Below are 111,877 nucleotides of genomic sequence, written 5' to 3'. Positions count from 1 at the left end.
GGTCGTGCCGCGCGGTTCGGCTCACCTGCACAGTGGTCAGGGCGCGCACGTGCCGTGACCGATCGGTCGGCGTCTACTGGCCACCGATCGCGGCGATCTCGACCTCGTCGGTCGGGCAGACCCACACCGCGCTTCCTCGGACCAGGGTCGCTTCAAGCGGGTGGTTCGCAGGGTGTCGTGGGCACGGGGGCCAATTCGTGCGCCCGGCCGTCCACAGCTCACCCTCGATGGCCCACTCCTGGACCCCGTCGGCCGCCTGCACGACGCGTTCGGGGAGTGGGGCCGATCGGCGGACGGACACGCTCGAGCCGGTGCCGTCGGACGACCACATCATCGTCGCCGCGTACTCGTCGTCACTCATCCAGTCCGTGCTGTCGAAGACGGGCGCGACGTGACCCGCGCGAGCCAGGTCGCGCAGCACCGGCTCGAGGGCTTCGCGCAGAACGTCGTCCATGCCACGCATCATCGTCGATCGGCCGTCCGGCCCCGCCGCTGCTCGCGCGGGCATGGCTGTGGCCCCGCCGTGGTCAGGTCGGCGGGGTGTGGGGCGGGGTCAAGGTCGCGCGGGCGGGTCGGGGTCCCCGATGCGGGTGGTGCCATCACGGTCGCGGCGGTAGCGGTGGCCGTGGGGGCTGGTCCACTCGTAGACCCCCGGTCCGATGACCTCGTAGCGCCATCCGGTGTGGGTCTTGAGTCGGTGGTGCCAGCGGCACTCCGCAGCCAGGTTCGAGGTCACTGTTGGCCCCGGCTGTGGTCGGCCCTCGGTGTGGGCGTTGTGGTCGAAGGGGACGACGTGGTCGATGTCGCAGGCTCGTGCTGGTCGGGTGCACCACGGGAACACACACGTGCGGTCACGCAGGATGACCTGTTCACGGATCCGGTCGGGGATGTCGTAGCCCGGTGCCGTGAGCTCGGTGGAGAGGTTGATGACCGGCTTGATGGTGACCTTCGTGCGCGAGTCGCCGCACCAGCCGCGTATCTGCTCCAGCAGCACGAGCCGCTGGCCCTCCTCCATCCGCCCGGTGGCACCGAACACGGTCTCCAGCCCGTCGTGCCCGTCGAGGCTGGTGTCGAAGTGGGCGTGCAGCACCACCTCCCGGGCAACCGGCAGCCCGTCCTCGCTCCTGGTGGCACTCGAGCCCTGGGCGTGGAGGTCGAGGGCGGTCTGGGTGCGGGCGAGGTCGCCGAGCGCAGCGGACCGTCGGGCGTCGAGCGGAGCTTGTGAGCCGAGGGCTTTCAGCGTCTCTGCTCCGTGGGCAAGAGCCCGGTCCAGGTCGAGGGCGTCGGCGATGTCGAGCTCGGCCTCGAACCGCATCGTCCCGGCGTAGTGCACGTCCTGGTCGTGCACCGTCGCGTGGCGCGGGTCGACCGACAGGTAGCCGTCCTCCGGATCACTCGTGGGGTCGTGGGCGTCGAGGGCGTCGAGGTGGTGGCGCTTGATCGTCTCCGCGACCAACCGGTCCAGCTGCGCGGGACCGACCCGGCCCGCGACGGCGCCGACCTGGGCGTCGACCCACCGGGCAGCCTCGATAGTGAGCGACGGGGTCGAGTGGATGGTGGCTTCCGCGACGGTGCGGGCCCGCCAGGCCGGCACCTGCCCGGCGTGTACCTGTGCCCACAGCCGCGGGAGGCGGTGCCGCAGCTCGAGGGCGTGCCCGATGAGCCGCTTCGCCGAGGTCGACGAGATGCCGAGGACGGTGCCGAGCTCGGCGATGCAGAACTCTGCCACCGCCGGACAACCCGGACCGGCGATGGGCTCCTCGTGCTCGACGCCGTAACGACCGCCGTCGGTGAAGACCGCGGCGGTGTGGATCGACTCCGGCGGGTGCAGGTCCGCCCACCGGGCGGCGAGGTCGAGCTGGTCGGCCGCGGCCCGGTCCTCGGCCGCCTTGCGGTCGCGGAGCGCTCGCAGCAGCTCGGAGGCGGAGAGGTCCTCGACCTTTGCTCCGGGCGCCGCTGCCAACGTCTCGATCATGTGTTCGATTCTACGGCGGACCACCGACATCGGACAGTGCTTGAGCAAGCCGATGGAGGGGTCTCGATACGCCTCGTTCCCCGGCTACTCGACCACCGAGGAGGACCATGCCCTCGCTCGGCCACTCGACCACCGAGGTCCCTACACCCAGGCCTTCGCCAACCGCTCCACGATCTCGGTCAGCCGCTCGGGCGAGGTCGCGAAGTTGAGGCGGACCTGTCCAGTGCTCCCGGGGGCGTAGGAGGCGCCGTCGCTCACCATCACCCTCCCCCGCTCGAGCGCGACGGCCGCGGCGTCGTCGTGGCCGTAGGCGGAGGCGTCGAGCCAGGCGAGGTACGTCGCCTCGACCGGGCGCATCCGGACCTCGGGCAGGTGGCTGGCGAGCAGCTCGCCGAGGAGGGTCCGCTGCTGGTCGAGGCGCTCGATGAGCGAGGCGAGCCAGCCGTCGCCGTGGTCGTACGCCGCGCGGGCCGCCGTGGCGCCGAGGGGTGACCAGGAGTCGTTGCGCGACATCGGCTGGTCGGCGAGCCGCTGCCGCGCGGCCGGGTCGGGCACCACGAGCTGGGCGCAGCGCAGGCCGGCGGTGTTGAAGGCCTTCGACGCCGCGACCACCGCGACGGCGTGGTCGTGGGTGCCCTCGACGGAGAGGTAGGGGACGTGCTCGGCCCCCGGCAGCGCCAGTGGTGCGTGGATCTCGTCGCTCACGACCCGTGCCCCGCGGCGTACGACGACGTCGCGGACGCCCTCGAGCTCGGCCCGGGTGAAGGCCCGGCCCCACGGGTTGTGCGGCTGGGTGAGGAGCAGCGTCTGCGCTCCCCCGGCCAGCAGCCGGTCGAGGGCGTCGAGGTCGATCTCGGCGCGGTCGGCCGAGGCCGGCACCTCGAGCAGGTGCTCGGCGCGACCGGTGACGCCGGCCAGCCCGTGCTGGGCGTTGTAGCCGGGGGTCGGGAACACCACGCCGCCCGGACCGCTGAGCACGTCGATCGCCAGCCGCACCCCGGCGGTCACGTCGACCACGGGCTGCACGGCCTCCGGCTCGGGCGCCCAGCCGAAGTGCCGCGCGGACCAGGCGGCGTAGGACTCGGCGAGCTGCGGGTCCTCCATGACGGGGTAGCCGGTGATGCCGTCGGCCACCATCCGCTGGACGGACTCGAGCACCACCGGGTCGACGGCGTAGTCCATCTCCGCGACCCACGCCGCGAGCACGCCCTCCGGCACGCCCCACTTCAGCGGCAGCCGGTGCCGCGCCTCCGCCTCGGTGAGGTCGACGATCGGGCGCCGGTCCGTCGCCATGACCGGCTCAGACCTGCTCGCGGCTCGCCACGGCGGCCGCCACCCGCTCGATCGCCTCGGCGAGGGGTACGCCGTTGTCCTGGCGGCCGTCGCGGTAGCGGAACGACACGGCACCCTTCTCGACGTCGTCGTCGCCGGCGATCAGCATGAACGGCACCTTGGCGAGCTGCGCGTTGCGGATCTTCTTCTGCATCCGGTCGTCGGAGTCGTCGACCTCGACCCGCAGCCCCTGCGCCTTCATCTGCCGCGCGATGTCGAAGAGGTAGTCGTGGTGGCGCTCGGCGACGGGGATGCCCTGGACCTGCACGGGTGCCAGCCAGGGCGGGAACGCGCCGGCGTAGTGCTCGACCAGCACGCCGATGAACCGCTCGATCGAGCCGAACTTCGCGGAGTGGATCATCACCGGCTGCTGACGGGTGCCGTCGGCGGCGACGTACTCGAGGTTGAACCGGTCGACCGCCGGCTGGTTGAAGTCGTACTGGATGGTCGACATCTGCCAGGTGCGCCCGATCGCGTCCTTGGCCTGCACCGAGATCTTGGGCCCGTAGAACGCGGCGCCACCCGGGTCCGGCACGAGGTCCACGCCGAACTTGCGGGCGGCGGTCTCCAGCACCTCGGTCGCGGTCGCCCACTGGTCGTCGGAACCGATGAACTTGTCGGGCTTGGAGTCGTCGCGGGTGGACAGCTCGAAGTAGTAGTCGTCGAGGCCGAAGTCGCGCAGCAGCCCGGTGACGAAGGTCAGCAGGTGCTCGACCTCGGCCGGTGCCTGCTCCGGGGTGACGTAGGAGTGCGAGTCGTCCTGGGTCATCGCGCGGACGCGGGTCAGGCCGTGCACGACGCCGGACTTCTCGTAGCGATAGACCGAGCCGAACTCGAAGAACCGCAGCGGCAGCTCGCGGTAGGAGCGCTGCCGGGAGCGGTAGATGAGGTTGTGCATCGGGCAGTTCATCGCCTTGAGGCGATACTCGGCGTGCTCCATCTCCATCGGCGGGAACATGGTGTCGGCGTAGTAGGGCAGGTGGCCCGAGGTGTGGAACAGGCCGTCCTTGCTGATGTGCGGGGTGCCGACGTAGTCGAAGCCCTCCTCCAGGTGCCGGCGGCGGACGTAGTCCTCCATCTCCCGCTTGATGACGCCACCCCTGGGGTGGAACACCGCCATGCCGGAGCCGATCTCGTCCGGGAACGAGTAGAGGTCGAGCTCGCGGCCGAGCTTGCGGTGGTCGCGGCGCTCGGCCTCCTCGATGCGGTGGAGGTGCTCCTCGAGCGCCTCCTTGGTCTCCCAGGCGGTGCCGTAGATGCGCTGCAGCTGCTTGTTCTTCTCGTCGCCGCGCCAGTAGGCCGCCGCGCTGCGCATCAGCTTGAACGCGGGGATCCGCTTGGTGGTCGGCAGGTGCGGGCCGCGGCACAGGTCGGACCACTTGACCTCGCCGCTGCGGCCGAGGTTGTCGTAGATGGTCAGCTCGCCGGCGCCGACCTCGACGGAGGCGCCTTCGGGGTCAGCCGTGCGCGCGCCGCCCTTGAGCCCGATGAGCTCGATCTTGTAGGGCTCGTCCTTGAGCTCGTCGAGGGCGTCGGCGTCGGTGGTGACCCGGCGCTCGAAGCGCTGGTTCTCCTTGATGATCTTGCGCATCGCGGACTCGATCTTCACCAGGTCCTCGGGCACGAACGGGGTCTCGACGTCGAAGTCGTAGTAGAAGCCGTTCTCCACCGGCGGCCCGATGCCGAGCTTCGCCTCGGGGAAGAGCTGCTGCACCGCCTGCGCCATCACGTGGGCGGTCGAGTGCCGCAGGATGTCGCGCCCGTCGGGCGAGTCGATCGCCACGGACTCCACCTCGTCGCCGTCGGCGAGCTCGTGGGCCAGGTCCCTGAGCGCGCCGCCGATGCGGGCCGCGACGACGTCGGACTCGTCGCGGAAGAGCTCCCACGCCTTGGTGCCCGTCGTGACAGCGGTCTCCGCACGCTGACCGGCGTGGATGCGGACGACCTTGATGTCGGACACGGGGGCTCCTTCGGGGGGCGGTGCGAGGGGGGAGGGATGTCCCGGCGATGCTATCGGCCGGTGCCGGGACACCTCGCCCCGGTTTCCCCGCCCGGGCTCAGCAGCCCCGCAGGTCGCGCAGCAGCATGGTCGCGTGCTCGTGGTGCTCCTGCAGCACGGGCAGCGACGCGGTGGCCGCCTGGGTCACCGCCGGGTCGGAGCCGGTCGTGACCTCCTTCTCGGTCATGGCCATCACGAGCTGGTGGTCGCCCACTGGAACGGCACGTAGGCGCAGTCGAACGCCTTGCCGTCGAAGCGCGCCCACGCGCTGGCGAGGCGCCGCTGCTCGCGGGAGGGCCGCGTCGGCAGCGTCACGCCGACCGCCGACGCGACGCCCTCGAGGGCGCGGTACTGCCGGCGGTGGTCACGGACCATGTCGCGCCCGAAGTCGCGGACCTCCTGGCTGTGCGCGTGCTTCTTCGCCAGCTTGCCGAGGGCCACCTCGGCGAGGTTCGCCCGGGCGGCGAAGTCGAGGTAGGCGACGTCCTGCGCGCCGACCGGTCTCAGGCGACCGGGTGCTCGCGCACGAACCCCGCCACCTGGTCGGCGACGACGGCCGAGTGGGTCACCGGCGCCCAGTGCCCGAGCGGCAGGGCGCGCCGCTCCAGCGACTCGGTCCACGGGTCGCTCGCCGCGAGGGCCGCCGGCCTGATCGCCGGGTCCCGCGTCAGGGCGAGCTGGAGGACCGGGACCTTGGTGCGCAGGCCCGACCGGCGGTCGTGGCGGCGCAGCAGGTTCGCCCGGTAGTAGCGCAGGCCGCTCACCATGTCGTCGGCCAGCGAGTCGGCGTACGCCTCGGGTGCGGGCGGGCGGCCCTCCACCGCCCCGAGCAGGCGCCGCCACCCTCGAGGACCGCCGACCGCCCGGAGCACGGGCGGCGCGAGCGGCGAGACGAGGAACGGCACGTAGGACGACGACAACGCCTGCCCCAGGACCTCGCCCACCCCGCGCGCGCTGGGCCGCGACAACGTCCCGCGCACCCACTCCGCCACGTGGCCGAGGTGGGGGCCGCTCATCGAGGTGAAGGACGCGAAGCGCTGCTCCGCGCCGGGGCGGCACACCGCCTCCCATGCCTGGACCGAGCCCCAGTCGTGGGCGAGCAGGTGCACAGGCCGGTCGGGGCTGACGGAGTCCACGACCGCCAGCAGGTCGGACCCCAGCACGTCGAGCGTGAAGCCGTCGTCCGGCTGCGCCGAGACCGACTCGCCTTGCCCGCGGGTGTCGTAGGCGACGAGCCGGTGCGTGTCGGCGAGCAGGTCGGCGACGCCGTGCCACATCCGGTGCGTGTCGGGCCAGCCGTGGACCATCACCAGCGTGGGACCGTCGGGGTCACCGCCCTCGAAGACGGCCAGGTCGGTGCGCCCGCGGTGCACGCTCCCGCGCCGGGACAGCGGCTGGGACGTCACCGATCGCGACCGAGGCGGCGCCGGCCCAGCTCGACCAGGTTGGCGCCGATGCCCACCAGGGCGTTGCCGTGGCCGCCGCGGAGGCCGTAGCGCTCCTGGCTCGACGAGAGCACGTTGCCGGGCCCGTGCTCGACGGGTGCCGTGAGGTCCTGCGCGGCGAGGGTGAACAACGGGCCGACGAGGCGGTCGTAGACCCACGGCAGCGCGTTGTAGCCGAACCGGATCACGTCGTTGGCGATCCCGACCTGGCTGCGACGCGTGCGTCCGTCGGCGACCGCGAGGGCACGGGCGGCCACCCGCTCCGGGGTCGTGACGGGGAACGGCGGCCGGCCGACCGAGTCGCCGTAGGTCGCCGCCTGGCGGTAGATCGGCGTGTCGACGCCGCCGGGTGCGACGTAGCCGATGTGCACGCCCGGACGGTCGAGGTTGTCGACGCGGAGCTGGCGCACGAGCCCGTGCACGCCCCACTTGCTGACGACGTACGCCGCCATGTCCGGCACCGCGAGGTGGCCGACCACCGAGCCGACGATCACCATGCTCCCGGCGTCCTGGTCGCGCAGCACCGGCAGCACGTGGCGCGCGACGTTGACGGTGCCGAGGACGTTGGTGGTGAGGACGCGGTCGAAGACCTCCACGGGCACGTCGGGGATGCGGCCGTAGGCCACGACGCCCGCGCAGCTGACGACGACGTCGAGCCGTCCGTGCCGGGCCATGGCCTCGGCGACGGCGGCGGCGACCTGCGCGTCGTCGCCGACGTCGGCGGGCGTCACGAGGGCGGACGGCGCGCCGAGCGCCCGGCAGTCCACGGCCACCCGCTCCAGCGCCTCGCGTCCGCGCGCGAGGAGGACCACGTGGTCACCCCGCTCGGCCGCCTGTCGGGCGGCGGCCTCGCCGATGCCGCTCGAGGCTCCGGTGACCAGGACGACCCGGGGGCCCGGGGTCACCGGTCGCCGTTCCGCGACGCGTGCGCGTCGGAGGACGATGAGGCGTCGTCCGGGTCGGCGTCGTTGCCGGCGGTCTCGCGGAGCCGGCGGCCACGCGCGACGTCCTCGCGCTCCTTGGCCTCGGCCTTGTCGATCTTGGTCGTGTCGCGGGGCGGCAGCTGGATCTCCTCCTCCGCAGGCAGGCCGGCCTGGAGCTCGCGACCGCGCTCGAGCTCGGCGTCGAGCTCCGCGCCGAAGAGCAGGGCGAGGTTGGTGATCCAGAGCCAGAGCAGGAAGACGATCACGCCGGCCAGCGAGCCGTACGTCTTGCCGTAGGAGCTGAAGTTGGCGACGTAGAAGCCGAACGCGGCCGAGGCCAGGATCCACACGACGATGGCGACGGCGGCGCCCACGCTGATCCAGCGGAACTTGGGCTGCTTGACGTTGGGCGTGGCGTAGTAGAGCAGCGCGACGATGAACACGACGACGAGCAGCATCACGGGCCACTTGGCGATGTTCCACACGGTCACCACGGTGGAGCCCAGCCCGATCGCGTTGCCGACCGCCTCCGCGGCCGGGCCGGTCAGGACGAGGCTGAGCGCCACGAGGGCGGTGAGGACGACGGTGATCACCGTGACGAGCAGCATCATCGGGCGCAGCTTCCAGATCGGGCGTCCCTCCTCGATCTCGTAGATGCGGTTCATCCCCCGGCCGAAGGCGCCGACGTAGCCCGACGCCGACCACAGGGCGGCCGCGATCCCGAGCACCAGGGCCAGCCCGGCCGCCGAGCTCTGGCTCAGCTGGACGAGGGTGGGCTCGAGGGTGCTGGCGGCGCTGCCCGCGCCGATGTCCTCCAGGACCTTCAGCAGCGCGTCCACGGTCTTGCGCCCGTCGCTGACCAGCCCGACGATCGACAGCATCGCGAGGGCGGCCGGGAAGAGCGCCAGGACGGCGTAGTAGGTGAGCGCGGCGGCGAGGTCGGTGCACTGGTCGTCCATGAACTCCCGCACCGTCTTGCGGAGGACGTAGGTCCACGACGGCTTGGTGAGCTGGCCCGGGGAGTCCGGCTTGTCGGTGTTCTCGTGGGTCTTCGTCGATGCACGATCCATGCGCCCCCGTACCCACCCGCGGCGGGTTCACCCGCAGTGGGTCCACGGGTCCGGCCGTGCCTAGGCTGGAGGCGATGCAGACCTTCCTGCCCTACCCGGACTTCGAGCGCTCGGCGCGGTCGCTGGACGCGCGCCGGCTCGGCAAGCAGCGGGTCGAGTGCCTCCAGGTGGTGCGCGGCCTCACCGTCCCCACCTACGGCTGGCGGCACCACCCGGCCGTGAAGATGTGGCGCGGCCACCTCGAGGCGCTGGGCCGCTACACGCTCGTGTGCTGCGAGGTGTGGACCGAGCCCGGACGCGCCGACACGTGCGCCGCCACGGTCATGACCGACCTGCGGGCCGCGGGCGTGACGCAGGTCCGGACCCAGGCCGAGCTGGCGGAGGCCGGCGCGCTGCCCGCCTGGCTGGGCGACGAGGACTTCCACCGCTCCCACCAGTCGGCGCTGCTGCGCAAGGACCCGGAGCTCTACGGCCCGCTCTTCCCCGGCGTGCCGCCGGACCTCGACTACGTCTGGCCGCCGCCGGTCGACGGCGGCTGACCCCGGTCCGCCTCGCCGTCGGCCTGGCGGGCGATGATCCGCTCCATCTCGGCGATGGACTCCTCCGTGCCGGTGTGCAGGACCGCGTGCCAGCCGGCCGCGCGGGCCGCCTCGACGTTGGCCTCGACGTCGTCGAGGAACAGCACCTCGCCGGGCGCGACGCCGAGGCGGCGGGCGGTGAGCTCGTACGCCGCCGGGTCGGGCTTGGCGAGCCCGACCTCGTGGCTGTAGACGATGTCGTCGGTGATGTCCTCGAAGCCGTGGAGCCGCTCGGCCTCGCGGGCACCGGGGCCGGAGTTGGACAGGATCGCGGTCAGCCGGGCCGGTCGCTGCGCGGCGAACCAGCCCGCCAGCCGGCGGTCCAGCGTGCCGACGTACCACCGCCAGAAGTCCGCCATCAGCTCGTCGGCCTGGACGTCGTCGAGGCCGAGGGTGCGCTGCCACTCGGCACGCACCTCCGCCTCGGTGACCTGCCCGAGCGCGGCGTCGCCCGGCAGCGCCGCCAGGCCGGCCGCGATGCTGCCGGGTGGGAGGCCGAGGCGCTGCTCGGCCGGCGCGGGGAAGGCGTCGTCGTCGACGACCTCCAGCACGCCCCCGACGTCGAGGACCACGGCGCGGATCACGGCCGGCCCACCGGGTCCTGCTCGCCGGTCTGCACCCGCCACAGGGCGGCGTACGCCCCGTCGCGGACGAGCAGCTCGTCGTGCGTGCCGGACTCGACGACGCGGCCGGCGTCCAGCACCCAGATGCGGTGGGCGTGCCGGACCGTGGAGAGCCGGTGCGCCACGACGATCGCCGTGCGCTGGGCGGTGGCCCGGCGCAGCGAGCGCTGGATCGCGGCCTCGGTCTCGTTGTCGACCGCGCTGGTCGCCTCGTCCAGGACGAGGACGGCAGGGTCGCGCAGCAGGGCCCGCGCCAGCGCCAGGCGTTGCCGCTGGCCGCCGGACAGGGTCACGCCCCGCTCCCCCACCCACGTGTCGAGCCCCTGGGGCATCGCCTCGATGAAGTCGAGCGCGGCCGCCCCCTCCGCGGCGGCCCGGACCTGCTCGCGGGAGGCGTCGGGACGGCCGTAGGCGATGTTGTCGGCGACCGAGCCGGCGAACATGAAGACGTCCTGGGCGACGTAGCCCATCGACCCGCGCAGCGAGTCCCAGTCGAGGTCGCGCACGTCCTGCCCGTCGAGGAGCACGTGGCCCTGGCGCGGGTCGTCGAAGCGGAGGACGAGGCGCAGCAGCGACGACTTGCCCGACCCGGTGGCTCCCACGATCGCGTGCGTCTCGCCCGCGGGCACCACCATGTCGATGCCGTGCAGCACGTCGGGCCCGTCGGCGTAGCCGGCCCGGACGCCCCGGAGCTCGACACGACCGGCCACGGGCCGGGCGAGGGCGGTGTGGCCGGCCGGCACGGTGACCGGCACCTCGAGCAGGCCGAGGATGCGGCTGGCCGAGGCCCGACCGCGCTGGTAGAGGTCGAGGACCTCGGCCACCTCGGTCAGGGGCCACAGCAGGCGCTGGGTCATGAAGACCAGCACGGAGTAGAGCCCCACCTCGAGGTCCCCGCGCAGCGTCGCCCAGCCACCGAAGAGCAGCGTGCAGGTGAACCCGGCGAGGATCGCCATCCGCACCAGGGGGACGAACGCCGCGGACGTGCGGATGGCGTCGGTGTTGGCGGTGCGGTAGGCCTGCGACACCGCGGCCACCCGGTCGCGCTCGCGGTCCTCGGCGGTGAAGGCCTTGATGGTCGCGATGCCGGCGAGGTTGGCGCTGAGGGTGCCCGAGAGGTCCGCAACGGCGACGCGCACCCGGTCGTAGAGCGGCTCGAGGCGGCGCTGGAAGACGAGCGAGCCGACCACGATGAGCGGGATCGGCAGGAAGGCCAGCACCAGGAGCTGGCCGGAGGCGACGGCGAACACGCCGCCGACGATGAGCACGTTGAGGGCGGTCTGCAGGATCGCCGGGGCCCCGATGTCGAGGAACCGCTCGAGCTGGTTGACGTCGTCGTTGAGCGTGGCCAGCGTCGAGCCGGCCGGTCGGCTCTCGTGCCACGAGAGGTCGAGGTGCTGGACGTGGTCGTAGGCCTCGACGCGGAGGTCGTGCTCGACGCCCTGGGCCAGCCCGCGCCACAGCACGTTGGCGACGTAGTCCGACAGGGACTCCACCACCCACACCACCACGTTGATGACGGCCAGCCAGCCGAGCTGGGCGTAGCGCGACTCCACCCCCAGGACGGCGCCCACGAAGGACCCGTCACCGCGGACCACGACGTCGACCGCGGCCCCGATGAGCAGCTCGGGCACGACGTCGGCCACCTTGTTGACGGTCGAGGCGACCACGGCCCCGACGAAGCGGCTGCGGTAGGCGCCGTAGCGGCGCCAGAGGGCGCGGAGGGGCTGGACGGCGTCGGGCGTCACGTCGGGCGTCGCGTCGGGGGTGGCGGGCTGTGGCACGCCGCACAGGTTAGGTGCGGGCCCGGCCTCGTCCGGAGGGGCGGGCGTCGTCGAGGTAGCCGAGCATCCGGTCGAAGAGCTGGGTCGCTCGCCGCAGGTCGCCCGAGGCGGCCGTCGGCTCGTCGTCCAGGACGGGTGCGTGGCGCGGTCCGGAGGTGCGCCACCCGGGCCGGTAGGCGTCGGCCAGCGACGCGGCGACGCGGCTCGCGGCCCGCACCACCTGCGGGTCGACCGACCAGATCGCCTCGAACGAGCGGCCCTCCGGCGCGCGCGAGTCCTGTCCCGGGAGCTCCACCGCCGCCAGGCAGGCGGGCAGGTCGGGCGCGTCGCAGATCACGAGCCACTCGCGGTTGAGCGGGGCGTGCTCGGGCAGCGCCACCTCCACCGGCGTGAGCGGCCGGACCGGCGTCGAGTGCGTGAAGTCGGCGAAGACCACGGTGTCGCAGGCGGTGCGCGCCAGCTCGCGCCAGCGGTCGTACGACGCCTCGAGGTAGGCCACGCGCTGGAACCCGCCGAACAGCAGGGGCTCCGCGGCGCGGGCGCAGCACTCGTCCTCGATCGCCCGGCTCATCGAGGACAGCGTGGCTCGGGAGAGGACCTGCGGGGCCAGTTCGGGCCGGCGGCGGCGCAGGTCGGCGAAGACCGACCCCGACGAGACCGGCTCGGCGACGACGCGCTGCACGGCCGCGTGCAGCGACAGGCCGCCGCGGCGGCGCTCGAGGACCTCCAGCACGGCGTCGACGTCGGACTCGGCGTAGCGCCGGTGACCGCCCGCGGCGCGGTCGGGCCGGGGGAACCCGTAGCGTGACTCCCAGCTGCGGAGCGTCGTGATGGGAACCCCCGTCCTGTGCGCGAGCTCTCCGATGGTGAGCGAGGCGCGGGACAAGGGCTGCAACCCGACCCCCCCTCCACGTTTCGCCTAGATTTAGTTGGCAGTGTTGCATAGGTTCATCAACGCGGGGACCGGAGCGACTCAGGGGGGACACATGACCTCGACCGACACCGACGCTGCCCTGGCGCGCCTGCTCGAGGCGGGGCGCAGCCGCGCCGCCGCCGTCGACCCGCACCACGCGAACCTGTGGACGGCCCTCGCCGCGGCCACCGAGGGCGGCAAGCGCTTCCGCCCCGGCCTCGTGGTGGCCGCGCACGACGCCCTGGGCGGCGCCCAGGCCAGCGCGGCGGCCGAGGTCGGCGCCGCCGTCGAGCTCCTCCACACCGCCTTCGTCATCCACGACGACGTCATCGACGGCGACCACCTGCGCCGCGGCCGCCTCAACGTCAGCGGGACCTTCCGCGCGCAGGCCCGCTCCGACGGCGCGGGACCCGACGAGGCCGCCGACTACGGGCTGACCGCCGCGATCCTCGCCGGTGACCTCGCCCTCGCCGCCGCCGTACGGGCCGTCGCCACGTGCGGAGCCCCCGGCCCGGTCGTGCACCACCTGCTTGACCTCTTCGACGCCGCCCTGCACACGACCGCCTCCGGCGAGCTCGCCGACGTGCGCCTGTCCATGGACGTCGTCGAGGCCACGCTGCCGGAGAGCCTGGCGATGGAGGAGCAGAAGACCAGCGCCTACTCGTTCGCGCTGCCGCTGCAGGCCGGCGCCGTGCTCGCCGAGGCGGAGCCCGCGACCACGGCGCGGCTCGGGGAGGCCGGTCGCACCATGGGCATCGCGTTCCAGCTCGTCGACGACCTCATCGGGGTCTTCGGCGACCCGGACCGCTCCGGCAAGAGCTCGACCAGCGACCTCCGCACCCGCAAGCAGACCCCCCTCCTCGTCCACGCGCGGTCGACCCCGCAGTGGTCGGAGCTGAGGACCTACGTCGGCCGCGACCTCGACGCCGACGAGCTCGACCACGTGCGCGGGCTGCTGACGGCCTCCGGGTCGCGCCGCTTCGTCGAGGACCTCGCCGAGGAGCACCTCAAGGCGTCCCGCACGGTCCTCGACGAGCTCGGGATGAGCCTCGAGCTGCTCGACGACGTCACCACGCGCCCCCCGGCGCTCGCCGGGAGCGGGGCAGCGGCATGAGCATGTTCGTCGGCAGGGGCACCCCCCGCAGCCTCTACGACGTCGTCTCCGAGGCGAGCTCCGCGGTCGTCATCCGCGAGTACTCCAGCTCGTTCGGGCTCGCCTCGCGCCTGCTCGCCGAGCCGGTCCGCACCCAGGTCCGCAACGTCTACGCGCTGGTGCGGGTGGCCGACGAGATCGTCGACAACCCCGACCCGACGCTGGCGCGGGAGGCACGCGCCACCATGCTCGACTGGCTCGAGGACGACGTGCGGCACGCCCTGCGCACCGGCTACAGCGGCAACCTCGTCGTCCACGCCTTCGCCCGCACGGCGATCGCGGTCGGGATCGAGGACGACGTCGTGGCGCCGTTCTTCTCCTCGATGCGGACCGACCTCGACACGACCCGGCACACCCCGGAGAGCTTCGAGCGCTACGTCTACGGCTCGGCGGAGGTGGTGGGCCTGATGTGCCTGCGCGCGTTCCTCGCCGCACCCGACGCGCCGCCCGACCGGGGGCACCAGTACGACCGGCTGGCGCCCGGCGCCCGACGCCTCGGGGCGGCCTTCCAGAAGCTCAACTTCGTGCGCGACCTGTCCGACGACCACGACGTGCTGCGCCGCGACTACTTCCCCGGCCTCGACGTCGAGGCCTTCTGCGACCGGGACCGCGACCTCATCCTCGACGACATCGACGCCGACCTGCGGGCCGCCGCGGCCGTCGTCCCCGACCTGCCGCCCAGCAGCCGCCGCGCGGTGCGGGCCGCGCACGCGACGTTCGCCGAGCTGGCCACGCGCCTGCGTGCCGCCTCCGCCGACGAGATCCGGCGGACCCGCGTCCGCGTCCCCACCGCCGTCAAGCTGCGCCTCGCAGTCGGCGCCATCCACGGAGGTCGGTCGTGACCCTGCGTCTTCCCGAGCGCATCACCCGGCGCGGTGCCGCGCTGCACCCCGCCGAGGACGGCTCGTCCGCGAGCGTGGTCGTCATCGGCGGCGGCATCGCCGGCCTCGCCACGGCGGCCCTGCTCGCCTCCCGCGGGCACAGCGTCGACCTGCTCGAGAAGAACGACGACCTGGGCGGGCGCGTCGGCAGCGTCGAGCGCGACGGGTTCCGCTTCGACACCGGCGCGTCGTGGTACCTCATGCCCGAGGTCTTCGAGCACTTCTTCGAGCTCCTCGGCACCTCGGCCGACGCCGAGCTGGACCTGCGGGTGCTCGACCCGAGCTACCGGGTGTTCTTCGAGGGGCACCCCGAGCCGATCGACCTGCGACCCGACCGCGAGCACAACCGGGCGCTCTTCGAGTCGCTGGAGCCGGGTGCCGGCGAGCGCTTCGACGCCTACCTCCGCTCGGCGGAGGACACCTACGACATGGCGCTGCGCCGCTTCCTCTACACCAACTTCGACTCGCCGTCGTCCTTCCTGCACCCCGACGTGGTGCGGCGCACGCCCCGGCTCGGCCGGCTGCTCACCCGCTCGCTCGAGAGCCACGTGGCCGCGTCGTTCTCCGACAACCGCCTGCGCCAGGTGCTCGGCTACCCCGCCGTCTTCCTCGGCTCCTCGCCCAGCCGGGCGCCGAGCATGTACCACCTGATGAGCCGGCTCGACCTGGGCGACCGCGTGCTCTACCCGCAGGGTGGCTTCACGCAGCTGATCGAGGTCATCGCCTCGCTCGCGCGCCGTCACGGTGCGCGCCTGCACACCGGCACGGCGGCGACCGACATCGTCACCGCCGACCCCGCCGGCGGCGGGCGGCCCGGCGTCGCGGGCGTGGCCTACCGCGAGGAGCACGGCGGTGCGACCGGCACGTTCGCCGCGGACGTCGTGGTCGGTGCCGCCGACCTGCACCACCTCGAGACGGCCCTGCTGCCCGAGCCGCTGCAGACCCACCCGGAGCCGTCCTGGCGCGGCCGCTCCCCCGGTCCGGGGGCGGTGCTGGCCATGCTCGGCGTCGAGGGGCGACTGCCCGAGCTGCCGCACCACTCGCTGTTCTTCACCTCCGACTGGAGGCAGAACTTCGGCGACATCTTCGGCAAGGACGCCCGCGTCCCCGATCCGGCCTCGATCTACGTCTGCAAGCCCTCCGAGACCGACCCCTCCGTCGCGCCCGAGGGCTGCGAGAACCTCTTCGTGCTGGTGCCCGTGCCCGCCGACACCGCCATCGGTGCCGGTGGCGACGAGGGGGCCGGGTCCGAGCTGGTCGAGCGCACCGCGGACGCCGCCATCGACCAGGTCGCCGGCTGGGCCGGCATCCCGGACCTCCGCGACCGCATCCGGGTGCGCCACACCGTGGGCCCCGACGACTTCGCCACGCGCTACAACGCCTGGCGCGGCGGCGCCCTGGGCCTGGAGCACACCCTGCGGCAGAGCGCCTTCTTCCGGCCGGGCAACGTCTCGGGCAAGGTCGACGGCCTGCTCTACGCCGGCGCCAGCACGGTGCCGGGCGTGGGCCTGCCGATGTGCCTGATCAGCGCCGAGCTGGTGCTCAAGCGGCTGTCGGGCGACCGGTCCAGCCTGCCGGTGGGGCGATGACGCTGCCGCACTGGTCCTACGTCGCGATGCTGGTGTTCTGCCTCGTCGGCACCCTGCCGCTCGTGCCGGCGTTCCGCCTCCGGGTGCTGCGCCAGCCGCGCCGCCTCCTCCTGACCGTGCTCCTGGCCGGGACGCCGTTCCTGCTGTGGGACCTCTACGCCACCCACGCGGGCCACTGGTGGTTCGACGAGGAGCAGACCCTGCCGTGGCGGGTCGCCGGGCTGCCGCTGGAGGAGATCTCCTTCTTCGTCGTGATCCCGGTCGTGGCGGTGCTGACGCTGGAGGGGGTCCGGGCAGCCCGCCGGGGCGTACGGCCCGGGTCGGGCCGGCGCCGCGAGGAGGCCCGATGAGCTACACCGCCCTCGCGGCCCTCGGCGTCGTGGCCGCGATCGTCCTCGACCGCTGGGTCGCGCGCACCCGGGTCACCTCGACCAGCGACTGGTGGTCGGCCTACGCCATCATCGTGTTCTTCCAGCTGCTCACCAACGGGTGGCTGACCGGGCGCGGCATCGTGCGCTACGACCCCGACACCATCCTCGGCAGCGAGGACGTGGTCCTGGTCGGGGACGGCCGGATCCTCTTCGCACCGGTGGAGGACCTGGCGTTCGGCTTCGCGCTCGTGCTGACCAGCTGCGTGGCCTGGACGTGGCTGGGCCGCCACCGTGCCGCGGACAGCACCGTCGACAGCGCCGTCGACAGGGCGACGTCGTGAGCGTCACGACGCGGATCCAGGCCTTCCAGGAGTCCATGCAGCCCACCGACGTGGGGGTCCCCGGGCCCACCTCCCTGGAGATGGCGCGGGGCTTCCGGTCCATCCGTGCCGATCCGCTGTCGTTCCTGGTGGCGGTGTCCGGGCGGTTCGGTGACCTCGTGTCCTTCCCGGTCCCGGGAGCCCCGGCGCTGCTGCTCAACGACCCCGCCGACGCCCGCCACGTCCTGCAGACCGCGGCCCGCAACTGGCGCAAGGAGACGGTGCAGTACGCCGCCCTGGCGCGGGTCACCGGTCCGGGCCTCCTCGCCTCGGCCGAGCCCAGCTGGATCGAGCACCGGCGGCTGGCGGCACCCGCCTTCCACCACCAGCGGCTCCTCGCGGTGAGCGACCAGGTGCGCGCCGCCGCCCGCGACGCCGTCGGCGCGACGCTCGACCGGTCCGCCCCCGCGCACGGCCGCACCGTCGACGTCGCGGCCCTGACGCACACCATCGGGCTCGACGCGGTCGGCCGCGCGCTCTTCTCCACCGACCTGTCGGGACAGGCGCAGGCGCTGCTGGACGCCACGAGCGACGCCGCCGAGCTCGTCGTGCGCCTCGGCCGCTCCGTCCTCCCGACGGCCGCCTGGACGCCCACCCGCACCAACCTGCGGCTGCGCTCGGCCCGGCGTCGCCTCGACTCCGGTGCCGCCGAGATCATCGCCCAGCGGCGCGCACGGGGCGCGACCTCGACCCACGGCGACGACCTCCTCGGCCTGCTCCTCGACAGCGGCATGACCGACGGCGAGGTGCGCGACGAGCTCGTCACGATGGTCGTCGCCGGGCACGAGACGGTGGCCGCGGGGCTGGCCTGGACGCTCATGCTGCTCGCCGAGCACCCCGAGGCCCAGGACCGGCTGCGCGCCGAGCTGGCCGACCACCCCGGACCCGTGACGCTGCTCGACCACCGCGACCAGCTGCCCTGGACCCGGGCCGTGATCGACGAGGCCCTCCGCCTCTTCCCGCCCGCCTGGGCGCTCTCGCGCCGCTCGGACGCCGCCGACGTCATCGGCGGGCGTGAGGTGCCGCCCGGGACGCTGGTCATCATCAGCCCGTGGTTGATGCACCGCCGCGAGGACCCGTGGACCGAGCCGCTGGCGTTCCGGCCGGAGCGGTTCCTCGACAGCGGGGCCGGACGATCGGCCTACCTGCCCTTCGGGCTCGGCCCGCGACTGTGCATCGGCCGCGAGTTCGCCCTCGGCGAGATGGTCGTGGTGCTGGCCGAGCTGCTGCGCGAGCACCGCGTCACCGTGCCCGCCGGCTGGGTCAGGCCGCGCGCGGAGGCCAAGGTCGCCGTGCACCCCCGCGGGGGGATGCCTCTCGTCGTGACCCGCACGGGAGGCGGCCCGGCATGACCGAGGTCGTGATCGTCCTGCTCCTGCTGGCCGCCGCGGCGTGGGCCCAGTGGCTGGTCGCCGACCTCCGGACGCTCCCTGCACCCGGGACTCGTCCCGCACCGGCTCCCGGTGCGGGACACCGGCGGGTGTCGGTCGTGGTGCCGGCGCGCGACGAGGAGCAGACCCTCCCCCACCTCCTCGCCTCGCTGGCGACGCTCACCGTGCCGGTCGCCGAGGTGGTCGTGGTCGACGACGCCTCGGCCGACCGCACCGCTGACGTGGCCGCCGGGGCCGGTGCGCGCGTCGTACCCGCCGGCACGCCTCCGCCCGGCTGGACCGGGAAGGCGTGGGCCTGCCACCGCGGCGCCGAGGAGGCGTCGGGCGACCTGCTCCTGTTCCTCGACGCCGACACCGTGCTCGCGCCCCACGCCCTCGAGTCCCTCCTGGTCGAGCATCGCCGGCGCGGCGGACTGGTGTCGGTGCAGCCGTTCCACGCCGTCCGCCGGCCCTACGAGCAGCTGTCGGCCTACTTCAACCTGGTGGCGGTGATGGCGAGCTCCGCCTTCACCCGGCACCCCCGGCGAGCGATGGCCTTCGGCCCGTGCCTGCTCACCGCCCGCGACGACCTGGCCCACGCCGGCGGGCACGCGGCGGTCCGCGGCGAGGTCCTCGACGACGCGTCCCTGGCCGCCGCCTACCACCGGGCCGGCCTGCCGGTGTGGTGCGCGGTCGGCGGCGACGCGCTGCGGATGCGCAGCTATCCCGGCGGGCTCGGTCAGCTCGTGGCCGGGTGGACCAAGAACATCGCGTCCGGGGCGTCGGCCGCCTCACCGTCCGCCACGCTGGGCACGGTGCTGTGGATCAGCGCCCACCACGCCGTGGCGGTCGGAGCGGTGAGCTCGCTCCTCGAGCTCGTGACCGGGCTCGGTGGTGGCCTCAGCACCGGCCACCCGCTGCTGTGGGCCGTCGCCTGGCTGGGCACGTCGTGGCAGGTGCGCCACGTCCTGCGGCAGGTGGGGGCGTTCCGCTGGTGGACGTGGGCGCTGTTCCCGCTGCCGCTGCTCGCGTTCGACCTCGTCTTCGCGCGCTCCGCCGCGCTCACCGTCGTACGCCGCTCCGTGCCCTGGCGCGGGCGCGAGGTCGACCTGCGCGGGCGCGGGTCGGCCGAGGAGGTGGTGTGATGCTGCGCTACGTCATGCCGCAGACGCTCACCGTCGTCGTCGACGTCCTCGCGTGGGGCTTCTTCCACGCCGCCACCGGCTACGCCGCGCACCGGGTCCCCGCCGCGTGGCTCGACCGCGACCGCTGGGCGCTGCGGCCGCGACGCTTCGAGGCGGGCGGGACGTGGTACCGGCGGCGGCTGCGCATCCACCGCTGGAAGGACCGGCTCCCCGAGGCCGGCGCGCTGTTCCAGGGCGGCGTCAGCAAGCGCCAGCTGCCGGCCCACGACCTCGACGGCCTGCTGCTGTTCGTCCGCGAGACCCGGCGCGCCGAGCTGGCCCACTGGTGGGCCCTGTCGTGCGGTCCGCTCTTCGTGCTGTGGAACCCGCCTCTCGCCGCAGGCCTGCTGGTCGCCTACGGCGTGCTGGTCAACCTTCCGTTCATCGCCATCCAGCGCTACAACCGCTTCCGTACGCAGTCGCTGATCGAGCGGCTGTCCCGACGCCGGAGCCCGCATGAGCAGTGAAGCCGCCGAACGCCAGGCGACCCCCCGCGCCCGGGTCCGTCCCGACGAGGGGACCGGGTCGCGCCACGGGCCGATCGCGCAGCTCCTCATCGCCTGGTCCCCCCTCAGCGCGATCCTCGCTGCCTACTGGCTCGCCCAGTGGATCACCGCCCCGCTCGGCACCGGCGACGGCGCCTCCACCAACCGGCTCGGCGCCGGCCTGCACGTCCTGGGTCCGGCGCACGGCGACGAGCGCGTCTTCGGCACGGTCCCCAGCAGCTGGCTTCAGCAGCGCCTCACCGACGGGGGCACGCACTGGTACGACGCGGTGGCGGCCCTCGTCTACGTCACCCACTTCGTCACCATCCCGCTGCTGACGGCCGTGGTGTGGTTCCGGCTGCGCGACCGGTTCCGCGACTGGCTCACCGCCGTGCTGGCCATGTCGCTCATCGGGATCGCGGGCTACCTCCTCTACCCCGCCGCGCCGCCCTGGCTGGCCTCGCAGCGGGGCGCCATCGAGTCCGTGGACCGCATCTCCCACGTGGGGTGGGAGCACCTCGGGCTGGGTGGGATCGGGTCCCTGGTGGAGCTCGGCCAGTCCGGCAGCAACCCGGTCGCCGCCATGCCGTCGCTGCACGCCGGTGCCGCCCTGCTGACCGCGCTGTTCCTCTGGCCCTCCGTCGGCCGGATCGCCCGGGCCGCCCTGCTGACCTACGCCGTGGCGATGGCCCTGACCCTCGTCTACACCGGCGAGCACTACGTCGTCGACGTCGCGGCGGGCTGGCTGGTCGCCGTCCTCGGCGCCGCCGCCCCACGGGCGGGTCGCGCGCTGCCGGGCACGCATGCGCGGGTCCCCCACGGGTACCCCTCCTCACCCGGGCCGGGCGACGCATGACCGGCCCCGACGCGCGGACGGAGGGCCTGGTGACCGCCGGAGTCGCTCCTGAGCCGGCCGCCGGGCGTTCTCCCGTCCGGGGCCTGGTCGCCGCGTCGCACCCTGCGCCGGCGCTGGCCGTCACCGTCCTGGCGGGGCTCCTCGCCGCCGCGCAGGGCCTCAGCCCCGGCCGCGCCGCGCTCGTCGTGGCGGCGGTGCTGGCCGGACAGCTGTCCATCGGCTGGAGCAACGACCTCGTCGACCTGTCCCGCGACCGTCGGGCGGGACGCCTCGACAAGCCGCTGGTCACCGGCGCGGGGTCGGAGCGCGTCGTACGCCTGGCGTGCGGGTGCGCGATCGTGGCCTGCGTCGGGCTGTCCCTGGCGCTCGGGACCGTCGCCGGGCTGCTGCACCTGGGCTGCGTCGCGTCGGCGTGGGCCTACAACCTCGGCCTCAAGGCCACCGTCTGGTCGTGGGTGCCCTACGCCCTGTCCTTCGGGGGGCTGACGGCCGTGGTGACCTGGGCCGACGGCGAGGCCCCGCCGTGGTGGTGGCCCGTCGGCGCGGCGCTGCTCGGCGTGGGCGCCCACCTGCTCAACGTTTTGCCAGACCTCGACGACGACGCCGCCACCGGCGTCCGCGGCCTGCCGCACCGGCTCGGCCCCCGTCGGATCGCGCCGGTGGCCGGCGCCGTCCTCGTCGCCGCATCCGCGGTGGTGCTCGTGGGTGCCGCACCGCCCACCGCCGTCGCCGTGGCGGCGGCCGCGTGCGTCCTGGTCCTCGCGGTCGTCGTGGTCCGCGGCTCGGGTCGGCTGCCCTTCCTGGCCGCCATCGCCATCGCCATCGCCGACGCGGCGCTCCTGGTGGTGGCGCGATGACGACCCCACAGGTGGAGCACTGGGACGTCGTCGTGGTCGGGGCCGGCCCGGCGGGCGCCGCCGCGGCGCTGGGCGCGCTGACCGCCGACCCGGCACTGCGCGTCCTGCTCCTGGACCGCAGCGACTTCCCGCGCGACAAGTCCTGCGGCGACGGCATCGCGCCGCACGTCCTCGACGCCCTGGCGGAGGTCGGCTCCGGCGACGTCATCGACGACTGGGCGCCGCTGCGCGACCTCGAGATGTCCCACGGCCACGTGTCGGTGTCGGGCGCGATGCGGCGCGAGGTCCACGTGGTGCCCCGCGAGGTCTTCGACGCCCGCCTGGTCGAGCGGGCCGTCGCGGCCGGCGCGGTCCTGCGCCGGCACCGCGCCACCTCGGTCAGCACCCCGGGGGTCCCGGTCGTCTCCGGCGAGATTGGCGCCGAGGTGGTCGTCGGGGCCGACGGCGCCCACTCCATGGTCCGCGAGGCGCTGCTCGGCAGGCGTCGCGACCCCCGCGCCATCGCGATCCGCGGCTACGCCCCCACCACGCCGGAGATGCGCGGTCGGCAGCTCATCCGCTACGGCCACCGCCGGCAGCCGTCGTACGCCTGGGCCTTCGACCGCGGCGACGGCCTGGCCAACGTCGGCTACGGCGAGCTGCTGCCGGACGACCGGTCCGGGGCCGCTCCCCCGAGCCGCGCGCTGCTGCTCGAGCAGCTCGAGGAGCTCGTCCCCGGCGCGGCCGCCACCGGCTCCGGCTGGCGCGGGCACCACCTGCCGCTCAGCAGCTGGCGGTGGGACCAGCCCGACGGGCGCGTCCTCCTGGTCGGTGACGCGGCCGGACTGGTCAACCCGATGACGGGCGAGGGCATCTACTACGCCGTCGCCACCGGCATCGCCGCCGGCCGCACCGCGGCCGGGGCGATCAGGAGCGGGCGGGCCGACGACGCCGGTGCCCGGCACCGCCGGGTCGTGCGCTCGCTGCTGGGCCGACACCTGCGCCACACCTTCGTGGCGTCCCGGCTGGCCCGCGCGCCCCGGCTCGTCGACGCCGGGATCGAGGCGGCCGGCCGCGACCGCCACGTCTTCGACACCCTCGTGGAGCTCGGGCTCGGTGGCGGCCGCATCGACGCCCGCCTCGCCACCGGCCTGCTCCGCTCCCTCGCCCGACCGTCCCGCCCCTCCCCCGAGCTCGACACCGACCCCCAGGAAGTCCGAGGTGGCTGACATGAGGATCCTCACTGTCCGCAGCGCCCTCCCGCCCCACGCGCACCCCCAGGCCGAGATCACCGAGGCGTTCTCGCACGTGATCTCCGAGCGCAGCCTCGACCACGCCCTGCTGCGGCGCTTCCACGCCAACGCCGGCGTCGAGCGGCGGCACACGGTGCTGCCCCTCGAGGACTACGCCGGCCTGCGCGACTTCGGGCACGCCAACGACCTGTTCATCGAGCACGCCGTCGAGCTGGGCTCGCGGGCGCTCGCCGACGCCCTGAAGGCCGCGGACCTCACGCCCTCCGACGTGGACCTCGTCATCACCGCCACCGTCACCGGTCTGGCCGTGCCGTCGCTCGACGCGCGGATCGCGGCGCAGCTCGGCATGCGCGAGGACGTGCGCCGCATGCCGCTGGTGGGTCTGGGCTGCGTGGCCGGCGCGGCGGGCGTCGCCCGGCTGCACGACTACCTCCTCGGCCACCCCGACCACACCGCGGTCCTCGTGGCCGTCGAGCTGTGCTCGCTGACCCTGCAGCGCGACGACGTCTCGGTGCCCAACCTGGTGGCCAGCGGTCTCTTCGGCGACGGCGCCGCAGCCGTGGTCGCCACGGGGCCGGCCAGCGGCAAGGCCCACGAGGGCGGCTCGGGCGGGCGGGTGCAGGTCCTCGACTCCCGCAGCCGGCTCTACCCCGACAGCGAGCGCACGATGGGCTTCGACGTGGCCGCGAGCGGCCTGCGGATCGTGCTCGACGCGGAGGTGCCCAGCCTCGTCGAGCGCTACGTCCGCGCCGACGTGGACGCCTTCCTCGCCGACCACGGCCTCACCCGCGACGACATCGGGTTCTGGGTGTGCCACCCGGGCGGGCCCAAGGTCATCGAGGCGCTGCAGACCGCGCTCGAGGTGCCGCGCGAGGCCGTGCAGCTGACCTGGGAGTCCCTGGCCCGCGTCGGCAACCTGTCGTCGGTCTCGGTGCTGCACGTCCTGGAGGACACGCTGGCCCAGCGCCCACCGGAGCCCGGCAGCCACGGTGTCCTCCTCGCCATGGGCCCCGGCTTCTGCTCCGAGATCGTGCTGCTGAGGGCCGACGCGTGACCACCCTGCTCGCCTTCACCGTCCTGGTCGCCCTCGTCGGGCTCGAGCGGATCGCCGAGCTCGTCGTGTCCACCCGCAACGCCGCCTGGAGCCGCGAGCGCGGCGGCGTGGAGACCGGCCTGGGCCACTTTCCCTTCATGGTGGTGCTGCACATCGGGCTGCTCGTCGGTGCGCTCGTCGAGGCGTGGGTACGACGCCCCGACGTCCCGTCGCTGCTCGCCTGGTGGATGCTCGCCCTGGTCCTCGCCTCCCAGGCCCTGCGGTGGTGGTGCATCGCCACCCTGGGGCGGCGCTGGAACACCCGGGTCATCGTCGTCCCGGGGCTCGCGCCGGTGCGGTCGGGGCCCTACCGCTTCCTCAGCCACCCCAACTACGTCGCCGTGGTCGTCGAGGGCGTCGCGCTCCCGCTGGTGCACGCCGCGTGGATCACGGCCGTCGTCTTCACCGTCCTCAACGCCGGGCTGCTCGCCGTACGCATCCGCGCGGAGGACGCCGCCCTCGCCACGCTCCCCCGCACCGCGCTGCCCCCCACGACGGAGACCGCCGGTGCATGACGTGGTGGTCGCCGGTGGCGGCCCGGTCGGGATGGCGGCGGCGCTGCACGCCCACCGTGCCGGGCTCGACGTCGTCGTGCACGAGCCGCGCACCGGTCCCATCGACAAGGCGTGCGGCGAGGGCCTGATGCCGGGCGCCGTCGCCGAGCTGGCCGACCTCGGGGTGCACCCGCACGGGCGGCCCATCTCCGGGATCCACTACCTCGACGGGACCGGTCCCGGGGCCACCGCCCGCTTCACCGCCGGCCCCGGCCGCGGCGTACGGCGCACGGTCCTGCACGACGCGCTCGCCGCGGAGGTCGCGGCGCGCGGCATCGAGGTGCACCCCCACCCCGTCCAGTCCGTCGAGGACGCGGGCGACCACCTCCTCGTGGACGGGCGTCCCACCCGCTACCTCGTCGCCGCCGACGGCCTCCACTCGCCGGTGCGCCGGCTGGTCGGCCTCGACGCCACCGCGTCGGGACGCCGCCGCTTCGGGCTGCGCTGCCACGTCCGGCAGGCGCCCTGGACCCCCTACGTCGAGGTCCACTGGTCCCACCGCGCGGAGGCCTACGTCACGCCCGTGGACGACGACCTCGTCGGCGTGGCCGTCCTCGGTGACGCCGGCGCGCGGTTCGAGGACCTGCTGTCCGACTTCCCGCTGCTGCAGGAGCGCCTCACCGGTCCCAGCACGCGCGTCATGGGCGCCGGTCCCCTGCGCCAGCGGGTGAGCGCGAGGTCGCGCGGGCGCGTGCTGCTGGTCGGCGACGCGGCGGGCTACGTCGACGCCCTCACCGGCGAGGGCATCGCGCTCGGCCTCGGCCAGGCGCGGGCCGCGGTGGCGTGCGTGGCGGCCGGACGCCCCGACCGCTACGACCCGTGGGCGCGCCGGCTCGGGAGGCGCCACGAGCTGCTCACCCACCTGCTGCTCCGGGCCACCGCCCACCCACCCGTCCGCCGTCGGCTCGTGCCCGCGGCGACCCGGCTGCCCTGGCTCTTCGGGGCCGCCGTCAACCAGCTCGCCCGACCCGTGGGGAGGCCCGCATGACCGACACCGTCCAGCGCACGCCCGAGCTCGTCGTCCTCCTCGACGAGGACGGCGGCGCCGTCGGCACCGCCGACAAGTCGCAGGTCCACCACGCCGGCACACCGCTCCACCTGGCGTTCAGCTGCTACCTGTTCGACGAGGCCGGCAACGTCCTCGTCACCCAGCGCGCCCTCGCCAAGCGGACCTTCCCCGGCGTGTGGACCAACAGCTGCTGCGGGCACCCCGCCCCCGGCGAGTCCCTGCCCGACGCCGTACGCCGCCGGGTGCAGCAGGAGCTCGGCACGGGCGTGCGCGACCTCACGCTCGTGCTGCCCCGCTTCCGCTACACGGCCGAGCAGGAGGGGGTCGTGGAGAACGAGATGTGCCCCGTCTTCGTGGCCGTCGCCGACGGACCGGTCACCCGTGACCCCGACGAGGTCGAGGCGACGACGTGGGAGCCGTGGCCGGAGTTCCGCGCCGCCGTCCTCGACGGCAGCCGGACGGTCTCCGCGTGGTGCCGCGAGCAGGTCCGGCAGCTGCCGGAGGACCCCCTCGGCGCTCCGGCGGCACCCACGTCCGACCTCCCCGCCGCCGCCCGGGGCTGAAGCCGGGCGGTTCGGCTGCGCCGCCTTGGTGGGTGTGAAACGCTGGGGCCGGTGCCTGGAGACGACGGGTTGCCCAGCACTCGCGTTGAGGACGGTCCGTTGCCCGAGGTCGGTGCCGCGTCCCCCGACGCACCCCAGCCGCAGGAACGCGCCTCCTCGGCCTCGTCGTTGATGCTGGGGCCCGAGAGCGACCGCGTGGCGTGGCGGCTGGCCGTGGACGCCGCCGGCGTCGGCGCGTTCGTGTGGGACCTCGTCACCGGCGAGCTCCGGTGGGACGGGCGCCTGCTCGAGCTCTTCGGCCTCGACGAGGAGTCCTTCGGCGGGACCATCGAGACGTTCAACCGCTGCGTCCACCCCGACGACCTGCCCCGCGTGAGCGCCGCCCTCACGCGCGCGATCGAGTCGTGCGGGGACTACGACGCCGAGTACCGCGTCGTCCTCCCCAGCGGCTGCGTGCGCTGGCTGGAGGCGAGGGGCCGGGCGCTCCCCGACCCCGCCGGTGGCCCCGAGGGTCCCGCCGCCCTGCTCGTGGGCGCCGCCTACGACACCACCGAGGTCCGCGACGGCGAGGCCCGCGTCGGCCGTGTGCTCGAGTCGATGTCGTCGGCCTTCCTCCAGCTCGACGTGGACTGGCGCTTCACCTACGTCAACACCGAGGCGGAGCGGCTGCTCGGCTCGCCCCGGACGGACCTGCTCGGCGAGAGCCTCTGGGAGACGTTCCCCGCGGCCCTCGGCAGCGAGTTCGAGGAGCGCTACCGCGGCGCCGTCGCATCCGGCCGACCGGTCTCCTTCGAGGCGTTCTACCCGCCGCCGCTCGACGCGTGGTACGAGGTGCGCGCCTGGCCCTCGCCCGAGGGGCTGGCTGTCTACTTCGTCGACATCACCGCCCGCCGCGAGGCCCAGGAGGCCCTGGACCGCGCGGCCCGCCGCCTGGCGCTGCTGGCGTCGGTGTCGGAGGCGCTGACGAGCACCCTCGACCCGGCGGAGGGGGTCAGCAGGCTGGCCGAGCACCTCGTCCCCGAGCTGGCGGACTGGTGCCTCGTCACCCTCGTCGAGGACCCGCACACCTCCGACTGGCGACGCGGCCTGCGCGACGTCGGCTGGGCGCACGCCGACCCCGCCGCGGCCGAGGCCGTGCGCGAGTACGCCTCGCTCCGGCTCGGCGCGATGACCGACGAGTCCTACCTCGCCCGGGCGATCCGGGAGACCACGCCGGTGCTGATGGAGTCGGACGCCGCCGCCCTCGTGGCGGCCGTGCTCGTCCCCGGTCGCGCGCGCGACCGGCTGGCCGAGCTCGCTCCCGTGTCGGCCGTGGTGGTGCCGCTGCGGGCGCGCGGTCGTACGGTCGGCGTGGTCACCGTCTTCCGCGGCGCCGCACGCCGCCGGTTCGGGCGCGACGACGTCGTCCTGCTGCAGGACATCGGGTCTCGCGCCGCGCTCGCCCTCGACAACGCCCGGCTCTACGCCGGGCAGCGCGACGTGGCCGAGGCGCTGCAGCGCAGCATGCTCACGGACCCGCCGCAGCCCGAGCACCTGCAGATCGTGGCGCGCTACGCCCCGGCCGGCGAGGTGGCCCGGATCGGTGGCGACTGGTACGACGCGTTCCTGCAGCCGGCCTCGACCGGGGTGCCGGACGTGGTCGTGGTGGTGGGCGACGTGGCCGGGCACGACGTCGAGGCGGCGGCCGCGATGGGCCAGGTGCGGGGGCTGCTGCGCGGCATCGCCGTGCACAGCGGTGACGCGCCGGCCGCGATCCTGTCGGGCGTGGACTCCGTGATGGAGTCCCTGCAGCTCGGCGCGACGGCCACCGCGGTCGTGGCGCGCCTCGAGCACGCCGCGCCGGGCGAGGGCCCGGACGACGACGTCCTGACGGTCCGCTGGGCGCACGCCGGCCACCCGCCCGCCCTGCTCCTGCACGGCGACGGCAGCGTGTCCCGCCTCGCCGACGAGCGCGACAACGACCTGCTCCTCGGCCTGGACCCGGCCACCTCACGCGTCGAGCGCGTCACGACGCTCGAGCGCGGGGCGACGCTGGTGTTCTACACCGACGGGCTCGTCGAGCGGCGTGACCGCGACATCGACGTGGGCATCGAGCTCCTCGCGGAGCTGTTGCGCGACACCGCCTCCGACGGGCTGCCCGCCGACGACCTCTGCGACCGGCTGCTGGCCGGCATGATCGACGACCGGCCCGAGGACGACGTGGCGCTGCTCGTGGTCAGGCGCGTCGCTCAGGTGTTGTAGCGCAGCAGGGAGATGACCCCGAAGATCACCGCGATGAGCACGAGGAGGCCGAGCACCGCCAGCAGCGGCGTCACCTTGGGCCGCGGCCCCGGTGCGTTGAGGGGCTGGTTGGTGGTCGGGCGCTCGCGATCGTCCATGCCGCGTCGTACCCCTCAGGGCCACGCGCATGCGATCCCCGGCGACCGGTGGAGCGGCCGGCACCGACCGGTGTAGGTTTCCCTGCCTCGGGCGTCCACCACCCGGGTCCACCTTGACTCGTTCGAACAGGTGTTCGAAGATGGATGCATGCCGTCCAGCCGCTCCGTCGTCGCGCTCGACCCGGCGCGGTCGGTGGTCGAGCAGCTGCGCGAGCGGGTGGCGGCCATGGAGCACAAGCCTGCCGCGCAGCCCGTCGCGACCCTGCCCGGTCTCGCCTCGCTGGTCCCCCTGCACGCCGGTGCGACCTACGCGGTCGACTCCGCGTCCCTGGCGCTCGCGCTCGCCGCCGGTGCCTCGCAGGCCGGGGAGTGGGTCGGCTTCGCCGGCTGCGCCGACTTCGGGGTCGAGGCGGCGGCCGAGCTCGGCATCGAGCTCTCCCGCACCGTGCTCGTGCCCGACCCGGGTGAGCACTGGCTGGAGGTCACCGCGGCGCTGGTCGACGTGCTGCGGGTCGTGGTGCTGCGGCCCCCGGCCTCGGTGGACGAGCGGACCGCGTCGGTCCTCGACTCGCGCCTGCGCACCCGCTCGGCGGTGCTCGTGGTGCACGGCCAGTGGCCCCGCGCCGACGCCCGGGTCAGCGTCGAGGAGTCGGTGTGGACCGGGCCCGGGTCCGGCGCCGGCCACCTGCAGGAGCGCCGCGCGCGCGTCGTCGTGCGCCGGGGGGCACGGCCGCCTCAGCGCGCCGAGCTCACCTGGCCCGGCGTGCACCGCGTCGACCAGCCGGTCCGCGGCCTCCGGACCACGCCCAATTCCGACGATGTCAGGGTGCGGGTCGGGTGAGGACGATGGTCGTGTGGTGCCCCGACTGGTCCGTGGTCGCGGCCCTCGACGAGGCGGAGCGGTCACCGCGCTCCCCCGCCGCGGTGCTGTCCGCCAACGTCGTCGAGGTCTGCAACGGTCCCGCCAGGTCCGAGGGCGTGCGCCGGGGGCAGCGCCGTCGCGACGCGCAGGCCCGCTGCCCCGAGCTCCTGCTGCTGCCCGCCAACCCCGACCGCGACGCCCGGGCGTTCGAGCCCGTGCTGGCCACGGTCGAGGACCTGCGCCCCGGGGTGGCCGCGCTGCGGCCCGGCCTGCTCGCCGTGCGCGCCCCCGGCAGCTGGTACGGCAGCGAGGCCGAGGCCGCCGCGACCGTCTGCCAGGCCCTGGTCGAGGCCGGCGTGTGGGACGTCCGCGTCGGGATCGCCGACGACCTGTTCACCGCCGAGCAGGCCGCACGCACCGCCGACGTGCAGTCCTGGGAGGTCGTCGTGGCCGGAGGGTCGGCGGCCTTCCTGCGACGGCTGCCGGTGCAGGTCCTGCAGGACGACGGCCCCCAGGGACGCGAGCTGGTCAGCCTGCTGCAGCGGCTCGGCCTCCGCTCCCTGGGCGACCTCGCCGACCTGCCCGGCGACGCCGTCGAGCACCGCCTGGGCACCTACGGCGCCACCGTCCGGCGTCGGGCCCGCGGCGACGACCCGGCCCTGTTCTCGGCCCGCACGCCGCCACCCGAGCTCGACGCCGAGGTCGCCTTCGAGCCGCCGCTCGACTCGGTCGAGGCGATCACCTTCAGCGTGCGCACCACGGCCGAGCGGTTCGTCTCGCAGCTGGCGCACCACCAGCTGGTCGCCACGGGCGTGCGTGTGGAGGCGGAGTCCGAGGGCGCCGTCTGCTCGTCGCGCACCTGGCTCCACCCTCGCCACTTCGGCGCTCGCGACCTCGTCGACCGGGTCCACTGGCAGCTGCAGTCCTCGACCGTCGGGGGTTCGCTGCGCGCCCGCAAGGACTCCGGCCGGGTGCGCGCTCCCATCGACCGGGTGCGGTTCGTGCCCGACGTCGTCGAGCCGGCCGCCGCCCACGGCGAGGCCCTGTGGGGAGCCGCCTCCGACGACCTCGTCGAGCGCGGGGTGGCGCGGGTCCAGGGGATGGTCGGCTTCGACGCCGTACGACGCCCCGTGCTGCAGGGCGGCCGCAGTCCCGCCGCCCGCCAGGCGCTGGTGCCGTGGGGCGAGCGCGCGGTCGACCTGCGCCCGGTCGACCGGCCCTGGCCCGGCCGGGTGCCGGGGCCGGCGCCGGTGCGGGTCTTCGCGACGCCGCCCGCGGCGGAGGTCGTCGATGACGCCGGACGCGACGTCTTCGTCACAGACCGCGGCGTCGTCACCGGGGAGCCGCGCCGGTTCCGGGTGGGCGGCGGGGTGCTGCCCTGGCAGCCGGTGACGGCGTGGGCCGGGCCGTGGCCGACCGACGAGGGCTGGTGGTCGGGCGGGGCAGGTCTCACGTCCCGGTTCCAGGTCGTGGGCGCCGACCGGAGGGCCTGGCTGCTGGTGCGCGCGCCCGAGGGCTGGTCGCTGGAGGCCGGCTATGACTGAGCCGCTGGGGCAGGGGCGGCGCTGATGGGGTGGAACAACCCCGCCATGCGCTGGAAGGAGCTCGAGCGCCGGCTCAGCGGGCTGCCCGGTGCCGACGACGCGCCGGTGTCACGGCGCAAGCGGGCTCCCGGCACGCCGCCGTCCATCGACCGCCCCGTCGAGGCGACGCCCTACGCCGAGCTCCACTGCCACAGCCACTTCAGCTTCCTCGACGGCGCCAGCTCCCCGGCCGAGCTGGTGGAGGAGGCCGTGCGCCTCGGGCTGCGGGGGCTCGCGGTCACCGACCACGACGGCTTCTACGGCGCGCCGATGCTGGCCGAGGCGGCGGTGGCCTACGACCTGCCCACCGTCTTCGGCGCCGAGCTGTCGCTCGGCCTCACCGGCCCCCAGAACGGGGTGCCCGACCCGGAGGGCAGCCACCTGCTGGTGCTCGCCCGAGGGGTCGAGGGCTACCACCGGCTCGCCGCGGCGATGACCGACGCCCACCTCCGCGGTGACGAGAAGGGGCGGCCGGTCTACGACCTCGACGAGCTGGGCGAGCGGGGCCGCGGGCACTGGGTGGTGCTGACGGGCTGCCGCAAGGGCGCGGTCCAGCAGGCGCTGGCGCGCGGGGGCGAGGCGGCTGCCGCGGAGGAGCTCGACCGGCTGACGGCGCGGTTCGGGCTCGAGCACGTCCTCGTCGAGCTGTCACCGCGCCCGGGCGCCGACGCCACCAACGCGGCACTCGCGCGGCTGGCCGCGGTCCACGGCCTCGACGTCGTCGCGGCCGGCAACGTCCACCACGCCACGCCCCGGGGGCACCGGCTGGCCTCGGCCATGGCGGCCGTCCGTGCGCGCCGCAGCCTCGCCGACCTCGACGGCTGGATGGACCTGTCCGGCTCGGCCCACCTGCGCAGCGGCGCCGAGACGGCCGCCGCGCTGGCGGCGTACCCGACCGCCGTCGCCCGCAGCGTCTCGCTCGCCGAGGAGCTCGCCTTCGACCTCCGCAAGGCGTCCCCCGCGCTGCCCAAGCGCCAGATCCCCCCGGGCCAGACCGCAGACTCGTGGCTGCGCACCCTCGCCGAGCGAGGCTTCGCCGAGCGCTACTCCGGCGTCCCCCACGAGGCCGAGGCGCGCGAGCGGCTCGAGCACGAGCTGCGGATCATCGCCGAGAAGGACTTCGCCGGCTACTTCGTCATCGTCCACGACATCGTCGCCTTCGCGCGGGGGTGCGGCATCCTCTGCCAGGGCCGGGGCTCCGCCGCGGCGTCCGCGGTCTGCTACGCCCTCGGCATCACCGCCGTCGACGCCGTCTTCTACCGGCTCCCCTTCGAGCGCTTCATCTCCGCCCACCGCGACGAGGAGCCCGACATCGACGTCGACTTCGACTCCGACCGGCGCGAGGAGGTCATCCAGTGGGTCTACGACACCTACGGGCGGCGCAACGCGGCGCAGGTCGCCAACGTCATCGGCTACCGGCCGCGGATGGCGGTGCGCGACGCCGCGAAGGCGCTCGGCTACTCCCCCGGGCAGCAGGACGCCTGGTCCAAGCAGATCGACGGCTGGACGTCGGTGGTGGCCGGCGACATGGGCGACGCGACCGCGCACGACGTCCCGCCGGCGGTCGTGGCCCTCGCCGAGGAGATGCTGGGCGCGCCCCGCCACCTCGGCATCCACTCCGGCGGGATGGTGCTCACCGAGCGGCCCATCGGCGAGGTGTGCCCGATCGAGCGGGCCCGGATGGACCGGCGCACCGTGCTGCAGTGGGACAAGGACGCCTGCGAGTCGATGGGCCTGGTCAAGTTCGACCTGCTGGGCCTCGGCATGCTCGGCGCCCTCGACCACATGATGCGGCTGGTCGCCGACCACCTCGGCGAGCGGTGGGACCTCGCGACGATGCCCAAGGAGGAGCCGGCGGTCTACGACATGCTCTGCCGCGCCGACTCCATCGGGGTGTTCCAGGTGGAGAGCCGGGCCCAGATCGGGACGCTGCCGCGGTTGCGGCCGCGGGAGTTCTACGACCTGGCGATCGAGATCGCGCTGATCCGGCCGGGACCGATCCAGGGCGGCGCGGTGCACCCCTACGTCCGCCGGGCGACCGGCCAGGAGCCGGTCACCTACGACCACCCCGAGCTGGTGCCGGTGCTCGAGCGCACCAGGGGGGTGCCGCTGTTCCAGGAGCAGCTGATGGCCATGGCGGTGACCCTCGGCGACTGCAGCCGCGACGACGCCGACCTGCTGCGCCGCGCGATGGGGTCCAAGCGCGGGGTCGAGCGCATCGAGTCGGTCAAGCAGAAGCTCTACGCCGGGATGGAGCGACGCGGCATCACCGGCGAGCTGGCCGACTCGATCTACGTGAAGATCCTGTCCTTCGCCAACTTCGGCTTCGCCGAGTCGCACGCCCTGTCGTTCGCCCTGCTGGTCTACGCCTCCTCCTGGTTCAAGCTGCACTACCCCGCCGCGTTCCTCGCCGGCCTGCTGCGCAACCAGCCGATGGGCTTCTACTCCCCCCAGTCGCTGGTGGGCGACGCGCGCCGCCACGGGGTCGACGTACGCCGTCCCGACATCACCCGGTCCGCCGCGCAGGCCGAGCTGGAGGGCGTCGTCACCGGTCCGGTCGCCGCCACCGGGCCCGACGGGTGCTGCCGTCCCCGGTTCGAGCGCACCGAGTGGGTGCCGGGCACCCCCGACCCGGTCCCCGCCCACCGCCGCGACGGGGCTCTCGCCGTGCGGCTCGGGCTCGACTCCGTGCGCGGTGTCGGGCTGGAGGTGGCGCGCCGCATCGTCGCGGCCCGTGAGGAGGCGCCCTTCACGGGCGTCCCCGACCTGTCCCGGCGCGCCGGCCTCACCTCGGCGCAGCTGGAGGCGCTGGCCACCGCCGGCGCCTTCGACGCCTGGGGGATGGACCGCCGCGAGGCGCTGTGGGCGGCCGGCTTCGCCGAGGGCGCCGACCACCTGCCCGGCACGACACCGGCGCCCGCCGCGCCGACCCTGCCCGGCATGAGCGAGCCCGAGATCACCCTCGCCGACCTGTGGGCGACCGGGGTCTCCCCCGCCCGTCATCCCGTCGAGCACCTGCGCGAGGAGCTCCGCCGCGCCGGGGTCCGCTCGATCGCCGAGCTGGAGACCACCGAGGGCGGCCGGCGCGTCCACGTCGGCGGGCTCGTCACCCACCGCCAGCGCCCCGGCACGGCGATGGGCGTCACCTTCCTCAACCTCGAGGACGAGACCGGCATGCTCAACGTGGTGTGCTCGGTGGGCGTGATGAAGGCGCACCGGCAGGCCGCGCGCAACCGGGTCGCGGTGGTCGTCCGGGGCCGCCTCGAGCGCAACGAGGGCGTCACCAACCTCGTCGCCGACCGGGTCGAGCCGATCGACGTGGTCGTCCCGGGCGCCGGCGCCGTGCTGCAGGCACGGGCGTCGTCCCGCGACTTCCGGTGACTCAGGCGGACGGACCCTCGCCGCTCGCGTCGGCGGCGCCCTGCCCGCTGGGTGCGGGTCGCCGACGCCAGGGCAGGCTGCCCTCGAGCTCGACCTCCAGCGAGAAGCTGAGGAAGGTCCGGACGATGACGATGAGTCCCAGGGCGAGCGCGCTGTCGAGCGTGGCGTCGACGGTGATGGTCAGCACGATGTCCGCGATGATGAGGAGCTCGAGGCCGAGGAGGATCGCGCGACCGACGCTCCGCCGGGCCGTCTCGTAGGCGGTCGCCGCGCCGTCGCGTCGGGCCACCAGGGCCGCGTGGACGAAGGCCGCGAGGGCCCCGATCACGAGGACGGCCACGCCGGCGAGCTCGAAGCCGTGGACCACCAGCTCCATCAGTCGGTCGAAACGCTCGTCGCTGGTCACCCGCCCACCCTCGCACCAGCTATGCCTGCCACACCACCCGCGGCGACCGGTGCCGCGCGGCGCGCCGCCCGGTTAGTGTGATCGCCATGTCGGGTCATCGGGTCGAGGCGTCGCGCGTGGTCCAGGTCGAACCGGGTGTCGCCTTCGAGCGGCTGATGGACGCGCCGCTGACGGACGTGTTCGCCCGGCGCTACGCGGCCCTGCCGGCCGTGGCCGAGGTGGTCGACCAGCCGGACGGCTGGGGCGTCGTCGGCCAGACCCGCACGATCGTGCTCGCCGACGGCGGTCGGCTGCGCGAGACCCTGACCGACGTCGACCGGCCGCACAGCTTCGCCTACCGGCTCGACGGGATCGAGGGGCCGCTGCGGCACTTCGTCCGCACCATCGACGGGCTCTGGACGGTCGCGCCGCACGACGGCGGCGCTCGCGTCACCTGGGCCTGGACGTTCTACCCGAAGGCCTCGCCGGCCCGGCTGACCACGAACGTCATCGGCCGGATGTGGATGGGGTACGCCGACCGCGCCCTGACGGAGCTCGACACCATCCTGACGCGGGTCTGACGCCGGCCCGACCACCTGACGCGCGCACCGGCTGCGGCCGGCGACGTAGGCTCTCGGCATGGAGCTGATCCTGCTGCTGGTGGTCCTGGCCGTGGTGGGTGCCGGCGCGGTCGTCCTGGCACGACGCAGCAAGGCGCAGGAGCTCCAGCGGCGTGAGGACGAGCTCGCCCCGGTGAGAAAGCTGGCCTTCGAGGACATCACCGCGTTCGGTGTCGACCTCCAGGACCTCGACCTCGAGCTGAGCGGTCAGCAGCTCGACGCCGGCGCCAACGCCGACTACCAGCGGGCGCTCGACACCTACGAGTCGGCCAAGACCGCCGGCGACTCCATCACCGAGCCGGGCGACATCCGGCACGTCACCTCGATCGTCGAGGACGGCCGCTACGCCATCGCGTGCGTGCGCGCCCGGGTCGAGGGGCGGCCGCTCCCCGCCCGTCGGCCGCCGTGCTTCTTCGACCCGCGCCACGGGCCCTCCGTCGCCGACGTCCTCTTCGTCCCGCCCGACGGCGTCGAGCGGGACGTGCCCGCGTGCGCCCTCGACGTCGAACGCGTCAACGCCGGCGCCGAGCCGGACGTCCGCAAGGTCATGGTCGGCGCGCAGCGCGTCCCCTACTGGCAGGGCGGTCGCGCCTACGAGCCCTACGCCGCGGGCTACTTCGGCGCCTTCGGACCCATGACGTGGATGTTCATGGGCGGGATGATGTTCGGCGACCTCGGTGGCGGCTACGACAGCGGCGACGGGGGCGGCGGTGACGGCGGATCCGACGGTGGCGACGGCGGTGGCGGTGACGGCGGGGGATACGACGGGGGCGGCGACGGCGGCGGGTTCGACTTCGGCGGCTTCTGAGCGCCCACCCCCGTCCGGCACCGGACGAGGAGACGCGGCAGGCCCTGACCGGCGTCTCCGCTGGTCAGGGCCTGTGTGGCGTCGGTGGGCGATACTGGGTTCGAACCAGTGACCTCTTCGGTGTGAACGAAGCGCGCTACCACTGCGCCAATCGCCCGAGTCCGCGGGAACGATATCCCATGGTCCGCCCGGACCGGCAATCGGGTCAGCCCCGGTCGGCCCGCGCCGTCTCCACGTCGCGGTCCAGCTCGGCGACCGCCTCCGGCTTGCCGTGGAAGCGCCGGTAGCTGTAGACGATGAGCGCCAGGGCGATGAAGGCCGAGGCGACCTGGGTGACGCCCGTCCAGATCCCTCCGGGGAGCCACCACGTGTCGGACAGGGGCCACCACTCCGGCGACGGGGGCTTGACGATCCACAGCACCCCGCAGGCGGCCAGCACCGCGGCGCCGAGGCACGAGGCGATGATCCGCGGCCACGTCTCGACGCTCTCGGCCGCGCCGCGCAGCGCGCGCAGCCGGACCGGCTCCACGCGGCGCTCGGCCCAGTCGTACTGCTGGGAGAGCAGCGCGAGGCCGGCGAAGATGCCGAGCAGCCCCGGACCCGGCAGGAAGATCGCAGCCACGCCGAGCACCAGCAACAGCCAGCCCAGCCCTTCGAGCACGATGCGCTTGCCTGCCCCCGCCATGGCTGCAACCTACAAGGCGGCTCCACACCATTTCCCTCGCGAAACAGCACGTAGCGTCAAGGACGTCACGAGTGAGGCTCAAGATCCGGTCTGGACCGGTGTTGACCATATTTTGCCGTTTCGCATCACGACCCCGGCCGGATGCCGTCTCATGAGCACCATGACCCCCCGGGACCCTTCCCGGGAAACCCCAAGGAGTCTCGATGAACATGTCCGGTAGCGGGCACACCCTGTCCGACGTGGCGTTGGACATCACCGTCGAGTGCATGGACGACCGCGGCATCCGCCACGAGATCGACACCGTCCTGGGATACCGCAGCTCCGACCCGTTCGCGGTCGCGATGACCTTCGTCACCGGCGAGGGCAACCTCGTGTGGACGTTCGGTCGCGACCTGCTCATGCGGGGCACCGAGACGCCCACCGGTGACGGCGACGTCCACGTCTCCCCCGCCATCGGCCTCAGCGGCCGTGCCATGGTCAGCATCGAGCTCAGCTCGCCCGACGGCCACCTGGTGCTGCTCGCCCGCGCGTCCGACGTCGACGACTTCCTCGCCCGCACGGTCGCCATCGTGGCGCCCGGCGCCGAGTCGGACTTCTTCGACGCCGACCTGCTCATCAGCCAGGTCCTGGCGTCCTGACACCGGCCTCGTCAGGCCTGCGAGTGCTGGGCGATCCAGCTGGCGTGCAGCCCTGAGTAGACGCTGCCCGCCTGCGTGACCAGCTCGGCGTGCGGTCCGCGCTGCACGACGCGGCCCTTGTCGACCACGATGACCTCGTCGGCGCTCTCCGCGGTGGAGAGCCGGTGCGCGATGGTCACGGACGTGCGCGACTGCATCAGCCGCTCGAGCGCCCGCCCGATCTGCATCTCCAGCGCCGGGTCGACCGCGCTCGTGGCCTCGTCGAGGACGAGCAGGTCGGGGTCGGCCAGGTGGGCGCGGAGCAGCGCCACGAGCTGCCGCTCCCCCGCCGACAGCGACTCCCCGCGCTGCCCGACCTGGGTGTCCAGGCCGCGCGGCAGGCCGGCGAGCCAGTCGTCGATGCCGAGCTCGACCGCCGACGCGCGGATCTCGTCCTCCGTGGCGTCGAGCCTGCCGTAGCGGACGTTGGCGGCGATGGTGTCGTCGAAGAGGAATCCCTCCTGCGGCACCAGCACCACGCTGCGCCGCAGCGAGCGCGCGTCAATGCGGCGTACGTCGACGCCGTCGAGCAGCACCGCGCCCTCGACGGGGTCCATCAGGCGCGTGAGCAGCTTGGCGAAGGTCGACTTGCCGGAGCCGGTCTCGCCCACGATCGCGACGCGGGTCCCGGCGTCGATGGCCAGGTCGACGTCGCGCAGGACCGGCGGGCCCTCGGGGTAGGCGAAGGTGACGTCGGCGAAGCGTACGTCGATCGGGCCGCGCGGCAGCTGCTCGCCGTCGGGGCCGGGGTCGATGAGGTCGGCGGGCGTCTCCAGGATGCCCAGCACGCGGCGCCAGCTCGCGATGGCGTTCTGGGCGTCGGTGAGGATCTGCGTGCCCATCTGCACGGGTCCCACGAAGAGGGTGACGAGGAAGGCGAAGGCCAGCACCTTGCCCGGGGTCATGTCACCGGTGAAGCCGAGCAGGACGCCGACCACGATCACGCCGGCGTTGGCCAGGCCCGCGGAGATGCCGCCCAGCGAGAACGAGGTGACGGTGTAGGTCTGGGCGTGCGTGTAGGCGTTCTGCCAGTCCTGGATCGCGGTGTCGATGCGGGCCTGGGTGCGGTCCTCCACGCCGTAGGAGCGGACGACCGCGGCGCCGACGACCGGCTCCGAGATGGCACCGAGCAGGACGCCGACCTGGTGGCGCACGACCGTGTAGGCGGCGGACAGCTTCTTCTGGAACCACCGGATCGAGAGGAACAGCGGCGCGAAGCAGAGCCACACCACGGCCGCCAGCTGCCAGCTGTAGACGAGCATCAGGACGGTCGCGACGAGGATCTGCCCGATGCTCACCACGAAGATGAGACCACCGAAGACGAGGAACTGGCTGACCTGGTCGACGTCCGAGGTCACCCGCGACACCAGGGCCCCACGGCGCTCGGTGTTCTGGGTGAGCAGCGGCAGGTCGTGCACGTGGCGGAACGCCTTGGTGCGCAGGGTCGCCAGGCCGTTCTCGGAGGTGGTGAAGAGCCGGTTGGTCATCAGGTAGGACGCCCAGCCGGTCAGGGCGATGGCGACGGCGGCCGCCACACCCATCCAGGCGACGTAGTCGAAGCGCGGCCCGCCCGGTGCGTTGAGGCCGCGGTCCAGCGTCTGCTGGACCGCGATGGGCACGACGATCTGGCCGCAGGACGCGATGATCGCGAGCAGGAAGGTCGTGCCGATGCCTTCGCGCAGCTCGGTCGAGTACTTCATCCCGAGCCGGATGGTGGCGATGGCGCCGATGTCCTCGCCGGTGTCCATCCGGGTGCCCGAGGTGGAGGTGGCAGCAGTCGTCGTGGTGCTCATTCGTGGCTCCCGGCGGATCGTCCGGTGGCGGGCCCGGGCGCGGCGCCGGCGTCGGCGCTGGGCTCGTAGGCGTTGACCAGGTGGGCGTAGGCGGGGCTGGAGTCGAGCAGCTCGGCGTGGGTGCCGCGGCCGACGATGCGACCCCCCTCGAGGTGGAGCACCTCGTCGGCGAGGGAGATCGTGGCCTTGCGGTAGGCGACGACGACCAGCGAGGCGTCGGACCCGCCCACGTCGTCGCGCAGCGAGGCGAGGATCCGCGCCTCGACCTCGGGGTCGACCGCCGAGGTCGCGTCGTCGAGGATCAGCAGCCGCGGGCGGCGGACGAGCGCGCGGGCCAGCGAGAGGCGCTGCCGCTGGCCACCCGACAGCGACGTGCCGCGCTCGCCCAGCTTGGTGTCGAGGCCCCCGGGGAGGGCGGCGACGAAGCCGTCGGCCTGGGCGGTGCGCAGCGCGGCCCACACCTCCTCGTCCGGTACGTCGGCACCGAGCGTGACGTTGCCCCGGACCGTGTCGTCGAACATGAACGCGGTCTGCGGGACGAGGGCGACGTCGCGCGGGAGCTGGCCCTTGCGCAGGCCCTTGACGTCGTGGCCGTCGATGCGGATCGCGCCGGAGTCGGGGTCCACCAGCCGGGTCATCAGGCTGGTGAGGGTGCTCTTGCCGGACGCGGTCGCGCCGACGAGCGCGACGGTCCGGCCCGGTTGCACGTCGAGGTCGACGCCGCGCAGCAGCGGTGCGTCGGCGTCGTAGGAGTAGTGCAGGTCGTCGACCTCGAGCAGGGCGCCGACCGACGAGGGCGGCAGCTCGTCGTCGCCGTAGGCCATGTTGCCGCGGGCGTCGAGCACCGCCTTGGCGCGGCGGTAGCCGACCACCGAGCGGGGGAACTCCCCGAGCAGCCAGCCGATGGCGCGGATCGGGAACGAGACGATGGTGAGGAGGTAGGCGACGGTCACCACGTCGCCGGCCTCGGTGGCCCCGCTGGCGACGCGGGAGACGCCCACGGCCAGCACCACTAGCACGCCGAGGCTGGGCAGGCTGGCCAGCGCCGGGTCGAAGAGGGCCCGCACCCGACCGGCGCGGATGTTGACGTCGCGGAGCTCGCGGGCCTTGGCGCGGAAGCGATCGGTCTCCTCGCCCTCGCGGCCGAGCGTCTTGACGACCATCGCGCCGTCGAAGGACTCGTGGGCGATCTCGCTGACCTCGGCGCGCAGGCCCTGGGCCCGGGTCATCAACGGCGAGGAGTAGTGCTGGTAGACGAGGTTGGCGACCACGACCGCCGGGAAGACGAGGAGGCCGACCAGCGCCATGACGACGTCGGCGACGAACATCTGAGCGACCGCGATCACCATCATCACGACGGTGCCGAGCGCCATCGGCAGCGGCATGATCGGCGCCCAGGCCGCCTCGACGTCGGAGTAGGCGTTGGAGAGCAGCTGGCCGGTCGGGTGGCGCTGGTGCCACTCCATCGGCAGGGAGAGGTACTGGCGGGTCACGCCGCGTCGCGTGTGCGACTGCATCCGGTAGTACATGATGCCGCCGCCGAGGCGCCGGGCCACGATGCCGACCGCGCGCAGGATCGCCACGGCCATGAACAGCGCGACCACCCAGACCAGGAGCCCGGTGCCGATCTCGCCGTCGTCGAAGGCGGGGATCAGGACGTGCTGGGTCGACCAGCCGAGCACCCAGGCGTCGGCCACGGTGAGCACGCCGAACAGGACCGCACCGAGCGTCGCGACGGTGAAGATCCGGGGCTCGCGGCGGATGCCGACCCACAGGACCCGGAACCCGTCGAGAGTGGTGGCGCCCCGCGGCTCTGCATCCTTGCCCACCGGTGTCGCCCGCCCCCTCGTCGTCGCGTCAGTTGCCGAGCGCAACCACCCGACCGCGTCAGGCTATTCCTCGCCACCAACGCCGGGCGAATCGGCTGTGGTCGTCCGGGTGTCAGGCCCGGATGCGCGAGAGGAACGCGCGGGTGCGCTCCTCGCGGGGCTCGCCGATGACCTGCTGCGGGGTCCCCCGCTCGTGGATGCGACCGTCGTGCAGGAAGCAGACCTGGTCCGCGACGTCGCGGGCGAAGCCCATCTCGTGGGTGTTGAGCAGCATCGTCACGCCCTCGCCCTTGAGCTCGGTGAGCAGGTCGAGGACCTCGCCCACCAGCTCGGGGTCGAGCGCGCTGGTGACCTCGTCGAGGAGCATCAGCCGCGGGTTGGCCACCAGCGCCCGGGCGATGGCCACGCGCTGCTGCTGCCCACCGGACAGGTCGTCGGGTCGGGCCTCGGCCCGGGCGGCGAGCCCCACGCGGTCGAGCATCGCGAGCCCGCGCGACCTCGCCTCCTCGGCGTCGACGCCGTGGACGAGCCGCAGTGCGAGGGTCACGTTGCCGATCACGTCGAGGTGCGGGAAGAGGTTGTAGGCCTGGAAGACCATGCCCATCCGCGAGCGCACCTCGTCGCCGTCCACCCGCGGGTCGGTGATGTCGCGGCCCTCGAAGGTGATCACGCCGTCGTCGACGACCTCGAGGAGGTTGACGCACCGCAGAAGGGTGGACTTGCCGGACCCGGACGCGCCGATCAGCACGACGCACTCGCCGGGCTCGACGATGAGGTCCACGTCGCGCAGGACGACATGCTCACCGAAGGACTTGCGGACGCCGTCCAGCCGGAGCAGCTCGCTCACAAGTGTCCTCCTGCTCCGTGGTAGCCCTTGCGGCGGGCGTAGCGGTCGGTGAGCCGGGCCATCGGGATGGTCAGGCAGCAGAACAGCACGCCCGCGACGACGTACGGCGTGTAGTTGAAGTCGATGGCGGTCTCGATCTGCGCCGCGCGGATCGCGTCGGTGACGCCGAGCACCGCGATGAGGCCGGAGTCCTTCTGCAGGGAGACCAGGTCGTTCATGAGCGGCGGGATGACCCGGCGCCAGGCCTGCGGCAGGACGACGTGCCGCAGCGTCTGCCCGTAGCTCAGCCCCAGCGAGCGCCCGGCCAGCCGCTGGCTGGGGTGCACCGACTCGATGCCGGCGCGGAACACCTCGGCGACGTAGGCCGAGTAGGACAGCACCAGCGCGGCGCCGCCCCAGAACAGTGCCGAGGTCGGCAGCCCACCCAGGCTCAGGGCGGGGCCGCCGAACCCGAGCAGGAAGATCACCAGCAGCAGCGGCAGCCCGCGGAACACGTCGACGTACGCCGTGCCAAGCAGCCGCAGCGGGAACGCGACGGGCCCGCGGATGGTGCGCACGACCGCGATGGTGAGGCTGAGCAGGAGGATCAGCACCCAGCAGACGACCATGACGCGGATGTTGAGCCACAGCCCCTCGAGGACCGCGGGGAACGAGGACACCGCCTTGTCCCAGTCGAAGTAGGTCTCGCGCACCCGTTCCCAGCCCGGCGAGCTGACGACCGCCGTGCCCACCGCACCGAGCAGCAGCAGCGTGCTGACGGCCGCGATCGCGGCGCTGCGGAGCGTACGGCGTCGCCGCCACTCGTCACGCTCGCGCTGCACCTCCGAGGGCTGCCAGTCCTCCGCCGGCCCCGCCGTCTCCCCGACGACCCGATGGGCCATCAGGACAGCTCGGGGGCGCCCTGCTGGGCCAGCCACTCCTGGTTGATCTGGTCGAGGATGCCGTCCTCGCGCAGCGCGTCGACGGCGCTCGAGACGCAGTCGGTCAGCGGGCTGTCCTTGGCCAGCACCGCGCCGAACTGCTCGGGCTCGCCCTCCGGGAGCGGCAGCTGGCCGACGATCACGCCGTCGTCGAGCTGCACCGCGGTCATGAAGTAGGCGGTCGGCAGGTCGACGACGATGCCGTCGATCTGGCCGTTCTTGAGCGCCTGCACCGCCTGGTCGTTGGTGTCGAAGACGGCCGGGTCCTCCGACGGCTGGATCGTGTCGGTGATGGCGGTGTAGCTGGTGGTGCCGACCTGGGCACCCAGCTTGGCGTCGGCGAGGTCGGCGACGCTGGTGGCGCCGTCGATGGCGCTGCCCTCGTTGGTGATGACGGTCTGGACCACGTCGTAGTAGCCGGAGGAGAAGTCGACGGCCTTGCGGCGGGCCTCGGTGATGGAGACCTGGTTGACGTCGAAGTCGAAGTCCTTGGGGCCGGGCTGGACGACCTTGTTGAACGGCACCGTCACCCACGAGACCTGCTCCGCGGTGTAGCCGAGCTCCTCGGCGATGGCGTAGGCCACCGCGGACTCGTAGCCCTCGCCGTTGGTGGGGTCGTTGTCGACGAACCACGGCTCGTAGGCCGGGGTGTCGGTCGCGATGGTCAGCGTGCCGTCGGCGACCGTCTCCATCGAGTCGGGGGTGCACGCGTCGGCGGCGGGCGACTCCGAGGAGCCCGCGGAGTCCGAGGACGTGTCGGAGGCGGTGTTCTCGCCGCTGTCGGCCTCGTCGGTCGGTGCGCAGGCGGTGAGGGCGATCGTGGCGGCCGCGACGGCGGCGAGGCCGAACGGCCGGACAGTCTTCAGCATGGGCCGAATCCTACGGCTCGGGCGGTGCCCAGCGGACCGGGTGACCGGCCGTGGACAGGCCGGTCTTGACGTCCCCGACGCTCAGCGTGCCGAAGTGGAACACCGTCGCGGCGAGCACGGCGTCGGCGCCGGCGTCGACCGCGGGCGGGAAGTGCTCGACCGCACCCGCTCCCCCGCTCGCGATGACGGGGATGGTCACCTCACGGCGTACGGCGCGGATGAGCTCGAGGTCGAAGCCGTCGGTGGTCCCGTCGGCGTCCATCGCGTTGAGCAGGATCTCGCCGGCTCCCCGCTCGGCGGCGCGCACGGCCCACTCGATCGCGTCCAGCCCGGCGCTCCTGCGACCACCGTGGGTGGTCACCTCGAAGCCGCTGGCGGTGCCCGGCGCGTCCGGCCGCACCCGGCGGGCGTCCACGCTCAGGACGAGCACCTGGTTGCCGAACCGGTCGGCGATCTCCGCGACCAGGTCGGGGCGGCGGATGGCGGCGGTGTTGACCGCGACCTTGTCGGCGCCCGCGCGCAGCAGCCGGTCGACGTCGTCGACGCTGCCCACGCCACCGCCGACGGTGAGGGGGATGAAGACCTCCTCCGCGCAGCGGCTGACCACCTCCATGGTGGTCGCCCGGCCCTGGTGGGAGGCGGAGATGTCGAGGAACGTCAGCTCGTCGGCGCCCTCGGCGTCGTAGAGCCGGGCGAGCTCGACGGGGTCGCCGGCGTCGCGCAGCTCGGTGAAGTTGACGCCCTTGACGACCCGTCCGCCGTCGACGTCGAGGCACGGGATGACCCGGACAGCGAGGCTCATCGCCGGGCCTCCTCGGCCCGCCACGCGGCGAGCGCGACGTCGACGATCTCCGAACGCGGCTGACCCTCGAGCTCGGCGAGCGGCACCCAGGCGGCGTGGTCGGTGGAGCCGCCGACCTCGGTGGTGCCCAGCTCGCCGCCCGTGATCGTCGCGTCGAAGACGAACCGCTGGGCGCGGAACCACCCGTCGAAGCTGCGGCCGCGCGCGGTGGAGAAGTGCTCGGCGACGAGGGGACCCGGCTCGACGTGGTAGCCGGTCTCCTCGAAGACCTCGCGCACGAGGCCGTCGCGGACCGACTCCTCGAACTCGATGCCGCCGCCGGGCAGCGACCACTCCGGGTCGCTGTGCCCCTCGCCGTTCCACCACGCGAGGAGCACCCGCTCCTGCTCGTCGACGAGCAGGGCGTAGGCCGCCAGCCGGGTGTGGTAGTCGGTGAACTCCATGCTCAGGCGCCCCTCGTGAGGGCGAGCGCGTCCTCGAGGGTGAAGCGGCCCTCGTAGAGCGCGGTCCCGGCGATGGCGCCCTCGACGCCCTCGTCGACGAGGCCCATCAGCGCGCGGACGTCGTCCAGGGTCGTCACTCCCCCGCTGGCGACGACGGGCTTGTCGGTCGCGGCGCACACGTCGCGCAGCAGCTGGAGGTTCGGCCCCTGGAGCATGCCGTCCTTGTTCACGTCCGTGACGACGTAGCGCGCGCAGCCCTCGGCGTCGAGCCGGGCCAGGGTCTCGTAGAGGTCGCCGCCCTCACGGGTCCAGCCGCGCGCGGCCAGGGTCGTGCCCCGCACGTCGAGCCCGACGGCCACGCGGTCGCCGTACGTCGCGATCGCCCGCGCGCACCACTCCGGCTGCTCGAGCGCCGCCGTGCCGATGTTGACCCGGCGGCAGCCGGTGGCCATCGCGGCGTCCAGCGACTCGTCGTCGCGGATCCCGCCGCTCATCTCGACCTGGATGTCGAGGGTCCCGACGATCCGCGCCTGGAGCTCGCGGTTGTGCCCGTGGCCGAACGCCGCGTCGAGGTCGACGAGGTGGATCCACTCGGCACCGGCCTGCTGCCAGCGCAGGGCCGCCTCGACGGGGTCGCCGAAGCGCTTCTCCGAGCCGTCGACGCCCTGGACCAGCTGGACGGCCTGGCCGCCCTTGATGTCGACGGCGGGCAGGAGCTCGAGGTAGGGCTGCTCGGGGGTGCTGGGCATGGCTCGATCCTAGGAGCCGGCTCACCCGCTCCGGCACGTCGGTCCGGTGCGCAGACGCCGGTGGCCGGCGCCCCGAGGGGCACCGGCCACCGTGCTGGTCGTGCTGGGTCGTGCTGGGTCGTGCTGGGTCAGATCGTGCCGCGACGGTCGTCGAGGTCACCCTCGGTCTCGATGTGCTCCTTGCGGACCTCCTCGGTGACGGTCTCCTCGTCGGTGACCGTCTCCTTGCCGAGGCGTACGCGCTCCACCGGCTCGGCGGTCTTGCCGACGACGGCGTGCTCCTCCTGGAGGACGACCTCGTGCTCCTCCTCCGAGATGGCGGGGCCCGAGAGGGCCTCGTCGCGGTTGGCCTCGGTGATCGGCTCGGTCTCGAGGACCGCGCGCTCCTTCTTCACCGGGACGCTCACGGTCTCCTGCTCGGTGGTGACGTACTTGCGGAGCCGGACGCGGCCGGCCTCCTCGCGCGACGTGCCGACGTCGAGGCGCTCCTCCGAGCGCGTCATGGCCTCGTCCGTGGTGGGACCGGACGTGTCGTGGCCGACCGTGTGGTCGGTCCGGCTGGTGTCGTAGTCCGCCGTGCCGGCCGTGCCGGCGGCGTAGCCGGTGCCACCCTCGGGCAGACCCGAGTCGCTGGAGTACTCCGAGTAGGACATGTTGTAGTGCTCGTAGAGGCGCCGCTCCTCGGCCTGGTCGAGGTGCCCGCCGTCGACGTCGACGTTGGGGGCGTCCTTGACCTGGTCCTTGGTGAACGGGACCACGAGGCGGTCGCCCTCGACCGTGGCGTTCGTGATGGGCACGAACGTCTCCTTCATACCGAAGAGACCGGTGTTGACCGACGCGAACTCGGGCTGCCCGGTCTCGTCGTCCAAGAAGATGTGGCCGATGCTTCCGATCTTGTCACCGTTGCTGTCGTAGGCGTTCTTGCCGATGACACTCTGGATCTCGTTCTCGTGCATGTTCGATCCTCCTGGGTTGTTGCTTACGGGGACACATGGCGTACCCATCGCTGACGAACCCATGTCCAACCCTGCCTCGAACGGGTGAAGAGAGCCCGTCGCCGACTCACCAGGGGCCGTACGTCACCACTGGGGGTCGTTCACCCACTCGGCGAGGTCGGAGAACGCACCCGTGCCCAGCGCGGGGGCCAGCAGCACGGGCAGGACGACGACCAGGACCGCGAACGCGAGCATCCCGAGCCAAGGGCGGCCCTTGACCCCGTGCAGCACGAGCCCGCCTGCGGCAGCGGGAGCGACGAAGGGCAGCGACGCGGGCAGCTGCCACGCGCACCAGGCGACCACGCCGCAGTAGAGCGCGACACCGACGAGCCGGACCCCGACCGCGCGGGTCCAGGATCCGCTGCGGCCGACCTCCTGCTCGCGACGCACGTCCGACATCGGCAGGTGGCAGTCCCGGCACGCGGTCGCCGTCACGGGCACCGCGCCGCCGCACAGCGGGCAGGTCAAGACTGCAGGCATCTGGGGTCGCGTCTGTGGCACGGGTGAACGGTATGTGCGTCGCGGCGGGCTCGTCGGTGGATCGGGGGAACTCGGTGGTGCGGGTGTGGGCGGGGTCTCCTCGGGGGGCTGGCTCGGTCGCCCGAACGCGCCGGACGACTGTCGGTCCGCTTGTTGTCGGGCGGCGAGCGGTCCTCGGTCGGTCACTGTCAGGGGCTGCGTGCCGCGCCTCGCGGTGTCTGCTCGCGGCCGCCTTGCGCGCCTCTCGGGAGGCCGTCGGGCGCTCGACTGTGCGCGCCTACGTGAAGCTCAATGTCGCTGGCCCGGCCTCGTGTGTGCCGTTCTTGAAGCCCCCCCGGCTCGCCACATGCCTGTGTCCCCGCCGGCTCAGCTCGGCGGGGTGTGGGGGCGGGGTCATGGTCGGCCGGGCGGCGCCGCGTCGTCTGCAGCGCCACTGATCCGAGTGGTGCCGGTGCGGTCGCGTCGGTAACGGTGGCCGTGGGGGCTGGTCCACTCGTAGATGCCGATTCCGGTCACCTCGTAGCGCCAGGCGGTGTGGGTCTTGAGGCGGTGGTGCCAGCGACACTCGGGTGCGAGGTTCGAGCTGACCGTCGGACCGGGTTGCGTGCGGCCCTCGGTGTCGGCGTCGTGGTCGTACGGGAAGACGTGGTCGATGTCGCAGCCCCGGGCTGGTCGGGTGCACCACGGGAACACACACGTGCGGTCGCGCAGCATCACCTGTTCGCGGATCCGGTCGGGTATGTCGTAGCCGGGTGAGGTGAGCTCGGCGGTGAGGTCGATGACGGGCTTGACGGTGACCTTGGTCCGGGAGTCGCCGCACCAGTCCCGCACCTGGTCCAGCAGGACCAGCCGCTGGCCCTCCTCCATCCGCCCGGTGGGACCGAACACGGTCTCCAACCCGTCGAGGCCGTCGAGGCTGGCCGGGAAGTGGGCGTGCAGCACTACCTCACGCGCAACCGGCAACCCGTCCCCGCCCGTGGCAGCGGTCGAGCCTTGGGTGTGGAGGTCGAGCGCGGTCTGGGTGCGGGCGAGGTCGCCGAGCGCTGCGGACCGGCGTGCGTCCAAGGGTGCTGCTGAGCCAAGTGCCTTCAGCGTCTCGGCGCCGTGGGCGAGGGCGCGGTCCAGGTCGAGGGCGTCGGCGATGTCGAGCTCGGCCTCGAACCGCATGGTCCCGGCGTAGTGCACGTCCTCGGAGTGGAGGGTGGCGTGGCGCGGGTCGACCGCCAGGTAGCCGTCCTCCGGATCACTCGTGGGGTCGTGGGTGTCGAGGTGGTGGCGCTTGATCGTCTCCGCGACCAGCCGCTCCAGCTGTGCGGGACCGACCCGGCCCGCGACGGCGGCGACCTGGGTGTCGACCCATCGCGCTGCCTCGACGGTGAGGGACGGGGTGGCGTGGATGGTGGCTTCGGCGACCGTGCGGGCGCGCCAGGCCGGCACCGCGCCGGCCTGGACCTGTGCCCACAGCCGCGGCAGTCGGTGACGCAGCTCGAGCGCGTGACCGACGAGCCGCTTCGCCGACGCGGACGACATCCCGAGGACGGTGCCGAGCTCGGCGATGCAGAACTCAGCAACCGCCGGGCAACCCGGACCGGCGATCGGCTCCTCGTGCTCGAGGCCGTAACGGCCGCCGTCGCTGAACACCGCGGCGGTGTGGATGGACTCCGGCGGGTGGAGATCGGCCCACCGGGCGGCGAGGTCGAGCTGGTCGGCCGCGGCCCGGTCCTCGACCGCCTTGCGATCACTGAGAGCACGCAGCAGCTCGGAAGCAGAAAGGTCCTCGACCTCTGCTTCTCCGCGTGGTGCTGCCAGCGTCTCGATCATGTGTTCGATTATACGGACGACCACCGACAGCGGACAGTGCTTGAGCAAGCCGATGGAGGGGTCTCGATACGCCTCGTTCCTCGGCTACTCGACCATCGAGGAGGACCATGCCTCGTCCCTCGGCTACTCGACCACCGAGGAGGGGGTCTCGATACGCCTCGCTCGTCCCTCGCTCAGCCACCCGACCAGCGAGGCCGGGCAGGTCTCGATACGCCTCGTTCCTCGGATGCTCGACCACCAAAGCGCACCGTCACGCCGATAAGTGGTGACCTCGCCGCCCCCGGGGCAGCTGGTGGGCGAGGCCGTCCATCGAATGGGCCGGGGTAGGTCACGGGTAGCGTCGCCGTCATGATCGGCGACCGGTGGGGTGTTACGGAGGACGAGGTGCGGCGGCGCTACGGGTGCGACGACATCGTGCACGCGCCGACCCTCGAGGCGTGGCGCGGTGTCACCGTGCACGCCGACCCGGCTGCCGTGTGGGCCCGGCTGCGGCAGGTGCGGCTCGCGCCCTACTCCTACGACCTGGTCGACAACCTCGGCCGACGGTCGCCGCGCGAGCTCGTGGACGTGCCCGAGCCGGAGGTTGGTGATCCCTTCACGCGCGCGGGCGGGCGCGACCAGGGCCGCGTCGTGGCGGTGGACCCCGGCCGCGAGCTCACCGCGACGATCATGGGTGCGCACCTGTCGTACGCCGTGCTGCCGGCCGCGGACGGCGTACGCCTCGTGCTCAAGTTGGTCGCGCGGACCAGCCGCTGGCTGGCGCCGGCGCTGTCGGTGGGCGACCTGGTCATGGCGAGGAAGCAGCTGCTGACGCTCAAGGCGCTGGCCGAGGCCGACGCGACCCGTCAGGTCCGGCGCCAGACCGGGGCGACCTCGCGACGGTAGCGACGGGCCACCACCGTGGTCAGGACGGCGACGACGGGCCCGGGGATGGTCGCGCGCAGCGAGGACCGCTCCCGCTCCCCCGCACCGTCCTGCATCCAGGCGAGCGCGTTGGCGGCGTCGACGACGCTGGCCGGCCGCAGCTTCTTGGACAGCTCCTTGAACTCGGGGTCGTCGTGCAGCGCCCCCATCGGCCCCTCGACGTCCTTCTCCTCGTGGTCGAGGTGCCCGTTGATGACGACCTCGGCACGGGCGACCTCCTCGGCGGCGGCCGTGGCGTTGGCCGCGGTCGTGTCCTCGACCAGCGCCTCGAGGCGCTCGCTCACCGAGGCGAGCGCCGTCTTCATCGCCACGTGCTCGGCCTCCATCTCCTCGAGGAGCCCCAGCCCGACCCCGCGCGACTCGAGGAAGGGCCACACGTGCTCGTCCTCGGCCTCGTGGTGGTGGGTCAGCTCGCGCACCAGGTTGCGCCAGGCGACCTGGAGCTCCCGCGCCCGCGCGGTGTCGCCGTCACCCAGGGCGCGCAGCGCCCGCTCCGTGCGTGCCATGTCGCGGCGCACGGCGGCGTGGATGATCTGGTTCATGCTGAGCTCCGGGGCCATCCCCGGACGGTAGCGCTCAGCGCTGCAGCGACTCGACCCAATTCTTGAGGAGCTTCGCGCCCGCGTCCCCGGACTTCTCGGGGTGGAACTGGGTCGCGGACAGCGGACCGTTCTCGACCGCGGCCACGAACCGGTCTCCCCCGTGCTCGGCCCACGTCACCAGCGGCGCGGCGGTCCGGTCGTTGGTGACCAGCTCCCAGTCGCGCACGCCGTAGGAGTGCACGAAGTAGAACCGCTCATCCTCGATCCCCGCGAACAGGGGCGAGCCGGACGGCACCTCGACCGTGTTCCAGCCCATGTGCGGCACGACGTCGGCCTGCAGCCGGTCGACGGTGCCCGGCCACTCGGCGCAGCCGGCGGTCTCCACGCCGTGCTCCACGCCGCGCGCGAACAGGACCTGCATGCCGACGCAGATGCCCAGCACCGGGCGCCCGCCCGCGAGCCGGCGCCCGATGATCCGGTCGCCCTTGACCTCGCGCAGCCCGGCCATGCAGGCGGCGTAGGCGCCGACACCGGGCACCACGAGGCCGTCGGCCTCGAGCGCGGCGTCGAAGTCACCGGTCAGGGTGACCGACGCGCCGGCACGCTCGACCGCGCGGACGGCCGAGCGCAGGTTGCCCGACCCGTAGTCGAGGACGACGACGTCGGGGGCCGTCACAGCGCCCCCTTGGTGGAGGGCACGCCCGTCTCCCGGGGGTCGATCGCGACCGCGTCGCGGAACGCCCGGGCGAACGCCTTGAACTGCGCCTCGACGACGTGGTGCGGGTCGCGCCCGCCGAGCACGCGCACGTGGAGGGCGAGGTGGGCGTGGAACGAGATGGTCTCGAAGACGTGGCGCGTCAGCGATCCCTGGTAGGCCGCGCCCGTGCCGCCGATCGCGACGTAGGCCTGGCCCTCCGGCTCGCCGGAGTGCACGCAGTAGGGCCGGCCGGAGACGTCGACGACCGCCTGCACCAGCGCCTCGTCGAGCGGCACGGTCGCGTCGCCGAAGCGGCGGATGCCGACCTTGTCGCCGAGCGCCTGGCGCAGCGCCTGGCCGAGCACGATCGCGGTGTCCTCGACCGAGTGGTGCCCGTCGATGTGGGTGTCACCGGTGGTCTGCACGACGAGGTCGGTCAGCGAGTGGCGAGCGAAGGCGTCGAGCATGTGGTCGTAGAACCCGACACCGGTGGACACCTCGGAGCGCCCGCTGCCGTCGAGGTCGACCTCGACGACGACCTGGGACTCCTTGGTGGTGCGCTCGATCCTTGCGGTGCGGCTCATGCCCGGGCCTCCGTCTCTCCGATGGTGTCCAACAGTGACTGCCGGAATGCTGTCATCTCGTCGGGCGTGCCGACCGAGACCCGCAGCCACCCGTCGGGCCCGGTCTCGCGGATCAGCACGCCGCGGTCGACCAGACCCTGCCAGACCGCGTGCCGGTCGGCGAACCGGCCGAAGAGCACGAAGTTGGCGTCGGAGTCGGCGACCTCGAGATCCTGCTCGCGCAGCCAGGCCACGGTGGCGTCGCGCTCGGCGCGCAGGTCGTCGACCCGCCCGAGCAGCTCCGGCGCGTGCCGCAGCGCGGCCAGCGCCGTCGCCTGGGTGACGGCCGAGAGGTGGTAGGGCAGCCGGACGACGCGGATCGCGTCGCAGATCGCCGGGTCGGCGGCGAGGTAGCCCACCCGGGCCCCGGCCAGGGCGAACGCCTTGCTCATGGTGCGGGTGACGACGAGGTTGCGGTGGCGCGGGAGCAGCTCCAGGGCGCTCGGCGTGCCGGAGCGGCGGAACTCGCCGTAGGCCTCGTCGACCACGACGATGCCGCCGGGCTCGTACGACGCCGCGGCCTCGCAGAGCATGGTCACCGCCTCGGGCGGCAGGGCCGTCCCCGTCGGGTTGTTGGGGCTGGGCAGCAGGACCACCGACGGGCGCTCCTCCAGCACCAGCGCGCGGGCGGCGTCGAGGTCGAGCGAGAAGTCCTCCGCCCGGTGCCCCGCCACCCACGCGGTGAGGGTGTCGCGGGCGTACTCGGGATACATCGAGTACGTCGGCGCGAAGGACAGCGCGACCCGCCCGGGCCCGCCGAAGGCCTGCAGCAGCTGCAGCATCACCTCGTTGGACCCGTTGGCCGCCCACACCATCTCGGGCGTGATGCCGGACCCGCCGGAGCCGTTGAGGTACGCCGCCAGGCCGGCGCGCAGCGCCACGTGCTCGCGGTCGGGGTAGCGGTTCAGCGAGACCGCGGCCTCGCCGACGGACCGGGCGATGTCCGCGGCGGCCTCGGGCGAGGGGCCGTAGGGGTTCTCGTTGACGTTGAGCTGGACCGGAGCCTGCTCCCGGGTCAGCTGCGGCGCGCCGTAGGGCTCGATCCCCTGCAGCTCCTCGCGCAGGGGTGGGAACGTGCCGGTCATCGGGCTGGGCGCTCGGAGTCGAACCGCACCGACACAGCCTGCCCGTGGCCGGGCAGGTCCTCCGCCTCGGCCAGCGTCACCACGTGGCCGGCGACCTCGGCGAGGGCTGCCCGCGAGTAGTCGACGACGTGCACCGACCGGGTGAAGGCGCGCACCGAGAGACCGCTGGAGTGGCAGGCGCACCCGGCGGTGGGCAGCACGTGGTTGGAGCCGGCGCAGTAGTCGCCGAGGGACACCGGCGCCCACGGGCCCACGAAGATCGCCCCGGCGTTGCGGATCCGGGCCGCGTGGGCCGAGGCGTCGCGGGTCTGGATCTCGAGGTGCTCCGCGGCGTAGGCGTCGACGACGTCGACGCCCTGGTCCATGTCGTCGACCAGGACGATGCCGGACTGACGCCCACCCAGCGCGGTGAGGATGCGCTCGGTGTGGCGGGTCGCGAAGACCTGCTTGTCGAGCTCGGCCTCCACCGCGTCGGCGAGCGCCAGCGAGTCGGTCACGAGGACGGACGCGGCCATCGGGTCGTGCTCGGCCTGGCTGACGAGGTCGGCCGCGACGAACGCGGCGTCGGCGCTGTCGTCGGCCAGGACCGCGATCTCGGTCGGCCCGGCCTCGGAGTCGATGCCCACCACGCCGCGCAGGAGCCGCTTGGCCGCGGCGACGTAGATGTTGCCGGGGCCGGTCACGAGGTCGACCGGACGGCACGGGCCCGCGCCGTGGGCGAACATGGCGATCGCCTGCGCACCGCCGACGGCGTAGACCTCGTGCACGCCCAGCAGCGCGCACGCGGCGAGGATCGTCGACTCGGGCAGGCCGCCGCTGTTCTTCTGCGGCGGGCTGGCGAGCGCGATGGAGCGCACGCCGGCGACCTGCGCCGGGACGACGTTCATCACGACGCTGCTCACCAGCGGGGCGAGCCCGCCGGGGACGTAGAGACCGACGCGGTCGATCGGCACCTTGCGGTGCGTCACGGTGGCACCGTCGGCGACCTGGCTGGTGACGTCGTGCTCGAGCTCGGCCTCGCTCGTCAAGCGGAGCCGGCGGATCGACTCCTCGAGGCCGGCGCGCACGGCCGGGTCGAGGTCGGCGAGGGCCGCGTCGATGGCCTCGCGGGGGACGGCGATGTCGTCGCTGTCGACCCCGTCGAACTGCGCCGAGAACTCGGCGATCGCCTCGACGCCCCGGGCGCGCACGGCGTCGATGATCGGCTGCACCTGATGCGTGGCGGCCTCGACGTCGAACTCGGCGCGGGGCACGGCCGCGCGGTAGTCGACGGACGCCCGGTCGGCGCCCCTCAGGTCGATGCGACGGATCAGGGACATGCCCCGAGTCTAGGTTCCCCGGCGGGTCGACCGAGAGCCGCGGGTGCCCGGTGGACACACCGGGCTAGGGTCTGGAGTGTGAGCGACCCGCTGCCGATGTTCCCGCTGAACACCGTGGTGTTCCCGGGGATGAGCGTGCCCCTCCACGTCTTCGAGGACCGCTACCGGATGCTGGTCCGCCACCTGCTCGAGGTCGAGGACCCGGCGGCGCGGGTGTTCGGCACCGTCGCGATCCGCGAGGGCTACGAGGTCGGCGACCACGGGGCCCAGTCGGTCTACCGGGTCGGCTGCGTCCTGCAGCTCACCGAGGCGGACCGGCGCTCCGACGGCACCTACGACATCGTGGCCGTGGCACGCGAGCGGCTCAAGCTGGAGCAGATGGAGCGCGGCGTCGACTTCCCCCAGGGCGTGGTGGCGGTGCTGCCCGAGCCGGAGGTCGAGGTCCCCCAGGAGCTGCTCGACAAGGCGCGGGCGACGTTCACGGCCTTCCGGGCCGCGATGGCCGAGCTCCAGGGCGACCCGTTCAGCGGCACGCTCCCCCGCGATCCCGACTACCTCGCCTGGACGCTGTCGGCCCTGACGCCGCTCCCGATGGCCGAGCGGCAGTCGCTGCTCGAGGCCGAGGACGCCACCGAGCGTCTCGTGCTGGTCACCCGCCTGCTGACCGAGGAGCTGCGCGCGATCAACGTCATCCCGTCGCTGCCCGCCACCCAGGTGGCGCGGACCGCCTGGTCCCCCAACTGACACGGCCGACCGGAGCCGGGCACCCATGGCGAAGAAGTCCCGCGCGGGCGGTGGCGGTACGCCGGCCACGGTGGCGCTGACGGCCGCGGGCGTGGCGTTCGAGGTGCGCGCCTACGAGCACGACCCCCGGGCCACGTCGTTCGGGCTCGAGGCGGCCGAGGCGCTGGGCGCGGACCCGGCACGCGTGTTCAAGACTCTTCTGGCCTCGCTCGACGGCCGGCTGGTCGTCGGCGTCGTGCCGGTCTCGGGCCAGCTGGACCTCAAGGCCCTCGCCCGGGCGCTCGGCGGCAGCAAGGCCGTGATGGCGGAGGTCGCCACGGCCGAGCGCGCGACCGGCTACGTCGCCGGCGGCATCTCGCCGGTGGGCCAGAAGCGCGCGCACCCGACGGTCCTCGACGCGTCCGCGCTGGACCACGACACGATCCTCGTGTCGGGCGGTCGCCGCGGCTTCGACATCGAGCTGGCACCGCGCGACCTGGTGGCGGTCACCGGAGCGGTGACCGCCACCATCGGTCGCTGAGCGGGTCAGTCGGTGGTCAGCCTCATCCGGCCGTGGACGACGTCGCCGTCGACCCAGCCGCTCACGCCGAACGCCGACAGCGGCTCGAGGTTCTCGCTGACCTCGGGCATGTCCTCGGTGAGGCGGACGAGCCAGTTGTCGTCGGCGTCGAAGTTGACGTAGAGCACGGTCTGCGCGTCGCCGTCCTCGACGACCGAGGTGTAGTCGTCGCTGCCGCCGAGGTCGCCCTCGGACTCGAGCGCGCCGCGGTAGTCGTCCTGGAGCGCCAGCACGGCGTAGCCGTCACCCTCGGTGACCTTCATGTAGTCGGCCAGCTCGGGGCCCGCCTGGGCCGCGATCTTGTCGAGCACCGCCTGGATCTCCCCGGCGTCGCCCTTGATCTTGATGCCGACCGGCACCTCGCCCGGGCCGCCGTTGGCGATGGCGTCGGGGTCGATCCCGCTGCCGAGGGAGACCGTGACGCCCTCACCGAGCAGGGTCTCGAGGTCCTCGGGGAACGCCAGCCCCGTCTCGGTCTCCAGCTGCGCGAGCTGCTCGTCGATCGTGGCGCTGTCCTCGGGCAGCGTCGACCTGACGTAGTCGAGCATCGCCTGCGCCCAGCCCTCCTCGAGCGCGAAGCCGAACGCGGCCACGGTGTCGGTCGGCAGGCCGGCGACCATGGACACCCCGGCGTCGCCGTCGACGTACTTGGTCATGTCCTGCTGGTAGTTGGACATGGCGTACTCGACCTCGACGCCGCCGTCGTCGAAGCGCACCGTGGCCGCCGCGCCGTCGAAGTCGTCGATCATCTGCTGCAGCTCTTCGGGGACCTCCTCGCCGGACATCCCGTGGGGAGACGTGCCGGGCACGCCGCCGAGCATGGCGCCCATCCCGGCCGCGTCGTCGAGGTACTGCGCGGCCGCCTTGGCGACGTAGACGGACATGAAGCCGTCACCGCCGGCCTCTCCGGTCCACTTCTCGAAGGACGCGTCACCGGCCAGGGAGCCGCCGTCGGCGGCGTCCACGACCTGCTGGGCGATCTCCTCGGTCTCGGCGACGACGATCCAGTCACCGTCGACGACCCAGCCGCCCACGTCGCCCTCGGCACCTGCCTCGGCGCCACCGCACGTCTCGATGAGCGTGGCGAGGCCGTCCTCCGCCTTGCCGGCGTCGGTGGTCTGCACGATGCCGACGGCAGCGGGCTCGTCCTCGCCCAGGTCGACCGCGGCCATCGCGGCGCGCGAGCCGAGCCACGGCTCCACGTCGGAGGCGTAGTCGAGGCCCTCGCACTCGCCGGACTTCGTGACCTCCTCGAAGAACCGCTCACGCAGGTCGTCGTCGGTCTCGAGGTCGACCTTGTCGGTGAAGCCGGGGAACTTGCGCAGCGTCCGGATCGCCTCGATCTTCTGACCCCCACTGGGGTCGAGGTCGACGCTGAAGTAGGCGACGGTCGAGTCGGGGAGCGCCTCGGCCGGCTGGGCGCCGGTGGCGAAGAAGCTCGTCGCCGCCCACGCGCCGCCCGCCACGACGGCACCGCCGGCGACGAGCGCGCCGACCGCGATGAGGCGCTTGCGGTTGTCGTTGTCGGGTGCGGCCGCTGCCGGGCCCGACGTGTCGAGGTAGTCCGGGCCGCCCGGTGTCATGCTCATGTAGGTCCTGCTCCCCCGTTGCGCCGACCCCGAGGAGCTCGGGACCGGCCGTGATTGGTCGCGGTCAGCCTACCCACGCGAACGGCTCGCGAACCCCCGACTTCCCAACAGATAGGTCCCGACCAGACCAGTCATCGCTCCCGCGGGGAACGCCACCAGCGCGGTGGAGTGCCACGGCACCCGGTCGGGGTCGGGTGCGGTCAGGCCGAGGCCGCCCGGGAGCTCGGTGTAGTCGGGCTGCCCGGCGGCGAGCGCCTGCGGGTCGGCCGGGCCGAGGGAGCTGCCGACGGCGTACATCACGACGCCCGCCAGCCCGGCGCCGACGAGGACGGCCAGCAGGGTGGCGGTCTCGTGGTGTCGCCAGAGGCCGGCCAGCACCCCGAGCAGCAGGCCGAGCGGGAACGCGATGAGGACGAACAGCGCGATGCCCTCGAACGACACGTCCGGTCCGGCGGGCTCGAGGAACCACCGGCCCTGGTAGGTCAGACCGGTCGGGGGCTCCCAGAGCCGCTCCCACAGCAGACCGGCGCCGACTCCCGCCACCGCGAAGGCGGCCAGGACCAGCACGATCCTCCGCAGCAGGGGCCGCTGCGAGCCGACACCGGTGTGCTCGAGCGACTCGTGCGTCACCGTGCTCATCCGGTCAGGCACCCCGGTCCGAGCAGCTGCTTGAGGTCGGCGAACAGGGCGGGGCTCGGGCTCACGCGCAGGTTGTCGTCGAGGCGCAGCACCTTGGTGGAGCTGCGGGTCAGGAGCCGCAGCTGCACCTCGGTCATGCCCGGGTGGGTGCCGAGGACGTCGCGCAGCTGCGCCACGACGGGCGGCGTGCAGCGCGTCGACGGCAGGCTGATGACCACCGGGCCCGCAGGTCCCTGGGTGAGGTCGGGCGCCGTGACCTCCTGCGCCCGCAGCTCGGGCTGGTCCTTGTCGCGCGACAGGTTGCCCTTGATCCGCACGATCTGGTCCTCGACGAGGAGGGTGGAGGCCAGCGTGTAGGCGCTCGGGAACAGCAGCACGTCGATGGCGCCGTCGAGGTCCTCGAGCGTGATGGTGGCCCACGGGTCGCCGCGCTTGGTGATCTTGCGCTGCACCGAGGTGATCAGGCCGCTGACCGTGAGGGTCGAGCCGTGGGCGCGGTCCTCGTCGAGCAGGAGCTGGCCGATGGTGCAGTCGGTGCCTTGGGACAGCACGTGCTCGAGGCCGAGGAGGGGGTGGTCGGACACGTAGAGCCCGAGCATCTCCCTCTCGTGGCCGAGCAGGGTCATCTTGTCCCAGTCGTCGATGTCGGGGATGGTCACGCTCACGCCGAAGCCGGCGTCGTCCTCGCTCAGCCCGCCGAAGAGCGAGTCCTGGCCGATCGCCTCGTTCTTCTTGAGGTCGACGAACTGGTCGACGGCCGTCTCGTGCACCGCGGCGAGCGCGCGCCGCTTGTGCTTCATGTCGTCGAAGGCGCCGGCCTTGATCAGCGACTCCACGACGCGCTTGTTGCACACGAGCGCGGGGACCTTCTCCATGAAGTCGTTGAAGTCGGCGTAGCGGTCCTTCTCCTCGCGCGCGGCCACGATGCCGGCGACGACGTTGTGGCCGACGTTGCGCACGGCGGTGAGGCCGAAGCGGATGTCGTTGCCGACCGGGGTGAAGTCGGCGTGGGACTCGTTGACGTCGGGCGGCAGCACCTGGATCTTCATCCGGCGGCACTCGTTGAGGTAGATCGCCATCTTGTCCTTGTCGTCCTTCACGGACGTGAGGAGGGCGGCCATGTACTCGGTCGGGTAGTTGGCCTTGAGGTAGGCGGTCCAGTAGGTGATGACGCCGTAGGCCGCGGAGTGCGACTTGTTGAACGCGTAGTCGGAGAACGGGAGCAGGATCTCCCACAGCTTGTCGATCGCGACCTGCGGGAAGCCTCGCTCGAGCATGCCGGCCTGGAAGCCGGCGTACTGCTTGTCGAGCTCCTCCTTCTTCTTCTTGCCCATCGCGCGGCGCAGGTTGTCGGCGGCCCCCAGGGTGAAGCCCGCGAGCACCTGCGCGATCGCCATCACCTGCTCCTGGTAGACGATCAGGCCGTAGGTCTCCCCGAGCACCGGCTCGAGCGCGTCGGCGAGCGCCGGGTGGATCGGCTCGATCGCCTCGCGGCCGTTCTTGCGGCGGGCATACTTGTTGTGCGAGTCGGCGCCCATCGGACCGGGGCGGTAGAGGGCGCTGACGGCCGTGATGTCGGCGAACGCGTCGGGCTGCAGCGAGCGCAGCAGGGACCGCATGCCCGAGCCGTCGAGCTGGAAGACGCCGAGCGTGTCACCGCGGCCCATCAGCTCGTAGGTCGCGCGGTCGTCGAAGCCCAGCTCCTCCAGGACGACCGTCTCGGCCCGGTTGACCTCGATGTTGCGCACGGCGTCGTCGAGGATGCGGAGGTTGGACAGGCCGAGGAAGTCCATCTTGACCAGCCCGAGCGACTCGCACATCGGGTAGTCGAACTGGGTGATGACCGCGCCGTCCTGCGGACGGGCCATGATCGGCACGATGTCGATGAGCGGCTCGCTCGACATGATCACGCCGGCGGCGTGCACGCCCCAGTTGCGGATCTGCCCCTCGAGGCCGACCGCGGTCTCGTAGATCGTGCGGACGTCGGGGTCCTGGCCGTGCAGCGCGCGGAACTCGCCGCCGTCGTTGTAGCGCTTGTGGTCGGCGTTGAAGATGTCCTTGAGCGCGACGCCCTTGCCCATCACGTCGGCGGGGTAGGCCTTGGTGATCCGGTCGCCGATCGCGAAGCCGTGGTCGAGGACGCGGGCGGCGTCCTTGATGGCGGCCTTGGCCTTGAGCCGTCCGAACGTCGCGATCTGGGCGACGCGGTCGGCGCCGTACTTCTGGCTGACGTAGGTGATGACCTCGCCGCGCCGGGCGTCGTCGAAGTCGATGTCGAAGTCGGGCATCGAGGGGCGCTCGGGGTTGAGGAAGCGCTCGAAGAACAGGCCGTGCTCCAGCGGGCACAGGTCGGTGATGCGCAGCGCGTAGGCCGCGATCGACCCCGCCCCCGAGCCACGGCCGGGACCGACGCGGATGCCGTTGTCCTTGGCCCAGTTGATGAAGTCGGCGACCACGAGGTAGTAGCCGCAGTAGCCCTTCTGCGAGATGATCGCGAGCTCCATCTCGACCCGGTCGCGCACCTGCTGGTCGAGCCGCTCGCCGGGGTAGCGCGCCTCGATGCCGCGCCACACCTCCTTGCGGAACCAGGAGTCCTCGGACTCGCCCTCCGGCACGTCGGCGCGCGCCATGTAGCCGCCGGTGGACTCGGTGAACTCGACCTCGCAGCGCTCGGCGATGGCGAGGGTGTTGTCGCACGCCTCGGGCATCCCGAACTGCTCGCCCCACAGCTGCCGCATCTCGGCGGCGGACTTGATGTAGTAGCCACCGCCGTCGAACTTGAGCCGGTTGGTGTCGGAGAGCCGCTTGCCGGAGGCGACGCAGATGAGCGCGTCGTGGGCGGCGGCGTCCTCGGGGTTGTTGTAGTGGGAGTCGTTGGTGGCGATGGGCGGGATGCCCATCTGCTTGCCGAGGCGCAGCAGGTCGTCGCGGACCCGCTTCTCGATGTCGATCCCGTGGTCCATGAGCTCGAGGAACACGTTGTCGCGCCCGAAGATCTCCTGGAGCTCGCCGGCCTCGCGCACCGCCTCGTCGTACTGGCCCAGGCGCAGCCGCGTCTGGATCGCCCCGCTGGGGCAGCCGGTGCTGACGATGAGGCCCTTGCTGTGCTCGGCGAGGATCTCCTTGTCCATGCGTGGCTTGTAGAAGTAGCCCTCCATGCTCGAGCGGGACGAGAGCCGGAACAGGTTGTGCATGCCCTCGGTGCTCTCGGCCCACATCGTCATGTGGGTGTAGGCGCCACCGCCCGCGACGTCGTTGCCGCCCTCCTCGGCCAGGTCGCCCTGGCCCCAGCGGACCCGGCGGCGCTCGCCGCGCTGGGTGCCGGGCGTGATGTAGGCCTCGATGCCGATGATCGGCTTGATGCCGGCCCGCTTGGCCTTGCTGTAGAAGTCGTAGGCCCCGTGCAGGTTGCCGTGATCGGTCATCGCGATCGCCGGCATGCCGAGGTCGCTGGTGCGGCTGAACAGGCCGTCGAGCAGCGACGCCCCGTCGAGCATGGAGTACTCGGTGTGCACGTGGAGATGCACGAAGCTGTCGTGTGAGCCGGCCGACATGGAGGAGTCTTCCGCACCTTTCAGGGGGTCGCAGACGGGGGTCGATCAGGGAGCGGGTGCTGACTGCGCAGCGAGAGGGGGAAGAGCAGCAAGCCTACGACAGTGTGCCGGTCCCCACCGACAGGACACTCGACCGGTCGAGCCAGTCGACGGCGTGCCCGTGGCCGTGGCTGAGGGCCACCGGCCGGCCGTCCAGGGCGGTGACGAAGCGGCCGCTCGGCACCTCGAGGTCGCCGGTCACCCCGGGCAGCACGCGGCGTCCCTCGTTGCTGATCCACCGGCACCGCCCGGCCTCCACGAGCCCGGTCATCAGCTCGTGGAACCGCCGTCGGCCGGGCTCCTCGAGGTAGGCGATCACCGCCGAGTGCATGACGACGGGGGTGCCGTGCGCCGCCGCCTCCTCGAGCAGGTCCGGGAGGTGGTCGAAGAGGTCTCCTCGGACCACGGCGGGCGGGTCCTGGGCGGCGACGCCGACGGCCGCGCGGAGCCGCTCGCGCCGCTCGTCCTGCTCGGGCCACACCAGGTTCTCCAGCCACGCCATGGCGTCGGGGTCGGCCACGTCGAGGGGGTTGAGGTCGACCCCGCCGCGCCACGCGACCACGGGGTGCCCGGCCGGGACCGGCAGCGCTCCGGTCGCGTCGGCCCGCAGCACCGGACCGCCGCTGCCTCGCAGCCCACCGAGCGGCGGCCAGTCGTAGTCGTAGCGGTCGGGGAAGAGGCACAGCCCGGCACTGGCGCCGACCTCGATGAGCGCCAACTGGCCCTCGACCAGCCCGAGCACGGGCGTGAGCGCGGCGAGCCGGCCCACCTCGTTGGTCTGGGTGGCCCGCGTCATCACCGTCGACCGGACGGCGGCCTCCTGCCCGAGCAGCACGCTGCGGAGCCCGGCGTACGGTCCGGGCGCGGGAGCACCGTGCCAGCGGGCGGCGGCGAAGACGAGGTTGGGCTGGCGCTTCATCGCCGGCAGGGTCCCCAGCCAGGCGAGCACCTCGTCGTCGTCGACGACCCCCAGCGCCCACTCCTCGAAGCAGGGCGAGTCGCCCGCGGCGTAGGCGGCGAAGTCTCGGTAGGCCGCGATGACGTCGTCGTGGACCAGCACGGGTCCATCCTGCCCGGTGACCGGCAGCGCTCAGCGCCGGACCGCGAACGGGCCACCCGGACCGGTGCCGGCGTTGCCCATCCGGATGCCGGAGAACTCCAGGCCGCTGGCCCGCACCTCCTCGAAGTGGCCGTCGAGGGCGGGCAGCACGCGCAGCTCGATGCCGTGGTCGCGGTGCAGCCCGAGCAGGTCGCCCACCTCGATCGGCGGGCCCAGCGGTGCCACCGCGTGCGTGGCCACGTGGGCGTGCGGCCGCTCCCCGAACGGCTCGAAGTCCGTGGCCGCGAACCGGTAGGCGTAAAGCGTCGTGGTGCGGACCGTGTCGAACCACGCCTCCTCCACCGCGTGGACGCGGGGCCCGGTGTCGGACCACGAGCAGACGCGGGGGCACTGCCGCGGGAACCAGTAGCAGGGCGCGTTCAGCGCGTCGACCGTCCAGACGTACGCCTCGGGCTGGCGCGCCGTCCGGGCGACGTGCGGCACGAACCGCTCGATCCCGGGGTCCTCGCTGAAGTGGAGCAGCTCTCCGGGGCGTGGCAGCACCGGCACATCATGCCCCCGCGCCCAACCGTCCCGCGGTCACTCGCGGCGCAGTGCCTCGAGCGACGCCTCGACCGACTCGGCGATGATGACGTCGACGATGCGGGCGACCCGCTCCTCCCCCAGCTCCGGCACCACCGCCGCCACCCGGCGCGCGATCTCCGCCTCCCGGCGGGGGTCACGCTCGGTGGTGGGCTTGACGAGCTGCACCGCCCGGGTGAGGGCCGTACGACGGGCGAGGACGTCGCCGAGCACGAGGTCGACCTCGTCGATCATCGAGCGGAAGCAGCCGAGCGGGTCGTGGCCGGGCCACACCAGCCTGATGTCGGGCGCCCGCTCCTCGTTGGCGGTGCCGTCGGTGCGCTCCAGGGCCACGAATCCGTGGCGGGCGTAGAAGTCGCGGGCCGGACGGTTGGACTCGAAGACCCACAGCCCGACCCCCTCCGGGTGGTCGGCGAGCACCTGCTGCAGCAGCAGCGTGCCGACCCCTCGCCCCTGGGCGTCCGGGTGGACGTAGAGGTCGTCGAGCCAGGTCGGCGTGGAGCGGGTGTAGCCGACCACGCGTCCTCCGGACGTTGCGACCCGCACGTCGTGGGCCGCCAGGTCCCAGCCGCGCACCCAGGCGCGTACGTCGTCGTCGGTGTGCACGGCCGGCGGGAACGCGTCGCCGGCGCCGAGGCGCGCGGCCAGGTGCACGTCCGCGACCTCGGGGAGGTCGGCGGTCGTGGCCGCGCGGAGCTCGGTGCCGGCTCGCATCGCCTCAGTGCTCGTCCCGGATGACCTCGAGGGCCTCGGCCAGGTCGTCGGGATAGGTCGACTCGTAGACCACGTGGTCGCCGGTCTCCGGGTGCTCGAAGCCGAGCCGCATGGCGTGCAGCCACTGCCGCTGGAGGCCGAGGCGCCGCGCGAGGGTGGGGTCGGCGCCGTAGGTCAGGTCACCCACGCAAGGGTGCTTGAGGGCGCTCATGTGGACCCGGATCTGGTGGGTGCGGCCGGTCTCGAGGTGGACCTCGAGCAGGCTGGCGAACCGGTGCGCCTCGAGCGTCTCGTAGTGGGTGACGCTGTGGCGGCCGTCGGCCATCACGGCGAACTTGTAGTCGTGGTGCGGGTGGCGACCGATGGGGGCGTCGATCGTGCCGGCGAGCGGGTCGGGGTGGCCCTGCACCAGCGCGTGGTAGGTCTTGTCGACGGTGCGGTGGCGGAACGCGTTCTTGAGCACCGAGTAGGCGTGCTCGGACTTGCAGATCACCATCACGCCGCTCGTGCCGACGTCGAGCCGCTGGACGATGCCCTGCCGCTCGCTGGCACCGCTGGTGGAGATGCGGAAGCCGGCCCCGGCGAGGTGGCCGACCACGGTCGGGCCGTTCCAGCCGGGCGAGGGGTGGACGGCGACGCCGACCGGCTTGTCGATCACGACGATGGCGTCGTCGTCGTGGATGATCCGGATGCCCTCGACGACCTCGGGGACGACCTCCAGCGGGTCGGACTCGGCCGGGATGGACACGTCGAGCATCGCGCCGCCGTGGACGCGGTCGCTCTTGCCCACCGCGGACCCGTCGACCTGCACGAGCCCCTGCGCGATCAGGTCGGCGGCACGGGTGCGGGAGAAGCCGAACATGCGCGCCATCGCGGCGTCGACGCGCTCGCCGGCCAGGCCGTCGGGGACGAAGACCGTGCGCTGCTCGGCGTGTGTGCTCATCCGTCCGACCCGGCCGGGGCGGGGTCGCCCGCACCGGACTCCCGGCTGCCGTCGAGGGCGATGCCGCGGAACGTCTGGAGGATGATCAGCCCGGCGGCCACGTTGATGCAGATGTCCGCGACGTTGAAGACCGGCCAGTTGGGCAGCATGAGGAAGTCGACGACGTGGCCGTGCAACGGCTCGGGGTCGCGGACGAGCCGGTCGGTCAGGTTGCCGCCGACGCCGCCCAGCAGCAGGCCGAGCGCCAGGGCCCAGCCCGTGCTGCCGAGGCGGCGGCTCAGCCACAGCACGACGACGACCGCGACCACGGCCAGCCCGGTGAAGACGATCGTGAAGTCGGTGCCCGTGCTGAACGCTGCTCCGGGGTTGAAGGTCAGGTGCAGCGTGAACCAGTCACCGAGGACCGCGATGTCACCGTCGGCCAGCGCCGAGAGCGCCCACTGCTTGGAGCCGAGGTCGACGGCGTAGGCCAGCAGGGCCACGCCGGCGAAGAGCCACCGGGGGCCGAGCCGACGTCGGGCAGGACCCTCGTCGGCCTGGTCGCTGGGGTTCAGCGACGCTCCTCGCGCTGCTTGCATGACATGCACAGTGTCGCATGGGGCACCGCCATCAACCGATTCTTGCCGATGGCGTTGCCGCAGGAGTCGCAGACGCCGTAGGACCCGTCGTCGATGTGGGCCAGGGCCCGCTCGATCTGGGCGAGCGTCTCGCGCTCCTTGGCGAGCACCGTGAACTCGTGGTCGCGTTCGAAGCTGGTCGCGCCGAGGTCGGCCTGGTCCTGGCCGGCGCCGTCACCGGCGTCGCGCATGAGGCCCGCCAGCTCCTCCTCGGACTGGTCCACGATGGTGGTCAGTCGCTCCTGGTGCTCACGGAGCTCCTTGACGACCTCGTTGAGCTCGCCGCGGGTCCACGGGTCCTCGCCCTCGAGGACGACGAGCGTGGAGGGGGTGGCCTTGCGGGCCTTCTTCGCCGGCGCGGCCTTCTGGGTGGGCGCAGGGGCGGCCTTGGTCACGGGCACTGCCTTCTCGGTCGGGGTGGATGGGGTGGCGGACTTCGTCGTGCTGGTCTTCTTCGCCGGGGTCTTCTTCGCCGCAGCCTTCGTCGCCGCAGCCTTCTTCGCGGGGGCCTTCGCGGGGGCCTTCGTGGCAGCAGCCTTCTTGGCGGGGGCCTTCTTGGCAGGGGCCTTCGTGGCAGGTGCCTTCGTGGCGGCGGCCTCGGTCGTCGCGGTCTTCGCGGGAGCCGGCTCCTCGGCGTCGGAGGCCTTGCGTCCGACCACCCGCTTGGCGGCGGCCGCAGCGGTGCCGGCGAGGGACCTGCGCGTTGTGCCAGCCATCTCCGCGGGCCTCCAGCCTGCTCCGGGTGTGGCGGAACCACACGGTGCAGGGAGGCTAGCCGTTGCGGCAGGGCCAGCCAACTCAGGCTCGCCGAAATGCAAGAACGACCACCCCAAGGGGCGGTCGTCCTCGCGGGCGGAGCATGGGTGGAGCTGTCAGTTCTCCTCGTCGCCGAGGACGGAGCGGAGCCGCTTGGGCGCCGTGCCGCTGTCGACGGGCGCCTGGCTCTCGGCGCCATTGGAGAGCGCCTCCAGCTGCTGCGTGAAGTAGGTCTTGAGCCGCGAGCGGTACTCCCGCTCGAACTGGCGCAGGGTCTCGACGTCGCTGTTGAGCTTGTCGCGCTCCTTCTCCAGGTCGCCGAACATCTGCTGACGGCGCTCGGCGGTCTCCGAGTCGAGCATCTGCGAGCGCTGACGGGCGTCGGCCTCCATGCGGTCGGCCTTGGTCTTGGCCTCGGCCTCGAGGCGGTCGGCCTTGGTGCGGGCGGAGCCGACGATGCGGTCCGCCTCGTTCTTGGCGTCCTCGACGAGCTCGTCGGCGTTGCGCGTGGCGATCTCGAGCAGGCGCGCGGCCGCGTTGGAGGCGTCGGCGATGTTGCTGACGCGCGCCGTCTGCGTGGGGGGCGCAGCGACCGGCGCGGCAGCCACGGGCTCCGGCTCGGGCTCGGGCTCCGGCTCCGGCTCGGGAGCCGACGGCGCGAACGACATGGGGGCGGGAGCGGGCGCCGAGGATCCACCGGACTGCGCGGCCGACAGCTTGGCGCGCAGGTCGTCGTTCTCCTTGGTGAGCCGGGCGAGCTCGGCCTCGACCTCGTCGAGGAACTGGTCCACCTCGCCCATGTCGTACCCCTCACGGAGGCGCACAGGTGTAAAGCGCTTGTTGCTCACGTCCTCAGGCGTCAGCGGCATGACGTCACCCAAACTTTCACGATCGATAAGACGGTGGCTCTGCTGTCAGGAGACAATAGCGCCCGGAGTCGCGCGGGGCACAGTGACCCGTGGGACGGATGGTTTCACACCTCAGACGCCGAAGACTCCTGCGACCACCCGGAGCAGCAGCCACGCTCCCACCATCACCAGCAGGAAGCTCAGGTCGAGGGCCACCTGGCCGAGGCGCAGCGGCGGCACGACGCGGCGCAGCGCGACGATCGGCGGGTCGGTGGCGGAGTAGACGCCTTCGAGCGCCACGAGCAGCGGACCTCGCGGCTGCCACTGCCGGGCGAACACCTGGACCCAGTCCACGACGAAGCGGATCCAGAGCAGCCCGATGAAGACGAAGAGGATCGTGTAGAGGATCAGACCGATGGCTTGCACGGTGACAGTGTCGCTCAGCTCTGGTTGAAGAAGCCGTCCTCGGCGATCCGCTGCTTGTCCTCGGCGGACACCGCGACGTTGGGCGGCGAGAGCAGGAACACCTTGTTGGTCACCCGCTCGATGGACCCGCGGGTCGCGAAGATCAGGCCGGCGGCGAAGTCGACGAGGCGCTTGGCGTCGTTGTCGTCCATCTCGCTGAGGTTCATGATCACGGGCGTGCCGTCGCGGTAGTTCTCCCCGACCAGGCGGGCCTCGTTGTAGTTGCGGGGGTGCAGCGTGGTGATGCGGCTCAACTCGGCCACGACTCCTGTCTGGACCGGCGCCGGACGACGGCGCTCGGCGAGGTCTGACACGGGGGCGGGGCGACGCTCGCGCTGGACCGGACGCTGGTCGACAGCCTCCTGGGTCGTGGTCTCGCTGTCGCCGTCGTAGTCGTCGTAGTGGCCGGTGTCCTCGAGCAGGCCGAGGTACTCGCCGATCTTGCGCATCGCGCCGCTCATGAGACAGATCCTCCGCTAGACCTGGCGCCCGGGGCCGGGCACCTGTTGACTGTTGTGGACATTACTGGACCCGGGGCCTCGGACCGAGGACCGCGGAGCCGACACGCACGTGTGTCGCACCGTGCGCGATGGCGGCCTCCAGGTCGCCGCTCATCCCGGCCGAGAGCTCGGTCGCACCGGGGTGCTCGAGCAGGAACGCCTCTCGCAGCCCGGCGAGCCGGGTGAACGCGTCGGCGGGGTCCTGCCCCAGCGGCGCGACCGCCATCAGGCCGCGCAGCTCCAGGCCCTCAGCGTCGTCCACCCGCCGGCCCAGCTCGACCAGGTCGTCTGGGTCGGCGCCGGCGCGGTGGTCGGCCCCCGGCGGGTCGAGGCTGACCTGCAGGAGCACGTCGACCTGCTCCCCACCGGGGCGCGCCTGCGCCCCGCGCGACAGCGGTCCGACGAGCTTGGCGCGGTCGAGCGACTCGACCACGTCGGCGTAGCGGGCGACCGCGGCGGCCTTGTTGGACTGGAGGCCGCCGATGAAGTGCCAGCGCAGGCCGAGGTCGGCGCACTCGGCCGCCTTGGCCTCCGCCTCCTGGTGCCGGTTCTCCCCCACGTCGGTGACGCCGAGCTCGGCCAGCAGGCGGACGTCGGAGGCGGGGAAGAACTTGGTGACGACGACGAGCGCGACGTCGCCCTCCCCTCGCCCTGCCCCCGAGCACGCGACCGCGATGCGACGGCGTACGGCGTCGAGGCTGGCGGCCAGCTCGTCGCGGCGGGCGCTCACGCGTGGCTCCAGACGACACCGGCGAACCGGGTCGAGGCGGCCCCGTCGCGGCGGTGCGAGGGCCACGACGTGTCCTCGCGGGTGCAGACGTCGACGGCGCGGACGTCGGTGATGCCGGCGGCGTCGAGCTGCGCGCGAACGCCCGCGCCGAGGTCGAGGGCGGGCGTGCCCCACGACGTCGTGGAGCGCGCCTCGGGGACGACGGCGGCGACCTCGTCCTGGAGGTCGGCGGGGACCTCGTAGCAGGCTCCGCACACGTGCGGGCCGATCCAGGCGACGGACGGGTCGCCGCCCCGCGACCGGATGGCCGCGACCGCGGCCGGGACCACACCCGCGGCGAGCCCGGGGCGGCCGCTGTGGACCGCGGCGATCCACCCCGTGGCCGGGTCGGCGAGCAGGACCGGCACGCAGTCGGCGGCACGGGCCAGCAGCGCGACGCCCGGCTCCGAGGTGCAGAGGGCGTCGCAGGTCTGCCGCTCACCCGCCGCCCCGCCGGCCGCGAGCCCGACGTCGGCACCGTGCACCTGGCGCATCAGGACCGGCGTCGCCCCGGTGACCTCCGCGACCTGCGCGAGCGCCTCGTCGCGCACGTCGTCGGCAGCCGCGTCGCCCAGGCTGAGGGAGACGTCGGTGAAGGCGACCTCGATCACGAGGTCGCCTTCGATCCGGTCGCGGTGGTGCAGCGGGGTCACCGTGGTCGTGTCACTTCAGGAAGTCGGGCACGTCGAGGTCGTCGTCGTCGAACTGGACCTGCTTGGCGGGACGGGGCTGGACCGGTGCCGGCTGGCTCTCCTGCGACGACGGCGCGAAGGTCGTGGTCGCAGGCGTGGCCGCCGTGGACCCGCTGTGGGCGGGAGCCGGCGCCTTCGTGGCGAGCTGCTGCGCCGCGGCGCGGGTCTGCTCCTGCGTCTGGGCCGGCTGGGCCTGCCGCAGCACGTTGCCGTCGGAGCGGCGCTTGGGCATGCCGCCGTCGAACCCGGCGGCGATGACGGTCACCCGCACCTCGTCGCCCAGGGCGTCGTCGATGGTCGCACCGAAGATGATGTTGGCCTCGGCGTGGGCGGCCTGGGACACGAGCGCGGCGGCCTCGTTGATCTCGAACAGGCCGAGGTCCGAGCCGCCGGCGATGGAGAGCAGCACGCCGTGGGCGCCCTCGATGCTGGCCTCGAGCAGCGGGCTCGACACCGCCATCTCCGCCGCGGCGACCGCACGGTCCTCACCCCGCGCCGAGCCGATGCCCATCAGGGCCGAGCCGGCGTTGGCCATCACGGACTTCACGTCGGCGAAGTCGAGGTTGATCAGGCCCGGGGTGGTGATCAGGTCGGTGATGCCCGAGACACCCTGCAGCAGCACCTGGTCGGCCTGCTTGAAGGCGTCGAGGATCGACACGCTGCGGTCGGTGATCGACAGCAACCGGTCGTTGGGGATGACGATGAGGGTGTCGACCTCCTCACGGAGCTGGCTGATGCCCTCCTCCGCGGAGTTGGCGCGGCGCCGGCCCTCGAAGGCGAACGGGCGGGTCACGACGCCGATGGTCAGCGCGCCGAGCGAGCGCGCGATCCGCGCCACGACGGGCGCGCCGCCGGTGCCGGTGCCGCCGCCCTCGCCGGCGGTCACGAACACCATGTCGGCGCCCTTGATGACCTCCTCGATCTCGTCGGCGTGGTCCTCGGCCGCCTTCGCGCCCACGTCGGGGTCGGCGCCGGCACCGAGGCCGCGGGTGAGCTCACGGCCGATGTCGAGCTTGACGTCGGCGTCGCTCATGAGGAGTGCCTGGGCGTCGGTGTTGATCGCGATGAACTCGACGCCCTTGAGGCCGACCTCGATCATCCGGTTGACGGCGTTGACGCCGCCGCCACCGATGCCCACGACCTTGATGATCGCCAGGTAGTTCTGCGCTGCTGCCACGGCTCCGGGGCCTTCCTTGAGTGGGTCTGTGCTGGTCTGTGCTGCTGCTTCGTGGTGCTGGTGTCCTGGGGAAGGAACGAGGTGGTGGACCACTGCCCTCGATTCGCGGAACCCTAACCGTGAACCTGAGGGTTATAGTTATGTCAAACTCGCCTTTCGCTAGACCCTACGAGCGACGACGACGAAACCCTGCCGGACACGCCGGGCAGTGGCGGGTCGGACAGGAATTCCCGCCGGGTCGAGCGGGTCAGCGGACCGTCGGGTTCCCCGGGACGCTCACGTCGTAGACCTGCGCCTGCTCGGCGGCGAGGAGCCGGTCGATGACCTGGGCCTTGAGTCCGGACTCCTCGGCGCTCCCCCACAGCACCCGGCGCCGGTCGCGGAGGACCAGGGTGATCTGGTCGACGGTCGCCACCTCGACGTGGTCGACGCGGGTGACGAGGTCCTGCGGGAGGGCCGAGACGACGGTGGCGGCCTCCTTCAGCGCGTCGGTGCCCGCGGCTCCGCCGGGCCGGATGCGCGGCATGCCCTTGGGCGCGGCGGCGTACTGGCGGAACACGACGCCCTCGGCGTCGAGGCCGCGCAGCCGACCGGCGATCTCCACGACGGCGACCGCGGTGCGCTCGACCACCTCGATGCGGACGGCGTCGGGCCAGGTGCGCGTGACGTCGACGGACCTGACCTCGGCGAGGGAGCCGACGCGGCTGTCCGCGCGCGCGAGGTCCACGAGGGCCAGCTGGTCGCCGAGCGGGACGTCGGCGATCTCGCGCACGCGCGCGTCGCTGAGGAGGTCGTTGCCGACGACCTGCACCTTCTTGACCTGCAGGACGGTGGAGAAGAGGACGAGGTAGATCGAGGTCCCGAGCAGCGCGAGCACCACGAGCAGGGCCAGGACCTTGCGCAGCGAGAGCCAGCGTCGTGCCCACTGCCGGCGCGCGAAGCGCCGCCGCGTGCGCCTCGCGGTGCGCTCCTCCGGCTCCACTCAGGCACCGCCGAGCAGGTCGAGCACCCGGGGTCCGACCCCCGTGATGTCGCCCGCGCCGAGGGTGATGACCAGGTCGCCGGACCGAGACCGCTCGGCGAGCACCTGCGCGGCCGCGCCGAGGCCGTCGACGTAGGTGACGTGCTGCGCGGGCAGGGGTACGGCGTCCGCGACGAGGAGCCCGGTCACCTCCGGGTCGGGGTCCTCGCGCGCGACGTAGACATCGAGGACGACGACCTCGTCGGCGGCACCGAGCGCGACGCCCATCGCCTCGCCGAAGATGCGGGTGCGCGAGACCAGGTGCGGCTGGAACGCGGCGACCACACGGCCCTCCCCGGCGAGGGCTCGAGCGGCCTCGAGGTCGCCGCGGATCTCGACGGGGTGGTGGGCGTAGGAGTCGTAGACGCGCACGCCCGCTGCCTCGCCCTTGAGCTCCATCCGGCGCCCGGTGCCGGTGAACCCGCCGAGCCCGTCGACCAGCGCGTCGAAGGGCAGGCCGAGACGCAGGCCCATGGCGAGGGCCGCGGCGGCATCGAGGACGTAGTGCCGCCCGGGGATCCGGAGCCGCAGCACACCGAGGTCGGTGCCGGCCCGGGAGACCCGGCAGGTGGAGGTGGAGCCGTCGAGGGCCAGGTCGTGGATGCGCAGGTCGGCGTCGACGGACTCCCCCACGGTGATCACCTCGAGGCCCTCCGTCCGGGCCTGTCGGGCGAGCTCGGCAGCGCCGGCGTCGTCGAGGACGCAGACGAGGAAGCCCGATCGGTCGACGGTGTCGGCGAACTCCTCGAAGGCCCGGTGGTAGGCCTCCTCGGTGCCCCAGTTGTCGAGGTGGTCGGCCTCGACGTTGGTGACGATCGCGGCGTGGGGGCGGTAGACGAGGAACGCGCCGTCGCTCTCGTCGGCCTCGGCCACGAAGAGGTCGTCGGCGCCGGAGTCGGCGTTGCGCCCGGTGGCGGTCAGCACACCACCCACGGCGTACGACGGGTCGACGCCGGCCGCGAGCAGCGCCGAGGTCAGCAACCCGGTGGTCGTCGTCTTGCCGTGCGTGCCGGCCACGGCGAGGACGCGGGAGCCGGCCATCACCGCGGCGAGGCCGGCGGACCGCGGCAGCACGCGCAGCCCCCGCCGGCGGGCCTCCACGACCTCGGGGTTGTCGTCGCGGGCGGCGGTCGTGACCACGAGCGTGTCGGCGTCGCCGACGTGGGCGGCGTCGTAGCCGAGGTGGCAGGTGACGCCGAGCTCGCGCAGCGCCGGCAGGAACGGGGTGTCGTGGTCGTCGCTGCCCGTGACCGTGATCCCGCGGCGGGCCATGATGCGGGCGATCGCGGAGATCCCCGCGCCACCGATGCCGACGCAGTGGACGCGACCGAGCTCGGCGGCCGGGAGGATCTCGTCGGGGACCGGGATCCTCACGAGCCGCTCCTCGCGCGGGACGCGCCGGCGTCGAGGACCATCCGGGCCAGCTTCTCGTCGGCGTCGAGCGGGATCGCGCCCCTGGCGGCCGACCCCATGGTGGCGAGCCGCTCGGCGTCGGTGAGCAGCCCGGGCACGCTGGCGGCGACCCACTCCGGGGTCAGCGCCTCGTCGGCCACGAGCAGGCCGCCTCCGGCGTCGACCACCGGGCGGGCGTTGAGCGACTGCTCGCCGTTGCCGATCGGGAGCGGGACGTAGACGGCGGGCAGGCCCACCCCGGAGACCTCCGTGACGGTGTTGCTGCCGGAGCGGCACAGCACCGCGTCGGCGGCGGCATAGGCCAGGTCCATGCGGTCGACGTAGTTGAGCACGACGTAGGGGACGTCGCCCTGCTCCACGGTGAGCTCGTGCTTGGGGCCGACGATGTGGAGCACCTGCACCCCGGCCGCCGTGAGGGCGGGAGCGGCACCGGAGGCGGCGGCGTTGATCCGGGCAGCTCCCTGGGAGCCACCGGTCACCAGCAGGGTGGGCAGGTCGGCGCGCAGCCCGAAGGCGGCGAGGGCCTCCTCGCGCAAGGCGGCCCGGTCCATCGTGGAGATGAGCCGGCGGATCGGCAGCCCGGTGCACACGGCGTGCGGCAGGGCGGTGCCGGGGAAGCTGGTGGCGACGTGGGTGGTCATCCGGGCGCCCAGCCGGTTGGCCACGCCGGCGATCGCGTTGCCCTCGTGGACGACGATCGGCAGGCCGCGCTTGCGAGCCGCCAGGTAGGCCGGCACGGAGACGTAGCCCCCGAAGCCGACGACGACGTCGGGGCGCACCCGGTCGACGATCGCGATGGCGGCGGCGCGGGCGGCGCGCAACCGCGCCGGCGTACGCAGCAGGTCGGGGCCGGGGCGGCGCGGCAGCGGCACCCGCGGGACGACCTCGAGCGGCAGCCCCGCCTCCGGGACCAGGCGCGCCTCGAGCCCCTCGCGGGTGCCGAGGCAGGTCACCTCGGTGGCGGGGTCCAGCCGGCGCAGGGCGTCGGCGGTGGCGAGCAGGGGCGAGGTGTGGCCGGCGGAGCCGCCGCCGGCGAGAAGGACGCGCATCGGGGCAAATCTAGCGGGGGCCGTCGGGAGGGACGGGGCCGGCGGACGCGGGCGAGGAGGTGGTGGCTGAGGTGGCGGCTGAGGCGGGGACCGGGGTCGGGGCCGAGGTGGTCGCGGTCGTCGCGGTGGCGGCGGACAGTCCGGCGGAGCGGTTGCGCCGGCGTGCCGCCAGGGCGGCCGCGGCCTCGGGCTCGCGCCGGGCGAAGCCGATGACCAGGCCGAGGGCGACCAGCGACGGCAGGAGCGCCGAGCCGCCGTAGGAGACGATCGGGAGCGGGATGCCGATGACCGGGAGCACGGCGAGCACCATGCCGACGTTGATCATCATCTGCCCGAGCAGCCACACGACGATGCCGAAGGTGGCGTAGCGGACGAACGGGTCCTGCGTGCTGTGGGCGACCCGGATCGCGGCGTAGGCGATGGTGAAGAACAGCCCGATGACGAGCAGCGTGCCGACCAGGCCGAGCTCCTCGCCGAGCACGGCGAAGATGAAGTCGGTGTGCGCCTCCGGGAGGTCGCCCCACTTCTGGGTCGAGGCGCCGATGCCCTGGCCGAACCAGCCCCCGCTCGAGAGGGCGTAGAGCCCGTGGGCGGGCTGCCAGCCGGCGTCGGTGTAGTCCTTGAACGGATCGGTGAAGTGCGTGATGCGCTCGAGGCGCTCGGGGTCGGTCGCGGCCAGGGCGACGGCTGCGACGCCGAGGACGGAGAGGCTGAGGCCGAAGAGCCGCAGGGGCGCGCCGACCACCCAGAGCATCCCGAGCAGGATGGCGGCGAGCACCATCGCGGTGCCGAGGTCGCGGCCCACCAGGACCAGGGTGATGACGGCGAAGAGCCCCGGCACCACGGGCACGAGCAGGTGGTGCAGCTCGCGCAGCCGCCGCTCCTTGTGGGCGTAGATGTTGGCCGCCCACAGCACGATCGCGAGCTTGGCGACCTCGGCGGGCTGCATGGTGAAGGGGCCGATCGCCAGCCAGTTCTTGTTGCCGTTGATCACCACGCCGAAGCGCGCCACCAGGGCGAGCAGCACCAGCGCGAAGAGGAAGCTGGGGTAGGCCAGGCGGCGCACGTGCTTGACCGGGATCCGGGAGGCGACCCAGGCGCACGGGAGGCCGACGGCCACCCAGACCAGCTGGCGCTTCACGACGGCGTAGGAGTCGTCGTAGGTGAGGTAGGACCGCACGCTCGACGCGCTGAGGACCATGATGAGACCGATGGTGAGCAGCAGCGCGGAGGCGCCGACGAGGAGGTAGTAGGACGCGAGCGGCTTGTCGAGCGCCTCGCGCAACGACCGCCAGCCAGCGACGACCCCCGAGCCCAGCGGCGCGCGGACCTTCGGCCCGACGACGTCCTCGGGGTCCACGGTCGTCATCGTCGCGGTCCCCCTCGGGCGTCTAGTCGGGCGTCTGGTCGGGCGTCTGGTCGGGTGCGGGACCGCCGCGGGCGATCCTGCGGTGCACCGCCGCGGCGAACGCGTCGCCGCGTGCGCCGTAGTCGGTGAACATGTCCATGGACGCGCACCCCGGCGCCAGCAACACGGTGTCCCCGGACCTGGCGAGCCCGGCGGCGGCGTCGACCACGCGCTCCATCGGATCCCCAGTCTCGTCGGCACCCACATCGATGACCGGCACATCGGGCGCGTGTCGCGAAAGAGCGTCGGCGACCACCTGCCGGTCCCGGCCGAGCAGCACCACGCCCCGCAACCGGTCGCGCACCGCGACCACCAGGTCGTCGAAGCGGGCGCCCTTGGCGAGCCCGCCCGCCACCCAGACCACGGAGTCGTAGGCGCTGAGCGAGGACTGGGCGGCGTGCGGGTTGGTCGCCTTGGAGTCGTCGACCCAGTCGACGCCGTCGGCCGCTGCGACGTGCGCGATCCGGTGCCCGTCGGGCCGGAAGTCGCGCAGTCCGTCGCGGACCGCCTGCTGGCTCACGCCGTGGGCCCGGGCGAGGGCAGCGGCCGCGAGCGCGTTGGCGACGTAGTGCGGTGCCGACGAGGCGAGGTCGGCGAGCGTGCACAGCTCCGCCGCACTGGTGGCGCGCTCCTCGATGAACGCGCGGTCCACCAGCAGGTCCTCCACGATCCCCACGTCGCCCGACGACGGCGTCCCGAGCGTGAACCCGACCGCGCGGGCACCCTCGACCACGTCGGCCTCGCGCACCATCTCCTCGGTCGCGGGGTCGGCGAGGTTGTAGACGCAGGCGCGCTGCACCCGCTCGTAGATCCGCGCCTTGTCGGCGGCGTACTGCTCCATGCCCGTCGGTCCCCCGGGCTCGTCGTCGTACCAGTCGAGGTGGTCCTCGGCGACGTTGAGGACGACGGCGGACTCCGCCGACATCGACCACGTGTAGTGGAGCTGGAAGCTGGAGAGCTCGACGGCCAGCACGTCGTAGGGCTCGGGGTCCATCACGGCCTCGACGATCGGCATGCCGACGTTGCCGACGGCGGCGGCGCGCAGCCCGGCGGCGCCCAGGATCGAGCGGAGCATCTGCACCGTCGTCGTCTTGCCGTTGGTGCCGGTGACGGCCAGCCACGGCGCGGCGGTGGCAGGGTCGCGCAGCCGCCAGGCCAGCTCCACCTCGCCCCACACCGGGATCCCCCGCTCGGCCGCCTGCGCGAGCAGCGGGGCGGTCGGACGCCAGCCGGGCGAGGTGACGACGAGGTCCACGTCGTCGGGGAGGACCGCGGTCTCGCCGGGTCCGAGGCGGACGGTGGCGCCGAGGGTCTCGAGGAGCTCGGCCTTCTCGGCCTTCGCCTCGCTGGTCGCCTCGTCGAGCGCCGTCACCCGGGCGCCGAGGAACAGCAGGTTGTCGGCGGCGGCGTAGCCGGAGACACCGAAGCCGGCGACCACGACGCGTACGCCGGACCAGTCGCTGCCGCGGCCGAGCGACTCCACGTCCGGGGCGGGCCCGTCAGCCAATGCCCGCGACCCACTCGGCGTAGAAGATGCCCAGGCCGGTGGCCACGGTGAGGCCGGTGACGATCCAGAAGCGGATCACGATGGTGACCTGCTCCCAGCCGAGCATCTCGAAGTGGTGGTGCAGGGGCGTCATGCGGAAGACGCGGTAGCCGGGCTGGACCTTGAAGATGCTGCGGAAGAGCCCGCTCGCGCGGCTGACCTTGAAGACGGACACCTGGATCATCACCGAGAGCGTGATGACCACGAAGAGGCCGCCGATGATGAGCAGCAGCAGCTCGGTGCGGGTCATGATCGCGAAGCCGGCCATGGCGCCGCCGAGGGCGAGGGAGCCGGTGTCGCCCATCATGATCTGGGCGGGCGAGGCGTTCCACCACAGGAAGCCGAAGCAGGCGCCGGTCAGCGCCGCCGCGACGACGGCGAGGTCGAGCGGGTCGCGCACCTCGTAGCACTTGGGACCCGCCTCGATGGCGCAGGACTGGCTGTTCTGCCAGATGTTGACCAGCGTGTACGCGGCGAAGACCAGGATGCTCGCGCCGGTGGCCAGCCCGTCCAGGCCGTCGGCGAGGTTCACCGCGTTGCTGGCGCCGGTGACGATCACCCACACGAGCAGGATGGCGACGACCGTCGGGAGCGCGAACCGCTCGTAGTCGCGGATGAAGGAGATGTGGTCGGACGCCGGTCGCCAGCCACGCTCGTCCTCGAGCATCGGCGACAGCGCGAGGAAGCCGAAGACGACCGCCACCACGGTCTGGCCGATGACCTTCGCGCGGCTGCGCAGGCCGAGGTTGTGCTGGCGGCTCACCTTGAGGAAGTCGTCGAGGAAGCCGACGCCTCCGAGCCCGACGAGGAGGAACAGCAGGAGCATCGCCGAGGCGGTGGGGGCCTGCTGGGTGATGATCTTGGCGGCGAGGTAGCCCACGACCGTGGCGAGCACGATGACGGCCCCGCCCATGGTCGGGGTGCCGCGCTTGACGTGGTGGGTGGTCGGCCCGTCGTCGCGGATCGGCTGGCCGAAGCCCTGCCGGGTGAAGAACCGGATGGCGTAGCGCGTGCCGAGGAGGGAGATCAGCAGGGAGAGTCCTCCTCCGAACAGGATGGCTCTCATGTGGTGCTACTCCCTTCCTCGAGGAGGACGTCGGCGATGAGTTCGAGCGAGGCCCCCCGTGATGCCTTCACCAGGACGACATCAGCAGCCGAGACATTGTGCCGCAGCCACTCGGCCGCTTCGTCACGCCCCGCCGTGGGGATCGTCACTCCCCCGCCGGCTCCCCGGGCCACCGCGGTCGCGAAGCCCTCGGAGACCGGCCCCGCGCCGTCGCCCACGGTGAGCACGACGTCGACGCCGACCTCGGCGGCGTACGAGCCCACGCCGCGGTGTGCGGCGACCCCGCCGTCGCCGAGCTCGAACATCTCCCCCAGCACCGCGACCGTACGACGACCGCTGCGCGACCCGATGCCGGCGAGCGTGTCGAGGGCGGCCCGCATCGACTCGGGGTTGGCGTTGTAGGCGTCGTTGAGGACGACCAGCCCGTCCGGGCGCTCGGTGACCTCCATCCGCCAGCGGCTCGCGGGCACCGCGTCCGCCAGGGAGTCGGCCACCGCGTCGAGGTCGAGGCCGGCGGCCAGCGCCATGGCGGCGGCCGCTGCCGCGTTGCGCCACTGGAACGCGCCCACCTGGGCCAGGTGCACGGTGGCGCCGGAACCGCGGTGGAGGACCTCGAACGACTGGCGGCCCAGCTCGTCGGCGGTGACCGCGGTGACGGCCACGTCCGCGCCCTCGCCGCCGAACGTGCGCACGGTGGCGTCGGTGCGAGCGGCCATGGCGGCGACGAGCTCGTCGTCGGCGTTGAGCACGGCGGTGCCGTCGGCCGGCAGTGCCTCGACGATCTCGCCCTTCGCCTGCGCGATCGCCTCGCGGCTGCCGAACTCGCCGATGTGCGCCGTGCCGACGTTGAGCACGGCCGCCACGTGCGGCGGCGCGACGGCGCAGAGCCGGGCGATGTGGCCCACGCCGCGCGCGCCCATCTCCACGACGAGGTAGCGGGTCTCGGGCGTCGCGCGGAGCACCGTGAGCGGCACCCCGAGGTCGTTGTTGAAGTTGCCGCGCGTCGCCACGGTCGGCCCCGCCTCCGAGAGGACGTGCGCGAGGTAGTCCTTGGTGCCGGTCTTGCCCTGGGAGCCGGTCATGGCGAGCACCACCACGTCGGGCAGGCGGTCGACGACGTGCCGGGCCAGCAGCCCCAGGGCGGCCACGACGTCGTCGACGACGACGGTCGGCAGCTCGGTCGGCCGGCTGCCCAGCACCGCGACGGCGCCGGCCCCACCGGCCGCGACCACGAAGTCGTGGCCGTCGACGCGCTCGCCCGCGACGGCCACGAAGAGGCCGCCCGGCTCGGGGGTGCGGGTGTCGATGAACGCCGCCCCGGTGACGACGGCCTCGCCGTGCGCCTCGCCGCCCACGACGTCGGCCACCTCGGCCAGGGTCATCTCGATCATGCGGGCTCCCCGGCGGCGGTCAGCAGCGCCCGGATCTCCTCGGCGGCGACGACGCGGTCGTCGAAGGGATGCACCTCGCTGCCGACCTGCTGGCCGGTCTCGTGCCCCTTGCCCGCGACGAGGACCACGTCGCCGGGGGCGGCGCGTCGCAGTGCCTCGCGGATCGCCAGCCGGCGGTCACCGACCTCGAGGACCTCCGCGGCACCGCCGCGGGTGCCCTCGAGCACGGCCGCGCGGATGTCGGCGGGGTCCTCGGTGCGCGGGTTGTCGTCGGTGACGACCACGACGTCGGCCAGCCGCGCGGCGATCTCCCCCATCACCGGTCGCTTGACCCGGTCGCGGTCGCCGCCCGCGCCGACCACGACGATCACCCGGCCCTCGGTGAGGGGCCGCAGCGTGGCCAGCACCGCCTCGAGGGCGTCCGGCTTGTGGGCGTAGTCGACGACCACCGCCCAGTCCTGGCCCGCCGCGACCCGCTCCAGCCGGCCCGGCACACCGCCGACGCGTGCGATGCCGTCGGCGACCGTCCGCGGGTCGAGCCCGGCAAGGGCGGCCGAGGCGATCGCCGCCAGCGCGTTGGACACGTTGAAGGCGCCCGGGACGCGGACCGCCGCCGGCACCGTGACGCCGGGGCCGACGACGGTGAAGGTCGCCCCCGACGGCGCCAGCGCGACGTCGACCGCCCGCCAGTCCGCGTCGCGGCCCTCGGTGGAGAAGGTCGACATCGGGATCGTCGCCACGTCCAGCAGCCGCCGGCCGTGCTCGTCGTCGAGGTTGGTCAGGCCCTGTGCAGCGCGCTCCGGGGTGAACAGGCTCGCCTTGGCGGCGAAGTAGTCGTCGACGTCGCGGTGGAAGTCGAGGTGGTCACGGCCCAGGTTGAGGAAGGTGGCGACGTCGAACACCACGCCGTCCACGCGGCCCATCACGAGGGCGTGGCTGGAGACCTCCATGGCGCAGGTGTCGACGCCCCGCTCGCGCATCACCGCGAACAGGCCGTGCAGGTCGGGCGCCTCGGGCGTCGTCAGCTGGGTCTGCACGTCCTCGCCGGCGATGCGGGTGCCGACGGTGCCGATCACCGCGGACGTCACGCCGGACGCGGTCAGCCCCTGCTCGAGGATGCGGGTCGTGGTGGTCTTGCCCTGCGTGCCGGTGACGCCGATGACCCGCAGGTCCCTCGCGGGCTCGCCGTAGAGCCGGGCGGCCAGGCGACCGAGCACCCGCCTCGGCTCGGGTACGACGAGCGCGGGCGTGCCCGGCGGGAGCAGGTCGAGCCCCGCGCGGTCGGTGAGGACGGCCGCGGCGCCCGCGGACAGCGCCTCGGCAGCGTAGTCCGCACCGTGGGCGCGGGCGCCCGGGAGGGCGGCGTAGAGGTCACCGGGCCGGACGCGGGCGGTGCTGAGCGAGATCCCGGAGACCGGCACGTCGAGGTCGCCGTGGGCGGCCACCTCGGTCGTCTCGGCGATCCAGGCGGCCAGCTCGCTCGCGGCCGTCGAGGGGGTGCGACGCGGTCGGGTCGGGGGCACGACCTCCTCGCGCGGGTCCACTGGGCGGTCCACCGAGCGAGGGTATCGACTCACCACTCGACGGGGAGGCGGGAGGGCTTGCCGTCGGTCGGCTCGACGCCGTAGCGGCCGAGCACGTAGCCCATGATCCGGGAGAACACGGGACCGGCGATCGAGCCGCCGCCGCCGTCGACCTCCGGGGCGTGGACGACCACGTAGACGGTGAACCGGGCGTCGTCGGCGGGCGCGAAGCCGCCGAAGGAGACCGACGTGCTGCCGTCGTAGCAGCCGCAGTCCGCAGCGACCCGCTGGGCGGTGCCTGTCTTGCCGGCGACGAGGTAGCCGGGCACCTGGGCGCCGGGCGCCACCCCGTCCTCGGGGTCGACGACCTTCTCCATCATCCGCGCGGTCGCACGGGCGGCAGCCTTGCTGACCACCCGGGTGCGGGTGGCCACGTCGGTGCCGACGGTGACGCCGTCGTCGGTGACCGCGGAGCCGGCAATGAGGCTGGGCGAGACCCGGACGCCGCCGTTGGCGATGGTGTTCACCGCGGCGGCCATCTGGGCGACGTTGACCGACAGGGACTGGCCGAAGGCGACGCGGTCCTTGGTCTGCGACGTCATCGCCTCGCCGGGCGTCAGGATGCCGGCCGTCTCGCCCCGCACGCCGATGTCGGTGCGCTGGCCGAGGCCGAAGCGCTGGAGGTAGTCCACGAGCTCGATGGGCGAGAAGGCGTCGGCGGCGAGGACGGTGCCGATGTTGGACGACTGGGCGATGATCCCGGCCAGGGTCAGGCGGATGTTGCCGTGGTCGAACCAGTCACCGATGACGCGGTCCTGGCGGGCCAGGCTCGGGGGCACCTTGAACCGCTGCCGCGGGAACGCCTTCCCGGCGTCGATGAGGGCCGACGCGGTGAGGACCTTCTGCACCGACCCGGGCTCGTAGGTGTCGTTGAGCGCGCGGGACCCGAGGTCCTCCTCGGGCGCCTCGGTGGGCTCGTTGGCGTCGAAGGTGGGGACGTCGGCCAGCGCCAGCGTCTCGCCGGTGCGGGTGTCCAGGACGATCGCCGAGCCGCTCTCGGCGCGGTACTGCTGGACCGCCTGGGCCAGCACCTTCTGGGTGAACCACTGCAGGTCGCGGTCGATGGTGGTGCGCAGCGGGGCGCCGTTCTGCGCGGCCTTCAGCGTGCTCTCGCGCAGCGGGATGCGCACGCCCTTGCCGGAGTTGGACTGCCACGTCGCCTCGCCGTCGACGCCGGCGAGCTGCTCGTCGAAGGTGCGCTCGAACCCGCCCAGCGGCTCGTCGGTGCCCATGTAGCCGACCAGGTTGGCCGCGACGTCGCCGGCCGGGTAGTCACGGATCGGGTCGTCCTGCAGGCTGATGCCCTCGAAGCCGGCGTCGTCGAGCACCTCGAGGGTGTCGGTCGCGAGCGTGCTCGGCACCCGCCGGGCGACGTACTCGTAGCGGCTGCCCTCCTGGCGGCCGCGCAGCGCGGTCAGCGTGCGGAAGTAGTCGACGGAGAGCCGGTCGGACAGCAGCCGGGCCAGCTCGGGCGCCTGCGCGGCGGTGAGGGCCGGGTCGGCGACGACCATCTTGCCCTTGATCGAGCCGGCGAGCGGGACGCCGTTGCGGTCGAGGATGTCGCCGCGCTCGGCGGCCAGCGGGACCCGGACGGCCCCCTCGGCCGCGGCGCGGACGGCGTACGACTGGGGGTCCATGCCCTGCAGCTGCACCAGCCGCGCGCCGAAGAAGGAGAGGACCATCGCGATGAGGACGAACCCGACGCGCAGTCGCAGCATGGGTGCGCCGCGAGAGGCGCCACGCCTGGTGCGGGTGCTCGGCACTGGTCTCCCTGGGTCAGGGCCCGGGTGCGTCCCGGGCTCGGTCGAAATCTAGGTCGGCTGCCGCGCGGATCCGCGCGACCGCGCCGTCAGCGGTCGCGGTTCTTGCGACCCTGCTTGTTCTTGTTCGTGACGTCGGTCGTCTCGGTCGTGGTGGTCGTGTCCGTGGTGGTGGTCGTGGTGGCCGGCACCTCGACGATGGTCGGGTCCGGTGCGAGCACCTTGGGCTTGATGGGCGCCGGGGGCAGCAGCTGGATGGCGTTCTCCCGCGTCGCCGGCGTGCGCACGCCGCTCGTCTCCCCGGTCTCGAGGTCGAGGAAGACCGGCGCGGTCGGGATGACCATGCCCATCTGCTGGGCCTCCAGCGCCACCCGCTGGGGGTCGCGCAGCTCGTCGAGCTCCATGCGCAGCGTCTGCTCGCGGGCGGCCAGCGTGTCGGCCTGGTTCTCCAGCGCGGACGCCGTGAACGAGGCCTGCTGCATCGAGGTGTTGAACAGGAGCAGTCCCACGATCCCGCCGACGAGGACCAGGCTGACGAGGGTCACGAACGGCACCCGGGGGGCGCGCGTGCGCACCCGCGGGACGACGGTGAGGCGGGCCTTGTCGACAGCCTCCTGGGCGATCCGGGTGACCCGGGTCCTCGGCTGCAGTGCGGGACTGCTCATCTGACGGCTCCATGGGGAAGGTGGCGGGAGGCGGGGGAAGGGGGACGGACGCGCTCGACGGCGCGCAGGCGGACCGAGGCCGCCCGGGGGTTCTGCTCGACCTCGTGCACGTCGGCCTGCTCGGCGCCGCGGGTGACCAGCCGCAAGGCCGGCTCGGCGCCCTCGGGGACGAACGGGAGGTCGGGCGGCACGTCGAGCCGGGTCGCGTCGGCGAAGGCCCGCTTGACCAGGCGGTCCTCGAGGGAGTGGTAGGACTCCACGACCACCCGGCCGCCGACGCCGATGACCTCGATCGAGGCGGGGACGGCCCGCCGGAGCACGGCGAGCTCGTCGTTGACCGCCATCCGCAGGGCTTGGAAGGTCCGCTTGGCGGGGTGCCCACCGGTGCGCCGGGCGGGGGCCGGGATGGTGGCGTAGAGCAGCTCGACCAGGTCCGCGCTCGTCGCGAACGGCGTGGTGTCGCGTCGACGTACGACCTCGCGGGCGATCCTGCTGGCGAACTTCTCCTCGCCGTACTCGCGCAGGATGCGGGTCAGCTCCTGGGCGGTGGCCGTGTTGAGCAGGTCCGCGGCCGTGGGTCCCGTGGTGGGGTCCATCCGCATGTCCAGCGGGGCGTCCTCGGCGTAGGCGAAGCCGCGCTCGCGCACGTCGAGCTGCATCGAGGAGACCCCGAGGTCGAAGAACACCGCGTCGACGTGGTCGAGCCCGAGGGAGGCGACCACCTCCGGGAGCTCGTCGTAGACGGCGTGCACTGCGGTGAAGCGGTCACCGTGGGCCGCGAGCCGCTCGGTCGACATCTCCAGCGCCGTCGGGTCGCGGTCGATGCCGATGACCCGGGCCTCGGGGAGCCGCTCGAGCACGGCCGCGCTGTGGCCGCCGAGGCCGAGCGTGCAGTCGACGTAGACCGACCCGGGGTGCTCGAGGGCAGGCGCCAGCAGGGCGACGACCCGGTCGAGGAGCACCGGGGCGTGGCGGGGAGTCGTCATCGTCCGGCCCGGCTCAGCCCTGGTGTCCCAGGTGCATGAGCACGAGGAGCGCCAGCGCCAGGCAGGAGGCCGTGGCGGCGGAGAACGCGATGAGGACGGCCGCCGCGCGCGCCTGGTCGCGCACCCGCAGCGGCGGTGCCGCCGACGTGCGTGCCCAGGGCTGGGTGGTGCTCATGGTCTCGACCCCACTCAAAGGTGCTGGTTGGTGCTGGATGCTGCTGGCTGCTGCTGGCTGGTGCTGGGTTTGTTGCCGGGGTGCTGCTGGTGATGGCGGTGCGGCTGACACTCCCCGCCGGGTGGCACGAGGTGAGCCGCCGCACCAGGTCCCTGCCCGCTCCCTGGCATGAGGTGCCCTCTGGTGCCGGGGAAGTGCCCCAGATGGCCACGCGAGGGAGCGGGCTCGAGACCTGGTGATGCGGGTCCGATGTCAGCTGTGGAGTTGTGGTGCGGGTCCTGCTCAGATCCCGGGGAAGACCTCGTCGCTGAGCTCGGAGAACTTCTGCTCCTGCTCCTCGGAGTAGGCCGCCCAGGCTGCGGGGTCCCAGATCTCGATCCGGTTCATCGAGCCGATGACGACGCACTCCTTGCGGAGCGAGGCGTACTCGCGCAGGGGTGCCGGGATGTTGATCCGGCCCTGCTTGTCGGGCACCTCCTGGCTGGCGGCCGCGAACAGCATGCGGACGTAGTCACGGGTGCCCTTCTGGGTGACCGGCGCCTCGCGGAGCCGGTCGGTGAGCCGGCCGAAGTCCTCCAGCGACCAGACGGTGAGGCAGCGCTCCTGCCCCCTGGTCACCACGAGTCCCTCCGTCAGCTCGTCCCTGAACTTGGCGGGGAGGAAGAGGCGTCCCTTCTCGTCGAGCTTGGGCGTGTAGGTGCCGAAGAACATCCGGCACCTCCCCCTTGCTCGGCGGGAAGATCGACCCTGTCCCCCACTTCGCACCACAGTACTCCACTTCGCTCCACCGTCAACCAGATCGAGCGTGTCTCCGGCGGCAATTTGCGCGTTGTCGGGTCGGACGCGTCGGTCCGTCGCTGCCCGACGGCAGCCCTCGTCGAGCGTGGAACCGCCCCGATCCACGCTCAGCAGGGCCGTGGTGGAGCGCCGGTGGGGAGGAAGGGCACCCGGTGGTGGAGCGAAGTGGGGGAACGGGGCGCAGGGGCAGCTCGGCCGGCGGTCGGAAGGCGCTGCCGGGCGAGGGTGGCCCGGTATGTTGCGCGCACCACATACCGTGGTCACGAGCATGCAGCGAGGGGACGGACACAACGTGACGACTGGGCTTTCCGGGCAGGCGCCCGACCTGGACACCGTGCACCGGGTCACCGGCGCGGTCCGCCACAACATCGAGCGCGTGATCGCCGGCAAGCCCGACGTGGTCAACGCCGCGCTCGTCGTCCTGCTCGCGGAGGGCCACCTGCTCATCGAGGACGTCCCCGGCGTCGGCAAGACCCAGCTGAGCAAGGCCCTGGCGCGCAGCATCGACTGCTCCGTGCGCCGGATCCAGTTCACCCCCGACCTGCTGCCCTCCGACGTCACGGGCGTGTCGGTGTTCAACCAGGACACCCGGGAGTTCGAGTTCCGCCCCGGCGGCGTCTTCGCCAACATCGTGGTCGGCGACGAGATCAACCGGGCCTCCCCCAAGACGCAGTCCGCCCTCCTCGAGGCCATGGAGGAGCGCCAGGTCACGGTCGACAACGCGACCTACATGCTCGAGAAGCCGTTCATGGTCATCGCCACCCAGAACCCCATCGAGATGGAGGGCACCTACGCCCTCCCCGAGGCCCAGCGCGACCGCTTCATGGCGCGGGTCTCGGTCGGCTACCCGGTGGAGTCCGCCGAGATCGCGATGCTCGAGGGCCACACCGCCCACAACCCGCTCGACGACCTCGAGCCGGTCACCGACGCCGGCGAGATCCGCAAGGTGATCGAGATCGTCGGCCGGGTCCACGTCTCGTCCGCGGTGCACCGCTACGCCGTCGCGCTGACGACCGCCACCCGCACGAGCAACGACCTGCACCTCGGCGCGTCGCCGCGGGCCACGCTCCACCTCGTCCGCGCCGCCAAGGCGGTCGCCGCGACGCAGGGCCGCGACTACGTCCTGCCCGACGACATCCACGGCATCACCTCGCCGGTCCTCGCCCACCGGCTGCTGCCCAACGTCGAGGCGACGATGAGCGGCCGCACCACCGCGGCGATCCTGTCCGGGCTGGTGGAGTCGGTCCCCGTCCCCGACGCGAACCGTGCGTGAGGCACTCGCCGCCCTGACCGTCCGCGGACGGGCGTTCCTGGCCGCCGGCATCACCACCGTGGTGGCCGCGATCGTCGTCGGCCACTCCTCGGTGGTCCGTATCGGCGTGCTGGTCGCGGTGCTGCCGCTGCTGACGGCGTGGTGGGTGGGGCGCTCGCGCTACCGCCTCGCGCTCGTGCGCACGCTCTCCCCCCAGCTCGTGGTGGCCGGCCAGCCGGCGACGGTCGAGCTGACGGTCGCCAACGAGTCACGCACCCCGACCGGCGTCCTCCTGCTCGAGGAGCGACTGCCCTACGTCCTCGGCACGCGGCCCCGCTTCGTGCTCGAGGGGCTCGGCCACGGCTGGCGCCGCCACGCGACCTACCAGGTCCGCTCCGAGCTGCGCGGGCAGTTCGAGATCGGCCCGATGGCGGTGCGCGTCACCGACCCGTTCGGCCTCGTCGAGCTCGGTCGTACGTTCCACGCGACCACGCGGCTGACGGTGACGCCGCGCACCATCGCGCTGCCGAGCATCCCGCTGGGCGGCGCGTGGACCGGGTCCGGCGACAACCGTCCGCGCGCGTTCGCCACCGGCAGTGCCGAGGACGTCACCGTGCGCGAGTACCGCCGTGGCGACGACCTGCGGCGCGTCCACTGGCGCAGCTCGGCCCGGCTCGGCGAGCTCATGGTGCGCCGCGAGGAGCAGCCGTGGCAGTCGCGCGCCACCGTCTTCCTCGACAACCGCGGCACCTCGCACCGCGGCCAGGGTGCTGCGAGCTCCCTCGAGGGCGCGGTCTCCGCCGCCGCGTCGATCGCGGTGCACCTCGCGCACCACGGCTACACCGTCCGGCTGGTCACGGCCTCCGGCGACAGCCGCGAGACGCAGTGGCACTCGCAGGCGGCCGAGGCGAGCACCATCCCGCTCCTCGAGGCGCTGGCCGTGGTGCAGCTCGACCACTCCCCCGCACCCGACACGCAGTGGCTCGCCGAGCCCGGCAACGGCGGTCTGACCATCGGCGTCTTCGGCGGCCTGGGCGAGATGGACCTGCCGTTCCTGCGCCGGCTCCAGCACCACGCGTCCTCCAGCCTGGCGATCGCCCTCGACGTGGACGCGTGGGCGCCGCACCTGCCGGTGCAGCCCGGCCTCGGCGCGGCGTCCCACCTCACCGCGACCGGCTGGCGCTCGGTCACCCTCGGTCCCCGTGACCGCCTCGACACCGCCTGGCAGGAGCTCGGCATGATGCGGAGCCGGTCCACCGCCTCGACAGGAGTCGGACGATGAGGTCCTCCTGGAGCACGCTCCCCCACCAGCTCAGGGTGGCGGGCATCGCCATGCTGGCCGCCTGGGTGACGATCCTGTCGTGGCGCGTCCTGACCGCCGGCTTCGCCGAGGTGGGCTTCCCGCTGCTCTTCATCGGCGTCGTCCTCGCGGGCGGCGGCGCGTTGGCGAGGTGGAGCCGCCTGCCGGCCCCGGCCATCATCGGCGCGCAGCTCGTCGTGGGCGGCCTGCTGGTCCTCGGCACCACGACCGGCTCCCCGCTGCCGACGCCTGACAACGTCGACGCGTTCCGGGTGGCGCTCGGCGACGCGATGGAGACCTCGCGCAGCTACGCCGCGCCGGTCCAGCTCGGCGTCCCGCCCGTCCACCCGCTGCTGCTCGTCGGCGGCACGCTCGTGGTCCTCCTCGTCGACGTCATCGCCTGCACCCTGCGCCGCGCACCGGTGGCCGGGCTCGTGCTGCTGGCGGCGTACACCCTGCCGGTGGCGGTCACCGGCGAGGCCGTGTCGTGGTGGCTCTTCGCCGTCATCGCCGCGCTGTTCCTCACCCTCGTCTACATCCAGCACAGCGACCACGTCACCTCGTGGGGCCGCTCGCCCGAGGGCGAGAAGGCGTCGTTCTCCGTGCGCACCGGCGCCATCGGCAACACCGCCGTGGCCCTCGGCGCCGCCGCGATCGCGCTCGCCGTGGTGGTGCCGGCGGCCGTCCCCACGATGAGCATGAGCGTCTTCGACGGCAACGGCCCGGGCACCCGCGAGGTCGAGGTCAAGGACCCGATGGTCGACCTGCGCCGCGACCTGGCCCGCGGGGAGGACGTCCCGCTGCTGTGGGTCACCACCCCCGGCCCGCGGCCGACGTACCTCCGGATCTCGGTGCTCGCCCGGTTCAACGGCTCCACCTGGACCCCCGGCGACCGCGAGATCCCCGAGACGCAGACCGCCACCGGCTCGCTGCCGCCGCTCGACGGCGTCTCCAGCGACGTGGCGCGCCGGGAGTTCAAGTACGACGTCCGGGTCAGTCCGGACTTCAGCTCGGCCTGGCTCCCCACCACCGCGCAGGTCACCCGGATCGCGGCCGGCACCGACTGGCGCTACGACGTGAGCACCCGTGACTTCATCGGCGCACGCGACGACGTGACGACCGCCGACCGCACCTACGACTTCACCGGCGCCCAGCTGACCTACGACGCGCAGTCGATGAACGAGTCGGTCTCGGGCGCCGGGTCGGTGGCCGGCATCTTCACCGACGTGCCGACCAACCTCAACAACGAGATCCGCCGGCAGGCCGCCAGCCTGACCGCCGACGCCCCGACCCGGTTCCAGAAGGCCCAGGTGCTGCAGCAGTGGTTCCGCGAGGACGGCGGCTTCCGCTACGACCTCGGGCAGGTGGAGTCGGCCGGCGGCGGGGGTGCGGACCTGGCCCAGTTCCTCGACGACAAGGTCGGCTACTGCGAGCAGTTCGCCGCCGCCATGGCGATCATGGCGCGGGTCATCGGCATCCCCAGCCGGGTCGCGGTCGGGTTCCTCGAGCCGGAGAAGTCGACCAGCGGCTCGTGGGAGTTCTCCTCGCACGACCTGCACGCCTGGCCGGAGCTCTACTTCCCCGGGTCGGGCTGGGTGCGCTTCGAGCCCACCCCGCAGGCGCGCGCGACCGGCATCCCGGAGTACACCAGCGCCGAGTTCGAGGCCGTCACCGAGGCGCCGTCGCCGAGCGCGAGCAGCTCTACCGAGCTGCTCCCCGAGCGCGGCGAGTCGCCGAGCGCCGACTCGGAGTCGGCCGACGAGGACACCTCGTCGATCCCCTGGGTGCCGGTCCTGGCCGGCCTCCTCGGGCTCGGGCTGCTCGCCCTCGTCCTGCTGACCCCCCGGCTGGTCCGCGGCGCCCGCCGCCGTCGCCGGCTGGCCGGCGACATCGAGGACCTGTGGGTGGAGCTGGCCGACGTCGCACGAGACCTGGGCCACGCCTGGCCCGCGGGCCGCTCACCCCGCCGCGTCGGCGACTGGCTGGGCCGGCAGCTCGCCGCCCCTGCCTCCGACGGCCCGCGCCCCGATCGTCCGCGCCGCGGCCGCGACCAGGCGCCGGAGGCCGCCCACGCCCTCGACCGCCTCGTGGTGGCGCTCGAGCACAGCCGCTACGCCCGCGACCCGGAGACCTTCACCGCCGACCGGTTCGCCGGGGACGCGAGCCTCGTCGAGGAGTCGCTCGCGGCCGGTGTCCCGCCCCGTGACGTACGACGTGCCGCCTGGTGGCCCGCGTCGGTCGTCGGACGGCGTACGTCCTGGCGCCGACCGGGGCGTCCGCCCCGCTCGAGCCGGACCCGCACCGCGACGCCGGACGGCGAGACCACGCGGACGGTCGACGAGCTCGTCGGCTGATCACGCGGGGACGCGGGCGTGTCCCCGGCGCGGCGGTGGCTGAGCCAGGTTCCGTCAGCGCCGGATGTGGCTGGCGCACCGCTCCCTTGGGGACGTGGGTCGTCGCGTCTCGGCAGCACGCGGCGAGACGCGGCTCGGACGGTGGAGCAACGACACCCTCCCGCGGACCGGTGCGGTCCCGCGGGTCAGTGCGGCGGGTGGGTCAGAGGCCGCGCTCGCGGCGGCGGCGCCACCGCTCCTCCATGCGCTCCATGAAGGGGCTGCCGGAGCGCTGGCGGCTCGGGCGGTGCGGACGACCACCGTCGACGACGCCGAGGCCGGACTTGCCGGAGGCACGCACCTTGGGCACCGAGTGCCCCGGGCTGCGGGCGGAGGTCAGCGCGAGGATCGCGCCACCCAGCATCACCACGAAGCCGAGCACGCCGACCACGGTCTGGAGGACGGCGGTGAGGTCGAGCAGGACCGCGACGATGAGCAGGCCGATGCCGACGAGGAGGATGGCGCCGCCCAGGATCATGCGGCGACGAGCCATGCGTTGGAACGACGTGCCACGCAAGGTGGAGGCGAGCTTCGGGTCCTCTTCGACGAGGGCGCGTTCCATCTGCTCGAGCAGTCGCAGTTCTTCCTCGGAGAGCTCCACGGTTCCTCCTCACCTCTTCACTTGCAAGTCTAGGCACGCCGGTGCACCAAGGGTAGGCGTCATGGTGAAAATTCACCCTCACGCAGGGTCCGCAGGCGGGACGGATGTCCAAGGTTGGTCCCAGGACCGGTCGCCGGCCGGTCACATCAGGCTCCCGGGCCGGACCGCCGCCGACCCGAACCGCCTCGTCGCCCGGTCCACCGCGCGGTCGGCCTCGGGCCACCCGCGCTCAGGCTCGCCCAGCACGAGCTGATGGTGGACCGTGTCGCGCGGCACCAGGCCCTCGACGCGCACGCCGACCAGGCGGAGCCGCGCGCGCTGGAGGCCGAGCGCGTCGTAGAGCCGTGTCACCGTGCGGTGGATCTCCACGGTCACGTCGGTGGCCTCGGGCATCGTGCGCGACCGGGTGATCGTCGTGAAGTCGGCGAAGCGCACCTTGAGCGTGATCGTGCGGCCGGCCACCCCGGCGGCACGCATCCGCCCGCCCACCTTGGCGGACAGCCGCAGCAGCTCCCGCACGACGAACTCGCGGTCGTCGGTGTCGCGGGCGAACGTCTCGTCGGCGCCCATCGACCGTTCGGGCTCGTGGTCCCCGGCCCGCGGCACGAGCTCGCTGCGATCGGTGCCCCACGCGAGGTGGTGGAGCTCGCGACCGAGGTGCGCCCCGACCGCACGCTGGAGGGTGCGCAGCGGGGTGTGCGCCACGTCGCCGACGGTGAGCAGGCCGAACCGGTGGAGCAGCGCCTGGGTCTTCTCCCCCACCCCGTAGAGCTCACCGACGTCGAGGGGGTGCAGGAAGGACGTGACCTCGGCGGGCGGGACCACGACCACGCCGTCGGGCTTGGCCCGGCGGCTGGCCAGCTTGGCCACCGACACCGACGCGGCCACGCCGACCGAGCAGGTGATGCCTTGCTCGTCGTGGATGGTCGAGCGCAGCTGCTCGGCGATCTGCCGCGGCGGGCCGAGGCGGCGTGTGGACCCGCGCACGTCGAGGAACGCCTCGTCCAGCGACATCGCCTCGACGACCGGCGTGACCTCGCGGAACGTCTCCATCACCGACGCCGAGACGCTGGTGAAGGTGGCGTAGTCGGGAGCGAGCACCACCACGTGCGGGCAGAGCCGGCGGACGCGGGTCATCGGCAGCGCCGAGCGGATGCCGTAGTGGCGCGCGACGTAGTTGGCGGCCAGCACCACGCCGCGCCCGCTGCCGCCCACCACCACGGGCTCGTCGACGAGGTCGGGACGCTCGCGCAGCGCCACGGACGCGTAGAACGCGTCCATGTCGACGTGGAGGATCGGGGTGTCGGTCACCGGCCGCCGCCCGGGAGTGCGGCGGCACGCGGGGCGCTCCGGCGGACGCGTGGAGGGACCTGCGACCGGTCAGCGACCGGCGAGGACGTGCAGCTGCGTCGCGAGGGGGAGGTATTCCGGGCGGGTGGCGACGGCGCGCTCGAGCTCGAGGAGGGCAGCCGTCGCACCGGGCTCGACGTCGAGGAGGCTGCCGGGCACCAGGTCGGCGAACACCCGGACCGCCTGCACGGACGCCGGCTGCAGGCCGGCCGCGGCGAGCAGGTCGACCACGTCGTCGTGGGTGAAGCGGCGCCCGCCCCGGTGCCCGGACCCGGCCGCCGGGCCTGCGTCGAGCAGCTCGCGGGCGGCCTGGAAGTGTCCGGCCATGGCGCGCGCCACCACGGCGGCGTGACGCTGGGCCACCAGCAGGCTGAGGTGACCACCGGGACGCAGCACCGCGGCGATCGAGGAGAGGGAGGCGGCGGGGTCGTCGACCATCTCCAGGACGCCGTGGCACAGGACGAGGTCGGCCTCGTCGACGAGGTCGCCCAGGTCGGACAGGTCGCCCTGCTGGCCGGTGACGCGGTCGGCCACCCCGCGCTCGCGGGCCCGGCGGTCGAGGGCCGCGAGGGCGTCGGGACTGGGGTCGATGACCTGGACGGTGTGGCCGAGCTCGGCGAGGGGCACCGCGAAACCGCCCGTGCCGCCGCCGATGTCGACGATCCGGACCGGCTCGCCGGGAGTGCCGTCGTCCAGCAGGCGGCGTACGCCCTCCCACACCACGCCGGTGCGGACGGACTGGCGGCGGTCGCTCGCGGAGGGCTGTGCCATGCGGGCAACCCTAGTGGTGCAGCCGTGGGGGGGCCGCTCATCCCGGGCTCCCCGGGCTGCGGTGCCACAGCTTGCGCGCGACGTCGCGGGCGTCGTCGCCGGCGGGCCTGACGTCGGCGTAGGGCGAGAGCTGGAAGCCGCTGGTGTGCACGAGGACCCGGCGCCGGGCCGGCTCGTGGTCGTCCTGCGCCAGCGCCTCGGGGACGCGGGCCAGCTCGGCGCGCACCAGCCCGACGCCCTCCTCGTCGGTGCGACCGCGCTGCCACAGCGCGTGCAGGACCGGCAGCTCCCACGCGCCGGTGGCGCGCACCGAGACACCGCGGCGTCCCGTGCGCCGCAGCTCACCGCGCACCAGCAGCAGCCAGGACGAGAACACGGTGGTGGCGTAGGGGCCCTGCGCGTCCTCGAAGAAGGTGGCGTCGACCGGTCCGGTGCCGTCGTCGAGGGTCAGGAACACCACCCGGCGACCGGACCTGATCGGCGGGGTCTGGGTGGCGACCTTCACCCCCGCCACCAGCAGCTCGGCACGGCTGCGGCGGCGCAGCAGGTCGCGGCTGCGGGTCACCCCGAGCGCGTCGAGGAACGGGTCGTAGGCGGCGACGGCGTGCTGGCTGACGTCGAGGCCGAGGATCTCCAGCTCGGCCCGCATCCGCTCCACGGTCGTCATCTCGGGCAGCCCCGTCGGCTGCTCCCCCGGCTCGCCCGGCTCGTCGCCCAGCCGGAGCGTGAGCTGCACCGAGTCCGCCGCGACCACCGGCCGGGCAGCCCGCGACTGGGCCGCCGCGCGGGCCCAGACCCCGCCGTCGGCGAGGGCGTGCCGCTCGACGGGCCCCGACGCCGCCCGAACGGCGGGGTCGGAGCTGTTGCGCGCTGCCGCGTCCACCGCCGCGGTGGTGGCCGGGAGGGGCGTACGACGGGTGGCCGGTGCGCGACCGCGGGCCCGCGAGGCGCGGTCGATCGAGCGGGCGTGGAGGTCGAGCTCGGCGACCTGGAGCAGCAGGTCGCGCCGGGTCACCCGGCCGCGCCGGGTGACGGCCTGCTCCCCCGACCCGATGCCGTAGACCCCGTCGAACCCGCCCGCCAGCACCAGCCGCTCGAGGATCGGCCGGGACACCCGTGCGCGGTGGAAGAAGTCGGACAGGGAGACGTAGGGGGCGCCGTCGCGGGCCTCCACGATGCGGGCGACCTCCGACTCGCTGATGCCCTTGACGTCGGTGAGGGAGAGCCGGATCGCGTGCCCGCCCCCGGCGGTCGCGCCGGCGCTGGCGTTGGCCCCGACCTCGTCCTCGTCGCCCTGGTCCTCGTGGCCCTCGTCCTCGTCACGCTCGACGACGTAGGTGGACGCGCTCGAGTTGACGTCGAGGCCACGGACGCCGACACCGAACTGGCGGGCGTCGTCGAGGATGAGCCGCTTGGGATACATGCCGGGGTCGTGGGTCAGCACACCGGCCAGGAAGTGGGCCGGCCAGTGGGCCTTGAGCCACGCCGACTGGTAGGTCGGGAGCGCGAAGGCGGCGGCGTGGGCCTTGCAGAACCCGAACGACGCGAAGGCCTTCAGCACCTTCCAGATCTCCTCGACCAGCGACACGTCGTAGCCCCGGGCCAGCGCACGGGGACCGAACCATGCCCTGGTCGCGGCCATCCCGTCGGGATCGCCGAGCGCACGGCGCTTCTCGTCGGCCTCGGCGAAGGAGACGCCGCCGAACCGGGCGATGATCTCGATGACCTGCTCGTGGAACACCACCACGCCACGGGTCGGACCGAGGATGGGCCGCAGGTCGTCGTGGAGGTAGTGGGCGGTCCGCCACCCCTGCTTGACCTCGAGGTAGGGGGTGATCATGTCGCTCTTGACCGGCCCCGGACGGAACAGCGAGATGTCGGTGATGATGTCGTCGAAGCTCTCGATGCCGGACTTGCCGACGAGCTCGCGCTGGCCGGGCGACTCGATCTGGAAGACGCCGAGGGTCCGCGCCGTGCTGATCATGTCGAAGGTCGACGAGTCGTCGAAGGGCACCACCACCTCGTCGTCGAGGTCGATGCGGACGCCGTCGACCCGCTCCACCTCCGCGACCGCGTGCGCCATCGCCGACTGCATCCGGATGCCGAGGACGTCGAGCTTGAGCAGGCCGAGCTCCTCGACGTCGTCCTTGTCGAACTGGCTCATCGGGAAGCCGGCCCAGGACGCCTCGACCGGCGTGCGGTCGAGCAGCGTCGCGTCGGACAGCAGCACGCCGCAGGGGTGGACCGCGATGTGCCGCGGCAGGCCGTCGAGGCGCTCGACGAGGCCGAAGAAGCGGTCGAGGCCGCCGTCGGCGAGGCCGCTGACCCGCAGCTCGGGGAGGTCGCGCAGCGCCATCCGGGCGTCGCGGGCGCGGATGTGGGGGAACGCCTTGGCGATGGCGTCGATCTCGCCCGGCGGCATCCCGAGCGCGGCGCCGACGTCGCGGACGGCGTGGCGGACGCGGTAGGTGTCCATCATCGACACGCACACGCACCGCTCGCCACCGAACCGGTCGAGGATCGCGCGGTAGACCTCCTCGCGCCGGGCGGACTCCACGTCGATGTCGATGTCGGGCAGCGAGGCGCGCAGCGGCGACAGGAACCTCTCCATCAGCAGGCCGTGGCGGATCGGGTCGACGCCGGAGATGCCGAGCAGGTAGTTGACGAGGCTCCCGGCACCCGAGCCGCGCGCCGCCCGCCGCACACCCATCTCGCCGATCAGGTCGGTGACGTCGGCGACGGTGAGGAAGTAGGAGGCGTAGCCCAGCGTGCGGATGGTCTCGAGCTCCTGGTCGAGCCTCGTCCAGATCCGCATCCTCGGCGCGTCGCCGTAGCGCGCGCCGACCGCCGACTCGCAGCGCTGGCGGAGCGCGACGTCGGCGGACGGTGCCGTCGTGTCGGACAGCGCGAGCTCGGGGAAGTGCACCTCACCCAGGCCGAGGTCGGTGCGCGGGTCGAGCGCGCACCTGTCGGCGACCGCTCGGGTCCGCGCGAGCAGCCGCCGGGCCTCCCCGTCACTGTCGTGCCCGAGCCCGGCGAGCCGGCACACCTCCTCGGCGACCTCGTGCATCTGCTTGCCGGACTTGAGGAAGCCCTCGGCGTTGCCCCGGCCGGCGTCGGGGCCGATGTCGCGCAGGCTGGCCGAGCCGAGGGGGACGAGCCGGCGGGCGGCGTCGAGGACGTCGACGGTCGGGGCGTCGAGCCGGTCGGCGTAGCGCACGGCGTTGGTCAGCACCGTGGTGAGGCCGGCGGTGCGGGCGATGCCGGCCATCCGGGCCGCGTGGGGGGACGAGCCCGGTCCCCACGCTCCCTGCCGGCCACCGAGCCGGTGGGAGACGAGCTCGACGACGAGGTTCTCCCGGGCGACGACCTCGAGCCAGGGAGCGAGCGCGGCGAGCCCGAGGTCGTCACGGCGCCGGGTCGCGGCGACTCCCAGCTCCGAGGACGGACCCAGCAGGACGAGCACGTCACCGCCGGCGAGGTGGGGAGCCAGCACGTCGAGGGTGGCGACCGGACGGCCGCGCTCCCCCGACAGGTGCACCGCGGAGACCATCCGGCAGAGCGCGGACCAGCCGGCCCGCCCGCTGGCGAGGAACGTCACCCGGGCGCTGCCACCCTGCTGGGAGGAGGGGTCGCGCAGCGCGCCGCCACGCACGGGCGTACGCCGCGGGGCCGGTCGACCCGCGCCTGCGGGACCGGGGCGGGTCGGCGCGACCGCGAGGTCGACACCCAGCACCGGGCGGATGCCGGCCGACTCGGCGGCGCGGACGAACTTCACCGCGCCGTAGGTGCCGTCGCGGTCGGTGAGCGCGAGCGTGTCCATCTCCTGCTCCGCGGCCCGCTCCACCAGGACGTGCGGGTGCGAGGCGCCGTACTGGAGGGAGTAGCCGGAAGCGACGTGGAGGTGGACGAACGGGTCAGGCGACACTGGCGTGCGGCACCAGGCCCAGCGCCTGCTCGACCACCGCCAGGAACCGGTCGGAGTCGCGGACCAGGTCGTCGGCCTCGCGCTCGGTGACGGCGCGCGTGGACCCGGCCTCGGCGGCGGCCCGCTTGGCGGCGCCGGCGGCGAAGAAGCTCGCCCACTCGGACAGCTCAGGAGCGACCTCGGCCAGCAGCACCCACGCGTTCTTCTGCCGCCGACCGCGCGGTGCCGGCCGGGCACGCGCCGCGAGCAGCGCCGCCGCGGCGCACAGCGCCGCGACGTGGGCGCAGGCGTAGCGGGTGGGCACGTCGCGTGCGGTGATCGCGTCGTGCAGCGAGGTCGCCGACCGCTGCAGGTAGTGGTGGGCGGTGGCCGGGAGCAGGTGGGGAGTCATCACGTCGCTCCCCTCAGTCCAGGCAGCCGACGAGCTGCCAGCGCCCGTCGGTCCAGTCGAAGGACAGGTCGAAGACGCCGTAGGTCTCCTGCTCGCCGCGGCCGGCCTCCACCCGCCAGAGCTCGCGCTCGGCCACCAGGTCGGCCACCGGGTCGGCCACCGGGTCGGCCACCGCACCGTCGTCGGCCCGCCCCTGCCACCACGGGCCGGTCTCCACCCAGTGGGCGACGATCGCCCGCACCTTCCACAACCGCCCGCGCCACAGGAACTGGTCGGGGTCCTCCGCCTCGCCTCGTCGCACCTCGACGGGGTCGTCGTACTGCCTCATCGCGCCTCCTCGACACATCCGTCGACCCCGGGGTTGACCCGGGCGGAGGTGGGGGTCGAGGTCACCGCCACCCGGGTCGCATCGAACACGTGTTCGAACAACCAGAACGGTACTACCCCCCACCGACAACGCGTCAAGGCCCGTCCACCGATCCGGCGGACGCGGCGCCGATCGGTCAGTCGTCGCGCAGGTGGGACGTGGTCTCGCGCTGCCAGAGGAAGAAGACCAGGGCGAGGCCCTCGACGATGACCAGCGCGGAGAGCACCACGAAGATCACCGGCAGGTGCGCGTCGAGGCAGACGGCGCCGACGAGGACGCCGACGCCGGCGGTGGCGGCGAGGACCGGCCGGGTCCAGGCGTGCCCGCCGAGGAAGAACGAGCCGAGGACCAGCGCGAGCAGGGCGAAGCCGACGAACGCCACCACCGACAGCGCGACGAAGCCGGGCACGATCGGGCTCTCGCGCAGCTGCTCGATCCCACCCTGGGCGAGGATGTCCTGGGCCGACGGGTTGCCCTCCGCCCAGCCGAGGACCACCTCGTCGCGCATCCACCAGATCAGCAGGGTGATCACGCCGGAGGTGGCCACGATCAGGCCCAGCGCTCGCACGCTGTTGAGCACAGGTCCGGGCAGGTCGCGCGCCATCTGATGTCCCCCTGGGCAGTCGTCGTCGTCGCTAGGCTCGCATCATGTCGATCGAGCACGCATCCGTCGCCTCATTCCGAGGCGAGCTCTCCCGGCGCGGCGGCACCGGTGACGTGGTCATCCTGCCCGACAGCGCCCACACCGCGGCACTCGCCGCGGCGGCCCTCGGCTGCGAGGTCGGCGCCATCGCCAACAGCCTCCTCTTCGACGCCGACGGCGAGCCGGTGCTGATCCTCACCTCGGGCGCCCACCGCGTGGACACCGGGGCGGTCGCGGCGCGCATCGGCGTGGGTCGCCTCAGGAGGGCCGACCCCGACTTCGTGCGCCGCCACACCGGCCAGGTGATCGGCGGCGTCTCCCCCATCGACCACCCCGCCCCGATCCGCACGTGGATCGACCCGTGGCTGCGACAGCACGACGTGGTGTGGGCGGCGGCCGGGCACCCGGCGGCCGTGTTCTCCTCGACCTACGACGAGCTGGTCGCGATGACGGGCGCCGTCGAGGTCGAGGTGGAGCCCGAGGTGCAGTCCGAGGTCGACGAGCCGTGACGTCGGACGAGGCTGGCAGGATCGACGCGTGGACGCCCTCGCACTGACCTTCTCCAGCGGGTGGGCGAGCGGCATCAACGCCTACCTCGTCGTCCTGGTGCTGGGCCTCGCCGACCGCTTCGGCACCGTCGCAGACATCCCCGACGTGCTGGGCCGGTGGGACGTCCTCGCCGTGGCCGGATTCCTCTTCACGATGGAGTTCGTCGCGGACAAGATCCCCTACATCGACTCGACGTGGGACGCGTTCTCCACCGCGATCCGACCCACCGCCGGTGCCGTGATCGGCATCCTGCTCGCCGGTGACGCGTCCTCGCTCGACCAGGCCGTGCTCGGCGTCGTCGGCGGCGGCACCGCGCTGCTCAGCCACCTCGCCAAGGCCGGCGGCCGGCTCGCGATCAACTCCTCCCCCGAGCCGGTGACCAACGTCGTCGCCAGCCTCACCGAGGACGCCGCCGTGCTCGGCGTCGTGTGGTTCTCCCTCGAGCACCCGCAGGCGGCCGCGGCCATCGCCGGGGTGCTGCTGCTCGTCGGGCTGGTCCTGCTGGTCGTCCTCACCCGACTGGTCCGACGGGGTTGGCGCCGGTGGAAGAGGAAGGACCCGGTGCACCCCACCGCCTGACCGCGACCGGGTCCTAGGGTTCCCCCGTGGCTCGTGTCGTGGTGATCGGTGGCGGCTTCGGCGGCATGGCCGCCGCGGCCCGGCTCGCCAAGCTCGGCCACGAGGTCACCCTCCTCGAGCGCTCGGCCCGGCTCGGTGGCGCCCTGACGACCCTCGAGGTCGACGGCTTCGCGTGGGACGCCGGACCGAGCAGCACGCTGCTCCCGGCCGTCGTTCGCGACCTCTTCCGCAAGTCCGGGCGTCCGCTCGAGCGCGAGGTCGACCTCCAGCCGCTCGACCCGGTGCGCGAGCACCGGTTCGCCGACGGGTCGTCCGTGCGGCTGCCCGGCGGGTCGCGCGCGGCGCAGCTCGCGGCGTTCGAGCAGCTGGGACCGGGCCTCGGACAGCAGTGGGTCGACCACGTCGCGTCGTACGGCGAGACGTGGGAGCTGCTGCGCAAGGAGTGGTTCGAGCGCCCCTTCGACGACGACGTCGCACCACGCGAGCTGATCGCCCTGCTCGACCGCCGCGAGTCCCTGCACAAGAGGCTCCGTCGGGCGTTCCGCGACGAGCGGCTGCGGTTGGTGGCGGGGCACCGGCTGGTGATGGACGGCCACGCGCTGCGCGACGTGCCCGTCCTCGCCGGCGTCGACGTCTACCTCGAGCAGCGGTTCGGCGCGTGGACCGTGCCCGGTGGGCTCGCCGCGCTGGGCACGGCCATGGCCGACCGGCTCGCGCTCCGCGGCGTCACCGTGCTCACCGGCACGGACGCGACCGACCTGGTCGTGCGCGCGGGCCGGGTCGCCGCGGTGCGGACCCGGCAGGACGGGGTCCGGGCGGAGGTCGACGCCGACCACGCGGTCGTCGCGATCGACCCGCGACGGCTCCCGGCGCTCGCGCCCTACGTCCGGCGCACGACGCCGGCCATGCCTCCCGCGGTCAGCCACGTCGGGCTCGACGGCGACGTGCCCGACCTGCCCCACGAGGTCGTCCTGCACGGCGACCCGCTCCTCGTGGTCCGGACCGGCGGGCGCGCGCCCGCCGGCGGTGCCGCCTGGACGGTGCTGGCCCGCGGCACGGTCACCGAGGACGTGCTGACCGGGCTCGCCCGCCACGGCCTCGACGTCCGCGAGCGGGTCGTCGCGCGCGTCGACCGCAGCCCGGACGAGCTCGTGGAGGCCTGGGGCGGTTCGCCGTACGGCATGCTGTGGCAGGGGCCGCGGACCGCCCGCACCCGACTGGGACCACGCACGCCGATCGCAGGCGTGCTGGCCGCGGGCGCCCACGCGACGACGGGCTCGGGGCTGCCGTTCGCCGGGCTCAGCGCGGCCCTCGTCGCCGACCTGGTGGGGCGCGCCTGAGTCAGTGGGCGAGCTCCCACACCACGGTCACCGTCGTCGTCACCGTCGCCTCGCCGGGCTCGAGGCCGCCCGCCTGGTCGCGGGCCAGCGCCAGCTTCGCCACCGGGGACGGCCCGTGGCCGCCGTCGGCCTCGACGATCGTCTGCACCGCCCCGAGCCCGGCGCCGGCCATCCGGGCGAGCTGGGCGGCGCGGTCGCGCGCGTCGTGGAACGCCGCCTCGCGGGCCTTGGCCCCGGCACCGTGGTCCTCGGTGACCTCGAGGCCCACGCTGTCGATCGCGAGCCGGTCACCGACCTCGTCGGCGAGCGCAGCCAGCATCGCGCCCGCGGCGGCGAGGTCGGCGCACGCGATGGCGTAGGAGTGGCGCGCCTCGAAGCCGGCCTCGCGGCCCTCGTGGTCGCGGGCCGGCCAGACGGTGATGCCGGTCGAGGCGGTCCGTCGCACGTCGGTGTGCCGCAGGGCGACCTCGACCACCGACGCGGCGGCGGCCGTCATGACCGAGAAGGCCTCCGCGACGCCGCTGCCACGCCCGACCGCCGCGAGCCGGACGACCGCGGAGTCCGGAGCGACGCTGGCGGTGCCGGTCCCGGTCACGGTGACGGTCTGCATGCCCTCACCGTAGTGGGCCCGGCGGGACCGGCCGGTCAGGCGGTGATGCAGAGGTTGGCGAAGATCTCCCGCGTCGCCCTCGAGCGGTTGAGCGTGTAGAAGTGCAGGCCCGGTGCGCCCGCGTCGAGCAGCGCCTCGCACAGCTCGGTCGCGATGGCGATGCCCTCGGTGCGCAGCCGCTGCGGGTCGTCGGCGAGCGGCGCCAGCCGGTCGGCGACCTCCTGCGGGAGCTGGCGACGCGAGAGCTCGACCATCCGCTCCATCGAGCGGAGGTTGAGGATCGGCATGATGCCCGGGATGATCGGCAGGTCCGCGCCGACCGCCCGCGCCCGCTCGACCAGCCCGACGTAGTCGGAGGCGCGGAGCACCATCTCGGTCACGGCGAACTCGGCGCCCGCGTCGTACTTGGCCTTGAGCACCCGTGCGTCCGCGTCAAGGTCCGCGGCGTCGACGTGGCCCTCCGGGAAGGCCGCGACGCCGATCCGCATGTCGGGGCGCCGGCGGATCAGCGCGACCAGCTCGTCGGCGTACGTCAGGCCGCCCTCGGTCGGGGTCCACGGCGTCCCCGGGCCGCCCGGCGGGTCGCCGCGCAGCGCCATCACGTGCCGTACGCCGGCCTCGCTGAGCTCGTCGAGGATGGCGCCGATCTCGTCGGTGGTGTGGCCCACGCAGGTCAGGTGCGCCACTGGCAGCATGCTCGTCTCCCGGGCGATGCGCTCGGTGATCGCGACCGTGCGGTCGCGCGTGGTGCCGCCGGCGCCGTAGGTCACCGAGACGAACGTCGGCCCGAAGGGCTCGAGCTCGGTGATCGCCTGCCACAGCTGCTGCTCCCCCGCCTCGTCCTTGGGCGGGAAGAACTCGAAGGAGAAGGACCTGTCGCCACGCTCCAGGAGCTCGCGCATGCTCAGGTCCCGTCCGTGCGTCATGCGCAACAGCCTACGGACGACCGGAATGCGTCGGGCACCTGTCCCACTGTCTAGGCTGCTCGCGTGACGACCTGGGACCCCGCCGCCTTCCGCGACCAGGTCCAGCAGGTGCTCGACGACTTCCTCGCCGCGCGCGAGGCCGAGCTCGCGCCCCTCGGGCCCGACGCCGGCCGGCTCGTCGCGGAGGCCCGCACCGCGGTCCGTGGCGGCAAGCGGTTCCGGGCGTCGTTCTGCCACTGGGGCTACCGGGCGATCCGGCCGGAGGTCGCCGACCCGGCCGCCCTCGCCCGCGCGTGCGCCTCGCTGGAGGTGCTGCACGCCAGCGCCCTGGTGCACGACGACTACATGGACGCCTCCGACACCCGGCGCGGCCGCCCCGCCACCCACCGGACCTTCGAGGCCGAGCACCGGGCGGCGGGCTGGCGCGGCGCCCCCGAGCAGTACGGCGCCGCGGCGGCCATCCTGCTCGGCGACCTCCTCCTCGGCTGGGCCGGCGACATGCTGCGCGGCAGCGGCTTCGGCACCCAGGAGACGGCGGCCGGCCTCGCCCTGTTCGAGCAGTGCCGCAGCGAGGTGATCGCGGGTCAGTTCCTCGACGTGTCCGTGCAGGCGCGCGGGCGCGCCGACGTCGACACCGCCATGACGGTGCTGCGCTACAAGTCCGCGAAGTACTCCATCGAGCGTCCTCTCCACATCGGGGCGGGGCTCGCCGGCGCCACGGCCGACCAGATCGAGCAGCTCACCCGCTTCGGACTGCCCCTCGGCGAGGCCTTCCAGCTCCGTGACGACCTGCTCGGGGTCTTCGGCGACCCCGAGGAGACCGGCAAGCCGGCCGGCGACGACCTGGTGGAGGGCAAGCGGACGGTCCTCGTCGCGCTCGCCCTCGACGCGGCCCCGCCGGCCGCCGCCCGTCGCCTCGACGGCGCACTCGGTACGCCGCTCGGCCCCGCCGACGTCGACGAGCTGCGCGGCATCATCGAGGACTCGGGCGCCCGCGCCCAGGTCGAGGACGTCATCGGGGCGCTCGCCGACCGTGCGGTGGCTGCCCTGCAGCCGGCCGACGTCGACGACCACGCCCGCGTCGTGCTGACCGAGCTCGCCGCCGCCGCCACGCAGCGGACGCTCTGACCGCTGCCCGTCCCGGGCCGCGGGGGTGGCGGCCCTCAGTCCAGGCTGGGGACCCCGGGCACGACCGGGCCCTCGCCGCGCAGCAGCACCGCGAAGGGGATGCCGCGATCGGCGTGGACCCGGGAGCCGAGCACGCTGAGCGCGATGCTGAAGGCCTTCTCGTCCGAGCGAGCCAGGGTGGCCCACCCGTCCCAGAGCAGCACCACGCCGTCGTGACCGGTGCCGACGTCGTGGAGGCAGTCGGCGAGCGCGTCGAAGTTCTGGCCGTAGTGGTCCGGGAAGTCGAGCGCCTCCCCGACGGCGGCGAGGAACGCCGGCTTGGTGTCGGCGCCGGTCCAGCCGTCGACGTGCCCGAACCCCCAGCCGGCGTGCTCGACGGTGTGGCGGACGTCCTCGGGGTCGAAGGCGGCGTGCCACAGGTAGAGGTCAGGCGCCTCGCGCCCCGCGAGCAGCGCTGCCAGGCCGCTCACGGCGAGCCTGCGATGCGCGAGAAGGACCGGTAGTGGTCGGCGGTCCAGTAGAGCTCGCCGCCCTGACCGGCCACGATGCGTCGGGCGCCGCGGTCTGACGAGCCGGGCGTGGGCACGGTGAACTCGCGGTAGTAGCCCCGCGCCCGGTCGGGCAGCAGCTCCTCGCGGTTCTCGAACGTCACCCCGTCGCGGTCCTCGGGGAACGGTGGCCCGTCCGCGATCGCCTCGACGGTGCGAGCCGCCTCGGGCGGCAGGTCGTCGAGCCGCACCACCGGGAGGCCGCTCCCGGGGTCGGTACCTCCCGACGCGGACGGCGGTGGGGTCGCCGGGAAGTTCGTGGAGTCCCTCGTGGGGGTGGCGGTCACCTCGTGGGTCGGTGAGGAGAAGTCCGGCTCCGAGGCCCGCTCCGACGTCGCGTCCTCCGCGCCCGCTCCCGAGTCGGTGCCGTCCCGGTCGGCGGGGATGAACATCGACACCAGCAGGATGGCCGCGGCGACCAGCAGCACCAGCCACCGGTAGCGCCGCCGTCCCGCCGACGCGGCCATCAGTACTCCAGCACCTGCGCGCGCCGCTTGACCTCGCTGCCGCGGTTCTCTCGCAGCGCGTCGATCGGGCGGCCGGGGAGGTCGTCGTCGGTGAAGAGCCAGGCGATGCACTCACGGTCGTCGAACCGGTGGTCGTGCAGCAGGGTCAGCAGCCCCGGCAGGCCCTTGACCACGAGGCCGTCGTGGATGAACTCGGCCGGCACGCGCGGCCCGGCGCCGGGCCAGGGGACGGCGGCGGCCAGCTCGTGCTCGCGGATCATGGTGCGGACCTTGCCGGGCGTCACGCCGAGCAGCTGGGCGACCTCGCTCCAGTCGAGCCACTCCGGCACGAGGGCCGCCAGGTCACGGTCGGCCAGGGGTACGTCACTCATGCGCGAAGCCTAGGTGAGGCGGCCCGGGAGGCGGGAGTTGTGGGCGCGGCGGGCGCCGCCTAGCGTGTGGCGGATGCACCCCTTCCGCTCCGTGCTCGCCGCGGCCCTGGTCGGCCTGATGGCGCTCACGCTCTCCCCCGTCGCCTCCCCCGCGTCGGCCGACCACCACAACGGCGCCGCACCGGGTCCCATCCACGCCGGCAACACCTTCGGCTGGTACCAGCACGGGGTGTTCCGCCAAGAGTTCATCGGCCCCAAGCCGGGCTACTGGAAGAAGTCCGGCCGCGGGATCGTACGGACGCAGAACGGCATGCTCACCCTGATGACCACCCGCAAGGGCAGCGTCGCGGCCACGCTCGACCTCCCCGGCCACACCTACGGCCGCTGGGAGATCCGGATGCGCGCGCGCCGCATGGACAAGACGCAGGGCGGCAAGGACTACAAGGTGGTCACCGAGCTGGTCCCGGCCGGCAGCCGCGACCAGCACTGCGGCGGGCGCGACATCGGGGTCCAGAACTTCACGGTGGGCACCAACACGGTGAAGTCCTACGTCCACACGCTGCCCAACAGCTCCTACCGCGGCTTCCACGGCCGCCATCTCAAGAACGACCGCTGGCACACCTACGCCGTCGAGGTCGCCGAGGACCACATCTCGTGGTTCGTCGACGCGCACGTCATCAACACCGAGCGCCGTCCCGAGGCCCTCGACCCGGTGCGCCGCCAGCTCAGGTTCGAGCTGCGTGCCCGCGACGGCGCCACGATGCACCCGGCCCGGATGCAGATGGACTGGATGCGCTACTGGACGATGCGTGCCCCCAACGAGCGCTCGATCAAGGCACCGCCGTTCGAGCTGAGCTCGTTCCCCGCCGCCTGCTGACCCGCCTGCTGACCCGCCTCCCGGCCCTCCGCCCGGGCAGCGCCCGACCCGCCCGGCCGGCGCCCGGACACGCCCGTGCGGAGCCGGGTCGGTAACGTCGAGTGCTCGTTCGCGCGCTTCCCTCCCGGGTCCCCGGACCCGGGCGCAGCGGACGAGCAAGGAGAGCAGCCGTGCCCCGACCCGACCGCACCCCGACCCGCAGGATCGCCCGGAGCCGCCCGGGCACGACCCTGGCGAACCTCGTGCTCGGCCTCGCGGTGACCTGTGGCTCGCTCGGGGTCGCCGCACCGGCCCGCGCGGACCACGACCGCCTGCCTGCCGGCCGCACCCCGGTCCCGTACGTCGTCCAGCCAGGCGACACCGCCTCCGGACTGGCCGTCAGGTTCCACGCGTGGACCCGAGAGATCCTCGCCCACAACCACCTCGGCAGCGCCGGGCGCATGCGGGTGGGGCAGGAGATCGTGATCCCGGTCGTGCGGACAAGCGGGTCGCCGGGTGACGACCGTGCCGACGCGGCGTGGCAGCACCCCGAGGGCGACCGGGAGAAGGTGCGCCGGGTGATCGCCGGGGCCGCACGCCGTCACGACGTCGACCCGCACCTGGCGCTGGCCGTGGCCTGGCAGGAGTCGGGGTGGCAGATGGACGTGGTGTCGCACGCGTGTGCGATCGGCGCCATGCAGGTCCTGGCCGCCACGGGTCGCTGGATGGAGCACTACGCCGGCAGGCCGCTCGACCTGCGCCGCCTCGGCGACAACGCGAAGGCCGGGGTCCTGCTGCTCCGCGTGCTCGCGACCCACACCGAGCGCCGCGCGCACACGATCGGCGCCTACTACCAGGGCCTCGGCGCGGTGCGCCGCCACGGCCTCTACGACGAGACCCGCACGTACGTCCGCAACGTCGAGGCCATCAAGCGCCGCCTCGAGGACGGCCGGCCACCTGCGTGAGCCTCCGCGCCGCGGCCCCGCTCGGCAGGCGAGGGACGCCACGCCACGCCGGAGCCCGCGCGTCGGCGTGGCCGCACGCGGCCCTTCCGTACGATGGTCGCGCCGGATCCTTCCCCGTCCGGCGTTGGAGGTCGATCAGTGGAGCCATCCGAGCACGCCCGCGCAGCCGCGCCCGGCGTGTCTGGCGACCCCTTGGTCGGACGGCTGCTGGACCGTCGCTACCGCATCCTCTCCCGGGTGGCCCGCGGCGGCATGGCCAGTGTCTACGAGGCCACCGACACCCGCCTCGACCGGACGGTCGCGGTGAAGGTGATGCACCCCGGCCTCGGCGACGACCAGGCGTTCGCGGAGCGGTTCGTGCGCGAGGCCCGCGCCGCGGCCCGCCTCAACCACCCCCACGTGGTGGGTGTCTACGACCAGGGCGACGACACCGCCGACGGCACCGACACCGTCTTCCTGGTCATGGAGTACGTGCCCGGCCACACGCTGCGCGACGTGATCCGCAAGGAGGCGCCGATGCCTCCCACCCGGGCGCTCGCGCTGCTGGAGCCGGTCGTCTCGGCGCTCGCCGCCGCCCACCGCGCCGGGCTGGTGCACCGCGACGTGAAGCCCGAGAACGTCCTCATCGCCGACGAGGCGCACGGCGGCCGGGTGAAGGTGGCCGACTTCGGCCTGGCCAAGGCGGTCAGCGCCGACACCCAGCACACCGCCACCGGCGGGGTGCTGATCGGCACCGTGTCCTACCTCGCTCCCGAGCTCGTGGTCGACGGCAGGGCGGACGCCCGCGCCGACGTCTACGCCGCCGGTGTCGTGCTCCACGAGCTGCTGACCGGCAAGAAGCCGCACGAGGGAGAGTCGCCGATCCAGGTGGCCTACCGCCACGTGCACCACGACGTCCCCATGCCGTCGGTGCTGCAGCCCGACATCCCCGACTACGTCGACGCGCTCGTCGCCCGCGCCACCTCGCGCGACCGCGACCAGCGCCCCGCCGACGCGACGGTGCTGCTGCACCACCTGCACCGCGTCGAGCAGGCGCTGCGCGACGGACTCGCGTCGGACCCGGACCTCGCCACCGACCTCCTCCCCCGCCGGGTCCCCGGCGACGACGGCACGGGCACCGCCGGCGACACCCGCAACGACACCACGCCCGAGCCGTTCGACGCCGGCGCGCTGGCCCTGCTCACCGAGGTCGACCCGCGCGACTCCGGGCTCGTCGCCGACGGCAGCCCGGACCGGACGACCGCCCTCGAGCGTCACCTCGTGCCCTCGACGGGTCCCGCGCCGGCTCCGATGACCGAGCCGATGACGACCACGCCGCGCCCGGACGGCACGGGGTCCGTCGAGCCGGCGACCACCGCGCTGCCCGCGAGCGCCGACGCGCCGCGTCGTCCGGGCCCCGCTCCGGGGCGGGCGCCCTCGAAGGTCGCCCCCGTCGCCACGACCGCGAGGCGCCGCTCCCGGAAGGGTCCGATCGCGTTCGTGCTCGCCGTCCTGCTGGTGGCCGGGATCGGCGCGGGCGCCTGGTGGTTCGGCTGGGAGCGTTACACGACCACGCCCGGCGTCCTGTCGGTCGACGAGGCCACGGCGACCGCGGAGCTCGAGTCCGCCGGCCTGGAGGCCGAGGTCGGCGAGCCGGCGTACTCCGAGAACCTCGCCGCCGGGCTGGTCATCTCGACCGACCCCGGTCCCGGCGACCGGGTCCTCGACGGCGGCACCGTCACCCTGGTCCTCTCCCTCGGCCCGGAGCGCTACGGCGTGCCTGACCTGGCCGGGCAGACCGAGGACCAGGCGCAGGACGCGCTGGCCGCGACCAACCTCGACTTCGGCGAGAGCGTCGGCCGGTGGAGCGAGACCGTGCCCGAGGGACAGGTCATCCGCACCTCGCCGAAGGTGGGCACGGTCCTCAAGCCGGGCGCCACCGTCGACCTGGTGCTGAGTCGCGGTCGCAAGCCGATCGAGGTCAAGGACTGGACCGGCCGGTCGTTCGACGCCGCCCGGACGGCGCTGGAGAAGCGCAGGCTCGAGGTGAGCGTGGCCGGCGAGGAGTACAGCGACACCGTCCCCGAGGGCACCGTCATCTCGCAGGACCCCGCGACCGGCACGCTGTTCCGCGGCGACACGGTGTCGTTCGTGGTCTCGCTGGGACCGGAGCTGGTCGAGGTGCCGCGGCTCGAGGCGATGGGCGTCGAGGCGGCCACGGACGTGCTCGAGGACCTCGGCTTCGAGGTCGAGACCGAGCAGGCCCAGATCTACCTCGGCCTGGGCTACGTCTCGAGCTCGGACCCCGGTGAGGGCGAGCGCGTGCCCAAGGGATCCACGATCACGTTGTTCGTCGTCTGAGGTCCTAGCCTGTCGGCGTGCACGCCGAGCAGACCCGTCGTACGACCCTGCTGGCCAGTGCCGCACTCCTCGCCATCGCGGCCTGCTGGGGCAGCACGTTCTTCCTCATCAAGGACCTGCTCGAGCGGGTGCCGACGCTCGACTTCCTCGCCGTGCGCTTCACCATCGCCTCCGTGGTGCTCCTGGTCGTGGCGCCACGGGCGCTGGGCCGGCTCTCCCCCGAGGTGCGCACGCACGCCGCCGTCCTCGGCCTGCTCTACGGCGTGGCGCAGATCCTGCAGACGGCCGGCCTGGCGCACACCCCGGCGAGCGTCAGCGGCTTCGTCACCGGCCTCTACGTCGTCTTCACGCCGCTGCTCGCGGCCGTGATCCTCAAGACCCGCATCCCGCCCGTCACCTGGGCCGCCGTGGTGCTGGCGACCGTCGGGCTCGGCGTCCTGGCGCTCGACGGCTTCAGCATCGGCTACGGCGAGCTGATCACGCTGACCTCGGCCGTGCTCTACGCCCTGCACATCGTGGGGCTGGGCGCCTGGTCGCGTCCGCAGGACGCCCTGGGCATGACCATCCTGCAGATGATCGTCATCGCGACGGTCTGCACGGTCGCGACCGCCCACGACGGCATCGTCCTGCCCGACCGCACGTCGGACTGGCTGTCCGTGCTCTACATGGCCGTCGTGGTCGCGGCGCTCGGCCTCTTCGCGCAGACCTGGGCGCAGGCCCACCTGCCGCCGACCCGCAGCGCGATCCTGATGAGCATGGAGCCGGTGTTCGCCTCCTTCTTCGCCGTCTGGCTCGGCGGCGAGAGCCTGACCACCCGGTTGCTGCTCGGCGGGTCGATGGTCCTCGTCGCGATGCTCACCGTCGAGCTCGCGCCACGCCGCGTCGTCGAGGGCGAGGTCACGCACATCGCCGTCTGACCCGCACGCGACGCCTCTCGGGCGACCTCGCAGCGTCCACCGCCCGTCGACCCTGTCCCTGGGAAGGAGGCACGCCGTGGGCGCGTCCCCCTATCGTGGGCGCGTGGACAGGTGCGTGGCGTGCGGGGCGGAGCTGGGCGTGGGCCGGTTCTGCCTCAACTGCGGCCACCGCATCGGCGCCCCCGCACCAGTGCGCCAGGAGGCGCCTCCGGTCGCGGCGCCCGTCGCCGCGCCGACGGCCGCAGCGGTCGTCGAGCCCGCTACCCGAGCGGACGAGGCACCGGCCGCGCCGACGCCCGACCCGACCACCGAGCCGACCACCGAGTCGGCCACCGATCACACCCCGGAGCCGAGCACCTCGGCACCGACCCCTCCGGAGGCGACCACCGTGATGCCCGTGCAGGCCGCCGACCCCACCCCGGTCCCGCCGGTCACCGCCCCAGGACCCGCGCCCGCGCGCCGGGCGTCGGAGTGGGACCCGCGCGTCGAGCTGCTCCCCTACGAGGAGGTGGACGACCTCGACGCCGACGCCCCGCTCCGCGGACGCGCCTGGATCGCCTGGGTCGTCGGTGCGGTGGTGCTGCTCGCGCTGGTGTTCGTGCTGCTCCGGGTCCTCGGCACCGACGGCGACGACACCGCCTCCGACCCGACGACGGAGGAGACGTCAGCGGGCAGTGCCGCCGAGCGTCCGCAGGAGTCCGCGTCCGAGGGCGAGGCGCCGGACGAGGGACCGACGGGTGTCGGCGAGCGCCTCGACCTGGCACGCGGGGCCACCTTCGAGGTGCCCGGCACCGGTCCCCCGACGACCGACTTCGACGGCAACCTGGTGGCCTACGAAGCCAGCCAGATGGGCGACGGCGACCCGAGCACCACCTGGCGCACCGCCGGCGACGCCACCGGCCAGGCCGTGACGGTGACCCTCACCGAGCCCGGCGTGGTGTCGCGAGTGGGGCTCGTCAACGGCTACGCCAAGCAGGTCGCCGGCGTCGACTGGTACCCCAACAACCGCCGCATCCTCGCCGTCACCTGGACCTTCGACGACGGCACCTCCGTCGACCAGACCTTCGCCGAGCGACCCGGGCTGCAGACGCTCAAGGTCCCGCCGGTGGAGACGGGCACCGTCACGATCACCATCGGCTCCGTGACCCCGCCGGGCAGCGGCAACCTCGGGCGCGACTACACCGCGATCAGCGAGGTGTCGGTCATCGGCCGGCGAGCCGGCTGAGCACGGCCGCCGCCCGCTGGGCGTCGGCCTCGGTGAGGTCGAGGTGCGTCACCAGGCGTACGGTCCGCGGACCCACCGCGGCGATCCGGACGCCCTCCTCGGCCGCTGCCGCCACGAACGCCGCCGCGTCGGGGCGCTCGACGACGACGATGTTGGTGTCGATCGTCGCCGGGTCGAGGCCCAGGGCCTCGCCCAGCAGCCGCGCGTGCCCGTGGTCCTCGGCGAGCCGCTCGACGTGGTGGTCGAGGGCGTACGCCCCCGCCGCGGCCAGGACGCCGACCTGCCGCATCCCGCCGCCCATCCGCTTGCGGCGCACCCGGGCCTCGGCCACGGCGTCCGCCGAGCCGACCATCAGCGAGCCGATGGGCGCACCCAGGCCCTTGGACAGGCACACCGCGAGGACGTCGGCGATGCGCCCGTAGTCGGCGAGCGGGGTGCCGGTGGCGACGTGGGCGTTCCACAGCCGGGCGCCGTCGAGGTGGATCCGGGTGCCCGTGCCGTCGGCCCACGCGCGCAGGGCCCGGAGGTCCTCGAGCGGCAGCACCGCGCCGCCGGCGAAGTTGTGCGTGTTCTCCACCGACACCGCGGCGGTCCGGACGAAGAAGGGGCCCATGTC

At 73.5% G+C, this 111,877-nt stretch carries 111 protein-coding genes and 1 tRNA gene (2 of these 112 running past the window's edge); 39 read left to right on the top strand and 73 right to left on the bottom strand.

Going from position 1 to position 111,877, the window contains the following annotated elements; genetic code table 11:
• Positions 1-58, top strand: partial view of a hypothetical protein gene (locus tag HN031_RS19655; RefSeq protein WP_172274415.1) — the final stretch only. Its footprint begins 479 nt before the window's first position; the window shows 58 of its 537 coding nt (coding positions 480-537); the start codon falls outside the window, past its left edge; it ends in the stop codon at positions 56-58.
• A gap of 15 nt (positions 59-73) precedes the next feature.
• Here HN031_RS19655 and HN031_RS19650 read toward each other — a convergent pair whose 3' ends face one another.
• The 9 genes from HN031_RS19650 to HN031_RS19615 all read right to left on the bottom strand — a co-directional run bounded on the left by HN031_RS19650 (position 74) and on the right by HN031_RS19615 (position 8,744).
• Positions 74-454, bottom strand: a complete 381-nt coding sequence (locus tag HN031_RS19650) for a hypothetical protein (protein WP_172274412.1) — start codon at positions 452-454, stop codon at positions 74-76.
• A 99-nt stretch (positions 455-553) separates the two neighbouring features.
• Positions 554-1,975, bottom strand: coding sequence for an HNH endonuclease signature motif containing protein (locus HN031_RS19645; protein ID WP_172274409.1), 1,422 nt, complete (start codon positions 1,973-1,975; stop codon positions 554-556).
• 141 nt (positions 1,976-2,116) lie between these two features.
• Positions 2,117-3,268 carry a MalY/PatB family protein gene (locus HN031_RS19640; protein WP_172274406.1) on the bottom strand — a complete coding sequence of 384 codons (1,152 nt, stop codon included), beginning with the start codon at positions 3,266-3,268 and terminating at the stop codon, positions 2,117-2,119.
• Between the two features lie 7 nt (positions 3,269-3,275).
• Complete coding sequence (thrS, locus tag HN031_RS19635; RefSeq protein ID WP_172274403.1) at positions 3,276-5,267, bottom strand: threonine--tRNA ligase; 1,992 nt, start codon at positions 5,265-5,267, stop codon at positions 3,276-3,278.
• 97 nt (positions 5,268-5,364) lie between these two features.
• Positions 5,365-5,499 (bottom strand): DUF4142 domain-containing protein, encoded by a 135-nt coding sequence (locus HN031_RS21160; RefSeq protein ID WP_216652639.1) that lies wholly within the window; start codon positions 5,497-5,499, stop codon positions 5,365-5,367.
• Entirely contained in the window at positions 5,499-5,927 is a 429-nt protein-coding gene (locus tag HN031_RS19630; RefSeq protein WP_172274400.1) for a DUF4142 domain-containing protein, read from the bottom strand. The genes HN031_RS21160 and HN031_RS19630 overlap by 1 nt, the downstream gene beginning before the upstream one ends.
• Complete coding sequence (locus HN031_RS19625; protein WP_172274397.1) at positions 5,810-6,712, bottom strand: alpha/beta fold hydrolase; 903 nt, start codon at positions 6,710-6,712, stop codon at positions 5,810-5,812. Before HN031_RS19625 ends, HN031_RS19630 begins: the two co-directional genes overlap by 118 nt.
• Positions 6,709-7,656 carry an SDR family NAD(P)-dependent oxidoreductase gene (locus HN031_RS19620; protein ID WP_172274391.1) on the bottom strand — a complete coding sequence of 316 codons (948 nt, stop codon included), beginning with the start codon at positions 7,654-7,656 and terminating at the stop codon, positions 6,709-6,711. The genes HN031_RS19625 and HN031_RS19620 overlap by 4 nt, the downstream gene beginning before the upstream one ends.
• On the bottom strand, positions 7,653-8,744 hold the full coding sequence (locus HN031_RS19615; protein ID WP_172274386.1) for a YihY/virulence factor BrkB family protein: 1,092 nt from the start codon (positions 8,742-8,744) through the stop codon (positions 7,653-7,655). The genes HN031_RS19620 and HN031_RS19615 overlap by 4 nt, the downstream gene beginning before the upstream one ends.
• A 74-nt stretch (positions 8,745-8,818) precedes the next feature.
• Between HN031_RS19615 and HN031_RS19610 the strand changes: the two genes are divergently transcribed.
• Complete coding sequence (locus HN031_RS19610; RefSeq protein ID WP_172274381.1) at positions 8,819-9,283, top strand: MSMEG_6728 family protein; 465 nt, start codon at positions 8,819-8,821, stop codon at positions 9,281-9,283.
• Here HN031_RS19610 and HN031_RS19605 read toward each other — a convergent pair.
• From HN031_RS19605 to HN031_RS22080, 3 genes are read right to left on the bottom strand one after another with little or no spacing between them, the layout of a single operon-like run.
• The gene (locus HN031_RS19605; protein WP_172274377.1) at positions 9,250-9,906 is read right to left on the bottom strand and encodes an HAD-IA family hydrolase; all 657 of its coding nucleotides are present in this window, start codon (positions 9,904-9,906) and stop codon (positions 9,250-9,252) included. The genes HN031_RS19610 and HN031_RS19605 overlap by 34 nt on opposite strands.
• Positions 9,903-11,729 carry an ABC transporter ATP-binding protein gene (locus tag HN031_RS19600; RefSeq protein ID WP_367650825.1) on the bottom strand — a complete coding sequence of 609 codons (1,827 nt, stop codon included), beginning with the start codon at positions 11,727-11,729 and terminating at the stop codon, positions 9,903-9,905. Before HN031_RS19600 ends, HN031_RS19605 begins: the two co-directional genes overlap by 4 nt.
• Before the next feature lie 10 nt (positions 11,730-11,739).
• Positions 11,740-12,624, bottom strand: coding sequence for a DICT sensory domain-containing protein (locus HN031_RS22080; protein WP_172274372.1), 885 nt, complete (start codon positions 12,622-12,624; stop codon positions 11,740-11,742).
• Between the two features lie 91 nt (positions 12,625-12,715).
• On the opposite strand from HN031_RS22080, the gene HN031_RS19590 reads away from it, so the two are divergent.
• The 16 genes from HN031_RS19590 (at position 12,716) to HN031_RS19515 (ending at position 28,460) form a co-directional block, all read left to right on the top strand.
• Positions 12,716-13,756, top strand: a complete 1,041-nt coding sequence (locus tag HN031_RS19590) for a polyprenyl synthetase family protein (protein WP_172274366.1) — start codon at positions 12,716-12,718, stop codon at positions 13,754-13,756.
• Complete coding sequence (locus tag HN031_RS19585; protein ID WP_172274361.1) at positions 13,753-14,637, top strand: squalene/phytoene synthase family protein; 885 nt, start codon at positions 13,753-13,755, stop codon at positions 14,635-14,637. Before HN031_RS19590 ends, HN031_RS19585 begins: the two co-directional genes overlap by 4 nt.
• Positions 14,634-16,265 carry a phytoene desaturase family protein gene (crtI, locus tag HN031_RS19580; RefSeq protein WP_216652638.1) on the top strand — a complete coding sequence of 544 codons (1,632 nt, stop codon included), beginning with the start codon at positions 14,634-14,636 and terminating at the stop codon, positions 16,263-16,265. The genes HN031_RS19585 and crtI overlap by 4 nt, the downstream gene beginning before the upstream one ends.
• The gene (locus tag HN031_RS19575; RefSeq protein ID WP_216652637.1) at positions 16,262-16,615 is read left to right on the top strand and encodes a lycopene cyclase domain-containing protein; all 354 of its coding nucleotides are present in this window, start codon (positions 16,262-16,264) and stop codon (positions 16,613-16,615) included. Before crtI ends, HN031_RS19575 begins: the two co-directional genes overlap by 4 nt.
• Positions 16,612-16,977: a lycopene cyclase domain-containing protein gene (locus tag HN031_RS19570; protein WP_172274355.1), complete on the top strand. Its 366-nt coding sequence runs from the start codon at positions 16,612-16,614 to the stop codon at positions 16,975-16,977. The genes HN031_RS19575 and HN031_RS19570 overlap by 4 nt, the downstream gene beginning before the upstream one ends.
• Positions 16,974-18,368 carry a cytochrome P450 gene (locus HN031_RS19565; protein ID WP_172274351.1) on the top strand — a complete coding sequence of 465 codons (1,395 nt, stop codon included), beginning with the start codon at positions 16,974-16,976 and terminating at the stop codon, positions 18,366-18,368. The genes HN031_RS19570 and HN031_RS19565 overlap by 4 nt, the downstream gene beginning before the upstream one ends.
• On the top strand, positions 18,365-19,531 hold the full coding sequence (locus HN031_RS19560; protein ID WP_172274348.1) for a glycosyltransferase: 1,167 nt from the start codon (positions 18,365-18,367) through the stop codon (positions 19,529-19,531). The genes HN031_RS19565 and HN031_RS19560 overlap by 4 nt, the downstream gene beginning before the upstream one ends.
• Positions 19,531-20,037 (top strand): hypothetical protein, encoded by a 507-nt coding sequence (locus HN031_RS19555; protein WP_172274341.1) that lies wholly within the window; start codon positions 19,531-19,533, stop codon positions 20,035-20,037. Before HN031_RS19560 ends, HN031_RS19555 begins: the two co-directional genes overlap by 1 nt.
• Positions 20,027-20,911 (top strand): phosphatase PAP2 family protein, encoded by an 885-nt coding sequence (locus HN031_RS19550; protein WP_172274337.1) that lies wholly within the window; start codon positions 20,027-20,029, stop codon positions 20,909-20,911. The genes HN031_RS19555 and HN031_RS19550 overlap by 11 nt, the downstream gene beginning before the upstream one ends.
• Positions 20,908-21,768 (top strand): UbiA family prenyltransferase, encoded by an 861-nt coding sequence (locus tag HN031_RS19545; protein WP_172274333.1) that lies wholly within the window; start codon positions 20,908-20,910, stop codon positions 21,766-21,768. The genes HN031_RS19550 and HN031_RS19545 overlap by 4 nt, the downstream gene beginning before the upstream one ends.
• The gene (locus HN031_RS19540; protein ID WP_172274330.1) at positions 21,765-22,976 is read left to right on the top strand and encodes an NAD(P)/FAD-dependent oxidoreductase; all 1,212 of its coding nucleotides are present in this window, start codon (positions 21,765-21,767) and stop codon (positions 22,974-22,976) included. The genes HN031_RS19545 and HN031_RS19540 overlap by 4 nt, the downstream gene beginning before the upstream one ends.
• Before the next feature lies 1 nt (position 22,977).
• Complete coding sequence (locus HN031_RS19535) at positions 22,978-24,054, top strand: type III polyketide synthase (protein WP_172274327.1); 1,077 nt, start codon at positions 22,978-22,980, stop codon at positions 24,052-24,054.
• On the top strand, positions 24,051-24,608 hold the full coding sequence (locus HN031_RS19530) for an isoprenylcysteine carboxyl methyltransferase family protein (protein ID WP_172274324.1): 558 nt from the start codon (positions 24,051-24,053) through the stop codon (positions 24,606-24,608). Before HN031_RS19535 ends, HN031_RS19530 begins: the two co-directional genes overlap by 4 nt.
• The gene (locus HN031_RS19525) at positions 24,601-25,635 is read left to right on the top strand and encodes an FAD-dependent monooxygenase (protein WP_172274321.1); all 1,035 of its coding nucleotides are present in this window, start codon (positions 24,601-24,603) and stop codon (positions 25,633-25,635) included. The genes HN031_RS19530 and HN031_RS19525 overlap by 8 nt, the downstream gene beginning before the upstream one ends.
• On the top strand, positions 25,632-26,219 hold the full coding sequence (idi, locus tag HN031_RS19520; protein WP_172274318.1) for an isopentenyl-diphosphate Delta-isomerase: 588 nt from the start codon (positions 25,632-25,634) through the stop codon (positions 26,217-26,219). Before HN031_RS19525 ends, idi begins: the two co-directional genes overlap by 4 nt.
• 99 nt (positions 26,220-26,318) lie before the next feature.
• The gene (locus HN031_RS19515) at positions 26,319-28,460 is read left to right on the top strand and encodes a SpoIIE family protein phosphatase (RefSeq protein ID WP_216652636.1); all 2,142 of its coding nucleotides are present in this window, start codon (positions 26,319-26,321) and stop codon (positions 28,458-28,460) included.
• On the opposite strand, the gene HN031_RS19510 is transcribed toward HN031_RS19515, so the two are convergent.
• Complete coding sequence (locus HN031_RS19510; protein WP_172274315.1) at positions 28,448-28,597, bottom strand: hypothetical protein; 150 nt, start codon at positions 28,595-28,597, stop codon at positions 28,448-28,450. The two genes, HN031_RS19515 and HN031_RS19510, sit on opposite strands and share 13 nt — an antisense overlap.
• Before the next feature lie 148 nt (positions 28,598-28,745).
• Between HN031_RS19510 and HN031_RS19505 the strand changes: the two genes are divergently transcribed.
• Genes HN031_RS19505 through HN031_RS19495 form a run of 3 tightly spaced genes read left to right on the top strand, consistent with a single transcriptional unit; the run spans position 28,746 to position 34,423 of the window.
• Positions 28,746-29,438 (top strand): hypothetical protein, encoded by a 693-nt coding sequence (locus HN031_RS19505; RefSeq protein WP_172274312.1) that lies wholly within the window; start codon positions 28,746-28,748, stop codon positions 29,436-29,438.
• A 5-nt stretch (positions 29,439-29,443) separates the two neighbouring features.
• Positions 29,444-31,003: a DNA polymerase Y family protein gene (locus tag HN031_RS19500; RefSeq protein WP_216652697.1), complete on the top strand. Its 1,560-nt coding sequence runs from the start codon at positions 29,444-29,446 to the stop codon at positions 31,001-31,003.
• Positions 31,004-31,027: 24 nt separating this feature from the next.
• On the top strand, positions 31,028-34,423 hold the full coding sequence (locus HN031_RS19495) for an error-prone DNA polymerase (protein ID WP_172274306.1): 3,396 nt from the start codon (positions 31,028-31,030) through the stop codon (positions 34,421-34,423).
• 1 nt (position 34,424) lies between these two features.
• Here the strand turns inward: HN031_RS19495 and HN031_RS19490 are convergent, their stop codons facing one another.
• Positions 34,425-34,829: a DUF1622 domain-containing protein gene (locus HN031_RS19490; RefSeq protein ID WP_216652635.1), complete on the bottom strand. Its 405-nt coding sequence runs from the start codon at positions 34,827-34,829 to the stop codon at positions 34,425-34,427.
• 86 nt (positions 34,830-34,915) lie between these two features.
• Here HN031_RS19490 and HN031_RS19485 point away from each other — a divergent pair, with 86 nt between their 5' ends.
• Together HN031_RS19485 and HN031_RS19480 are read left to right on the top strand one after the other, a co-directional pair.
• Positions 34,916-35,389 carry an SRPBCC family protein gene (locus HN031_RS19485; RefSeq protein ID WP_301539564.1) on the top strand — a complete coding sequence of 158 codons (474 nt, stop codon included), beginning with the start codon at positions 34,916-34,918 and terminating at the stop codon, positions 35,387-35,389.
• 58 nt (positions 35,390-35,447) lie between these two features.
• Complete coding sequence (locus tag HN031_RS19480; protein ID WP_216652634.1) at positions 35,448-36,236, top strand: hypothetical protein; 789 nt, start codon at positions 35,448-35,450, stop codon at positions 36,234-36,236.
• Positions 36,237-36,321: 85 nt separating this feature from the next.
• Here HN031_RS19480 and HN031_RS19475 read toward each other — a convergent pair.
• Both HN031_RS19475 and HN031_RS19470 read right to left on the bottom strand, forming a co-directional pair.
• Positions 36,322-36,393 (bottom strand) — tRNA-Val (locus HN031_RS19475).
• Positions 36,394-36,441: 48 nt separating this feature from the next.
• Positions 36,442-36,921, bottom strand: a complete 480-nt coding sequence (locus HN031_RS19470) for a PGPGW domain-containing protein (RefSeq protein WP_172274300.1) — start codon at positions 36,919-36,921, stop codon at positions 36,442-36,444.
• A gap of 203 nt (positions 36,922-37,124) precedes the next feature.
• Between HN031_RS19470 and HN031_RS19465 the strand changes: the two genes are divergently transcribed.
• Complete coding sequence (locus HN031_RS19465) at positions 37,125-37,559, top strand: SsgA family sporulation/cell division regulator (protein ID WP_172274297.1); 435 nt, start codon at positions 37,125-37,127, stop codon at positions 37,557-37,559.
• A gap of 11 nt (positions 37,560-37,570) precedes the next feature.
• Here HN031_RS19465 and HN031_RS19460 read toward each other — a convergent pair whose 3' ends face one another.
• The 11 genes from HN031_RS19460 to HN031_RS19410 form a co-directional block, all read right to left on the bottom strand.
• A complete protein-coding gene (locus tag HN031_RS19460; protein WP_172274294.1) occupies positions 37,571-39,391 on the bottom strand; it encodes an ABC transporter ATP-binding protein in 1,821 nt (606 codons plus the stop codon).
• Complete coding sequence (locus HN031_RS19455; protein WP_172274291.1) at positions 39,388-41,220, bottom strand: ABC transporter ATP-binding protein; 1,833 nt, start codon at positions 41,218-41,220, stop codon at positions 39,388-39,390. The genes HN031_RS19460 and HN031_RS19455 overlap by 4 nt, the downstream gene beginning before the upstream one ends.
• A 112-nt stretch (positions 41,221-41,332) precedes the next feature.
• Positions 41,333-42,067: an amino acid ABC transporter ATP-binding protein gene (locus HN031_RS19450; protein ID WP_172274288.1), complete on the bottom strand. Its 735-nt coding sequence runs from the start codon at positions 42,065-42,067 to the stop codon at positions 41,333-41,335.
• On the bottom strand, positions 42,064-42,948 hold the full coding sequence (locus HN031_RS19445) for an amino acid ABC transporter permease (protein WP_172274285.1): 885 nt from the start codon (positions 42,946-42,948) through the stop codon (positions 42,064-42,066). Before HN031_RS19445 ends, HN031_RS19450 begins: the two co-directional genes overlap by 4 nt.
• Complete coding sequence (locus HN031_RS19440; RefSeq protein WP_172274282.1) at positions 42,948-43,856, bottom strand: ABC transporter substrate-binding protein; 909 nt, start codon at positions 43,854-43,856, stop codon at positions 42,948-42,950. Before HN031_RS19440 ends, HN031_RS19445 begins: the two co-directional genes overlap by 1 nt.
• A 10-nt stretch (positions 43,857-43,866) precedes the next feature.
• Positions 43,867-44,658: an imidazole glycerol phosphate synthase subunit HisF gene (gene hisF / locus HN031_RS19435; RefSeq protein WP_172274279.1), complete on the bottom strand. Its 792-nt coding sequence runs from the start codon at positions 44,656-44,658 to the stop codon at positions 43,867-43,869.
• A complete protein-coding gene (locus HN031_RS19430) occupies positions 44,655-45,101 on the bottom strand; it encodes an NUDIX hydrolase (protein WP_172274276.1) in 447 nt (148 codons plus the stop codon). Before HN031_RS19430 ends, hisF begins: the two co-directional genes overlap by 4 nt.
• 2 nt (positions 45,102-45,103) lie before the next feature.
• Positions 45,104-45,850, bottom strand: a complete 747-nt coding sequence (gene priA / locus HN031_RS19425; protein WP_172274273.1) for a bifunctional 1-(5-phosphoribosyl)-5-((5-phosphoribosylamino)methylideneamino)imidazole-4-carboxamide isomerase/phosphoribosylanthranilate isomerase PriA — start codon at positions 45,848-45,850, stop codon at positions 45,104-45,106.
• Between the two features lie 128 nt (positions 45,851-45,978).
• Positions 45,979-46,806 (bottom strand): DUF2382 domain-containing protein, encoded by an 828-nt coding sequence (locus HN031_RS19420; RefSeq protein ID WP_172274270.1) that lies wholly within the window; start codon positions 46,804-46,806, stop codon positions 45,979-45,981.
• Positions 46,807-46,929: 123 nt separating this feature from the next.
• Positions 46,930-47,325 (bottom strand): hypothetical protein, encoded by a 396-nt coding sequence (locus tag HN031_RS19415; RefSeq protein ID WP_172274267.1) that lies wholly within the window; start codon positions 47,323-47,325, stop codon positions 46,930-46,932.
• Positions 47,326-47,718: 393 nt separating this feature from the next.
• Complete coding sequence (locus tag HN031_RS19410) at positions 47,719-49,146, bottom strand: HNH endonuclease signature motif containing protein (protein ID WP_172274264.1); 1,428 nt, start codon at positions 49,144-49,146, stop codon at positions 47,719-47,721.
• 348 nt (positions 49,147-49,494) lie between these two features.
• On the opposite strand from HN031_RS19410, the gene HN031_RS19405 reads away from it, so the two are divergent.
• Positions 49,495-50,031, top strand: coding sequence for a polyketide cyclase (locus tag HN031_RS19405; protein ID WP_172274261.1), 537 nt, complete (start codon positions 49,495-49,497; stop codon positions 50,029-50,031).
• Here the strand turns inward: HN031_RS19405 and HN031_RS19400 are convergent.
• The 5 genes from HN031_RS19400 to hisD are packed head-to-tail and all read right to left on the bottom strand — an operon-like array spanning position 49,992 to position 54,336.
• Positions 49,992-50,630: a hemerythrin domain-containing protein gene (locus HN031_RS19400; protein ID WP_172274259.1), complete on the bottom strand. Its 639-nt coding sequence runs from the start codon at positions 50,628-50,630 to the stop codon at positions 49,992-49,994. The genes HN031_RS19405 and HN031_RS19400 overlap by 40 nt on opposite strands.
• 16 nt (positions 50,631-50,646) lie before the next feature.
• Positions 50,647-51,288, bottom strand: a complete 642-nt coding sequence (gene hisH, locus HN031_RS19395; protein WP_172274255.1) for an imidazole glycerol phosphate synthase subunit HisH — start codon at positions 51,286-51,288, stop codon at positions 50,647-50,649.
• The gene (gene hisB / locus HN031_RS19390) at positions 51,285-51,893 is read right to left on the bottom strand and encodes an imidazoleglycerol-phosphate dehydratase HisB (RefSeq protein WP_172274252.1); all 609 of its coding nucleotides are present in this window, start codon (positions 51,891-51,893) and stop codon (positions 51,285-51,287) included. Before hisB ends, hisH begins: the two co-directional genes overlap by 4 nt.
• Positions 51,890-53,017 carry a histidinol-phosphate transaminase gene (locus HN031_RS19385; RefSeq protein ID WP_172274249.1) on the bottom strand — a complete coding sequence of 376 codons (1,128 nt, stop codon included), beginning with the start codon at positions 53,015-53,017 and terminating at the stop codon, positions 51,890-51,892. The genes hisB and HN031_RS19385 overlap by 4 nt, the downstream gene beginning before the upstream one ends.
• Positions 53,014-54,336, bottom strand: coding sequence for a histidinol dehydrogenase (hisD, locus tag HN031_RS19380; RefSeq protein ID WP_216652632.1), 1,323 nt, complete (start codon positions 54,334-54,336; stop codon positions 53,014-53,016). Before hisD ends, HN031_RS19385 begins: the two co-directional genes overlap by 4 nt.
• 78 nt (positions 54,337-54,414) lie before the next feature.
• Between hisD and HN031_RS19375 the strand changes: the two genes are divergently transcribed.
• Together HN031_RS19375 and ybaK are read left to right on the top strand one after the other, a co-directional pair.
• On the top strand, positions 54,415-55,080 hold the full coding sequence (locus HN031_RS19375; protein WP_172274246.1) for an LON peptidase substrate-binding domain-containing protein: 666 nt from the start codon (positions 54,415-54,417) through the stop codon (positions 55,078-55,080).
• Positions 55,081-55,105: 25 nt separating this feature from the next.
• The gene (gene ybaK / locus HN031_RS19370) at positions 55,106-55,600 is read left to right on the top strand and encodes a Cys-tRNA(Pro) deacylase (protein WP_172274243.1); all 495 of its coding nucleotides are present in this window, start codon (positions 55,106-55,108) and stop codon (positions 55,598-55,600) included.
• A 5-nt stretch (positions 55,601-55,605) separates the two neighbouring features.
• Here the strand turns inward: ybaK and HN031_RS19365 are convergent, their stop codons facing one another.
• The 28 genes from HN031_RS19365 to mraZ all read right to left on the bottom strand — a co-directional run bounded on the left by HN031_RS19365 (position 55,606) and on the right by mraZ (position 85,357).
• Positions 55,606-57,228 carry a DUF3352 domain-containing protein gene (locus tag HN031_RS19365; protein ID WP_172274240.1) on the bottom strand — a complete coding sequence of 541 codons (1,623 nt, stop codon included), beginning with the start codon at positions 57,226-57,228 and terminating at the stop codon, positions 55,606-55,608.
• A gap of 69 nt (positions 57,229-57,297) precedes the next feature.
• Positions 57,298-57,867 (bottom strand): hypothetical protein, encoded by a 570-nt coding sequence (locus HN031_RS19360; RefSeq protein ID WP_172274237.1) that lies wholly within the window; start codon positions 57,865-57,867, stop codon positions 57,298-57,300.
• A complete protein-coding gene (gene dnaE, locus HN031_RS19355) occupies positions 57,864-61,421 on the bottom strand; it encodes a DNA polymerase III subunit alpha (protein ID WP_172274234.1) in 3,558 nt (1,185 codons plus the stop codon). Before dnaE ends, HN031_RS19360 begins: the two co-directional genes overlap by 4 nt.
• A 94-nt stretch (positions 61,422-61,515) precedes the next feature.
• On the bottom strand, positions 61,516-62,520 hold the full coding sequence (locus HN031_RS19350; protein WP_172274231.1) for a DUF2332 domain-containing protein: 1,005 nt from the start codon (positions 62,518-62,520) through the stop codon (positions 61,516-61,518).
• 30 nt (positions 62,521-62,550) lie between these two features.
• Entirely contained in the window at positions 62,551-63,063 is a 513-nt protein-coding gene (locus tag HN031_RS19345; RefSeq protein WP_172274228.1) for a DUF6886 family protein, read from the bottom strand.
• Between the two features lie 36 nt (positions 63,064-63,099).
• Positions 63,100-63,816, bottom strand: a complete 717-nt coding sequence (locus tag HN031_RS19340) for a GNAT family N-acetyltransferase (protein WP_172274225.1) — start codon at positions 63,814-63,816, stop codon at positions 63,100-63,102.
• Between the two features lie 4 nt (positions 63,817-63,820).
• Positions 63,821-64,759: an RluA family pseudouridine synthase gene (locus tag HN031_RS19335; RefSeq protein ID WP_172274222.1), complete on the bottom strand. Its 939-nt coding sequence runs from the start codon at positions 64,757-64,759 to the stop codon at positions 63,821-63,823.
• The gene (lspA, locus tag HN031_RS19330; RefSeq protein ID WP_172274219.1) at positions 64,756-65,337 is read right to left on the bottom strand and encodes a signal peptidase II; all 582 of its coding nucleotides are present in this window, start codon (positions 65,335-65,337) and stop codon (positions 64,756-64,758) included. The genes HN031_RS19335 and lspA overlap by 4 nt, the downstream gene beginning before the upstream one ends.
• A complete protein-coding gene (locus tag HN031_RS21730; protein WP_172274216.1) occupies positions 65,310-66,092 on the bottom strand; it encodes a TraR/DksA C4-type zinc finger protein in 783 nt (260 codons plus the stop codon). The genes lspA and HN031_RS21730 overlap by 28 nt, the downstream gene beginning before the upstream one ends.
• A gap of 156 nt (positions 66,093-66,248) precedes the next feature.
• The gene (locus HN031_RS19320) at positions 66,249-67,001 is read right to left on the bottom strand and encodes a DivIVA domain-containing protein (RefSeq protein ID WP_172274213.1); all 753 of its coding nucleotides are present in this window, start codon (positions 66,999-67,001) and stop codon (positions 66,249-66,251) included.
• A 111-nt stretch (positions 67,002-67,112) separates the two neighbouring features.
• Entirely contained in the window at positions 67,113-67,406 is a 294-nt protein-coding gene (locus HN031_RS19315) for a YggT family protein (RefSeq protein WP_172274210.1), read from the bottom strand.
• Positions 67,407-67,420: 14 nt separating this feature from the next.
• Positions 67,421-67,906 (bottom strand): cell division protein SepF, encoded by a 486-nt coding sequence (locus HN031_RS19310; RefSeq protein WP_172274207.1) that lies wholly within the window; start codon positions 67,904-67,906, stop codon positions 67,421-67,423.
• Between the two features lie 61 nt (positions 67,907-67,967).
• Positions 67,968-68,675 carry a YggS family pyridoxal phosphate-dependent enzyme gene (locus HN031_RS19305; protein ID WP_172274204.1) on the bottom strand — a complete coding sequence of 236 codons (708 nt, stop codon included), beginning with the start codon at positions 68,673-68,675 and terminating at the stop codon, positions 67,968-67,970.
• Positions 68,672-69,367 (bottom strand): polyphenol oxidase family protein, encoded by a 696-nt coding sequence (locus HN031_RS19300; RefSeq protein ID WP_172274201.1) that lies wholly within the window; start codon positions 69,365-69,367, stop codon positions 68,672-68,674. The genes HN031_RS19305 and HN031_RS19300 overlap by 4 nt, the downstream gene beginning before the upstream one ends.
• A 10-nt stretch (positions 69,368-69,377) precedes the next feature.
• Positions 69,378-70,583 (bottom strand): cell division protein FtsZ, encoded by a 1,206-nt coding sequence (gene ftsZ / locus HN031_RS19295; protein ID WP_172274198.1) that lies wholly within the window; start codon positions 70,581-70,583, stop codon positions 69,378-69,380.
• Positions 70,584-70,830: 247 nt separating this feature from the next.
• Positions 70,831-71,565, bottom strand: a complete 735-nt coding sequence (locus tag HN031_RS19290; protein ID WP_172274195.1) for an FtsQ-type POTRA domain-containing protein — start codon at positions 71,563-71,565, stop codon at positions 70,831-70,833.
• Entirely contained in the window at positions 71,566-72,978 is a 1,413-nt protein-coding gene (murC, locus tag HN031_RS19285; RefSeq protein ID WP_172274192.1) for a UDP-N-acetylmuramate--L-alanine ligase, read from the bottom strand.
• Positions 72,975-74,066, bottom strand: coding sequence for an undecaprenyldiphospho-muramoylpentapeptide beta-N-acetylglucosaminyltransferase (gene murG, locus HN031_RS19280; RefSeq protein ID WP_172274189.1), 1,092 nt, complete (start codon positions 74,064-74,066; stop codon positions 72,975-72,977). Before murG ends, murC begins: the two co-directional genes overlap by 4 nt.
• 10 nt (positions 74,067-74,076) lie before the next feature.
• Positions 74,077-75,435, bottom strand: a complete 1,359-nt coding sequence (gene ftsW / locus HN031_RS19275) for a putative lipid II flippase FtsW (protein WP_172274186.1) — start codon at positions 75,433-75,435, stop codon at positions 74,077-74,079.
• A 22-nt stretch (positions 75,436-75,457) separates the two neighbouring features.
• The gene (gene murD / locus HN031_RS19270) at positions 75,458-76,981 is read right to left on the bottom strand and encodes a UDP-N-acetylmuramoyl-L-alanine--D-glutamate ligase (RefSeq protein ID WP_172274183.1); all 1,524 of its coding nucleotides are present in this window, start codon (positions 76,979-76,981) and stop codon (positions 75,458-75,460) included.
• Positions 76,974-78,086 carry a phospho-N-acetylmuramoyl-pentapeptide-transferase gene (mraY, locus tag HN031_RS19265; RefSeq protein WP_172274180.1) on the bottom strand — a complete coding sequence of 371 codons (1,113 nt, stop codon included), beginning with the start codon at positions 78,084-78,086 and terminating at the stop codon, positions 76,974-76,976. Before mraY ends, murD begins: the two co-directional genes overlap by 8 nt.
• Positions 78,083-79,477 (bottom strand): UDP-N-acetylmuramoyl-tripeptide--D-alanyl-D-alanine ligase, encoded by a 1,395-nt coding sequence (gene murF / locus HN031_RS19260; protein WP_172274177.1) that lies wholly within the window; start codon positions 79,475-79,477, stop codon positions 78,083-78,085. The genes mraY and murF overlap by 4 nt, the downstream gene beginning before the upstream one ends.
• Entirely contained in the window at positions 79,474-80,940 is a 1,467-nt protein-coding gene (locus HN031_RS19255) for a UDP-N-acetylmuramoyl-L-alanyl-D-glutamate--2,6-diaminopimelate ligase (protein WP_367650835.1), read from the bottom strand. Before HN031_RS19255 ends, murF begins: the two co-directional genes overlap by 4 nt.
• Before the next feature lie 110 nt (positions 80,941-81,050).
• Positions 81,051-82,778 carry a penicillin-binding protein 2 gene (locus HN031_RS19250; protein WP_172274171.1) on the bottom strand — a complete coding sequence of 576 codons (1,728 nt, stop codon included), beginning with the start codon at positions 82,776-82,778 and terminating at the stop codon, positions 81,051-81,053.
• Positions 82,779-82,909: 131 nt separating this feature from the next.
• Complete coding sequence (locus HN031_RS19245; RefSeq protein WP_172274168.1) at positions 82,910-83,485, bottom strand: hypothetical protein; 576 nt, start codon at positions 83,483-83,485, stop codon at positions 82,910-82,912.
• Positions 83,482-84,471: a 16S rRNA (cytosine(1402)-N(4))-methyltransferase RsmH gene (gene rsmH / locus HN031_RS19240; protein ID WP_172274165.1), complete on the bottom strand. Its 990-nt coding sequence runs from the start codon at positions 84,469-84,471 to the stop codon at positions 83,482-83,484. The genes HN031_RS19245 and rsmH overlap by 4 nt, the downstream gene beginning before the upstream one ends.
• Before the next feature lie 13 nt (positions 84,472-84,484).
• On the bottom strand, positions 84,485-84,646 hold the full coding sequence (locus HN031_RS19235; protein ID WP_172274162.1) for a hypothetical protein: 162 nt from the start codon (positions 84,644-84,646) through the stop codon (positions 84,485-84,487).
• 282 nt (positions 84,647-84,928) lie between these two features.
• Entirely contained in the window at positions 84,929-85,357 is a 429-nt protein-coding gene (mraZ, locus tag HN031_RS19230) for a division/cell wall cluster transcriptional repressor MraZ (RefSeq protein ID WP_172274159.1), read from the bottom strand.
• Positions 85,358-85,736: 379 nt separating this feature from the next.
• Here mraZ and HN031_RS19225 point away from each other — a divergent pair, with 379 nt between their 5' ends.
• The 3 genes from HN031_RS19225 to HN031_RS19215 are packed head-to-tail and all read left to right on the top strand — an operon-like array spanning position 85,737 to position 90,350.
• Complete coding sequence (locus HN031_RS19225; protein ID WP_322425459.1) at positions 85,737-86,717, top strand: MoxR family ATPase; 981 nt, start codon at positions 85,737-85,739, stop codon at positions 86,715-86,717.
• Positions 86,710-87,978: a DUF58 domain-containing protein gene (locus HN031_RS19220; RefSeq protein ID WP_172274153.1), complete on the top strand. Its 1,269-nt coding sequence runs from the start codon at positions 86,710-86,712 to the stop codon at positions 87,976-87,978. Before HN031_RS19225 ends, HN031_RS19220 begins: the two co-directional genes overlap by 8 nt.
• Entirely contained in the window at positions 87,975-90,350 is a 2,376-nt protein-coding gene (locus HN031_RS19215) for a DUF3488 and transglutaminase-like domain-containing protein (RefSeq protein WP_172274150.1), read from the top strand. Before HN031_RS19220 ends, HN031_RS19215 begins: the two co-directional genes overlap by 4 nt.
• A gap of 202 nt (positions 90,351-90,552) precedes the next feature.
• Here the strand turns inward: HN031_RS19215 and HN031_RS19210 are convergent, their stop codons facing one another.
• The 7 genes from HN031_RS19210 to HN031_RS19180 form a co-directional block, all read right to left on the bottom strand.
• Entirely contained in the window at positions 90,553-90,990 is a 438-nt protein-coding gene (locus HN031_RS19210) for a DUF3040 domain-containing protein (protein ID WP_172274147.1), read from the bottom strand.
• A 141-nt stretch (positions 90,991-91,131) separates the two neighbouring features.
• Complete coding sequence (gene dinB / locus HN031_RS19205) at positions 91,132-92,301, bottom strand: DNA polymerase IV (protein WP_322425462.1); 1,170 nt, start codon at positions 92,299-92,301, stop codon at positions 91,132-91,134.
• Positions 92,302-92,370: 69 nt separating this feature from the next.
• Positions 92,371-93,111, bottom strand: a complete 741-nt coding sequence (locus tag HN031_RS19200; protein WP_172274144.1) for a methyltransferase — start codon at positions 93,109-93,111, stop codon at positions 92,371-92,373.
• A 37-nt stretch (positions 93,112-93,148) separates the two neighbouring features.
• Complete coding sequence (locus HN031_RS19195) at positions 93,149-97,039, bottom strand: DNA polymerase III subunit alpha (RefSeq protein ID WP_172274141.1); 3,891 nt, start codon at positions 97,037-97,039, stop codon at positions 93,149-93,151.
• A complete protein-coding gene (locus HN031_RS19190) occupies positions 97,029-97,430 on the bottom strand; it encodes an SAV_6107 family HEPN domain-containing protein (protein WP_172275095.1) in 402 nt (133 codons plus the stop codon). The genes HN031_RS19195 and HN031_RS19190 overlap by 11 nt, the downstream gene beginning before the upstream one ends.
• A gap of 13 nt (positions 97,431-97,443) precedes the next feature.
• Entirely contained in the window at positions 97,444-97,758 is a 315-nt protein-coding gene (locus HN031_RS19185) for a DUF6504 family protein (RefSeq protein WP_216652631.1), read from the bottom strand.
• Between the two features lie 175 nt (positions 97,759-97,933).
• Positions 97,934-98,401, bottom strand: coding sequence for a hypothetical protein (locus HN031_RS19180; protein ID WP_172274135.1), 468 nt, complete (start codon positions 98,399-98,401; stop codon positions 97,934-97,936).
• 44 nt (positions 98,402-98,445) lie between these two features.
• On the opposite strand from HN031_RS19180, the gene HN031_RS19175 reads away from it, so the two are divergent.
• The 3 genes from HN031_RS19175 to HN031_RS19165 are packed head-to-tail and all read left to right on the top strand — an operon-like array spanning position 98,446 to position 100,908.
• Complete coding sequence (locus tag HN031_RS19175) at positions 98,446-98,949, top strand: YbaK/EbsC family protein (protein ID WP_172274132.1); 504 nt, start codon at positions 98,446-98,448, stop codon at positions 98,947-98,949.
• 28 nt (positions 98,950-98,977) lie between these two features.
• Positions 98,978-99,568 carry a DUF4126 domain-containing protein gene (locus HN031_RS19170; protein WP_172274129.1) on the top strand — a complete coding sequence of 197 codons (591 nt, stop codon included), beginning with the start codon at positions 98,978-98,980 and terminating at the stop codon, positions 99,566-99,568.
• Between the two features lie 26 nt (positions 99,569-99,594).
• A complete protein-coding gene (locus HN031_RS19165) occupies positions 99,595-100,908 on the top strand; it encodes an NAD(P)/FAD-dependent oxidoreductase (RefSeq protein WP_172274126.1) in 1,314 nt (437 codons plus the stop codon).
• A gap of 1 nt (position 100,909) precedes the next feature.
• Here HN031_RS19165 and HN031_RS19160 read toward each other — a convergent pair whose 3' ends face one another.
• Entirely contained in the window at positions 100,910-101,518 is a 609-nt protein-coding gene (locus HN031_RS19160; RefSeq protein ID WP_172274123.1) for an SIMPL domain-containing protein, read from the bottom strand.
• Between the two features lie 35 nt (positions 101,519-101,553).
• Entirely contained in the window at positions 101,554-102,444 is an 891-nt protein-coding gene (metF, locus tag HN031_RS19155; protein WP_172274120.1) for a methylenetetrahydrofolate reductase [NAD(P)H], read from the bottom strand.
• A 63-nt stretch (positions 102,445-102,507) separates the two neighbouring features.
• On the opposite strand from metF, the gene HN031_RS19150 reads away from it, so the two are divergent.
• Positions 102,508-103,572: a polyprenyl synthetase family protein gene (locus HN031_RS19150; RefSeq protein WP_172274117.1), complete on the top strand. Its 1,065-nt coding sequence runs from the start codon at positions 102,508-102,510 to the stop codon at positions 103,570-103,572.
• Positions 103,573-103,607: 35 nt separating this feature from the next.
• Here HN031_RS19150 and HN031_RS19145 read toward each other — a convergent pair whose 3' ends face one another.
• Genes HN031_RS19145 through HN031_RS19135 form a run of 3 tightly spaced genes read right to left on the bottom strand, consistent with a single transcriptional unit; the run spans position 103,608 to position 104,958 of the window.
• Positions 103,608-104,042: a barstar family protein gene (locus tag HN031_RS19145; RefSeq protein ID WP_172274114.1), complete on the bottom strand. Its 435-nt coding sequence runs from the start codon at positions 104,040-104,042 to the stop codon at positions 103,608-103,610.
• Entirely contained in the window at positions 104,039-104,587 is a 549-nt protein-coding gene (locus HN031_RS19140) for a ribonuclease domain-containing protein (RefSeq protein WP_253943610.1), read from the bottom strand. Before HN031_RS19140 ends, HN031_RS19145 begins: the two co-directional genes overlap by 4 nt.
• On the bottom strand, positions 104,587-104,958 hold the full coding sequence (locus HN031_RS19135) for a helix-turn-helix domain-containing protein (protein WP_172274111.1): 372 nt from the start codon (positions 104,956-104,958) through the stop codon (positions 104,587-104,589). Before HN031_RS19135 ends, HN031_RS19140 begins: the two co-directional genes overlap by 1 nt.
• A 73-nt stretch (positions 104,959-105,031) precedes the next feature.
• On the opposite strand from HN031_RS19135, the gene HN031_RS19130 reads away from it, so the two are divergent.
• The 5 genes from HN031_RS19130 (at position 105,032) to HN031_RS19110 (ending at position 111,261) form a co-directional block, all read left to right on the top strand.
• Positions 105,032-105,835 (top strand): family 16 glycosylhydrolase, encoded by an 804-nt coding sequence (locus tag HN031_RS19130; protein WP_172274108.1) that lies wholly within the window; start codon positions 105,032-105,034, stop codon positions 105,833-105,835.
• Between the two features lie 170 nt (positions 105,836-106,005).
• A complete protein-coding gene (locus HN031_RS19125; RefSeq protein ID WP_172274106.1) occupies positions 106,006-106,779 on the top strand; it encodes a transglycosylase SLT domain-containing protein in 774 nt (257 codons plus the stop codon).
• Positions 106,780-106,956: 177 nt separating this feature from the next.
• Positions 106,957-109,119, top strand: a complete 2,163-nt coding sequence (locus tag HN031_RS21725; RefSeq protein ID WP_367650824.1) for a PASTA domain-containing protein — start codon at positions 106,957-106,959, stop codon at positions 109,117-109,119.
• A gap of 17 nt (positions 109,120-109,136) precedes the next feature.
• Complete coding sequence (locus HN031_RS19115) at positions 109,137-110,036, top strand: DMT family transporter (protein WP_172274102.1); 900 nt, start codon at positions 109,137-109,139, stop codon at positions 110,034-110,036.
• A 103-nt stretch (positions 110,037-110,139) separates the two neighbouring features.
• On the top strand, positions 110,140-111,261 hold the full coding sequence (locus tag HN031_RS19110; RefSeq protein WP_172274100.1) for a zinc ribbon domain-containing protein: 1,122 nt from the start codon (positions 110,140-110,142) through the stop codon (positions 111,259-111,261).
• On the opposite strand, the gene HN031_RS19105 is transcribed toward HN031_RS19110, so the two are convergent.
• On the bottom strand, positions 111,239-111,877 hold the 3' portion of the coding sequence (locus tag HN031_RS19105; protein WP_172274098.1) for a GntG family PLP-dependent aldolase. 363 nt of this gene lie beyond the right edge of the window; 639 of the gene's 1,002 nt are visible here — the last part of the coding sequence; the start codon falls outside the window, past its right edge — the gene reads right to left on this strand; the stop codon is at positions 111,239-111,241. The two genes, HN031_RS19110 and HN031_RS19105, sit on opposite strands and share 23 nt — an antisense overlap.

Source organism: Nocardioides sp. zg-1308 (assembly GCF_013155375.1).
Taxonomy (GTDB): domain Bacteria; phylum Actinomycetota; class Actinomycetes; order Propionibacteriales; family Nocardioidaceae; genus Nocardioides; species Nocardioides renjunii.
The sequence above is the reverse complement of the archived record's forward strand: the minus strand, read 5'-3'. Positions and strand labels throughout refer to the sequence as shown.

What these genes read in the sequence shown, in the direction of transcription:
- HN031_RS19480 (WP_216652634.1), top strand. Translation starts at nt 35,448, where the DNA reads ATGGAGCTGATCCTGCTGCTGGTGGTCCTGGCCGTGGTGGGTGCCGGC.
- HN031_RS19130 (WP_172274108.1), top strand. Translation starts at nt 105,032, where the DNA reads ATGCACCCCTTCCGCTCCGTGCTCGCCGCGGCCCTGGTCGGCCTGATG.
- HN031_RS19235 (WP_172274162.1), bottom strand. Translation starts at nt 84,646, where the DNA reads ATGAGCACCACCCAGCCCTGGGCACGCACGTCGGCGGCACCGCCGCTG.
- ybaK (WP_172274243.1), top strand. Translation starts at nt 55,106, where the DNA reads ATGGCGAAGAAGTCCCGCGCGGGCGGTGGCGGTACGCCGGCCACGGTG.
- metF (WP_172274120.1), bottom strand. Translation starts at nt 102,444, where the DNA reads ATGACGCACGGACGGGACCTGAGCATGCGCGAGCTCCTGGAGCGTGGC.
- murF (WP_172274177.1), bottom strand. Translation starts at nt 79,477, where the DNA reads ATGATCGAGATGACCCTGGCCGAGGTGGCCGACGTCGTGGGCGGCGAG.
- HN031_RS19615 (WP_172274386.1), bottom strand. Translation starts at nt 8,744, where the DNA reads ATGGATCGTGCATCGACGAAGACCCACGAGAACACCGACAAGCCGGAC.
- HN031_RS19160 (WP_172274123.1), bottom strand. Translation starts at nt 101,518, where the DNA reads ATGCAGACCGTCACCGTGACCGGGACCGGCACCGCCAGCGTCGCTCCG.
- HN031_RS19470 (WP_172274300.1), bottom strand. Translation starts at nt 36,921, where the DNA reads ATGGCGGGGGCAGGCAAGCGCATCGTGCTCGAAGGGCTGGGCTGGCTG.
- HN031_RS19360 (WP_172274237.1), bottom strand. Translation starts at nt 57,867, where the DNA reads ATGAGCACGGTGACGCACGAGTCGCTCGAGCACACCGGTGTCGGCTCG.
- mraY (WP_172274180.1), bottom strand. Translation starts at nt 78,086, where the DNA reads ATGAGAGCCATCCTGTTCGGAGGAGGACTCTCCCTGCTGATCTCCCTC.
- rsmH (WP_172274165.1), bottom strand. Translation starts at nt 84,471, where the DNA reads ATGACGACTCCCCGCCACGCCCCGGTGCTCCTCGACCGGGTCGTCGCC.
- HN031_RS19550 (WP_172274337.1), top strand. Translation starts at nt 20,027, where the DNA reads ATGAGCAGTGAAGCCGCCGAACGCCAGGCGACCCCCCGCGCCCGGGTC.
- HN031_RS19535 (WP_172274327.1), top strand. Translation starts at nt 22,978, where the DNA reads ATGAGGATCCTCACTGTCCGCAGCGCCCTCCCGCCCCACGCGCACCCC.
- HN031_RS19135 (WP_172274111.1), bottom strand. Translation starts at nt 104,958, where the DNA reads ATGAGTGACGTACCCCTGGCCGACCGTGACCTGGCGGCCCTCGTGCCG.
- HN031_RS19400 (WP_172274259.1), bottom strand. Translation starts at nt 50,630, where the DNA reads ATGGCCCCGGAGCTCAGCATGAACCAGATCATCCACGCCGCCGTGCGC.
- hisD (WP_216652632.1), bottom strand. Translation starts at nt 54,336, where the DNA reads ATGTCCCTGATCCGTCGCATCGACCTGAGGGGCGCCGACCGGGCGTCC.
- HN031_RS21160 (WP_216652639.1), bottom strand. Translation starts at nt 5,499, where the DNA reads ATGGCCATGACCGAGAAGGAGGTCACGACCGGCTCCGACCCGGCGGTG.
- HN031_RS19500 (WP_216652697.1), top strand. Translation starts at nt 29,444, where the DNA reads ATGGTCGTGTGGTGCCCCGACTGGTCCGTGGTCGCGGCCCTCGACGAG.
- hisF (WP_172274279.1), bottom strand. Translation starts at nt 44,658, where the DNA reads ATGAGCCTCGCTGTCCGGGTCATCCCGTGCCTCGACGTCGACGGCGGA.
- HN031_RS19505 (WP_172274312.1), top strand. Translation starts at nt 28,746, where the DNA reads ATGCCGTCCAGCCGCTCCGTCGTCGCGCTCGACCCGGCGCGGTCGGTG.
- HN031_RS19650 (WP_172274412.1), bottom strand. Translation starts at nt 454, where the DNA reads ATGGACGACGTTCTGCGCGAAGCCCTCGAGCCGGTGCTGCGCGACCTG.
- HN031_RS19430 (WP_172274276.1), bottom strand. Translation starts at nt 45,101, where the DNA reads ATGGAGTTCACCGACTACCACACCCGGCTGGCGGCCTACGCCCTGCTC.
- HN031_RS19610 (WP_172274381.1), top strand. Translation starts at nt 8,819, where the DNA reads ATGCAGACCTTCCTGCCCTACCCGGACTTCGAGCGCTCGGCGCGGTCG.
- HN031_RS19365 (WP_172274240.1), bottom strand. Translation starts at nt 57,228, where the DNA reads ATGAGCATGACACCGGGCGGCCCGGACTACCTCGACACGTCGGGCCCG.
- HN031_RS19445 (WP_172274285.1), bottom strand. Translation starts at nt 42,948, where the DNA reads ATGGCCCATCGGGTCGTCGGGGAGACGGCGGGGCCGGCGGAGGACTGG.
- HN031_RS19140 (WP_253943610.1), bottom strand. Translation starts at nt 104,587, where the DNA reads ATGGCCGCGTCGGCGGGACGGCGGCGCTACCGGTGGCTGGTGCTGCTG.
- HN031_RS19175 (WP_172274132.1), top strand. Translation starts at nt 98,446, where the DNA reads ATGTCGATCGAGCACGCATCCGTCGCCTCATTCCGAGGCGAGCTCTCC.
- HN031_RS19560 (WP_172274348.1), top strand. Translation starts at nt 18,365, where the DNA reads ATGACCGAGGTCGTGATCGTCCTGCTCCTGCTGGCCGCCGCGGCGTGG.
- HN031_RS19215 (WP_172274150.1), top strand. Translation starts at nt 87,975, where the DNA reads ATGAGGTCCTCCTGGAGCACGCTCCCCCACCAGCTCAGGGTGGCGGGC.
- HN031_RS19585 (WP_172274361.1), top strand. Translation starts at nt 13,753, where the DNA reads ATGAGCATGTTCGTCGGCAGGGGCACCCCCCGCAGCCTCTACGACGTC.
- mraZ (WP_172274159.1), bottom strand. Translation starts at nt 85,357, where the DNA reads ATGTTCTTCGGCACCTACACGCCCAAGCTCGACGAGAAGGGACGCCTC.
- HN031_RS19645 (WP_172274409.1), bottom strand. Translation starts at nt 1,975, where the DNA reads ATGATCGAGACGTTGGCAGCGGCGCCCGGAGCAAAGGTCGAGGACCTC.
- HN031_RS19320 (WP_172274213.1), bottom strand. Translation starts at nt 67,001, where the DNA reads ATGCCGCTGACGCCTGAGGACGTGAGCAACAAGCGCTTTACACCTGTG.
- HN031_RS19185 (WP_216652631.1), bottom strand. Translation starts at nt 97,758, where the DNA reads ATGAGGCAGTACGACGACCCCGTCGAGGTGCGACGAGGCGAGGCGGAG.
- HN031_RS19405 (WP_172274261.1), top strand. Translation starts at nt 49,495, where the DNA reads ATGATCGGCGACCGGTGGGGTGTTACGGAGGACGAGGTGCGGCGGCGC.
- HN031_RS19420 (WP_172274270.1), bottom strand. Translation starts at nt 46,806, where the DNA reads ATGCACGAGAACGAGATCCAGAGTGTCATCGGCAAGAACGCCTACGAC.
- HN031_RS19485 (WP_301539564.1), top strand. Translation starts at nt 34,916, where the DNA reads ATGTCGGGTCATCGGGTCGAGGCGTCGCGCGTGGTCCAGGTCGAACCG.
- HN031_RS19190 (WP_172275095.1), bottom strand. Translation starts at nt 97,430, where the DNA reads ATGACTCCCCACCTGCTCCCGGCCACCGCCCACCACTACCTGCAGCGG.
- HN031_RS19555 (WP_172274341.1), top strand. Translation starts at nt 19,531, where the DNA reads ATGCTGCGCTACGTCATGCCGCAGACGCTCACCGTCGTCGTCGACGTC.
- HN031_RS19460 (WP_172274294.1), bottom strand. Translation starts at nt 39,391, where the DNA reads ATGAGCACCACGACGACTGCTGCCACCTCCACCTCGGGCACCCGGATG.
- HN031_RS19440 (WP_172274282.1), bottom strand. Translation starts at nt 43,856, where the DNA reads ATGCTGAAGACTGTCCGGCCGTTCGGCCTCGCCGCCGTCGCGGCCGCC.
- HN031_RS19575 (WP_216652637.1), top strand. Translation starts at nt 16,262, where the DNA reads ATGACGCTGCCGCACTGGTCCTACGTCGCGATGCTGGTGTTCTGCCTC.
- murG (WP_172274189.1), bottom strand. Translation starts at nt 74,066, where the DNA reads ATGCGCGTCCTTCTCGCCGGCGGCGGCTCCGCCGGCCACACCTCGCCC.
- ftsW (WP_172274186.1), bottom strand. Translation starts at nt 75,435, where the DNA reads ATGACGACCGTGGACCCCGAGGACGTCGTCGGGCCGAAGGTCCGCGCG.
- HN031_RS19465 (WP_172274297.1), top strand. Translation starts at nt 37,125, where the DNA reads ATGAACATGTCCGGTAGCGGGCACACCCTGTCCGACGTGGCGTTGGAC.
- HN031_RS19200 (WP_172274144.1), bottom strand. Translation starts at nt 93,111, where the DNA reads ATGGCACAGCCCTCCGCGAGCGACCGCCGCCAGTCCGTCCGCACCGGC.
- hisB (WP_172274252.1), bottom strand. Translation starts at nt 51,893, where the DNA reads ATGAGCCGCACCGCAAGGATCGAGCGCACCACCAAGGAGTCCCAGGTC.
- HN031_RS19545 (WP_172274333.1), top strand. Translation starts at nt 20,908, where the DNA reads ATGACCGGCCCCGACGCGCGGACGGAGGGCCTGGTGACCGCCGGAGTC.
- HN031_RS19310 (WP_172274207.1), bottom strand. Translation starts at nt 67,906, where the DNA reads ATGAGCGGCGCGATGCGCAAGATCGGCGAGTACCTCGGCCTGCTCGAG.
- HN031_RS19640 (WP_172274406.1), bottom strand. Translation starts at nt 3,268, where the DNA reads ATGGCGACGGACCGGCGCCCGATCGTCGACCTCACCGAGGCGGAGGCG.
- priA (WP_172274273.1), bottom strand. Translation starts at nt 45,850, where the DNA reads ATGCCCAGCACCCCCGAGCAGCCCTACCTCGAGCTCCTGCCCGCCGTC.
- HN031_RS19385 (WP_172274249.1), bottom strand. Translation starts at nt 53,017, where the DNA reads ATGACCGGCACGTTCCCACCCCTGCGCGAGGAGCTGCAGGGGATCGAG.
- HN031_RS19415 (WP_172274267.1), bottom strand. Translation starts at nt 47,325, where the DNA reads ATGCCTGCAGTCTTGACCTGCCCGCTGTGCGGCGGCGCGGTGCCCGTG.
- dnaE (WP_172274234.1), bottom strand. Translation starts at nt 61,421, where the DNA reads ATGTCGGCCGGCTCACACGACAGCTTCGTGCATCTCCACGTGCACACC.
- HN031_RS19495 (WP_172274306.1), top strand. Translation starts at nt 31,028, where the DNA reads ATGGGGTGGAACAACCCCGCCATGCGCTGGAAGGAGCTCGAGCGCCGG.
- HN031_RS19570 (WP_172274355.1), top strand. Translation starts at nt 16,612, where the DNA reads ATGAGCTACACCGCCCTCGCGGCCCTCGGCGTCGTGGCCGCGATCGTC.
- HN031_RS19245 (WP_172274168.1), bottom strand. Translation starts at nt 83,485, where the DNA reads ATGAGCAGTCCCGCACTGCAGCCGAGGACCCGGGTCACCCGGATCGCC.
- lspA (WP_172274219.1), bottom strand. Translation starts at nt 65,337, where the DNA reads ATGCAAGCAGCGCGAGGAGCGTCGCTGAACCCCAGCGACCAGGCCGAC.
- HN031_RS19590 (WP_172274366.1), top strand. Translation starts at nt 12,716, where the DNA reads ATGACCTCGACCGACACCGACGCTGCCCTGGCGCGCCTGCTCGAGGCG.
- HN031_RS19540 (WP_172274330.1), top strand. Translation starts at nt 21,765, where the DNA reads ATGACGACCCCACAGGTGGAGCACTGGGACGTCGTCGTGGTCGGGGCC.
- HN031_RS19340 (WP_172274225.1), bottom strand. Translation starts at nt 63,816, where the DNA reads ATGCGAGCCGGCACCGAGCTCCGCGCGGCCACGACCGCCGACCTCCCC.
- HN031_RS19510 (WP_172274315.1), bottom strand. Translation starts at nt 28,597, where the DNA reads ATGGACGATCGCGAGCGCCCGACCACCAACCAGCCCCTCAACGCACCG.
- HN031_RS19250 (WP_172274171.1), bottom strand. Translation starts at nt 82,778, where the DNA reads ATGCTGCGACTGCGCGTCGGGTTCGTCCTCATCGCGATGGTCCTCTCC.
- idi (WP_172274318.1), top strand. Translation starts at nt 25,632, where the DNA reads ATGACCGACACCGTCCAGCGCACGCCCGAGCTCGTCGTCCTCCTCGAC.
- HN031_RS19335 (WP_172274222.1), bottom strand. Translation starts at nt 64,759, where the DNA reads ATGAGCACACACGCCGAGCAGCGCACGGTCTTCGTCCCCGACGGCCTG.
- HN031_RS19410 (WP_172274264.1), bottom strand. Translation starts at nt 49,146, where the DNA reads ATGATCGAGACGCTGGCAGCACCACGCGGAGAAGCAGAGGTCGAGGAC.
- HN031_RS19180 (WP_172274135.1), bottom strand. Translation starts at nt 98,401, where the DNA reads ATGGCGCGCGACCTGCCCGGACCTGTGCTCAACAGCGTGCGAGCGCTG.
- HN031_RS21730 (WP_172274216.1), bottom strand. Translation starts at nt 66,092, where the DNA reads ATGGCTGGCACAACGCGCAGGTCCCTCGCCGGCACCGCTGCGGCCGCC.